Here is a 114967-nt window from a genome sequence, read left to right on the forward strand (position 1 = left end):
TTCCTTTAACGATGTGGATCGGTTTTGAAAATACGTTTTATCTTCTTTTTGTCTTAGCGGTGATGAGTGCCGGACTCTATTACGTGATGTTCCGTGCGTTTGACAAAAAAATGGAGTCCAACAAAACGGATAAAGAATCTAAAGCTGAACCTGCACTTTCATGACATAACTTCCTATCATCCCTCATAGACTGTATTAAAAGCTTGTCTAATAAGGGGGAGTTAATCGATGAAAGGATACGCTGCTTTATTCTTCGGTGCCATACTCATAGCTGCATTTGTGTTAAAAGAATATTCAGCTGGAGTGGGCAACTTCTTTACTATGACTCCATGGTGGATGTATTTCGTGCTTTGCGGCATTATCTATAGCGGTTATCGGATCGTTACATTGTTCCAAGAAGATAAAGAAATCGAGCAAAGAGTAATTGAAGAAGAGGGCAGAGTATACATGGAGCGTATCGAGAGAGCAAAAGCTCAGGAATCAGCTCGGCCTTCCGCTGAAGATGATGATGCAGAGGATTTAGTTGCAGCAGCAGGGGATGAAGATCATTATAATGATGATTCAAATCGTCTGTAGAATAGGAAGTAAGGAAAAGACCTGCTAAGAGCAGGTCTTTTGATTGTCTTTTTGGGATAGACAAGTTTTTTCTGATCTCATATTTTTATATGATGATCCGCCTTTTTTATGTGATGACGTGTATTTTTTATATGATAATGAATATTTTTTATGTGATGGTGCTCATTTTTTATGTGATCTGTGAATTCCTCTGTTTTTTTAGAAGCTTTTTGCAGCCTACTGTGGTGCGAAAGCCTTCTGCATACGTTCAAAACAAAAACCAGACCCCATCAAGGGTCTGGTTTTCATATTTCATGCCATTATTGTTGAGGCATCTGTGGCATTTGTGGTTGTTCTGCTTTCTTTTCCATCTTCTCTTTTAATTCTTTATCTTTTACTTTAACATCAGCTTTTTTCTTCAAGCTCTCTAAGATCTCAGTGATTGGCTTCGCTTTTTGCTGCTTAAGCTCTTGCTCGATCTGTTCTTTCTTGTCTTCGAACTTGTTTTCACGCTTGTCCGTTACTTTAATGATGTGGTAACCGTAATCAGACTTAACAAGTTCACTTGTTTTACCTTTTTCAAGTGTAAACGCAACTTTATCAAACTCTGGAACCATTGCGCCTTTACCGAAGAAGCCAAGGTCTCCACCTTTAGATTTTGAACCAGGGTCTTTAGAGTATTCTTCCGCTAATTTAGCAAAGTCTCCACCTTCGTTCAATTTCTTCTGAACTTCTTTAGCCGTCTTCTCATCCTCTACAAGAATATGGCTCGCTTTAACTTCTGTTTTGTATTTTTCATCAAATGTTTTCTTCATTTCATCTTCAGAAATCTTAACGCCTTCTGTTGCTGCTTTTTCATTTAAAAGCATAGACTTGATGCGTTCTTTTAGCTGTTTTTCATCAGATAAGCCGTTTTGCTCAAGTGCTTGTTTGAAAGCATCCTCGCCGCCAAGTTCTTCTTTGATCTTTTCTGTTTCTTTCTCGATTTCTTTATCTGTTACTTTATATTTATCTTCAAGCACCATTTCGTCGATCATTTGGTTTAGGACTTGGTCACCGTATTGTTCCTTCATCTTTTTGTAGAATTCTTCTTTCGTAATATCTCCTGCTTTAGATTCTACGATGGCTTCTGAATCAGCACCACCAGCATTATTACAAGCGGATAAAGAAATAAGTCCCGCTGTGAGCCCTACTGATAACATCCATTTTTTCATTTTCAAACACTCCTACTGTGAAGTAATAATTTAACAACTCTTACTATAGCATAAACGTTACGGGTATTCCTATTCAATAAATGAAATATGAGAAAATTTACACATTATAAAACCCTTGTTTTCGGGTATTCCACACGATTTTTCAAAAAAAATTTTAAAAACCGGGTCATTCGTCTAATCAAAACAGGGCGTATCACTATATGATATGGAGAAAGAAAAGGGAGGTATGATGATGGGTTATGGTTACGGTTATGGTCATGGGGGAGGAATAGCATTAATCTTAGTTCTTTTTATCCTTCTCATCATTATTGGAGCTTGTTACTGCTATTGATGGTGAATAGAAATTTAAATTAATTTAAAGGGCGAATGCCTATGCGTGAATTACGGGTCATGCATAGGATAGTGTACAGAATATCAAAGGAGGTGGCTTTCATGGGTTACGGTGGATACGGGCATGGAAAAGGCTTCGCATTGATTGTTGTGTTGTTTATTCTTTTGATTATCGTAGGAGCTGCATGTTTCTGCTAAAATAAATGACAGTCTAAGCAGGACCTTTTCTTATGAAGGGGGACTGATCAGGCTTGACGTTTATAAGCAGTTTCGTTAATGTGTGTTTTACTACTCTTGATCAAAAGGTGCAGCATGTGTATGGTACGGTTACTCAAGGGGGAATGCAATTTAGGTTCCCCCTTTTATATTTTTTATAGAACGTTTGAAATATAGGATGAAATGAGCAGAATGGTAATAGAAACGTTAATCGTACGATAAACCGAGTCTTGCTGCTTTGAGGACAAGTTCTTTTTGTCACATAACTTGTGTGTAAGTGAATTAAATACAAATAAAAAGATTGGTGCTAAAAAAACGAAGATATAGCCTGCCATATGAAAACCTCCAACATGAACTACTTGTTTAACTTTACCAAAATATGTGGAATATGAATAGGAAAATAACTTCTAAGAGATGAGAGAGGGAGAGAAAATCATGAATAAGTGGAAAACGGCTTTTTTTACACTGCTGCTGCTATTTTTAATCATACCGATCGCCATAGCCGTTGTGCTTTTTAAAGACCCTGCTGGTGGTCAATTAGATCGTAGTTCACTAGATAATAATATTGAGGACAATCAAAAGTTGTTGAGCATACATACAGAAAAAGAACAAGTGGAAGATCTATTAAATAAAGAACTGCGCAAAAGGGCACCTGATGTGAACGTATACGTGAATTTGCGAAATGATGAAGCCGTTCTTAATGGATCCTTTATTGCTTTCGATCAAGAGCTTCCTTACCAAGTTACATTTGAACCTGAAGTTCTTGAAAACGGTGATTTGTTATTGAAGGAGAAGGACATGCAAGTGGGGCGTTTTCCACTGCCTGGTGACGAGGTGTTTACCCTTATCCAAAAGACCGTTGCGTTTCCTGAATGGGTAGATGTATATCCGAAAGACGAAAGCATTTTGATGAGAGTGACCGAAATGCCAACAAAGAAAGGTTACGCGGTTAAAGCTGAAGAATTTGATTTAAAGAAAAACTCTATTAAATTAGGAGTTTATACAAAAAACTAAAATAAAGCGCTTCTTCCCATCCTTGGTGGGGAGAAGTGCTTTTATCATTCTTCATCAATTATTCATACCCAAATGGAGAAAGTTGGATTATAATTATTATAGACAGACAATGACTAGAAAGCAGGGTTTTGTATGGAGACGGTGGAAGAACGACTAGAACGACTAGAATTTTATAATCAGCTAACGATTGAGAGTGTCGATCTTACAGCGTATCCGTTTTTTAGACTAGTCATGGAAAAAAAGCTCACCGAGCAGGAAGTGAATAAGGTCTTCCTTCTTTGCGATGAGCTTCAACGAAAGTATGAAATGCAGAGTGAAGAAGGCTTTGTGCATTACACGCCGCTTCTGTTGCATTTTGCAGGCATGTTAACACCAAAGCTTTCCCCGAGAGAAACGATAACGGCATTGCTTCAACAAGAAAAGTATATTTCTTTGATGGAAAAACTATACGAGTTATCGGTACGTTACGAATGAGAAGAGGCAATTTCCTCAGCTGCTATCACGGGTGATGCAGGCTGATCATCTAATGATGCTTCGATCTTTTCTTCGAGTTTGTTGAAAATTGACATAAAGTCATCGCCATATAAATTGCGGATGATCGACATCAATTCAGGAAACTCTGGGAACCTTCCAAACAACTCTTTAATCGGCATAGAAGCACTAAAAACACCAAATTTTGAAGGATCATACGTATTTAATGTTTGAAGTAAAAGCTCTTCACCTTTAGGTGTTAGACAAATATATGTATTTCGCTTATCATCTTCTTTTTTAGAAAATGTTAGATAGCCTTGTTCTTCAAGCTTTTTTGAAAAGTTAAAAGCAGTGGACACGTGCATAACGCCAAACTTTGCAATATCAGAGATTGATGCACCCTCAAGATGATGAGCAATCCAAAGAATATGGTGTTCATTGATGTTTAAACCATAATCCTTAATCCAATTTTGCCAGTCTTTTTCTACACTTTTCCATAAAGCTTTACTAATCTGTGAAAGTTTGTGACTATAGATCATGGCTTCTTGAAAACTATATAATTGATCTTTGTTCATTTTTAAAATGCCCCTCCATCTTATAAAACACATCCTATTCCTCATTATGCCAGTATTTCCTATAATAAGAAAGTAAAATTTTTCAATTTTTCCTTATTTTTTAGTAAAATAGTTATATAACTTTTAGCTGATATGGTGTTAACGTAAGTGTTCTCACACGTTCGTAAGTAAGATAAAAAAAATTCTCCAAAAAGGGAGAATTTTTTCGAGATTATTTAATTTCTTGTTCCATTTCCTCTGGTGCTTCTTCAATTGTCGAAGCAGCAGTTTCTTGTAGTGCCTCTTCTTTTTCTTTATTAGCAAATCTGATCTTTGCTCTAAGCTGAATGCCATCACGCTTGATGCTGGAGAATGTAGATTTCATTTTATCCATATTTACTTTAAGATCTTTTCTTACCTCTTTACCTGCTTTAGGTGTTGAAAGTAACGTAGCTGCTGCTGTAACCACCGTACCTAATGCGAAACCTACTACCATGGATTTTTGTTTAGACATCTTATAATTCCTCCTCATTCTTTTATTATCTAATGAATTCGTGAATTTCTCTTATATTCCTATGAAAAATAATGACGAATATAAAAATATTTCCCGATAGATTTCGTCATGTTTGGACAACTAAAATCTTACTTTAAAAGAACAGTCGAAATTTGAAAACATTGATGTGATAGGCAATCGAGAGAAATATCGATACAATGTGAGCCATATTAAAAAAACGTCATACTTGTCTAAAACAGAAGATATTTGACTGACTTTGGAGAAAGATCATATAAAATAAATGAAAAGTAAAAAAAGGTTCATAATTGACGAAGAGGTTTAAAAGAGGGTATACATAAGAAAAAGAATGGAGGGATATGGGTTGAAACAAAACACAATCGGCAACTACTTTAATAAAATGAAGGAAAAAGCGAATGCTGTGCTTGAAAGTTCTACTCAAACAGGTGAACTCGTTACAGAAGCTGAGAAAAAAAGTTCGCAACCAGATAAACAAGGCTTAAGTAACCTAGGCTCTCAAGTAAAAGCGTTAGTTCGAATGGTGAAATCATATAAAAGAGGCGACTATCGTGATGTCTCTAAAAAATCTTTAGTATTAGTGGTGGCGGGTCTTCTGTATTTTGTTAGTCCTATAGATGCAGTTCCTGATTTTTTGATCGGAGCAGGTCTATTGGATGATGCTACTGTCCTTGCTTTTATTTTTTCAACGTTATCAACCGAGATTTCAGCTTTTCAAACATGGGAAGAGGAAAAAGAAGAAGAGGATAAATACGTAAAGCCAACTCCATAGTAGGAGCTGGCTTTTTTTATATTACTGTCTATTATAATTAAGCTGTTAAATTCGATCGTTTAGATAATCGTTCTGCGATCGGGTAGATAAAGAACATGATCAAACCGCTAACAATACTTGTTGGTACAACGATCATTCCAATAAAGCTGAGTAATGTACCAGGTAATCCAGCGACGATCATTGCCACCATGAGGAACAATGTTCCACTGATAATCGTTCCGACTACCGTTAGAAGAACGGCGCTAATCGCGTTTACTTTAACTTTCTTAGCTAGTAAGAACAAAGCCAAAAAGATAAAAGCTGTAATGGGCTTTTCTACGATATTGGCAATCTGTCCGCCTGCCATACCTGTTGTTAGTGCTGAAATGACACCAGCTGCCATACTTGCAATAATTACGTTTTGTTTTGTTGGTGATAGCATAATGGCTAGAAACATCATCACGAGTAATAAATCAGGTTTCATTCCAAAAAATAATGGGGGTACGACTGTGTGAAACACATACCCTAATGCAATAAGTACAGATGTTAAAGCTAATGATTTGGTATTCGTATTCATTTTCTCATCTCTCCTCAGCTACTCTTAGCCTAATTTCTTTCCAATAGTGCCCTCTTGGCCTAATGCGAAAGTACCTTTATGTTACCAGATGTACGTACAACTGAAAAGGTTTGTGAACTACTTTCCGTATTTTTCCTGAAACTGTATCATGAACTGTGCAAGGCTATCACATGATTCTTGGGGAACTGCATTATAGATTGATGCTCTGAAACCACCGACCGACCGATGTCCTTTTAATCCATAAATCCCGTTTTCTTCACTTTCTTTAATAAACTGCTTTTCCAGTTCATCATTAGCAAGAGTGAATGTGATATTCATGTTTGAACGTGACTCTGGTGTTGCAAAGCCATTGTAAAAGCCTTTACTTTTATCAATCGTGTCGTAGATGACACAAGCTTTATTTTGATTTCTCTTTTCCATTGCTTTGACCCCACCGGACTTTTCTACCCAACCTAGTACAAGGTTTAGTAAATAGATGGAGTACACAGGGGGAGTATTATAAAGAGAATTATTCTTCGCATGAACAGAATACGACAAGATCGATGGAACAGATTTGTTATCTTGTAGCAGGTCTTTGCGGATGATGACTGCTGTGACTCCTGAAGGTCCAAGGTTCTTTTGTGCACCCGCGTAGATCAATCCATAGTCTTCAACTGAAATAGGTCTGCTCATAATATCACTAGACATGTCGGCAACAAGATTTTGATGTTTGAAGGATTGCAAGTCTCGCCATTGTGTACCATAGATCGTGTTGTTAGATGTGATATGAAGGTAAGCGTCATTCTCACTCGGTACATAATTCATCTCAGGAAGGGTACGATACGCCGACTCCTTACCTGTAATGACTACTTCACACGACCCAATTTTTTGAGCTTCTTTATATGCTTTTTCAGACCAAGACCCGGTAAGTACATATTTTGCGGTCTTTCCACCTTGTATAAAATTCATCGGAATCATGGCAAATTGAAGACTTGCTCCACCTTGTAAAAACAACACTTCATGTGTATCTGGTATATCGAGTAAACGTTTCATGCGCGTTTTTGCTTGCTCATGAATGCCTTCATATTCTGAACCCCTGTGGCTATGTTCCATGATATTTAATCCAGTACCTAGAAAGTCATCCCATTCTTCCTTTGCTTGCTGCATGACCTCTTTAGGCAATGTTGTTGGTCCTGCTTGAAAATAGATGCGTGTCATCGTTCTCCTCCTTATAAAATAACGCTGTTTTTAGCAAACTCTGAGAGCATTTGAAAGTTGTTGATTTCCGTTCCAGGTGCTTCGCTTTCCGCGGAGCGACCGGTGAGCCCCTTGCCGCTTTGCGCCATTAAGGGTCTCACCTGACCGCTCGTCCCGCAGGAGTCTCACACCCTACACTCCAATCAACATTTCAGTGATGTCTTATAAGCAAAGATCTTTTAGAATATTGCGAAACAAAAAATGAATATGAAAAAACTGCCCAGATTAAAAGAAGGCAGTTTTAATATGTAACGTTAGCTTTTAACGTTTTCTTTAATATGTTGAGCCATTTCAGTCATTTCGTTGGCAGGGGTATCCTGTGTTTTCCAGACTGCTCCAAAACCGTCACCTTGACCGTAACGTGGGATAAAATGCATGTGATAATGGAAAACTGACTGTCCGGCAGCTTCACCGTTGTTGTTTAGTATGTTCAGGCCGATTGGATTAAACGTTTGTTTAATTCCAGAGGCAATTTTAGGCACGACAGAATAAAGTTTGGCTGCTGTTTCTGCAGGCAGTTCGAATATATCTGTTGAGTGCTCTTTAGGAATAATCAGCGTATGTCCTTTTGTGACCTGACTGATATCTAAGAAGGCTAGAACGTTCTCGTCTTCGTACACTTTGTAGGATGGAATTTCACCCGCAACAATTTTACAAAAAATGCAGTTTGAATCGTGGGACAAGTGGCTCACCTCATTTTTTTTACTTATCATATCACACATGATCAACCTAAAAAATATGGTATTCTTTTTATCCTTATCAAAAGACTCTTTCCTATAGGATAGTTGCTTTTCATTGTTTATTCTTTTTCTCATTGACAAGTTGAAGTTGATTGGAGCGCAGAGTGCGAGACTCCTAATGGCGCGTAGCGTCAGAGGCTCACCGCCACGCCACGTGGAAAGCGAGCAACCTGGAACGGAAAGCAACGAAATTTACGAAAACAGGCAATAAAAAAGAAGGGTCCTATTCAAAAATAGAACCCTTCTTCTTATAGAGGTTAGAGAAGAAAGGAGAACACGAAAACAAAACAATACGATTTTTTAGCCATGCACCTCAATAGTAAGAATTTGTAATTGCTCAAGCACTAAATAGTCCAAGAGAACCATCTCCTTAAAATTTAGCATATCTGAAAAAATCTAATACCTTGCATCTTTCTCCCTGAAGAAGGGGGGATACCTTCTTCTCTTATATCTTGTCCATGAAGTCTTACTTGTTATACATATAAAATTGGTAAAGGAAACGGGAATTGAGCTATTATAAGGAAAGAATGACAAAAAGGAGGATTCTCCGTGAAAAAAAGACAACTTGTATTAACAATGACTCTTGGTGTTTGTTTCCTTATCACAGGCTGCGGGAATAAATCAGATGATGAACATAAAAACCACCAAGAGGAGTCACAGGGAAAACAACAGGCTTCGCATGAAGGACATGAAAATCATCTGCCGAACGGTGATATTCAAGAACTTACAGCTTCGATAGATGTAATGCCCGGCTTTTTAGATAAACAACCTGATGAGATTGCTGCAATTTATGCAGAAGCCCCTAAATATAAAGAACTGCTTGAATCTATGCCTTGTTTTTGTGGATGTGGTGATTCTGCAGGTCATAAAGACAATTATGATTGCTTTGTCGCCGAAAACAAAGAAGATGGAAAAATTGTATGGGATGATCATGGCACAAAATGCGGGACGTGTCTGGAAATCGCTGCGATAAGCATGAGTGCTTCTGCAGATGGAAAGACTCCTCTTGAGATCAGAAAGATGATTGATGAGAAATATAAAGAAGGTTATGCAGAGCCAACTCCCACACCGATGCCTGCTTCGTAAGGTGTAAAACAAGAAAAATGGCAAACAATAATGAAAATGCTGGATTGCAAAAGGAGGTATTGTATGAAACCAATCCTTGAAGTTACGGATTTAACAGGGGGGTATCTGCCTAATCAGCCTGTTATTCATCACTTAGATTTCACGGTGAAAGAAAATGAGATAGTAGGATTGATCGGTTTGAATGGAGCCGGTAAAAGTACAACTATAAAGCATGTTCTCGGCCTTATGGAACCCATGTCAGGCACTTCAAAAATCGAAGGGCAGACCTTTAGGGAAGAACCAGAAAATTATCGAAGTCAGTTTACTTACATACCAGAGATGCCGATTCTCTACGAAGAGCTAACATTATGGGAACATCTAGAACTAACAGCAATGGCATATGGATTAGAAGAACAAACTTTTTTAACACGAGTTCGACCATTGCTTGAAGAGTTTCGCATGGATAACAAGATCAAGTGGTTTCCGAGTCAGTTTTCCAAAGGGATGAAGCAAAAAGTAATGATTCTTTGTGCCCTTTTGGTTGAACCAAAGCTTTATATCGTGGATGAACCGTTTGTTGGGCTCGATCCGCTTGGCATTCAATCTTTTCTCGAGTATATGGTTAAATTTAAAAATAACGGTGCTGGCGTCTTGATGTCGACTCATATCTTGTCCACGGCAGAAAGATATTGCGACCGCTTTTTGATCATGCATGAAGGAAGGCTGGTTCTAAGCGGGACATTAGAAGAATTACGTGTGAGAAGCGGGTTAGAGAATGCGACGTTAGATGATATCTACCTTTATGTAGCAAGAGGTAAAGTAACATGATTGATGTAAAAAAATTATGGACAAAACGGCGCAATGCTCATGTTACGCAAACACTGAAATACTTTAGTTTAATGGCTAACAGCGGACTCATTGTTTCCTTAATTTTGCTCATCGTCATCGGCAGTGTGTATTATGCTAAGCTTCTGCAAGCACTTCCTGAGAATTTTCCTGCCGTCTTTATTCTAACGATTGTTTTTTCGTTCTGGTTGACCAAAAGTCCGATCCGTACGTTGTTAAAAGAAGGCGATCTTGTATTTTTATTGCCTGTAGAATCAGGCATGAAACAATATTTTTCAAAAGCCATTTCTTCAGCTACAGCAACTGGCTCTTTTTTTACCCTATTCATTTTTACGCTGCTATGGCCGATCGTCCAGGTGTTTGTTCATGATGGATGGAAGATGTATGTCACATTTGGATTCTTTTTGATCGCTGCAAAAGTATTTAACATATATGTATCGTGGGAAGAAAGAAGGTTGCCTTACAAGAGTCATCAAACGAACTATAAAATCATGAGGTTCATTGTAAACTTTGTATATGCGTATCTGCTCTTTAATGAAGCTTACCTCTTTTTGATCGCTATTTTTGCGATCATGTACGTACTAAAGAACTTTGTTTTCGGTGTCTTTAAAAAGCAGCATGGTTATCAGTGGGAAATGCTATTAGCGGAAGAACAAGCATTAAAAATGAAAGGGTACCGAATGGTCAATTATTTTACGGATGTACCTGCGCTCAAGCAGACCGTACATAAGCGACCGTTGTTTAACAGCGTAGCATCTTTCTCCTTTAAAAAGAAAAATGCACTTTCTGCTTTGTATATGAAGACATTTGTGCGTTCAGGGGATTACCTTGGCTTGTATGTGCGATTGATTTTAATCGGCTTTCTGTTCATGTATTTAATTCCTGCAGGTTGGTGGCAATTAATCGTAGTGTTCTTGTTTTTTCAGATGTTTGCACTGCAATTGTTCACACTTTATACGCAGTACAGATGGAATGTTATATTCATGATCTATCCGATCAAACAAGATACAAGAGTAAAAGCTTTTCAAAATTGGCTGAAAAACTTGCTGATCATACAAGGTGTATTCTATGGTATTTTCTATGTGTTGCTTACTGGGGACTGGATGATCGCCATTCTTATGCCTGTCGCAGCAATACTTTATAGTGTAGTTCGACTGCCTAGTATGACAAAAAAACATATCATGTTGACTTCCTAGCTCATTACGGGCTGGGAAGTTTTTTTAAAAAGCGATTTTTTCTAAAAGCTTGTCTCCTTTGACAGTTGGTTGGAGTGGAAAGTGCGTGCCTACCACCTGAAATACATCTCGCAAGGCATGCGACGAGGAAGCTTACTACGGTAGCATAAACTTGTAGACGCAGGAGTAAGGGACATATAAAAGGCGTGCAGTCCGGAAAGTGGAAGTGGCTCGTTCAGCCCCGACCAGCAAAAGTAAATGGGCTTTGAAGGCGCACTATGCCTTCTGGACCATTTAACTTTTGACCTCGAGGGGCTAGCCACTGCAACTAGACAGGTGAGACACTTAAAAAGTGAAACGTACGAATGTGGCTCACCGCTTGCCCCGTGGATAGCGAGCATCCTAGACATGGAAATCAACGACTTCCAAGTTTGTAAACAAATTTTGGGCATCTTTCATAGCTTATGCATATAAGTTTTATGGAAGGGAGCGGGGCTCATGAATACTTATGGATTAACAGGAAGGATTGTCACACCTGGAAGTCCTGACTATGATCTGGCACGTGAAGAGTTTAATACTCGTTTTAACTTATTTCCTTTGATTATCAATTTTTGTGCAACTACTAAGGATGTTTCAAACGCGATCCGTTGGGCAAGAAAGAAGAATATTAAGTTTCGGATCCGTACAGGAAGGCATAGTTATGAAGCTTATTCATCATTAGATGGAGGTTTAGTGATAGACATCAGCGATATGAATGAAGTAAAAGTGGATCGCAAAACAAAAACGGCCGTACTTGGTGCGGGCGCATTGCTTTTTCCACTATACGAAAAACTGTATGAAGCAGGTTTCACGATTCCAGGAGGTACTTGTCCATCAGTAGGACTCTCAGGCTTAACACTTGGTGGAGGGTGGGGGATGTTAACTCGTCCTTATGGTATGCTGATCGATCAGCTTCTGGAGCTTGAGATGGTAGATGCAAACGGAAAGATTATCATAGCCAATAAACATAAGAACGCTGATTTATTTTGGGCATCAAGAGGCGGTGGGGGTGGAAACTTTGGTGTGGTTACATCCTTTCGTTTTCGAGTTGTTCCAGTCGATGATGTTGCCATCTTTAAAATTACTTGGGACTTTAAAGGATTTGAAAAAGTCGTGGATTCATGGCAAAAATGGGCTCCGTACACAGACGATAGATTAACAGCCATTATTGATCTCTTAACAAAAGACATTGGTGAGCTGCGTGCTTTAGGTGAATTTCTTGGCACAACGGATGAACTGAAAAAGCTTTTAAAGCCCCTTTTAATCGCATATCCACCTAAAGTAGTTGAAGTGAAGAAGGTGCCTTATATCGATGCCGTTAAGATATTTGGAGGGATGATGCCGGGTATGATGGAGTACGCTGTTAACCATGGGGATCCTGATGCACATCCGTTTAAGAATACAGGTGCGTTTGCGAAACAGCAGTTACCGATTAGAGCGATAAAAAAGCTTAAAGAATATCTATCAAACTCACCTAGTATTGAGAACAAAGTGCAGTTGCAAGCCCTAGCTGGAAAAGCAGCTTGTACAGGACCTACTGAAACGGCTTATGTTCATAGAGAAGCATTATTCAGCTTGTTATATATTACGAAGTGGCAGAACGAAAATGAAGCTAGCGTAAATACGCGATGGGTGGAGAGCTTAAGAAATTCTCTACTTCCTTATGCGGATGGAGCTTATGTGAATTTTCATGATAATTGTATTAAGAACTGGCTTGGACAATGTTACTTTGTTAACTTGCCTCGTTTAATTGAGGTGAAAACAAAATACGATCCTGAAAATGTGTTTAAGTTCCCATTAGGCATTCCGACTGCAGATCCTATTAAGTAAGCTTTCAAATCGTGAGGGCAAAATAGCGAAACTTAGATCTAAATACAAACGTATTATGAAAGGAGGTAGATGATGAAAACGTATGAAGAAAATGTAATGGAAGAACTAAAAAAATGGGAAACAGAAATGTGCAAACGGCCCTCACTTTGGAACAAAACAACGAAATCTCTTCAAACGAAGATCAATGAGAAAATTCCACAAAAAGTGCATGATGTTATAACATCAAGTATGAAACATATGATCAAAGCCACTTTAATCGGTTCTGAATATACGACTAAAAAAACGATTAAGTTTACAGCAGATCTACGAGAGCGTGATTTTAAATTTGAAGATCGACTCTCTTTTTACAAAAAAACAGCAGCAATAGAAGGAGCGGGAACAGGTGCTGGGGGGATTTTCCTCGGCATTGCTGATTTTCCTTTATTGCTAGGTATAAAAATGAAGTTTCTGTTTGAAGCAGCAAGTATTTATGGATTGGATGTTAAGGACTACAAAGAACGAATCTTTATTCTTCATGTATTTCGACTTGCTTTTGCTGATCCGCACAAGCGAGAAGAGGCATTTCAAAGAGTAGTCTCATGGAAAGAGACGGTTCAAGAATTTCCTGAATCTCCTGAGTCGATCAACCAAATGAATTGGCAAGAACTACAACAAGATTACCGAGATCATATCGACCTCATAAAAATGCTACAGATGGTCCCAGGTCTAGGGGCGATTGTCGGTGCATATGCGAATTATCATTTTCTCGATGATTTAGGTCAAGTGGCAAAAAATTGCTTCAGGTGGCGGTTGTTAACAGATGAAAAAAAGAAGAGGATCATAAACAACAAGCACCCGCATTAAATGGCGGGTGCTTGTAATAATTATATGAGGATTTAGAAGCGGCTGTCGCTTAATAGGCGGTCCATTTCTTCTTTATGCTTCGTCTCATCAGCAATCATATCTTCTAATTGAACGACAAGTTCAGTTAGTTTTAGGTTGGATGCTTGCTCTTTACGTTCCTCGTAACGTCTGATCGTATCTTCCTCAGCGTTTCTAGCTTCTTCTAACATTTCACGCACACTCTCTACTTGTTTAACCGGTTTTGGTTGAGTAGTCGGTGTACCTCCAAGCGTTTTGATCTTTTCTGCTAAATAAAGAGCATGTCCTTGCTCATCAGCAATTTCACTTTGGAAGAAAGGTTTTAGGATTTGACGGTACAAACCAGAAACCGTAGCTGCATTATGGTTGTACATAATGATTGCTGAGTACTCGTTTGCAAGATCCTCATTTAGTCCATCGATTAGTGCTTGTAAGTCTTTTTCCATTTGTATAACCTCCTGAATCTTGTTCTACAGAGATATCCTTCCCCTTTTCCCTTTACCATAAACCAAATTTATAGGATAGATGAACTAAAAAAAAACAGGAACTGCAGAATGAGGTTTAGGGATTGGTAAAATCGGTAAAAGACTACTATGCGTGAAACAAATATTGAACAAAAGTGATACAAAATTCTAAGGAGGTAACAAAAATGGATAGCAGACACATGGTTGATGAAGAGCGTAATGTTGACACAAGTAAGGTTGAAGAAACAGCAAGCCGAATGAGCGAGAGCAAAAAAGACGAGATCTTATCAAACTTTGAAGAGTTTAAGAGCTACTTGCATGGGAAAGTGCAAATTGGCGAAAAAATGGGCATGAGCGAAGAAACACTTGCAAAAACTGCAGAGAAAGTAGCAGATTACTTAGCTAACCATGAGGAGCCTCGTAACTCAGAAGAGAACCTCTTAAAAGAACTATGGAAAGTTGGAGAGCAAGAAGAGCGTCATAAGCTGGCTCATATGTTAGTTAAGCTTGTTAAATAGTATACATGTAAAAGCTGCTCATCTTTGAGCGGCTTTTTTTATTACACCATTATTTAGAAGTAGTCTACACATTTGGTTGAAGTGTGATGTTTCGTAATGTATGGAAGGAAGTCGGTATATACAGCTTGTAAAACCAATAAAGTTTGCTAAAACGTCAATAAATTCACCTCAATGACCGTTTACAAAGACCCTTAAAAAAACGACAATGTTTTAAAGTGGTTTATTCAACGATAAAAGAGTGAAAACTTAGCTTTAATAAGAGTTAAAAAAAGAGAAAAAATGATATTGAGGAGAATCTTTATGTTACGAGAACTGGCCAATAAACTACCCTTTCCGATCCTTCCTCTTATATATATCATAAGCGGATTAGGTCTTTCTTTTTTATCATTAAACGTGTTTTTTGAGTTGTCAGAAGACTTAATGGAAAATGAGGTATTTGAGTTTGATCAAGTGATCATCCAATATGTAACCGATATTAGAAGCGACAGATTAACTGAAGTGATGAAAGTGATTACGTTTTTCGGATCTAAAGACATTCTAACCACCTTATTAGTAGGAAGTTTGATCTGGCTTATCGTAAAACGTAAGAATTATTGGGGTGCGATTTTCTATTTAATTGCAGTTGCTGGTGGAGGTCTTTTAAACCTTGGACTAAAACATTGGTTTGGAAGAATACGACCAGAAGATAGCTTGATTGTCGAGCAAGGCTTCAGTTATCCGAGCGGGCATGCCATGGGAAGTCTTATTTATTATGGTTTCCTTGGTTACTTGGTCGTAAGAAGCAGAAGAGGGAAGCCTCTTAAAATTATTCTTACGGTCGGGTTTATATCAACGATTCTTCTTATTGGTTTTAGCCGTGTCTACTTAGGCGTTCATTATCCGTCCGACATAGTAGCTGGATTTAGTGCTGGAACCGTTTGGCTTCTGCTATGTATAGGTGGACGTGAATCGATAAGAGCCTATCAAAAAAGGACGCTTCCTTTTTTTAAAAGGAAACATCCCCAGTAAGTGTGAGTAGTTGATTTTGTAAACATTTAACAACTGAAGGTGTACGATGTTGTCGCTCTCCATCACAGTCAATAAGCTGTTGGGGAGCTGTTTTTATGCTTATCTCTGAGCTTTGAAAATAATGATACCCTTGTCCTTCTTTTGAAGTATCGGATAAACGGTTCAAAAGGACGTCCCAAATAAACGAAGTGGAAGGCTCTTCGATCAGCAAACAATCGAGCTTACCGTCTTGTATATCAGTATCCGGAAAGAAGGGACGGATACCACCGGTAAAGGGCCCGTTCACAGCAAGAAACATGGCAGCTTGTCCATCAAATTGGAACTCCTTAGATGAGATGGAGATATCAAAGGGTTCCCATGTTTGAAATGATTTTGCCGCAGATAAATAATAAGAAAGACGTCCGAATTTTTCTTTTGTATCTGGGTCGATGGATTCGGAGACATGTGTGATCAATCCAACACCCCAGAAATTTGTAAAGAAATGTCCATTAAACTCTCCAACGTCAATGTTACGAAACTTTTTTTCACTAAGCTGTTCCGCGGCTTTTACAGGATTTTGATTCATGCCTAGCGCTCTAGAAAAATCATTGCACGTTCCACCTGGTAAGATTCCGAAAGCTGGCTGATTCTCTGTTAAAGACAGTACAGCATCTGCAATTTCATGTACCGTGCCGTCACCGCCAGCAGCAATGATGAGATCAGTCTTTCCTTGCAGCTCTTTAACAAAGGAAGCACCTTCCCCAGGAGCGGTTGTCTCATAAACTTGAACGTCTTCGAAACCATTTTTCAGCTGTTCGAGCACGGCGTTCCACTGATTAAGCAACCTACCTTGTCCGGCGGAAGGATTTAATATAACAGATGCTCTTTTTATTGTTGATGGATTTATAGTCATTTGGCTACCATGTATTCTTTAACAAATGATTTTCCTGTAAAGAGTGTTTCTGGCAAGCCTTTTGAAGTGCCTCTATTTTTGTGTGCTTCCTCATAGGCATTGGATTGTTGCCAATTTGTAAAATCAGCATGTGATTTCCAAAGTGTCATAACGATATAAGGATCTTGGTGAAGAGGTCGAAGAATACGTATGCCACTAAAGCCTGGTTCACTCTCAACAAGCCCAGCACGGTTTTGGAATCGTTCTTCAAAAAGAGATCTTCCTTCTTCTGATACCGGGATGTGATTCATAACAACAAAGCCAGCTCCACTTAAAGATCCTCTTTGGTTTATCACTTCGTACTCATGTTTTTCGGTAAATGGGTTTTCTCTATCTGTTTCGATTACTAAAGCAGAATTAGAGTCACCTTCAAGCAGGAGAGCTCCATCGTATTTTTCTTGATATGTCGCTAAATAGTCTAAAGTCCCATAAGTAATATATATGTTCATAGGAATCCCTGCCCTTTTTATTGATTTACCTTTGTTTTACCCAACCGTTCAGCACATTAAACAGTGTAAGAAGTTGGATGTTTGTAATATACTTTCCAACTAAGGGAAAATTATATAAAATGTACTTTTCGACCTAGAATGAAATGAGGGTTGGTTATGGTAAAGAGAAGTCTTATCGTACTCGGTATTTTAACGGGTTCACTTATAATAGGTTTTTTTGCCTATCTCTTCATTATCTTAGCTGGAGATTATGTGATCGATGAAAAAGATCTTGTTATGGATTCAGCTACTGTCCTTGTTGCCGAGAACGGAGATAAAATTACGAAGATCTACGATGAAAATCGAGAGATCGTCGACATTGAGGACATCCCAAAACATGTGCAGGAAGCATTTGTTGCGGTTGAAGATAGCCGTTTTTATAAACACAATGGAATTGATGTAAAAGCGATTTCGCGTGCTATCTATAAAGATATTCTAGCTGGTGGAAAAGTCGAAGGCGGCAGTACGATTACTCAGCAGCTAGCAAAGAATGTTTTTTTGTCTCATGAGAAATCATGGCTAAGAAAAACAAAAGAAGCTGTAATTGCAATCAATCTGGAAAGAAGATACCCGAAAGATAAAATTTTGGAGATGTATTTGAACCAAATCTATTTCGGTCATGGCTCATACGGCATCCAACTCGCAGCTAAAACGTATTTTAATAAGGATGTTAGCGAATTAACTGTAGCAGAGGGGGCGATGCTTGCCGGTCTTCCTAAAGCACCAAACTATTATTCTCCATTAAAGAATCCTAAGGAAGCGAAAGAGCGCCGTGATCTTGTTCTTACACTCATGGAGAAGCAAGATTATTTGACCCCTTCTGAAACGGTCAGAGCGCAAGGTAAAACGATCGCTCTAGATTTTCAGCAAGAAAAACGAAATCCAGCTTATACAACGTATATTGATATGGTCATAAAAGAAGCAAAAGAAAAGTACCAGCTTTCAAGAGAAGAGCTGCGACAAGGCGGTTATAAAATCGTTGTACCTATGAATTTGGCAGCACAAGATTCTGTTTATAAAAGCTTTCAAGACGGTCGTTATTTTGTAGGTACTGGTCAGGAGAAACCTGAGGGCGCTATGGTTTTGATGGATGGGAAAACAGGTGGTTTGCTCGCTGTTCAAGGGGGACGAAATTATGTAACAGAGGGGCTGAATCGGGTAGAGGTGAATCGTCAGCCTGGTTCAACGTTCAAGCCGTTATCTGTGTATGGTCCTGCTCTGGAATCCGAAAAATACAAACCCTATTCTATGCTGCGTGATGAAGAACTTAGCTATGACGGTTATGAACCTAAGAATTATAACGGTAGGTACGATGGTGAAGTTTCCATGGTGGACGCCATTTCACACTCTGTAAATTCATCGGCAGTATGGCTGTTGAACAAGAACGGAATATCTGATTCGAAAAGTTACCTCGAACAGCTCGGTATGCCGATTGAGGACAAAGGACTCGGAATCGCGCTCGGCGGCATCAATCAAGGGGTAACACCATTGCAAATGGTAAAAGGATATCGTAGTTTCCTTCATGAGGGTAAGACGATCGAGCCTTTTGTAATCAGTAAGATCTATAACAACGAAGGAGATCTGATTGGGAAAGCAAAACAGGTAGAAAAGAAAGTTTGGAAAAAGCAGAACGCATGGTACATGACACGTATGCTTCAGCAGGTCGTGAAGAACGGAACAGGATCTGATGGAAGAGAGAATATGGAGATCGCAGGAAAGACGGGTACCACAAACTATCCAAACGTAGAAAAAGGAAACAAAGATACATGGTTTGTCGGGTATACACCAGAAGTAATCGGTGCTGTGTGGGTCGGTTATGATCGAACAACAAAAGAATCGTATTTAAACAGCGGCAGTTCTTTACCTACTCTCCTATTTAAACAAGTGATTAACGAAATGCCGTCGCAACAAGGTCTCACGTTTAAAAAACCTGACGGAGTAAAAGATTTAGCACCGCCAATCGAGCTCATCGAGTTAAACGACCTTCGTGCTTCATTTGGTATGGGAGACTATGGGATTCCTTCGGTTAAACTGAACTGGACTCCTTCAAAAGACGAGCGTCTGCAATATAAGGTTTATGCCGTGAATGAAGGAGAAACAACACTTTTAGATACGATAAAAGGCAAAGGAGAATATAGTGCTTCTGGAAAGAATCTCTTCACGCTGCCAGACTTCTATGTTGTTCCATATAATCCTCTTACTAAACAAGAAGGAGAGCCATCAAATGTGGTGTCGATTTCTCTTTTCCCGATTTTTGGTGAGGAAGATAAAAAAGAAGTAAGAGATAAGATTCGTAAAGATCGTGAAAAAGAGAAGAAAAAGAAAAAGAAGAAAAATGATGAATGAACGGTGGAAGGTGGCCAAGGTGGCCGTCTTCTTTTTTTGGTGAGTGTTTGGAATTTGGAAGTAGAGGGAGGGAGGGGGGCGGAGTCGAACTGTGTCGGAAAGCCTATATTTTTCATTTTCGACTTAATTGTGGCGTGTTTAGGCTTAATGGATGCTCATTTCGACTTAATTGTGGCCTCTTTTGACTTAATCAATGCGCCGCTAGACTCAATCCATCATTTACACATCTCATACATGTATAGCAGCATGCACCTGTAAAGGCTTTCAACATCCAGTGAACATCCATTTTGCCAAAATCATGACAATTAAGCTTATCTTCTATACTTTTATTATGAATTCCCTTACAATGTGTATGGATATTGACGTTAAAGGTTTTAAGTTTCAGCAGCTAGGAGATAACAATAGTGCTGCAGCTTTTGGTCTTGTATAGAAAGGTGTGTACGTTTTGACTATGAATGAAGAGTTTTTGAAAGCGTGTCGTAAGGAGAAAAATTCACATATTCCTGTATGGTACATGAGACAGGCGGGCCGTTCCCAGCCAGAGTACCGTAAATTGAAAGAGAAGTATTCACTATTTGAAATCACACATAGACCAGAGATGTGCGCTGGCGTTACGAAGCTCCCTGTAGATCAACACGGAGTGGATGCTGCGATTCTTTATAAAGACATTATGTCTCCTGTACCAGCGATTGGAGTAGATGTAGAGATTAAATCAGGAATCGGACCCGTGATTGATAAGCCTGTACGAACGCGAGAAGATGTAGAGCGTTTAGGGACGATCAATCCTGAGAAAGACGTACCGTATGTTTTGGATACGATCAAAATTTTAAGACAACAGTTAGAAGTTCCGCTAATCACGTTTGCAGGTGCACCATTTACACTTGCGAGCTATATGGTTGAAGGTGGGCCATCCCGCGATTATCATAAAACTAAGCAGTTAATGTATTCTGATCCTGAAAGCTGGTTCATGCTGATGGACAAGCTAGGCGATATGACGATCGCTTATGCAAAGGCACAGATTGCTGCTGGCGCACAAGCGTTTCAAATTTTTGATTCATGGGTCGGCGCATTAAATGCAGCTGATTACAGAAAATACATTCAGCCTGTCATGTACAAGATCTTCTCATCACTAAGAGAAGAAAATGTTCCGTTGATTCTATACGGAACAGGTGCAAGACACTTAATCATGGAGTGGAACGAGCTTCCGATCGATGTGATCGGACTTGATTGGAGATTATCTCCGAGAGAAGCGCGTCAGATGGGTGTGACAAAGGCGCTGCAAGGAAACTTGGATCCTTCCATTCTATTGGCGCCATGGGAAGTAATTGAAGCACGAACAAAAGAAATTTTGGATGAAGGTATGGAAGAACCAGGCTTTATCTTCAATGTCGGAAAAGGCATTTTCCCTGAAGTAAACATTGCAACATTAAAGCAGTTGACCACCTTTGTTCATGAATATACGTCTAAAAAACTAGGGTGATAAAGAGTGAGTAACAAGAAAACAGGTCTATTAATTATGGCGTACGGAACGCCAAGAAGTCTGGATGAAGTAGAAAGCTATTACACACACATTAGAAGAGGACGTAAGCCTTCTCCTGAACAGCTGCAAGAACTTACGGAACGCTACGAACAGATCGGTGGAATCTCACCACTTGCTAAGATTACAGAAGAGCAAGCGCAAAAAATTGAAGCTGAGATGAATCATCGTTACCCAGATCGTGAGTTTAAAAGCTATCTTGGTCTGAAGCATATTGATCCTTTTATTGAAGATGCTGTGCAAAAGATGAAGGAAGATGGAATTGAAGAAGCAGTAACGCTTGTCCTTGCTCCTCACTACTCGACGTTCAGTGTTAAATCGTACAACGGACGTGCTGTGGAAGAGTCTGCAAAAATTGGTGGACCATCATTTACGACGATCGACAGCTGGTATGATGAGCCGAAGTATGTACAATTTTGGTCGGACGGAATTAAACAAACGTTTAATGCCATCCCTGAGAACGAGCATGACAAAACCGTTGTGATCTTCTCCGCACACAGTCTGCCAGAAAAGATTCTTCAAATGGGAGATCCGTATCCGACGCAGCTTCAGGAAACAGCTGATCTTATCGCGAAAGAGGCGGATGTTCCTCATTATACGATCGGGTGGCAGAGTGCTGGGAACACGCCTGAACCGTGGATCGGACCAGACGTTCAGGATTTAACTAGAGATCTTTATAACGAGCATGCTTATAAACATTTTATCTATTGTCCTGTAGGTTTTGTGGCGGATCATCTGGAAGTTCTGTATGACAACGATTATGAGTGTAAAGTTGTTACAGATGAGTTGGGCGTGAATTACTATCGTCCTGAGATGCCTAACGCAAAGCCGGAATTTATCGATTGTTTGGCAACGGTCATTGAAAATGCACTAGCAAAAGAAAGAATGTGAAAGAAATGAGCGAGCGAAAGCACGTTATTATATTGGGCGGCGGCATAACAGGTTTAGCCGCTGCCTTTTATGTTCAGAAATATGCAAAAGAAACAGGGGATCCGATAGCATTTACAGTGGTCGAAGCGAGCAACCGTCTTGGCGGCAAGATCGATACGATTAAAGAAGATGGTTTTGTGCTAGAGCGTGGGCCAGATTCCTATCTTGCTAGAAAAACAGTAATGACAGAACTGGTTAAAGATGTTGGCCTAGGCGACGATTTAGTTTCTAATGAAACGGGTCAAGCTTATATTTTGCATAATATGAGGCTTCATCCTATTCCAGAAGGAGCAGTGATGGGGATCCCGACTAAAGTGATGCCGTTTGCGACGACACCTTTATTCTCTATCACTGGAAAGGCAAGAGCGGGGTTAGATCTTGTCCTTCCTAAACGAAAAGATGCACAACAAGATGTTTCGGTTGGCCATTTTTTTAGAAGACGTCTTGGTGATGAAGTGGTTGATCGACTGATCGAACCCTTGTTATCCGGGATTTATGCTGGAAGGATCGATCGACTTAGCCTGCAATCTACGTTTCCTCAATTTGTGGAAACGGAAAAGAAATATAGAAGTTTAATCTTAGGAATGAAAAAGACGCAGCCTAAACAAGAGAAAACGCTGAATACGAAAAAGAAAAAAGGTGCTTTTTTAACACTCAAAGGGGGACTATCTTCTTTCATTGAAGCTCTGTCTAACGCAGTGCCAAAAGAAAGCATAAAAACAGGTGTTCACGTTAAAGCTGTCGAGCGTTTAGTAGACGGGACATATTCTGTGGTGATGGAAGATGGCTCGGTTATGAACGGTGATCAAGTTATTGTTACTACACCTTATCCTGTTACGAAAAAACTTTTCGGTGAATCTCTGTTTCCTGCTGGTTTTCACGACACGAAGCCAACTTCAGTAGCAACGGTTGCGATGAGTTTTAATGAGGCAGACGTGAACTTCAGTCTTGATGGGACAGGGTTTGTGATTGCTAAAAGTGAAAAGACATCCATAACGGCGTGTACGTGGACGAGCCGAAAGTGGCCGCATACGACTCCACAAGGTAAAGTGGTCCTTCGTTGTTATGTAGGACGTGCAGAAGATCAAGACATCGTTCAACAACCAGATGAAGTTATTTTAGAAAAAGTATTGGATGATTTGAAGAGAATCATGGGTGTAGATAGCCGTCCGGAATTCTACCATGTTTCTCGTATGATTGATTCGATGCCACAATATGAAGTCGGGCATAAAGAGTATGTAGAAAAGCTCAGAACTGCGTTTCAAAATGAGTTGCCTGGCGTGAAACTAGCCGGAGCTCCGTATGATGGTGTGGGATTGCCAGATTGCGTGAATTCAGCAAAAATGGCTGTTGATTCTTTGTTCGGCCGATAATGATTTTGGACGTGAAAACTTCAATTTAAACAAAAAAATAATAAATATGTTAAGAATTAAACGACAAATGGATATGTTTGTCGTTTTTTATATTTTCTTGTAGAATGTTTCTGCTATACTGTAGGGAGAAAAAAAAGGAAGGGGGAAGCGCTGTGCAAGCATTTATTGAGCCGTTATTTGTAAATATTGCAATCATATTTTCGTTTACACATCTTTTGAACATGTTCTTTCCCCTTCATCCTGGTGTTATTCCGAGCTATAAGAATCAAATCGTTTTTGGCTTGATCAGTGGTGCGGGTGCTCTAGTTTGTATGTTGTTTCCCATTGAAACGCTGAAGGATTCTTTTTTTGATCTTCGAAATGTTCCCATCATGATCGTCACATTGTATGTCGGCTGGCTTCCGGGGGCAATTTGTTCGTTGATTGTTGCCATCGCAAGAATAGCAGTTGGTGGAGAGTTAGCTTGGCTTGGTGTTGTTTTAATCCTTTTAGCTTATGTGGTTTGCTTGATCTATCATGGATTTTTTGATGAAGATAAGCGCAGATGGATTTCAGCCATTTATATTGCGCTGGTTTATACATTATTTTATATGCTTTTCATTCATACATATCTTGATTTTCTAACGATCGATTTTTATCTCGTCTATTTCTCGAGCTTTTTGATCGCGTTCTTTTCTTGTATCTTCTTAATTGAGAGGCTTGTTAAGATCAACATGCAGTTGAAGGAAACCGTTTACTTGGACAAGCTGGCAGTTGCAGGACAGATGGCAGCAGCAATCGCGCATGAAGTTAGAAACCCGATGACGACCATTCGTGGAATGATTCAGTTTCTTGGCAGCACGACAACAGATGCTAAGCTAAGGGAACATTCGCCACTCTTAATTGAGGAATTAGATCGAACGAACAAGATTATCACAGACTATTTGTCCATGGTTAAGCCGGATGTTCCTAAGCTTGAGACCGTTTCACTCGAAAAAGTGTTAAGAGATGTTATTGCGCTTACTGCACCATACGGAGCGATAAATAATGTCGAAGTTACCGCTAGTCCATTAGGCTCTTATAATGTGTGCATTGATGAACCAAAACTTAAGCAAGGTTTAATAAATATTATCAAAAACGGGATAGAAGCGATAGAAGGAGGCGGCACGATCCATCTGTATCGCTATAAAGTTACAAAGAGCCGGATTACGATAGCGATCGAAGACAATGGTAAGGGTATGACAGAAGAGGAACTCGAGCAGATCGGGTTGCCTTTTTATACAACGAAAGCAAAAGGTACGGGTTTGGGTATGATGGTAACATATAAACTCATTCAAGATATGGACGGAAAACTTCGGTATGAGAGCGTACTTAATGAAGGCACGCGAGTTCTTTTAACCTTGCAGTTATGTTCGAAACGAAATATTGTTAATGGTGAGGAGGTGGGATGATGGATCGCAGAAAAAGTATTTTAGACGCAGCAGAGCGTTCTTTTTCTATGTTTGGTTATAAGGCGAGTACAGTGGATCAAATCGCTAAGATTGCAAATGTAGGAAAGGGAACGATCTATACTTTTTTCGCAAACAAAGAAGAATTATTTTCGGAAATTATCACAAACTTAGTAACAGAGACGAAATTAGCGGCATCTTCTGCAATAAAAGAAGATCGCCCTTTTTACGAGAACCTGCATAATGCCCTTTATGAAGTCGTTGAACTTCGGAAAACGCACAAGTTAGCCGTTAAACTTTCTCAAGAAGTGAAAGAGTTAAACACTTCACCTGTAACTGAGGCTTTGCAGAGAATTGAAAAAGCAGTTTTGAATTTTGTTCAAAAAGAGCTGGATAAAGCGGTCGAGAAAGGCGAGATTAAAGAATGCCATACAGATATTGTGGCGTTTATGATGGTCAAAGTATATATCGCTCTTATTTTTGATTGGGAACGTGATCATGAAGCTCTTCAAAAAGAAAAGATGCTTGAAGTTCTTGAGATGTTTGTAATGGATGGTTTAAGGAAACCATAGTATTGCAGAAGCAAGAAAAACGTGTTACATTAAGTTGTGACCAAATTTCTATTTCGGTCATTTTCGAAAAAGCGGACTGTAAGAGTCTCTTTTTTTACCGACAAATGACCAAATGACTAAATTAGTCATTCAGTATTAGGAGGAGTGAACAACTGTGTTAAAAAGTATCGGAGCTCAATTTAAAGCAGTTTTTTCAAACAAAAAAATTGCTGTACCGGTCTTAGCAGTTCTATTTATACCAGTGTTATACAGCGGAATGTTTCTATGGGCGTTCTGGGATCCGTATGACAAGATGGAAGATCTGCCAGTGGCCGTAGTCAACCAAGATGAAGGGTACGAATATAACGGTGAGAACTTAACTGTAGGAGATGAGTTTGTAAAAAAACTCAAAGAAAATCCACAGTTTGAGTGGGAATTCGTTAGTGAAGAAAAAGCAAAGCAAGGTTTGGAACATAACGATTATTATATGATGATCGAGATTCCTGAGAACTTTTCTGAAGAGGCAACTGCTCTATCAGGAAAATCGAACAAAAAGCCTGAAATCATTTATACACCGAACGCTGGCTTTAACTTTCTAGCAGCACAAATTGGCGGAACAGCCGTAGATAAAATGAAAGAAAGTTTGTCTAACGAACTGACAAAAACATATGCAGAAGTCATGTTCGATCAAGTCGAGCAGTTGGCTGGTGGGTTGGAGAAAGCAGCTGATGGCTCCAATCAAGTAACAGACGGATTGAAAAAAGCTTCTTCTGGCAGTGGTGAACTAGCTTCAGGAATGGAAGCAAAAACACCACAGATTAATGAGTTAAAAGATGGAGCTGTGCTTTTTAATTCAAAAATGACCGAGTTCGATAGTGGAATGGATAAATTGCTTGCTGCTCATAAACAGCTAGCAGACGGACAAGGTCAACTAAGTAACGGTGCACAAGCTCTAAAAGGTGGACTTAGCCAAGCGACAGCTGGTTCTGAAAAAATTAAGAACGGAAGCTTAGCCTTACAAGGCGGTGCATCTAAATTATCGACTGGAGCAAGTACGCTCGCAGGTTCAGTAAATGAGTGGAACGCTGGTGCACAAAAAGCAACTGCAGGTTCAAAACAACTAGAACAACAGATTAATGCACTCATTCAAAACCAAGGAAACATGTCAGATGAGCAGATGGCCGCATCCTTAAAACAGCTTGCTGCAGCTAGTAACGGCATAAACAATGGTTTAGATAGCTTGACTGCAGCAACAGGAAAGATCGCTGGCGGAGCGAACGAACTTTCTGCAGGGGCTAAAAAGCTAAGTGATTCACAAACAGCTTTAGCAAATGGAGCAGAAGAGCTTCATAACGGTCAGCTAAAACTAGTTGACGGAGTCGATCAGCTCGCAAGTGGTCAAGCAAAAGTAAACGAAGGTACGCAAACGTTCCAATCTAAATTGGGAGAAGCGGCTAACGGTAGTCAGCAGCTGTTAGGTGCGAGTGGCAAGTTAGCAGACGGAACTTCCACAATTGCAACAGGCTGGCAGGAAGTTACAGGTCATGTAAAGGAAATTCATAACGGAGAACAAAAGCTGCTTGATGGAAGCGGGAAACTAACCTCATCATTAAGTGATGCAGCGGACAAAACAGGTGAGCTTGATCCAGACAGTGACATGTTTGAACGAATTGCAAACCCTGTTTCGGTTAAAACAAACAGCTTTTCCGATGTTCCGAACTACGGAACAGGCTTTGCTCCATACTTCTTATCATTAGGTCTTTTCGTAGGAGCATTGTTAATGTCGATCGTGTTCCCATTACGTGATAAAGCTGGACACCCTCGTTCAGGTTTCAGCTGGTTTGCTGGTAAGTTCACGTTCTTAGCGGTGGTTGGTGTAATTCAAGCACTGATTGCGGATGCGGTATTAATATATGGTCTAGGAATTGAAGTGAGTAACTTAGGAGCGTTCCTTGGACTTAGTATCATCACGAGTCTTACTTTCTTAGCACTCGTACAATTGCTTGTTACAGTGCTTGGAGACCCAGGACGTTTTGTAGCGATCATTATCTTAATCTTACAACTTACAACAAGTGCAGGAACATTCCCGTTAGAGCTCATTCCGAACGGACTACAAGGATTCAATGCTTGGCTTCCTATGACATATTCCGTTTCAGGCTTTAAAGCAGTAATCTCAAGCGGAGACATGGAAAGCTTTAGCTTTAATCTATGGATTTTGGTAGGTTTCATGGCGATCTGTATGATCGGTACATGGGCTTACTTTGCAAGTCAGTTTAGAAAAAAGAATAACGCAGATGAAGGTTCAGTAGCATAATTTTAGTTAACACCTGAAGGGACAACATCCCTTCAGGTGTTTTTTCTAGTTTTGCAGAGGGGGATACCCGGTCTGTTTGAAGCAATAGCAACAATGTTAACAAAAAACTTTTAGAAAAGAAGTTTTCAAGCAAGCAAGCAAGGGAAACATAAGTTATGGACATTCTAATGGATGCAGCTTATTTTATGTAAAAAAAGGAGAGAACCGAACTTGATAACTTTCAAAAACGTAGGGAAAACGTACCCTGACGGTTTTGAGGCCTTGAAAAATATTGACTTTCAAATTAATGAAGGGGAGTTAGTAGCTTTAATCGGGCCTAGTGGTTGTGGTAAGACAACAACCATGAGAATGATAAACCGTTTGATCGAGCCATCAAAAGGAACGATTCTCATTGATGGAGAAGATATTGCAAACCGAAACCCCGTTGAGCTGAGAAGGAATATTGGATATGTAATTCAACAAATTGGTCTATTGCCTCATATGACGATAGAAGACAACATCTCACTCGTACCACGTTTAAAAGGGTGGGAAAAAGAAAAGTATGAGGGCAAAGTTGATGAATTGCTAGATTTAGTTGGATTAGATCCTAAAACATTCAGAACGCGATATCCTTCTGAGCTAAGCGGTGGTCAGCAGCAGCGTATTGGTGTAATTCGAGCACTTGCTGCAGAACCTCCTATCATTTTAATGGACGAACCATTCTCCGCGCTTGATCCGATCAGTCGTGAACAGCTGCAAGATGAACTTGTTAAATTGCAAGATACGATCAAGAAAACGATCGTATTCGTTACGCATGATATGGATGAAGCTATTAAGATTGCTGACAAGATCGCGATCTTAAATAAAGGTGAGATCATTCAGTTCGATACACCAGAACGGATTCTACGTCATCCAGCGAATGACTTTGTTAAAGGGTTTATCGGTGAGAACCGATTGTCTGCTGATGAATCATCCATGCCAGAAGCCGTAGATCTTATGAGACCGAATCCAGTTACGGCAAAAGTAACGAGAGGACTTGCAGAATCATTAAAAATGATGAAGCGATATGGTGTAGACAGTCTCTTGATCACAGATCAGCAAAACAAGCTTCTTGGGATCACCACACTTGATAAAATCGAACAACATTACCCTGAAGAAGATAAGACCATCGGAGATCTTATGGAAAAAGAAATCATTACGGTCGATGTTTCCTCTACGTACACGGAAGTTGCAGAAATCTTTGCAACCCATGGTGTTCATATGATTCCTGTACTTGATAATGAAAAATTAGTTGGCTTAATCACACGTGCATCCATGATGCGCGGTTTAGCAGGGTTAAATATTTCCGCACAAAAACCTATTGAGGGAGGTGCGGGCATTGAATAACTTTTTAGTCACGATGAAAGATACGTTTGTTAACAGATGGCCAGAAATTCTTACAGGCCTTCAGCAGCACTTATTCTTATCCCTTGTTTCAATCTTGATCGCGGCAGTTATCGCCGTTCCTCTAGGGATTTTTATTTCAAGAAGAAAAAAGGTTGCCGAACCTGTTATTGGGGTTACAGCCATTTTTCAAACGATACCGAGTTTGGCATTGTTCGGTTTCTTATTGCCTGTATTCGGAATCGGAAGTACAACTGCCATCATTGCACTTACTGTTTATGCACTCTTGCCTATCCTACGCAACACGTATACAGGAATTACGGGTGTAGATAAATCAGCTGTTGAAGCAGGTAAAGGAATGGGTATGACAAATACTCAAATCTTACGAATGATCGAACTGCCGTTAGCGCTGCCCATCATCATGGCTGGTCTGCGTACAGCAACCGTATTAACCATTGGAGTGGCAACACTTGCTGCGTTTATTGGAGCAGGTGGACTAGGTGATCTTATCTACCGTGGATTATCTACTACTCGTAATGAGCTCGTCTTAGCAGGTGCGATTCCCGCCGCATTACTTGCTATCGTATTTGACTTTATTCTGCGACGAATTGAGTTAGCTACTGAACCTAAAGCATCAAAGAAACGTGGTTCATGGAAACTGCCAGTCCTTATCGGGGTACCAATCGCTGCTCTCGTTCTTTTCTTTGCACTACGTGGCGGTGGTGAAGAAGATGCGATTGTGATCACGGGTAAGAAGTGGACTGAGCAATATATCCTGCCTTATGTGATTTCTGAATATGTAAAAGACAAAACAGATTACCCTGTTATCGTTAAAGAAGCGATTGGCGAGACGCCTATTCTTACGGAAGCGATCAAAAAGGGTGATATCGATCTTTATGTAGAATATACAGGTACAGGTTACTTAACGATTCTAAAAGAAAAATATGATCCAAGCATGAAGCCTGAAGAGATTTATGATGCTGTAAAAGAAGGCTATTCCAAAGAGTATGACCTGAAATGGACGAAGCCGCTTGGTTTTGAAAACACGTATGCGCTAGCTTTAAATCCTGATACAGCGAAACAAGTTAATGTAAAATCGATTTCTGAACTAGCGCCGAAGTCGAACCAGATTACTTTCGGTGGTCCAACAGAGTTCTTTGAACGTGAGGACGGCTATACGCCATTTGTGGATACGTATAACCTTAACTTTAAGGATAAGAAGAGTTTGGATCCGAACTTGATGTACTCTGCTGTAAAAGAAGGTAAGGTGGACGCGATTCCAGCTTATACAACAGACGGAAGAATCGTTCGTTTCAATTTAAAAACGTTGGAAGATGATAAGAAATTCTTCCCTCCGTATTATGCAGTTCCTGTTGTAAGGGAAGATACGCTGAAGAAGTATCCGAAACTTGAAGGTGTTCTCAATGAGCTTGAAGGGAAGATTTCAGAAGAAGATATGGCAGAAATGAACGCGAAAGTGGACCTAGATAAAGAAGATCCGCGTGAAGTAGCGCAAGAATTTCTGAAAAGTAAAGGATTGATCAAATAAGATAGAAAAATGGACTCCTTCGGGGGTCCATTTTTTGTTATGTTGGTTGGTTTGAAAGGGGGGAGCAGGTTCAATTAAGTCTTAAAGTTAACTAATTAAGTCAAAACAGCATCCAATTAAGTCGAAACTGCAACCAATTAAGCCGAAAACCAGACCAATTAAGTCTAAAATTAAAAATAAAGGCCATTCGACAATCTCGCATCCCGTAGAAATCAAAAAAAGCCGGTCCCTCAAAATCAGGAACCGGCATCATCTTATAAAACCTTACTCAGAAACGACTTCGTGCGTTCATGCTGTGTGTTGCCAAACAATTCAGATGGTACGTTCTCTTCCACGATATAACCGCCATCCATGAAGATCACGCGGTCACCTACTTCTCGTGCAAAGCCCATCTCGTGCGTTACGACGACCATCGTCATTCCTTCACGCGCAAGGTCTTTCATTACTTCCAAAACCTCACCGACCATCTCTGGATCAAGTGCCGAGGTTGGTTCATCAAAGAGCATGATCTTTGGGTCCATCGCGAGTGCACGAGCGATGGCCACACGCTGCTTCTGACCACCGCTAAGCTGGGAAGGATAGGCATTCGATTTATCTTGCAGGCCTACTTTTGCGAGCAGCTTCAACGCTTTGTCACGAGCTTCCTCTTTATTTGCGCTTTTCACTTTAAGAGGAGCAAGTGTTACGTTTTCTAAGACGGTTTTGTGAGGGAAGAGGTTAAACTGCTGAAAAACCATACCTACATCTTCCCTAATTTTATTAATATTCGTTTTTGGATCTGTGATATCCGTTCCGTTCACGATCACTTGCCCACCTGTTATGTCTTCAAGTTTATTGATACAGCGGAGAAATGTACTTTTGCCTGAGCCAGAAGGGCCAATCACACAAACAACTTCTTGTGCTTTTATTTCTGCATTGATATCCTTCAATACCTCAAGATCACCAAAGGACTTTTTTAAATTTTTTACTGTAATCATGGTCCGGCTCCTTTCACGTTAAAAACAAAATCGTGTATGTATTTTATCATAAGTTCGTTTGAATCGTTGTATTTCCTGCCTCTGATGAAATCTTTAATTACAAAACTTTCTGAAAAAAGGATTGACCTGTGAATATTCGGTGAACTATACTCTGATTATGAAAACGATTTCATGAATTCGATTCCACAATTGTTTTAAGAGGAGAATCTGATGGCAACCATTCAAGATGTGGCGAAGAAAGCAGGATTATCCCGCACAACTGTCTCTAGGGTGATCAATGAACATCCTTATGTGACAGAAGAGAAGAAGCGTCTCGTAACACAGGCGATGCAAGAACTGAATTATGTACCTAATTCATCAGCAAGACGATTGAGGCGGCAGCAGACAGAGACGATTGCTGTCTATGTGCCTCGTATCACGAATCCATTTTTCAGTCATCTAGTTGAAGTGATGGAGAAGGAAGCCGCGAAAAAAGGCTATCAGCTGATACTGTGCCAGACCCGTTATAAGAAAGAGCAAGAGCGGAATTTCTTAGAGCTTTTAAAAACAAAGCAAGTAGATGGTCTGATCTTAACATCCATAGAAAACGATTGGAGTGAGTTTGAACCATACTTATCGTTCGGCCCCATCGTCGTTTGCAACGAATACTCAGACTCTGCTCAAGTACCTTCCGTCTACTTAAACCAGATCGAAGGAAGCTATCTAGGAACGAAGCACTTGATCGATCAAGGCTATACAAAGATCGGGTATTGCACCGGCAACCACAAAAGCTCCAGAGTTTCTAAAGACAGAAAGATCGGATTTTTACAAGCGCTAGATGAAGCGGGAATCATGATGAAGGAAGAGTGGTTCTTTTACAACGCTTATAGTGTACAAGACGGCTTTGCTGCATTTAAAAAATTGAGTGAGCTGGATGATAAGCCACAAGCGGTTTTTACCGGTAGTGATGAAGTGGCAGCAGGTATTGCGAAAGCAGCGTTTGACGCGGGTTGGAGAGTACCTGAAGACCTCGCTATCATAGGGTTTGATAATCAGCCTCTAGCAGCATTGATGGATCTGACGACGGTCGAACAGCCGATTGACACCATTGCAAAGCAGGCTATGAATTTGATGGTAGAAGCGATTCAGGCAAAGAAACCTTTAAGTCGAAAAGAAGTGATTCTGCCATTTCAGTTGATCAAACGATCCTCAACTTAACTTTTTGTGGTGAAATGTAATCGTTTACAAAACAGGAGATTAGGGGGAAATACAATGAAGAAGCTTAAGAAAATCTCAAAAGTGATTTCTACTTCACTAGCATTGTCACTTGTACTTGCAGCTTGTTCGGACAAAGAAGAAGGAAGCAGCAACAGTAACAATTCCGGCGGTGATAAAGACGAAAAAGTAACGATCGTCTATGCACGTGGTAAGGATGATACACAAGGTACAACAGCCATGGTGGAAGCTTTTGAAAAGAAATACCCTAACATTGATGTGGAATTTAAAGAGATGCCTGCGGATACGGGTAAGCAACATGACGCTTATGTAACTGCATTTAACGCGAACTCAGATGAGATCGACGTTATTGATCTAGACGTAATCTGGCCAGCTGAGTTTGCTCAAGCAGGATTCTTGATGCCGCTAGACCGCTTTATGGAAAAAGACGGGATTAACCCAGATGATTATAACGAAGGTGCGATCACAGCATCTAAATTTAAAGGAAAACAATGGGCTCTTCCTAAGTTTATCGATGCGGGAATGCTTTTCTACCGTACAGACTTAGTTGACGAAGGTTCTGTTCCAAAGACGTGGGACGAGCTTTTAGCGAAAGCGAAGGAAACGAAGGGCCAAGGTGGAACACAGTTTGGTTACTTGATGCAAGCGAAGCAATATGAAGGTCTTGTATGTAACGCGGTTGAATTCATCGCATCATACGGTGGTCAGATCATCGACGAAAATGGTGATGTGAAAGTTGACTCTCCTGAAGCGATCAAAGGAATCGCTAAGCTTGTAGAAGTTGCAAACTCTGATGTTGTTCCGCAAAACGTTACAACGTTTGCCGAGCCAGAGTCACATACAGCATTTATCAATGGTCAAGCAGCTCTGATCCGTAACTGGCCATATCAATTTGCACTAGCAAATGATGAGAAGCAATCTAAGATCGCAGGTAAAGTTGGAGTAGCTCCACTTCCAGCAGGGGATGCAGGAACTGCTGCAGCACTTGGCGGCTGGATGGCTGGTATCAACAAAAACACGAAGCACCCTGAAGAAGCTTGGAAGTTCTTAAGCTTTATGGCTGGTAAAGAAGGACAGAAGATCGACGCGATCAAAGGTGGACACGCGCCAACGATTCTTTCTCTATATGAAGACCAAGAAATTTTAGATGCAAACCCTTACTTTAAGGAAGAAGGATTTGTAAACGCACTTGAAGCAGCTGTATCTCGTCCTGTAGCACCGAACTATCCTGAGATCTCTGACATCATTCAAGTACAAGTTTCTCAAGCTGTAGCGAAAAAGATTACTCCAGAACAAGCAGCTAAAAACATGCAAAAAGAAATTTCAGAAAAACTAGTAAAGTAAGAAACGTAAAGTGATAGGGGTACGCCTTTCCATGAGAAAGGCTCCCCTTACTTTTATAATTGGTATCGATTCCACAAAGAGTGAAATGGATGGACGTAACAGCGCCCGTCCGTCGATTGCATTCGAATAGTAAGGAGCTGACACGTTTTGAAACCTGATCTAATGCCTAACAACCAAAAGCAAACTGCACCAAAAACGAAACAAAAGGCGAAGAAAAAGCGCTCTGATCGTTCGCTAGGCTACATGCTGATCGCCCCGTCGATGATCTTGATCTTGATCATTGCCATATGGCCCGTTTTTCAATCTTTCTATTACAGCATGTTTGATCTGAGACTGAACAATCCAGTGAAATCTGAAGCGTATGTGTCTTATAAAGTGAATCTGCAAACCTATCTAGATAACTATCCGTTCTTGATCAGTTCACTAGAAGATGAAGTCGATCAAGCAACAGGAAAAACAAAAACAGAGCTTGAAGCAATCAAAGCAAATCTTGAAAAAGTGGATTCAGAATTAAAGTCTGATGGAGAATTGAGTAGCAAGTATGACGAAATAGATGAGAAGCTTACCGTGATGGAGCCGATCAGTGAAGAGCTTGCTGTTTCTGATTTGGACAAAGAGGTAGCGCTCGATCTGGAGAAAGCTGTCAAAAATTCTTCTGAACGACTTAGAGAACTGAAGGGTGAACTGCAAAACCCAGAAGACGTAATCGGACTTTCAGCATCATTAAAGGATTCAGTCATCACGCCTAACTTTATCGGACTGAAGCATTATAAAGAAAACTTAACAGATAGCCGCATGTGGAAGGCGATTCAAAATACGACTGTTTTTACGGTAATCTCTGTATTTGCAGAGCTCGTTATAGGTCTTGCGATCGCACTCCTTATCAATAAAGCTTTCTTTGGTAGAGGACTCGTGAGAGCAACCATCCTTATTCCATGGGCGATTCCAACCGCTGTATCGGCATTCATGTGGAAGTATCTATATGATGGCCAAAATGGAATCGTAGCCAAAGCTTTTGCGGAGATCGGATTGTTTGACCAGATGACTGATATGCTGACGACCAGTACAGGCGCTATGTTTGCCGTCATTTTCGCAGACGTATGGAAAACGACGCCTTATATGGCACTCTTGTTATTAGCGGGGCTTCAAACGATTCCGAGTTCATTGTATGAAGCAGCAGCGATTGACGGAGCAAGCAAGTGGAAGCAGTTCTTAAAGATCACGCTGCCTCTGCTAAAGTCTAGCATTCTCGTTGCCTTGTTGTTCCGTACATTAGATGCGTTCCGTGTGTTCGACTTAATCTATGTACTTACAGGTGGAGGTCCTGCAAACTCTACGGAAACGATATCGATTCTCGCTTACAAAGTCATGTTTGCACAGACCAATTTCGGTGAAGGTTCGGCGCTGTCGGTTATCGTCTTTGTCTGTGTAGCGATCATCTCTATGATCTACATCAAGTTCCTTGGACGAGACCTTTTAAATGATAAATAAAAACGGAACAGATAAAGGAGTGAATAGGAAATGAACAAAAAAGCAGGCCCAATGTTTTACGTATTCTTAACATTGTTTGTCTTCCTTGTCATGTTTCCGTTTTTATGGGTACTGGCAAGCTCAATTAAACCGGTTGCGGAACTGTTTGGCGACCGTGCGTTCATACCATTTACAAACAACATGACAGGTGAGAACTATGAATCTGTGTTTGTTAACTATCCATTTTTAAAATATTTATGGAACAGCTTAGTCGTGTCGTCGATCACTACCGTCTATGCAGTCCTAGTAGCGAGCTTTGCGGCTTATGCGATCGCACGATTAAACTTTAAAGGAAAAACAGTCATCCTTGGATTAGTGTTATCGGTTTCCATGTTTCCGCAGATCGCAACGATCTCACCAATCTATATCGTATTGAAAAATCTTGGATTAACGAACAGCTATCTAGGTTTGATCATTCCATACACAACATTTACATTGCCATTATCCATCTGGCTGCTCGTCACGTTCTTCCGAAAGATTCCGTTCGATCTTGAAGAAGCAGCAAAAATGGACGGGGCTTCACCGATGCAGACGTATTGGCGTGTAATCCTGCCACTAGCGATACCAGGAATTTTTACAACAGCGATTCTTGTGTTCATATCGGCGTGGAACGAGTTCCTGTTCGCGTTAACGATCAATACCGATGATGAGTTCAAAACCGTTCCGGTCGGGATTGCAATGTTTGAAGGACAATTCACGATTCCTTGGGGAGAAGTTACAGCCGCGACCGTTATCGTAACAGTGCCGCTTGTGATTATGGTTTTACTTTTCCAACGCCGAATCGTATCAGGGTTAACTTCAGGTGCGGTAAAAGAATAGTTTGGAACCTAAACCCTCGCTAAAAAGCGAGGGTTTTTCATTGTAGCTCTTTAAAGAGTTGATTTCCATTTCAAATGCTCGCTTTCCGCAGGGCAGGCGGTGAGCCACATTCGTACGTTTCACTCTTAAGTGTCTTACCTGCCCGCCTGTCCTGCTGGAGTCTCGCATTTTCCACTCCAATCAACTTGTCAAGGAAGAGAATGTACAAAGAGCCAGGAGATAAATATCTGAAGAAATCACTTTGAGTGAACGATTTAATACTCTTTAATATAAAAAAAATTATAACAAAAGCGCTATTTTCTAATTTGTATTATAGATAAATACGGCCTACAATAGGTATTGTTAGAGAAATAACTTACTTTTTGTTTGGAGGAATTAGACGATGTCTAAACATATATTAATGGTCGTAACTACGGCTGATAACATGAACAACGAACACTCAACAGGGTTATGGCTTTCTGAATTTGGTGAGGCGTATGTGGAGTTTGCGAATGCTGGCCATAGTATTACAGTAGCAAGCCCTAAAGGTGGAAAAGCGCCTGTAGATGATCGTAGCTTAGAAGGTGAAGTGCCTCAAGAGATATTAGACACAGCTAAATATCTTGAGAACACATTAAAACTAGAAGAAATCAATGACCTTGATGGTTTTGATGCAATCTTCTTGCCAGGAGGCCATGGAACCATGTTTGACCTTCCTGAAAACACAAAACTGCAAGAGATTATTCGCGACCTTTATGAGCAAAATAAAGTAGTAGCAGCGGTTTGTCATGGTCCTGCAGGGTTAGTTGGTGTGAAACTTTCTGACGGCACTCCGTTAGTAGCTGGAAAAAAAGTGACTGCATTCACAGATGCAGAAGAAGTAGCTACTACTCTTGATCAATACATGCCTTTCTTGTTAGAAACACGCATGCGTGAACTAGGCGCACAATTTGTTGCTGCTGAGAATTGGTCAGATCATGTACAAAGAGATGGACAACTCATTACGGGTCAAAATCCACAATCTACAGTTTCTGTGGCAAAAGAAGTTTTGAAGCAGTTAGCATAATTATGGATAAACCTGCAGACCTTTATAATAAAAGGTTTGCAGGCTTTCTTTTGTGAAAATTGAGAAGGAAATAAGGAGAGGAGAAGATAAGATGAAAGCTTTACTTTTGAAAGAACCCAATCAATGGAAAGAAATGAAGGTAGAAGAAATAGACAAGCCAATTGCGGGAACTGGAGAAGTTGTAGTGAAAATTCATGCCGCTGGATTAAATCCGGTCGATTATAAAACGGCAACTGGAGGAAATCCGAACTGGACGTATCCTCACATTTTAGGACTTGATGCGGCAGGTACCATACATGAAGTTGGAGAAGGTGTAACGGATTGGAAAATCGGTGATCGTGTTGTATATCACGGAGATTTTAACAAAAATGGGGCATACGCTGAATATGGAGTAACAACAGCACATACCATCTCACGTATTCCAGATTCTCTATCATTTGAAGAAGCAGCCGCTCTTCCAACAGCAGGTTATACGGCTTATCAAGCTCTGTTTAGAAAATTACCTATGTCTTCAATCGATACAATTTTGATCCATGCTGGAGCAGGCGGTGTAGGTGGGTTTGCGGTTCAACTGGCTAAAAATGTAGGAAAAACAGTTATCTCCACGGCATCCAAACACAATCATGAGTACGTTCGATCATTAGGAGCAGATCTTGTGATCGACTATAGGGAAGACGATGTTAAGGAAAAAGTAATGGCTTTTACAAATGGTAGAGGTGTTGATGCAGTTCTAGATACAGTCTCTAGAGAAAATGCAACTGCATCACTCGACTTAATCGCATACAACGGACACATTGCACATATTGCAGGCGCTCCGGATTATAAAAAGGTAAAACCATTCACACGAGTGATTTCTTTTCATGAAGTAGCATTAAACGCCATCCATCATAATCAAGACGAAGTGGCAGAACGCGACTTAGCCAAAATGGGTGATGAATTATTGGCGCTGGTCGCAGAAAAGAAAGTTTCTCCACTTATAGAACAAGTTATCTCTCTTGAAGAAGTTCCTGAGACTCTAGGGAAGCTTTCAGAAAGACATGTAAAAGGCAAGATTGTTTGTAAAATCCTATAAGGAGAAGGTGACGGTCATGGCTATTACAATTAATGCAATATTAATAGCAAGAGAAGGCAAAGAGGAAGCGTTGCGTGATGAATTGATTAAGGTTGTACAAGCGTCACGTAAAGAAGAAGGGTGTATCAGCTATATATTGCATGAATCTACTGAGAATCCTTCCATTTTTGTTTTTTATGAAAACTGGCGTGATGAAGACACGCTTAACAGTCACATTGATTCACAGCACTATAAAGCTTATCGCAAAAATATAGAAACTCTTGTACAGAATAGAGAAGTATATCGTTTAAACGTCATTGAGCTATAGAATGAAACACTGCATCGTATCTCATCTGGAGCGGTGCAGTTTTTTACGCATAGATCCCCTTTAGAGAGGAGGAAAATGGATGATTGATTTTGAATGGTACAGAAGTTTCATCAGCATCTACAAACATCGTTCCGTTTCTGCTGCTGCAAAAGCTAGAATCTTAACTCAGCCTGCCATGAGTCAGCATCTAGCAGCTTTAGAATCAGAAATAGGGGAACCTCTCTTTATTCGTGCTCCCCGAAAGATGATACCTACGGACAAAGGAAAAGAGCTGTATACAAAGATTGTTCCGCTGATTGAGAACTTAGAAAATACGACACTAGAAATGCTTCATAGCTCATCTGGAAATGAGCGAGCACCCGTAATCCGTATTGGTTCGCCTGCAGAATATTTTACGATTCGAACTCTTCCTAAAATACGAGACTTAAATATTCGGTTTTTATCTCAGTTCGGAGTAGCAAGTACGTTACTAGAAAAGTTAGAGAAGGATGAAGTAGATCTTATTCTAACCACTCAAAAAGTGCAGCAACAAGGAATTGAATATCAAAAACTCGAAGATGAAGTGTTTGTTGCTGTGGTACCACCAACCTATGAAACAAATCTAGAAAGTACTGCTGAGATTGAGGAGTGGCTGAGCAAACAGAACTGGCTGAGCTATGGGTTGGAACTTCCTATTATAAGAAGATACTGGCGAGATCATTTTAAAAAACGACCAGACTTTCAACCTTGCCATGTGATACCTGATTTAAGATCGATTTTAGAGGGGATCGAAAATGGGTTGGGAATGAGCATACTTCCCACTTATCTAATTGAAAAATCATTGCAAGAAAATCGTGTGAAGATATTGTTTCCTGAACTAACCACAGAGAACACCATCTATGCCGCATATAAAGTAGAACATAAAAACAATCCTGTATTAGTGAAGGTACTAGAGGCTCTTAAACGTAAAAGCTAGTGTGAAGAGTAGTGCATTGTGTAGACTAGTAAATAAAAAAGGCGGAGGGCTTAGAGTTATGAAACTAACGGTCATCGGATATTGGGGTGGTTATCCTGGAGCGGGTGAAGCCACATCAGGATATCTTCTTCAGAGCGGAGGATATAATCTGCTCATCGATTGTGGAAGCGGTGTGCTCTCACAACTGCAAAAGTATATACAGCCTGAAAAACTAGATGCGGTTGTATTATCGCACTACCATGCAGATCATGTGGCTGATGTTGGAGTTCTTCAATACAGTCGTCTCATTCAGTCGTTTTTACAAAAAGGAATACAGCCGCTTCCAATCTATGGTCATGATAAGGATCAAGATGGTTTTCGTTCGCTGACACACGGCAATAGTACAAAAGGAATTCCCTATCATCCTGATGAAGTGTTAAAGGTCGGACCATTCACGATTACGTTTCAGCTGACGAAGCATGCTGCTGTTTGTTATGCGATGCGCATTACAGATGGAAAGCATACGATCGTATATACGGCAGATACTGCGCTCATTCCTGAACTCGTTCCGTTCAGCCGATATGCGGACTTGTTAATCGCAGAATGCAACTTTTACAAAGGGATGGATGGAAGCGGCCCCGGCCACATGACATCAGAGGATTGCGGCAAACTTGCACATGAGTCTGAAGCTCGTGAACTGCTTCTTACTCACCTTCCTCATTTTGGTCAGTTATCACAGCTTGTCACAGAGGCAAAAGAGGTGTATAACAATAAAGTGGAGCTTGCCTCTTCCGGCTGGACGTGGGGAGCTTAAAGATAGGGACTGAAAGAGGAGAGAAATATGCTTTTTATTGATAATGAAAATATTACAGACCCAAGAGTGAATCTAGCTATAGAAGAGTTCGCTTTAAAACATTTAGACATCAATGAAACGTATTTGCTTTTTTATATAAATGAACCATCGATCATCATCGGTAAGAACCAAAATACCGTTGAAGAGATCAACGCGGACTATGTTCGTGATGAAGGTATTCATGTGGTTCGTCGTTTATCAGGTGGCGGTGCCGTGTATCATGATCTCGGAAACTTAAACTTCAGCTTCATTACGAAAGATGACGGTAATTCGTTTCATGATTTCAAGAAGTTTACCGATCCTGTTGTAAAAGCACTAAAAAAACTTGGTGTGAATGCTGAATTAAGCGGACGAAACGACATTTTGGCAAACGGAAAGAAAATTTCCGGCAACGCTCAGTTTTCTACGAAAGGCCGTATGTTTAGCCATGGCACTTTGCTTTTTGATTCTGAGATCGAAAATGTAGTATCTGCCCTAAATGTACGAATGGACAAGATCGAGTCAAAAGGTATCAAGTCCATCCGCAGTCGTGTAACAAATATCCGCGAGCACTTAGACGAAGATATGACGATGGAAGAGTTCAAACAGACGCTTCTTGCTTACTTATTTGAAGAGTTGGATTCTGTTCCAAAATACGAGCTGACTGAAAAAGACTGGGAAGAAATCCGCAAAATCTCAAGAGAACGTTACGCCAACTGGGATTGGAACTACGGAAAGTCACCGAAGTTCAATGTTGAACTTTCGAATCGATTTGCAGCAGGCTCTGTTGATATCAGACTGCACATCGTAAAAGGTATCATTCAAGAAAGTAAGATTTTTGGAGATTTCTTCGGTGTAGGTGACGTGTCAGATATTGAAAGCAAGCTGAACGGTGTTCGTTATGACCGTGAAGCGATCGAGGAAGTGCTTGAGGATTTAGATTTAAGCCACTATTTCGGAAATGTAACGCGTCAGGAGTTCCTTGATCTATTATATTAGGAAGAAAACCGCCTTTTTATGGGCGGTTTTTGTTAGTTTATAACGTTTATAAGTCTTCAGTTTCATTTATAAGTCTTCAAAAAAATTTATAAGTCTTCAAATTTTTTTATAAGTCCTCGAAGACAATTTATAAGTCTTCACCATTTCATCCAAAGTTGCTATATCAGCACTCAAAATCAGTCCAGCTTCAATGACCAGCCCCTCGAGGTCACATTCTTTCCTGACTAGGATACAAAAAGCGTATCCCATTCAGGCAAGGATGTGCTGGCACCACAGGCACAAGAGCAACATCCGTTTGTAAACTACACAAACGGTGTTTTCTATGTCGGGGCTGAACGGTCATTTCAGCTTTGTATTTTATCCGGCATCAACAGCCAGACACTCGAGGTCACTTTACTTATTTCTTGTGACACAAAGAGCGTGTCTTCAGAAAAGAGTAAAGTGCTATTCGTGTCTAAACGGCTGTTTCAGCACTCAAAATCAGTCCAGCTTCAATGACCAGCCCCTCGAGGTCACATTCTTTCCTGACTAGGATACAAAAAGCGTATCCCATTCAGGCAAGGATGTGCTGTCACCACAGGCACAAGTGCAACATCCGTTTGTAAATGATACAAACGGTGTTTTCTATGTCGGGGCTTAACGGTCATATCAGCTTTGTATTTTCATTTGACAGAAAATTATTATAAATGATAAGCTGAAACCAAATACATCACACAATAATTAGATAACGGTACAAAAACGTCATATTTTTTTAATCTCAATTGTAATCGCTTACATATTATAAAGGGAGATGAAAGAATGATCCTCCATCCACAAGTGGAATGTATGAGTCGTGATGAAAAAGAAGAGCTGCAGCTTTATCGGTTAAAGCAGACGGTACAGAGCGTTTATGAGAATGTCCCTTTTTATAAAACGGCATTTGACGAAAAAGGAATTCAGCCCTCTTCAATTGATACTTTAGAAGATCTTCAAAAACTTCCTTTTACCGTAAAAAAAGATCTTCGCGATCATTATCCTTTTGGGCTTTTTGCAGTTCCGCAAGATCACCTCGTTCGACTGCACGCATCTTCTGGAACGAGCGGTAAACCGACAGTGGTTGGCTATACAGAAGGAGACATTGACAGGTGGAGTAACATGGTAGCGCGTTCTATCGCAATCGCAGGTGGAGAGCCTGGTCACGTACTTCATAATGCATATGGCTATGGTCTTTTTACAGGAGGGCTCGGCCTTCATAACGGATCAGAGCGCCTTGGCATGATTACTGTTCCTGTTTCTGGAGGAAATACAGAACGGCAAATTCTTTTGATCGAAGACTTTAAGCCACAGGTGATCTGCGGAACGCCTTCTTATATCTTAACCATTGCTGAAAAGATGGAGGAGATGGGAAAAGATCCGAAAGTTACTTCGATAGAATATGGAATATTTGGAGCAGAGCCGTGGTCTGAGGAGCTGCGTGCAACTCTCGAAGAGAAGCTTGGCATCAAAGCGATGGACATTTATGGATTAAGCGAAGTGATGGGTCCTGGTGTAGCGATGGAATGTCATGAAGCACAAAACGGGCTTCATATTATGGATGATCATTTTTTAGCTGAAATCATTAATCCTGATACGCTTGAACCTATGCCTGAGGGTCAGTATGGCGAACTTGTGTTTACGAGTTTAACGAAGGAAGCTTTTCCGATCATCCGATATCGTACGGGAGATATTGCTTCGATTAATCGAGTACCTTGCAGCTGTGGAAGGACTTCCATACGAATGAGTCGTGTAAAGGGACGAATCGATGACATGATTATCGTTCGTGGAGTTAACGTGTTTCCGTCTGAAATCGAAAACTGTCTTCTTTCTATAGAGGATATCGTTCCTCACTATCAAGTTCATATTCTAACAGAAGGATTAAAAGAGCATATTGAACTTCATGTTGAGATGACGGAACAGCTTTATGCTGTAACAAACGGTGACGAAAATCATGAGGCGACGCATCTATTAAAGAATACCATCACAAAGAAAATTAAAGACACATGCCTTGTATCCATGAATATTAAAGTGTATCCACCAAAAGGAATACCACGTTCTGAAGGTAAGGCGATTCGTGTGGTCAGACAGATACAGAAAAAAATGGGTGTTTAACTACTTTTCAATCGTATGACGTTAATTTATAATTACGGTAAATAAACGTAATATAATAGGAGGGAACAACATGACAGTTGGTATGAGTTTTAATCAGCTTAGTGAAGAAGAGAAAATGACTCATTTTCTTGATCGGATCAACGCCGGTGAGAAGATCGAACCGGATGACTGGATGCCGGAAGATTATCGCTTGCAGCTGATTCGTTTGATTTCGATGCATGGCATTTCGGAAATTATGGGAGCGCTTCCAGAGAAAGAATGGGTACCTAAAGCACCTTCACTTCACCGCAAACTCGCGATCATGGCTAAAGTTCAGGATGAGATGGGACATGGGCAGCTCTTGCTTCGTGTGGCAGAAGATTTGATGGCACCTCTTGGCAAGAACCGCCATGACATCATGGAAGACCTTTTTTCAGGAAAATTAAAGTTTCATAACGTGTTTCATATGGATGCTCCAACTTGGGGCGATGCGGGAATCATCGCTTGGCTTGTAGACGGAGCGGCAATCATCTCTCAAAGTATGATGCTTGATTCTTCTTACGGTCCATACGCCAGGGCGTTAAAGCGTATCTGTGCAGAAGAAGTTTTCCACGCACAGCACGGCGAGAGCATCATTTTAGCGATGGCCGAAGGAACACCGGAACAGCGTGAAATGCTGCAGGATTCGTTAAACCGCTGGTGGGAATCACTGATCATGTTCTTTGGGCCAAAGTCAGCAAAAGAAACAGGAAATTCAAACGCTGACAAGAACATCATGTACAAAATCCGTACAAAAACAAACGAGGACCTCAGACAAGAGTTCTTCACTAAATATATTCCTCGTATTTGGTCGCTTGGGCTAACGATTCCAGATGATACGATCCGTTTTGATGAAGACAGTCAGATGTGGATCTATAAGGATGCTGACTGGAGCACGTTCAAACAGATTGTTTCTGGTAACGGGCCACAATCACAAAACCGTTTAGATCTTCGACGCCGCTCATATAAAAATAACGAGTGGGTTCGCGCGGCACTCGCTGCTAAAAAGGCGATCTAACAGCGGAAAGGAGAGAAACAAAGGTGAACGAATCAACAAATGAATTTTACAACGTGTATGAAGTATTCAGCAAAAAAACAGATAAATCTCCGTTTCAACATAGCTTCAGCCTTTTAGCACCAAACGCGGATATGGCACTCATCATGGCAAAAGAGAACTTCTTCAGAAGAGAAACGGTCGCTGACATCTGGGTTGTGAAAAGAGAGAACATAAGGGGTCTTAACCAGGACGAAAGAGAAATGCTTAAACGCCTCGATAAACAATATAGAGAAACAAAAGGATATGGTTATCTGAAGAAGAAGTGGCGTGACTACAACCAGGAGCAGTTTACCGAACAACACATCCTTGGCGGAAGGGGAGACAATTCATGACACAGGAAACGTTAAAACCACAAGAAAAGAAAGCGTTGATCGAGCTTCTTTATCAGCTTGCAGACGATGATTTTCTTCTTGCGTTTCGCGGATCGGAGTGGCTTGGTCTTGCGCCGCATATTGAAGAGGATGTTGCGTTCTCTTCTATCTCACAAGACATGATGGGACACGCAAATTTGTACTATAACCTGCTAGAGAGCCTTGGAGAAGGCGAAGCAGACAGGATTGCTCACTTGCGATCTCCTGATCAGTTTCGAAATGCCATCATCTTAGAAGAAGTGAACGGACCTGGAACGTACTTAAAAGAACCAGATTATGACTGGGCCTTCACTGTTGTACGCAACTACTTTTACGCTGTACACAAACATATTCGTCTAGATTCACTGCGCCACTCTTCCTATGAACCTTTGGCAGAAGCAGCCCGTAAAATCATGACAGAGCAGTATTACCATCTGATGCACTGGGAGATTTGGTTCAAGCAGCTTATGACAAGTACAGATGAAGCAATCGAGCGAATGACAGCAGCGATCCAAAAGGTTTGGAGAGATTTTGGCGGAGTTCTTACGCTAGGACCGTACTATGAAGATATCGTGAAAGCAAACTTCATTGATGACGAGAACGTTATGAAAAAGAGATGGAACAACAAGATTGAAGCTGTCTTAAAAGAAGTAGGTGCATCCTATCCGGGTGAACCTCGCATGGAAAGAGGAAACGGCCGAAACGGCGTGCACACGGAAGACTTGAAGCAAGCAACTGCAACACTTTCTGAAGTTTATGCAACAAATCCTTCAACTGGCTGGTAAGACGATTTAGAAAGGAGATGAACCACGTGTCCGAATTAAAGAGCAGCATGACTGATAGTGTGATGGACGCGCTTGGGGATGTGAAAGATCCTGAAATCGCCTCTGTCAGTATATTGGATCTCGGAATGGTGCACGAAGTGGACGTGACAGATGATAAGGTCAGGATTTCTGTTCTGCCTACGTTCTCTGGCTGCCCAGCCCTGCACATCATCGAACGAGATATAAAAAAAGCGGTTGAAAATGTAGAAGGAATTATTTCAGCAGAAGTGAAATTTGTATTTACACCATCGTGGACAACAGATCGCATTACAGCCGAAGGGCGTGAGAGGTTAAAAGAGTTTGGCATCTCACCGCCACCTGCGAACCATGTGATGGGTGAACCTTGGGAGATTGATTGTCCGTATTGTGGATCAACGTATGTAACGATGGAAAACATCTTTGGACCTACAGCATGCAGAAGTATCCTATATTGCAAGTCGTGCAAGAACCCGTTTGAAGCGATGAAACCTGTTGCTGACATGGGGTAAGAGAAATGATGATTTTAAAAATAGGGAGGAAACACACATGGTAAAACTAATCGCACTTTACAAAACACCTGAAAACTTGGAGCAGTTCGACGAGCACTATTTTGGACATCATACTGAGATCACGAAAAAGATTCCTGGACTTCGTAAAATGGAAGTAACAAAAATCGTAGGTTCACCGATGGGGAAAAGCGACTATCACATTCTTTGTGAGATGTACTATGACGATCATGATGCGTTGAAAGCCGCGATGAAGTCTGATGAAGGTAAAGCTTCAGGAAAAGACTTAATGAGCTTTGCAGCAGAGCTTGTTACCCTTATGATCGGTGAGGAAATCAATGAGTAATTATGAAACAATTCTAACCTCTGTTGAAGATGGGATCGCCTTCATTCAATTAAACAGGCCACGTGTGTTAAACGCGATCAACAGGCCGATGGTTACGGAACTATTAGATGCTTTTGAAAGCTTCGACCGTAATGATGAGGTAAAAGCAATTGTTTTAACAGGCAGTGAGCGTGCATTTGCAGCCGGTGCCGACATTGATGAGATGAAAGAAGATACAGCGGTCTCTCTTGAACTATTAAATCAGTTTAAAGAATGGGATCGTCTCGCAACGATAAAAAAGCCGATCATCGGTGCCGTCAATGGCTATTGCTTTGGCGGAGGCTTTGAACTAGCGCTGTGCGCAGACATCCTCTTTGCAGCAGAAAACGCACAGTTTGGATTTCCTGAGATCAAGCTTGGCGTGATGCCAGGTGCTGGTGGCACGGTAAAACTTACAAAGCTGATGGGGCAGAAAAAAGCTCTTGAATGGCTATGGCTCGGTGACCCGATGACAGCCCATGAAGCACTTCAATATGGCGTGATCAACCGCGTTATAGCACCAGAACTTGTCGTGGACGAGGCAAAAAAGTATGCGAAGATTGTAGCTTCTAGAGCACCTTTATCTACTCGTTTAATAAAAGAGACCGTTTATAAGTCCATTGATTATTCCACACACGAAGGCATGCAGTTCGAACGTAAAAACTTTTATCTATTATTCTCGTCTCAAGATCAAAAAGAAGGCATGAAGGCTTTCGTTGAAAAGCGTCCAGCCGAATTTAAAGGGAAGTAGAGGGGATATGAACATGTTTGAAACGATCAGCTACGAAACAAGAGGAAAAACGGCTTGGATTACTTTAAATCGTCCGGATAAGCTCAATGCATTCACTTCGCTCATGCATAAGGAAATGGTTTCTGCGATAAAAGAAGCCAACAAAGACAGCAATGTGAGAGCCGTTGTTATAACAGGCGCAGGGCGTGCATTCTGTTCAGGTCAAGATCTAACAGGTTCACCAGAGGGCGCTGATTATGGCGATGTTCTGCGAAAAGGATATAATCCGATGGTGCAAGCACTAGTTGGCATGGAGAAGCCAGTTATCGCAGCAGTGAACGGTGTTGCGGCTGGTGCAGGAATGAGTCTCGCGCTAGCTTGTGACTTCCGTATCGCAAGTGAAAAAGCGAGTTTCATAGAAGCGTTCATTCATGTTGGTCTTGTACCTGATTCTGGAAATCTGTACTTCTTGCCTCGTTTAGTAGGACATGCAAAAGCAATGGAGCTTGCTGTGTTAGGTGAGAAGATTACCGCTCAACAAGCAAAAGAGTTTGGACTTGTAACGAAAACGGTAAGTGAAGAAGAGTTCATGCTTGAAGTGGAAACGTTCGCTGAAAAACTAGCCAACATGCCAACGAAAGCAATCGGGCTCATCAAACGCTATATGAATAAAAGCTGGGAAAGCGATTTGAACGAGGTGCTGGAATATGAAGCACAAGCGCAAAAAATTGCTGGAGAGTCAGCGGATCACCAAGAAGGTCTTCATGCATTTATAGAAAAGAGAAAACCAGCATTCACAGGAAAATAGACATCTAGATTAAAAGGAGTGGAGAACATGAGCACAAAGACAGAAGTGAAAGCAGTAAAACGTGATGTATACGAAATGGTTATTGGAGGACAAAGTGTTGGTGGATCTGAAGGAGAATACTTTGTTACATATAATCCAGCAACAGGTGAACCGTTAGCGAAAGTAGCGAAAGCAACGAAAGCGGATGTTGACCGTGCTGTTGAGGCGGCAAGAACAGCTTTTGAAACAGGGAAATGGAAGCGCTCTCCTGTAAATAAGCGTTCTCGTACGATGAACAAGATTGCTAGCATCATGCGTTCTCGTTATAACGAGCTTGTTGAGCTTGAAATTTTAAACAGCGGAAAATCGTTAAGTGCTGCACAAGGTCAAGTCATGCAAGCGATTGAAGACTTTGAGTTCTATGCGGGTGCAATCGTCAGCCACCGCGGTGCTGTAAACCCGATGCCAGGACCGTTCATGAACTACACGTTAAAAGAACCTCTAGGCGTATGCGCACAGATTATTCCTTGGAACTATCCGATGATGATGGCAGCGTGGAAGATCGCACCAGCAATCGCAACTGGTTGTTCGGTCATTCTAAAGCCTGCGAGCTTAACGCCACTAACAGCGATCGTAATGACAGAGATCTGCCATGAAGCGGGTGTTCCAGAAGGTGTTGTAAACATCATTACAGGTGACGGAGCTACGGTAGGTTCATACCTTGCTGAACACGAAGGTGTTGATAAAGTCGCGTTCACTGGTGAAACAGGAACAGGAAAAGACATTATGGCTAAGGCGTCTCAAACGTTAAAACGTGTAACGCTTGAACTTGGCGGGAAATCTCCTAATTTAGTTTTTGCGGATACAGATATTGATGCGGCAGTCGACGGCTCATTATTTGGTATTTTTTATAACACAGGTCAATCTTGTGAAGCACGTTCTCGTCTTTATATCGAGGAAAGTGTATATGATGCTTTCATGGAAAAGTTCGTTGAAAAAGCGAAGAAGCTTGTACTAGGTAATCCACTCGATCAAAGTACACATGTTGGAGCAATCATTTCAGAGCGCCAGCTTGAAGTGATCGACGGTTACGTGAAATCGGCTGAAGAAGAAGGAGCAACTATCCTTCTAGGCGGTGGACGTGCAAAAGTGGACGGTTATGAAAACGGTCATTGGTACCTTCCGACGATCATCACAGATGTAAATGAAGACATGAAAGTAGTTAAAGAAGAAATCTTCGGGCCGGTTGTCGTGGTGTCTACGTTTAAGGACGAAAAAGAGGCTGTGAAACTAGCAAACAACACAGACTTTGGTTTAGCAGCAGCGATCTGGACGAAGGATCATGCGAAGGCAACTCGTGTTGCAGGCATGATTCAAGCTGGAACGATCATGATCAACTCACCATTCTCTGCATTCCCAGGGACACCATTCGGCGGCTACAAGCAATCCGGTTTCGGCCGCGAGCTATGTATCGAGACACTGGATCTTTACTCAGAAACAAAGAGCGTCGTGTCCTACACAGGATCACGTCCGTTGAATCCTTTTAATCTGTAATTTAGTTTATGTCTAGCTCTGTTAACTTGCGTTGAGAGATCTAGTAACAAACTTGGAAAAGCGGGCCATCGTGCTCGCTTTTTATACAATGTTTTATTTGAAAAGGTTCTTTATCTATAGCTTCAATGACCAGTTGGTTGGAGTGCAAGGTGCGAGACTCCTGCGGGACTGGCGGTCAGGTGAGACCCTTAAGGGCGCAAAGCGGCAAGGGGCTCACCGCCTGCCCCGCGGAAAGCGAGCATCCTGGAACGGAAATCAACTACTTCCAAAAGCATCTATGCATACAAAACGTTAAACACTTGTTTAAAAGAAAGGCAGGAGAGACTATTGATACAAAATGCTGTTGTCATCGGATCTGGTGTGATGGGAAGAGGAATCGCCTATGTGAGCGCAGTTGGCGGTTTTGATGTTCAGCTCGTTGATGTAAAAGAAGAACAACTACAAAATGCAAAAAAAGAGATCGATTCTATTTTTTCAAAAGCAGTATCTCGCGGAAAGTTATCACAAAGTGTAGCTGAAGAAGCGCAAACAAGACTTTCATATGCTACGAATCTATCAGCAGCCGTGAGCGGTGCTGATCTAGTGATTGAAGCTGTTCCAGAAAATATAGAGATCAAGCGTGCTGTTTTTGAAGAACTAGACCGTTCAGCACCTGAACATTGTGTCCTTGCGACAAACACTTCAACGATGAGTCCGACAGAAATTGGTTCATTTACAAAACGACCTGAAAAAGTAATCGCCATGCACTTCTTTAATCCGGTCCATAGAATGCCACTCGTTGAGATCGTTCGCGGGCATGAAACAAGCGATGAAACGGTTGAACACGCTAAGGAAGCTGCTGTGAAGATGGGTAAAGAAACAGTAACCGTTAATGAGTTTCCAGGATTCGTTACAAGCCGAATCTCTGCCATGATTGGGAATGAAGCTTTCTATATGCTGCAAGAAGGTGTTGGTACACCAGAAGATATCGATAAAGCCATTAAACTTGGTTTGAATTTTCCAATGGGGCCGTTCGAGCTCGGCGATTTAGTAGGTCTTGATACACGACTGAATAACTTGAACTATCTTCATAAAACGTTAGGCGAAAAATATCGTCCGGCACCCCTATTAGTGAAGTATGTTAAAGCGGGAAGACTTGGCCGAAAGTCAGGTAAAGGGGTATACGACTATACCAGGGAAGACAGCGGGGTGAAAAAGTAATGAAAGAGGTCGTCATCGTTGATGCTGTCCGTACGCCTATAGGAAGATATAAAGGTGGACTAAAAACGGTTCGCCCCGATGATCTAGGAGCAGTGGTAATCAAAGCGCTTGTTGAAAGAAACCCTGAACTTCCTGTTGGAGAGATCGAAGAAGTAATATTCGGAAACGCCAATGGAGCAGGAGAAGATAATCGTAACGTGGCAAGAATGTCTGCTTTACTCGCTGGACTTCCTGTTGAAGTAGGTGGAACGACGATCAACCGCTTATGTGGATCTGGTATGGATGCGGTCATTTACGGTGCCAGGGCTATCTTGGCAGGAGAAGGTGATATCTTCATCGCGGGTGGAACGGAGAGTATGACACGCGCACCACTCGTAATGGGAAAGCCTGAGATCGACTATCCTCGTGGTGATATGAAAATGTTTGATACGACGATCGGATGGCGTTTCGTTAATCCGCTTCTGCATGAAAAGTTCGGTACAGACTCTATGCCTGAAACAGCAGAGAACGTAGCGAAGAAATATGGAATTACAAGAGAAGAACAAGATCAGTTCGCATATGATTCTCAACAAAAAGCAAAAGAAGCTACCCTACAGAACCGATTTAAAGAGGAGATCGTTCCTGTAAGAATAGTAGACCGAAAAGGAAACGAAACGTGGGTGACAGAAGATGAACACCCTCGTCCTGAAACGTCGCTTGAAAAGCTTGGTATGCTTAAACCGTTGTTTAAAAACGGAAGCGTCACAGCGGGAAATGCTTCTGGGGTGAACGATGGAGCTTCTGCATTACTGTTGATGAGCCGTGAAAAAGCAGATCAGCTAGGATTAAAGCCTTTAGCTCGATATGTCTCTTCCGGTGTTGCAGGTCTGGAACCAGCTATAATGGGTGTAGGTCCGATCGAAGCTTCCAAAAAAGCATTGAAGCGGGCAGGTCTCTCTATAGCTGACCTTGATTTGGTCGAGTTGAATGAAGCTTTTGCATCACAATCTCTTGCCTGTATGAGCGAACTGGGACTTGATCACAGTAAAGTTAACGTGAACGGCGGTGCGATTGCGTTTGGCCATCCACTTGGAGCTAGCGGTGCGCGCATTTTAACAACGCTTATTCACGAAATGAAAAAGCAAGGATCACGCTACGGTCTCGCAACCATGTGTATCGGTGTTGGTCAAGGTATTGCTTCCATCGTGGAAGCGATTAATGAATAGGAGGGTCACCTAAAGTGAGTGCTATTTTATACGAAGTAAAAGATTATGTTGCTTATGTAACATTAAACCGTCCGGAAGTATTGAACTGCTTTAATTTTTCAACGTTAAAAGAGCTTGAAGAAGTAGTAGAAGACATTCATCACAACAGTGATGTTCGTGTTGTAATTTTTACAGGTGCAGGGGAGAAAGCATTCAGTGCAGGAGCTGATCTAAAAGAACGCCGTACGCTGAGTGAATCAGAAGTAAGAAGAAATGTACGCAAGATTCGCGATGTGTTCTCTGCTGTTGAAGCTTTGCCGCAGCCTACGATCTGTGCGATCAATGGCCATGCTTTTGGAGGCGGCTTCGAGTTGGCTCTAGCTTGTGATCTTCGAGTTTCTGTGAGAGAAGCGTCAATGGGTCTTACAGAACTTAGTTGGGCAATCATCCCTGGTGCGGGAGGAACTCAGCGTCTTCCGAGACTGATCGGACAAGCGAAAGCGATGGAACTGATCTTAACAGCAAAAAAAATGATGGCTGAAGAAGCTTTTTCTTACGGCATCTTGAACCAAGTGACGTCAAGAGAAGAATTGATGGCGGTTTGTGAAAACTATGCTGGTCTTATTATGAAGAATGGACCAGTAGCTGTTCAGCAAGCAAAGTATGCGATCAAGCATGGAACAGAAGTTGATCTGCAGACAGGACTTGCGATTGAGGCGAAAGCGTATGAAGTGACGATTCCTACAAAAGATCGAATGGAAGCGCTCGTTGCTTTTGGAGAAAAAAGACCACCTGTATTTAAGGGAGAGTAACTTGTTTCTGTCTCAGTAATTCTACTATTATAGAGTATAACTTTTTTGCTTGATGTTTTTCGACGAGGTTCCAGATTTAAGTCGATCGTATGAGTGCAACTAAATTGACGTGAAAGACTTGATGTCAGCTAAGTTTTCTTTATGGTAGGATTGTACAGACAATAACAGGTACAAATGAGGGTATGAACATGCAGAATAGTTTAAACACACGTTCCATGATTTTCACATTGTACGGAGACTATATCCGGCATTATGGCAGTGAGATATGGATCGGCAGCTTGATTCGATTGTTAGAAGAGTTTGGTCACAACGAACAGGCCGTAAGAGCAGCGATTTCCAGAATGAATAAGCAAGGCTGGATCGCAGCTAGAAAACAAGGGAATAAAAGTTATTATTATTTAACAGAGCGTGGAAAGAAGCGGATGGATGAAGCGGCAAAGAGAATCTTTAACGCACAACAGGAGCCGTGGAACGGCGAATGGATGATGTTCACCTATACGATTCCTGAAGAGAAAAGAAGCATTCGTGATGAGCTTCGAAAAGAACTGGTCTGGAGCGGGTTTGGTCTACTGGCAAACAGCTTTTGGATCTCACCGCACGCATACTCAGAGCAGATTCAATCTATGATCGATAAATATGACATCAAAGACTATGTTCATTCTTTTACAGCCGTTTACAATGGGCCTAATGAGAATGAAAAGCTAGTTTCTGAGTGTTGGGATTTAAACGACATTAACGAGAAATACAACGAGTTTATCGTAACGTATTCTCAAAAATATGTGATCGATAAGAATAAGATTGAAAAAGGTGAGATGACAGACGGAGAATGCTTCGTAGAGCGCACTAAGCTTGTTCACGAATACCGTAAGTTTCTTTTCATCGATCCAGGTCTACCGAAGGAGCTTCTTCATGCAGAATGGCTAGGTGATCACGCAGCTTCACTCTTCAGTGATTATTACCGTGCACTGGCAGGGCCAGCAAGTCGTTTCTTTGAAAGCATCTATTCGGATGGAAACAATTTAAAGAAAGATTCAGAGTTTGATGCTCTTAATCATCCTCTTATTCAGGAGAACCGGTCATAAAAGAATTAGGTTAGATACAACTAAAAAAGCACTTTCGCAAGCTATCGTACGAAAGTGCTTTTCTACTATTCTTTTAATTCGTCACGAAACTGTTTCCCTTTTTCATAATACGTGTCGATCGTAAGCTGAATAAGCTTTAGATCATCGTCGTTCAGTTCACGTATGATTTTACCCGGTGAACCCATGACCATGACACGCGGCGGTATTTTTTTGCCGGGAGGAATTAGTGTGTTCGCACCGATGAATGCTTGTTCGCCAATTTCTACACCATCAAGAATGGTAGACCCCATGCCAACGAGTGCACCTTTTTTAATCGTACATCCGTGCAGGATGACGTTGTGGCCGATCGACACCTCATCTTCTAGAATGAGGGGATACCCTTCATATAGGTGAAGGGTGCAATTGTCTTGAACGTTAGTCTTTTTGCCGATGGAGATAGGTCCTTCATCACCTCGAAGAACGGAGTTAAACCAGACGCTTGCTCCTTCTTCTACTGTAACGTCGCCAATCAAGTGAACCCCGGGCGCGATAAAAGCGCTTTCATGAACATCTGGTGTTTTGCCATTAAACGTGTATTTCATAATGAGCCTCCCTCGTAACAGGTTATAGGTTCAGTATAACAAAGGTTAGAATGGGAAGTGGAGAAATTGAATTCCATCTGTGAAAAGTTAAACATTCAGTATCCAATCCTTCAAGGCGGAATGGGAAATGTTAGTAATGCAGAACTAGCTTCTGCTATATCAAATGCAGGTGGGTTAGGCACGATCGGTGCTGGTACGATGTCACCTGAAGAGGTAGAAAATTTGATAATTGCAACAAAGGGGATGACAGACAGGCCATTTGCTGTTAATGTACCTTTAACCGTTGCATCAAATGTAAAAGAAATTCTTAGACTTCTGATCAAACATAAAGTGGAAGTTGTTTCCTTATCTGCAGGTAATCCAGCACCTTACATACCGAAATTAAAGGAACATGGATTGAAGGTTATCTGTGTTATAGCTTCTGTCTATCATGCCAAAAAAGCAGAAGCAGCAGGAGCAGATCTGCTAGTAGCTGAAGGCTATGAAGCTGCGGGACTAAACTCACCTTATGAGACGACGACTATGGTTCTATTGCCTCAGGTCTCCAAGAGTGTAACTATTCCAGTCATCGCGGCTGGAGGTATAGCAGATGGAAGCGGTATGGCAGCTGCCTTTGCTCTTGGTGCACAAGGTGTTCAGATGGGAACTCGTTTCATCGCAACAAAGGAAGCACCATTTCATGAGAAATACAAAACTTCCTTAGTAGAAGCAGATGATACAAAAACGTTAATCGTTGGCCGCTCAACCGGAAAGATCAGAAGAATTTACGATACACCTTACGCTCAGAAGTTGATTCAACTTGAAAAAAATGGCGTCTCACCTGAAGAGTTTGTTACACACACCTCAGAAGATCATCATATTTTAGGAGCTGTAAAAGGGGACTTGGAGAACGGTTTTATTAATAGCGGTCAGATCGCAGGTGTGATTTCAGATGTACCGAGCGTGAAAGAACTGCTTGAAACCATGATGAAAGAAGCAAGAGAAGCAGTAAGTATGTTAAACAATCGTTTCATCTAATTCAGTAGTATTAGTAACAGGAGGGTGTATGTAATTATGAATCAGCAAGACCAGTGGACGTCAAAGTTAGCCTTTATTCTAGCTGCAGCAGGGTCAGCAATCGGACTCGGTGCGATTTGGAAATTTCCTTATGTAGCTGGTACTAGTGGTGGGGGAGCTTTCTTCCTTCTCTTTTTATTGTTTACGTTTCTTATCGGCTTTCCGCTTTTAATGGCTGAGTTTGTTATCGGCCGAGGAGCGCAAAAAGAGGCGGTTTCCGCTTATCGAAAGATCGCTCCAGGTTCAGCATGGCCATGGCTAGGCAGAATGGGTGTAGCGACTGCATTTATTTTATTATCTTTTTACAGTGTAATTGGTGGATGGATCATTCTCTACCTTGGAAAAAGTTTTTCAGGAGACTTCTTTAACCATGACTTTAGTCAAATGTTCGGAGAGTCAATCTCGAGTACATGGCCGGTTTTGATCTCTCAGTTCATCTTTATGATGGTTACGATTTTCGTTGTTAGCCGTGGTATTAAGAATGGAATTGAAAAAGCAAACCAAATCATGATGCCAGCACTTTTTGTATTGTTTGCTGTTTTGATTATTCGTTCACTAACATTAGATAATGCGATGGAAGGCGTAAAGTTCTTCTTGTTTCCTGACTTTTCTAAGATCGGTGGAGACGATATTCTATTTGCTTTAGGTCAGTCTTTCTTCTCATTAAGTGTGGGTATCTCTGTAATGGTTACGTACAGTTCTTATTTGAGCAAGAAGGAAAGCCTTACGAAATCGGCAACCACGATTGTATTACTCAACGTATTGATCTCCTTATTAGCGGGATTAGCGATCTTCCCAGGGGTATTTTCATTAGGTCTAGAACCAGCGGAAGGACCTGGATTGTTGTTTGTAGTACTTCCTGCCGTTTTTGATCAGATCGTGTTCGGACAATTATTCTTTATTGTGTTCTTAGCATTGTTCTTGTTTGCTACACTTACATCAGCATTCTCGATGTTAGAGATCATCGTTGCTTCTATCACGAAAGGTGAGTTAGAGAACCGTGCAAAATGGTCTTGGATCATCGGAATCCTAATCTTTGTATTTGGTGTACCATCTACGTTGTCATATGGGGTTTGGTCAGATTTCACTCTGTTTGACAAGATTATCTTTGATCAACTCGACTATTTAGTGAGCAACATCCTGCTTCCTTTAGGAGCGTTGTTCATCGCGTTGTTTGTAGGATATCGTTATCCTAGAGAGATGCTTCTTGAAGAGTTTAGAGCAGGTTCATCTGTTTCGGTAAAAGGCTTTGCGCTTTGGCTCATGCTGATCCGTTACGTCGTTCCTGTTGTGATCATCATCGTATTTGTTAACATGCTTGGACTTTTTTAAAAGAAAATTAGAATGAAAGGCGCGGACCATAATTGGTTTTAGCGCCTTTTTTGTGTTAATAATAGAATTTGTGAAATACAGAAGTGAAGGGAAGAATGAATAATGTTGAAAGACAAGATTGCAGTAGTAACGGGAGCAACTCGTGGGTGTGGGAAAGCTATAGCAGAAAAGTTAGGAACATTAGGAGCAAAACTAACTATCATTGGTTCGTCTGATGGCATCTTCAGAACGGGAGAAGAGTTAAAAGCTAAGGGATTCGATGTTCTTGCCATAAAAGCAGATGTGACGAAAGAAACGGACGTAGCAGAACTGTTTAAACAAACGTTTGAAACGTTTGGGAACATTGATATTCTAGTAAACAATGCTGGAATCGGACAGTTTAAATTAGCAGAAGAACATTCATTAGTAGACTTTCAAAAAATGTTTGAAGTCAACGTACAAGGTGTATTCTTATGTAGTACAGCGGTTGTTCCACATATGAAAGAGCGAAAAGAGGGGACGATCATCACGATCTCATCAGATGTGGGTCGAAGAACGATTGCTAACGGCTCTGTCTATACAGCTACAAAGTACGCAGTTCAAGGATTTTCGGGTTCTCTTGCACAAGAACTGAGAGAATTTGGCGTTCGTGTAGGTACTGTAAATCCAGGTGCGATTGATACGTACTTTGCTGATTCTGAACAAGGTCTTGATTTTAAAGAAGATTGGCTAAAAGTAGACGATATCGCAGAAGCTGTAGCGTATATGGCAAGCGCACCAAAACACATGGTCGTTGATGAGATCATGCTTCACCCTCTTTCTCAGGAATACCCAAACGTATAATACGAGGAGGCAATCTGGATGAAACTAGATCAAGAAGTGGTATCCATTGAAGGTTCAAAACCTGTTACGCTGCATGAGTTGTTTGGTGAAGAACAAACTTTTTTTGTGTTAGTCAGACACCTTGGCTGACCATACTATCAAGAATTCCTTGCGCAGTTGCGCGAGTCATTTGAGAAGTTTGAACGCTTAGATGTTAAGGTCGTTGTCGTAGCACCAGCTAATCGTGATCAGATTCAAGAGTTTTTGAATGTACATGGCCCATTTCCGTTTGAAATCTACGGTGATCCAGAGCTAGACCTATACGAGGAGATGGGGAACCACCACATGACCACCGTGAAAAGCATGCTGTCTGTAGGGGCCGATCTCTTAAAAGGTGAAGTGAAGATAAGCGACATTGTGCCTAAAGACAAGACGGAAAGAAAGCATTTTTTAAGCGCAGTGAAAAATCAAGACGTGAACATTCAAGGAAGTTCGTGGCTATTTGATCGTAATGGAGATGTTTTGTGGAAGCACATGGATGATACTCCTGAAGATCATGCGAAAGTCGACGAAGTGTTGAAGCAGTTGCGGAAATGATAAGAATAAAGCTGATATAGCATGTGCTGTATCAGCTTTTTCATGCGGTAGGGAGCTTCCGCTGAACTTAATCAAATAAAAAATAGCGTCGATCACATAAAAATGGTGATCAATCATATAAAAAAGAAGATGAATCACATAAAAATGGTCATCAATCACATAAAAAGGAATAGCAGATTTTTAAAAAGTCTTACTTACACTGTTAGGCCTGCGGTTATCCTCAGACTTTATCCACGAACGAATGCCTCTGCCGGCAAATGGCTCGTCATCAAATCGAGGGATGATATGAAAGTGAGCGTGAGGAATACTCTGTCCTCCTACTGGATTTACGTTCCACCCCGTGCTATAGCCCTCAGGTTCAAACTCTGAGTCTAGCAAAATTTTTGCTTTTTGCATCAACTCATAGGTATCTCTCCACTCTTTTTCATTTAAATCAAATACAGTCTCTTTATGAGCTTTTGGAATAATCAATCCCGCACCTTCTAAAATATCTTGCGCTTTTGGACTCTGCAGAAAGTAGCAGCTTTCATTCTCAAACACTATTTTTTGTTCTGGAAAACTCATCGGGTTACAAAATATACAATCATCCATTAATAAAAACACCTCCAATGCTATTTTTGCACATTTTTCATATTTCTTACAAATCAAACAATTCTGGGGATTCATTGACCGGATATCACACAAAATGTTATGATTACGTTAAGAAAACGTTATATAAATCGTTATATAAATTAGATGAAAGATATGAGGTGTGGGCATGAAATCAGGCATGAATGTTGGCCAAAGTGCGACCATCAAAGCTACCGTTACACCCGATATGTTTGCTCAATTTGAAGGAAAGTTAGTCCACCCAGCTTATTCAACTGTTAGCATGGTCTATCATATGGAATGGGCAGCGAGACAGATTATATTACCATATCTTGAAGATCATGAAGAAGGAATCGGCGGAGGAGTTGCAGCCAAGCATATGGCTCCGACACCAGAAGGCGCTGAACTTACTGTTACGGCAACATTAAGAGAAGTTAAAGGAAAGGCAGTCATATGTGATGTGACCGTCTATAACGGAAAAGCGATAGCAGGCGAAGGAGAAGTTACACAATATATCCTTCCGAGAGAAGCGATCTCACAAAAATTAAAGAGATGAAGGTTTAAATTTTTTGCACTATAATGAAAGCGCTTACACTTTAAAGCAGCAAAGTGAAGAAGGAATAGAGTAAGTAGAGACATACTAGGGGGATTTACACATGTTTGAAAAAATATCACAGCATGAGCAAGTTGTATTTTGTAACGATCCATCAACAGGTCTCAAGGCGATTATCGCCATACATAACACTACATTAGGTCCAGCACTCGGCGGATGCAGAATGAGACCGTATGGATCGGTAGATGAGGCATTAGAGGACGTTCTTAGGCTGTCAAAAGGAATGACATACAAATGCGCAGGTGCAGATGTTGACTTCGGTGGGGGTAAATCGGTCATTATCGGAGATCCGACGTCAGATCGTACACCAGAGTTGTTCCGTGCATTCGGACAGTTTGTAGATTCTTTAAACGGTCGCTTTTATACAGGAACGGATATGGGTACGACACCTGAAGACTTTGTCCACGCGTTAAAAGAAACGAATTGCATCGTTGGAGTACCCGAAGAATATGGTGGCAGCGGCGACTCTTCTGTTCCAACAGCACAAGGTGTTATATACGGACTTCAAGCTACTATCCAGACGCTTGAAGGAACAGATGAACTAGCGGGCAAGTCTTACTCGATACAAGGACTAGGAAAAGTAGGTTTTAAGGTCGCGGAGCAACTTCTCGCTGCCGGTGCCCAAATCTATGTTACCGATATTAACGAAAGAGCATTAAAGATGATTCAAGAACGAGCAGAACTGCTACCTGGAAATGTGGAAGTAGTGGAAGGAAGCGACATCTATGGGGTGGACGCTGACATTTTCATACCTTGTGCACTTGGAGGAATCATTCACGACGAGACGATCGAACAGTTGAAAGTAAAAGCGATCGTAGGAAGTGCCAACAATCAGCTTTTAGAAGATAAACATGGGCTTTATCTGCAACAAAAGGGAATTCTATACGGCCCAGATTATATTGTGAACGCAGGAGGGCTTATTCAAGTAGCAGATGAGCTTTATGGACCGAACAAAGCTCGTGTATTAACAAAAACAAGAGCGATCTATGACAGCCTGATACAGATTTATAGTGAGAGCACGAAGAACCAGATATCTACGATGGAAGCAGCAAATCTTTTCTGTGAGGAAAAGCTTCAGACCCGATCAAAACGAAACAGCTTTTTCGCTCACAACCGAAGACCAAAATGGCAAGTACGAAACTAAGGAGGGAAATTATCTATGGAAAAGTTATTTCCAAAAATGCAGATCATTAATGAGAACGGCGAGTGGAATGACGAAACATACCGCGGGGAGATCACAGAGGAACTAACGAAAGAACTTTACACGAAGATGCTTCGTTCGAGGCTTTTTGACCGTAAAGGGGTAAACCTGCAGCGTCAAGGACGAATCGGTACGTACGTTCCTTTCGAAGGGCAAGAAGCGTCACAGATCGGAAGCGCGATGGCGATGGGTGAAGGCGATTGGATGTTTCCAACTTATCGTGATCATGCGGCAACGATGACATTTGGTCATTCTCTAAAAACTCTCTTTCTTTATTGGAAAGGTCGCCAAGAAGGTTGTATTCCTCCAGAAGGAAAGAATATTTTCCCTCCAGCCGTACCGATCGCATCACAGCTTCTTCATGCAACTGGCGCAGCTTGGGCTGAAAAGTTAAAAGGTACAGATCGTGCATCCATTGTTTATTTCGGAGACGGTGCAACATCAGAAGGTGATTTTCACGAAGGCTTAAACTTTGCCAGTGTGTTCAACGCTCCTGTTGTTTTCTTTAATCAAAATAATGGGTTTGCCATTTCTGTACCGATCGAAAAGCAGATGAAAAGTAAAACGATCGCTCAAAAAGCAGTAGCGTACGAGATGGAAGGCGTTCGATTAGATGGAAATGATGTGTTCGCTGTATATTTCCACACACGTACAGCAGTAGAGCGTGCAAGAAAAGGAGAAGGACCAACGTTGATTGAAGCTGTAACGTGGCGTTATGGGGCACATACAACAGCTGATGATCCTTCCAAATACAGAAACCAAGAAGAGTCTGTGAATCGCCGTGAAACGACAGATCCGATTCTTAGACTAGAGCGATTTATGAAAAACGAAAACATGTGGGATGAGAAATGGGCAACTGATCTTCAAGAAACGCTTACACTTGAGATCGAAGCAGCAGTAAAAGAGATGGAAGAAGCTCAAGCACCACATTATAACGATGTGTTTGATCATGTGTTTGCAGAGAATCCTTGGCCGATCGAAAGCCAAAAAGAAGCATACGCTCATTCAAGAGGTGATCGCTAATGACAACGCTAGTAGATACGAAAAAATTAACGATGGTTCAAGCTGTAACAGACGGTATGAGAGTGATGATGAAAGAGCACGAGAACGTTATCGTGCTTGGTGAAGATGTTGGACAGAACGGTGGTGTGTTCCGCGCAACAGATGGTCTAGTTGCTGAATTCGGAGAGAACCGAGTGATTGATACACCGCTTGCTGAATCAGGCATTATCGGTACGTCGATCGGACTTGCGATGAACGGTTTTAAACCGATCGCAGAGATGCAATTTCTTGGATTCATCTATCCCGCTTTCAATCAAATCATGACGCATGCGTCTCGCATCCGCGCGAGAACACTAGGACATTTTACAGTGCCAATGGTCATTCGTGCCCCATTTGGAGCAGGCGTTCGGGCACCGGAAATCCACTCTGATTCTGTCGAAGCATTGTTTACAGGAATGCCTGGAATGAAAGTTGTCGTTCCATCTAATCCATATGATGCAAAAGGAATGCTTGTTTCAGCGATTGAAGATCCTGATCCCGTCCTATTTCTAGAGCCGATGCGCTGTTACAGAAGTACAAAGATGGATGTACCTGAAGGAAAGTACAATGTTCCACTCGGGAAAGCTGCTCGGCTACAAGAGGGAAGCGATGTAACGATCTTTGCTTATGGCGCGATGATCGAAGTTGTAATGAAAGCTGCAAAATCTGCTGAAGAAAAAGGAATCAAGTGTGACGTGATCGATCTTCGTTCACTCTATCCGTTAGATAAAGAAATGATTGCAGAAAGTGTACAAAAAACGGGCCGTGCAGTCATTGTTCACGAAGCACCGGGAACGGGTGGACTTGGAGAAACAATCATGTCATTGATCAATGATACATCTTTCCTGTATATGAAAGCTCCAATTGAACGCGTAACAGGTTTTGATACTCCGGTTCCAATGTTTGCACTAGAAGATCACTACTTGCCAAGCGCAGATCGTGTTGTTCAAGCTATTAATAAAGTAACGCAATTTTAGGAGGTGAGTGTGAGTGGTAGAAGTAAAATTGCATGATATCGGAGAAGGAATGCATGAAGGAGAAGTTATACACTTTTTCGTAAAAGCAGGAGACTCCGTTAAAGTTGATCAGCCTTTAGTAGAGGTTCAAACGGATAAAGTAACCGCAGAACTACCATCCCCAGCAGCCGGAACGATTAAAGACATCAAGGTAAAAGAAGGAGATGTAGTGACTGTCGGATCTGTCATCTTAACGATTGAAGCTGCCTCCGCGTCGTCTTCTCAAAATGCAGAAGAAGTTCCAGAATCTAATGATCAACCGGTCGTTGAAAAAATCGTTAAAGCACCGAGCAACACTACCTTTGCTGGCGGTATCGCAACACTGAACAAACGTGTTCTAGCTGCTCCTTATACGAGAAAAATTGCTCGAGAGAACGGTGTGGATATCGAACAGGTCAATGGCACTGGACCTGGGGGACGAGTGACTGACCAAGACGTTTATAACTATATGGATCAGCCTACTACAGCAGCTGAAACAGAGGAAACACCAGTTAGTTCTGTAGAAGAAAAAGCGACTACATCGACTCAAGTGTTTTCAACAAGTGACACGAAAGAAATTCCATTTAAAGGTCGAAGGAAGCAGATCGCGAAAAAAATGGTTCAATCTCTTGCGACGATTCCGCATGTTACTCATTTTGAAGAGATCGATGTTACAGCTGTCATGGATCTGAAGAAACAGCTTAAAGCGATGGACCCTGACAACAAGCGTGGGATGAACGTGTCAGTTGCTGCGTTTTTCGTAAAAGCGATTCAAATTGCACTCAAGGACTTCCCTATTTTTAACGCGAAACTGGACGAAGAGAAAGAAGTGATTCGTCTTGAGAAGAACGTGAACATCGGAATTGCTACAGATTCTGATGAAGGGTTGATCGTACCGGTTATCTCTCATGTGGAACAGAGAAATGTAAGGGATATCGCGGTTGACATGAAAGACAAGATCACGCGTGCTAAGACAAACAAGTTGAAGGGTTCAGATATGACAGGCGGCACATTTACAATTTCTAATGTTGGACCGCTTGGATCGATCGCTGCGACACCGATCATCAATCACCCTGAAGTGGCACTTATGGCTTTTCATAAAACAAAGAAAACGCCTGTTGTGATCGGAGATGAGATCGTGATCCGTTCTATGATGAACGTATCTATGTCGTTTGACCACCGAGTTGCAGACGGTGCAACGGCTGTCATGTTCACGAACCGAGTAAAAGAACTCATCGAGAATCCTTACTTCATGACACTGGAGCTGATATAGATGGTTGTAGGTGATTTTGCAACAAAACGACAACTCGTTATTATCGGAGGCGGACCTGGTGGATACCATGCTGCAATTCGTGCGGCACAGCTTGGAATGGAAGTTACGCTGATCGAAAAAGAAAAGTTAGGCGGCGTTTGCCTTCATAAAGGATGTATTCCTTCAAAGAGCCTTACACAGTCTGCTTCTAACTTTTCAAGCCTTTCTCAGTTTAAAAACATGGGAATTTCAGTTTCAGAAGCAAGCTTTGAATATGATACATTCTCAAACTACTATTCTTCGGTCGTAACTGGACTTCAAAAGGGAGTAGAAGCCCTTATAAAAGCGAATAAAATTGAGCATTTAACGGGTACAGCATCTTTCATGTCCAGTGAGAGAATAGGTATTGATTCAGGCCATCATTTTGAGATGTACGAATTTGAGCACGCGCTTATCGCTACAGGAAGTTTACCATTGTTGCCAGAACAGGCCACGTTATCTAATAGATTGGTGACACCACACACGTTGTGGGAGTTGAGAGAGCTTCCAGGAAGTCTATTCATCTATGGTGATGATTACTTCGCGCTTGAAGCTGCTATGGCCTACAAGCAGCTTGGAAGTGATGTTACGATAGCTATTCCAAGTGATGGATTTGGTCTAGACGCGAGCATCGAAAAAGAACTGCAACGAGTCTTAAAGAAAAACAAGATAAAAGTATTTAAGAATCATCTATGGGAAAGCGCAGAAGAGATGTCTGATTCAGTAACCGTAACGTTGATAAAAGACGGTGATGAAAAAGTTTCTGTTGAGACTTCTCATGTATTGTATGCCGCTGGCTATTCGCCGAATGTGGATAGTCTAGGACTAGAAGCGATTTCGATCGAACGTGACGAGAATGGTTTTATTATCATAAACGAACATAGCCAAAGTTCTGTTTCTAACATTTACGCAGCTGGTGACTGTACGATTGGGATGAAGTTAGCATCAAAAGCGATTAAGCAAGGAAAGACGGCAGCTGAACATATGACTGGATTACAGTCTATGTTTAATTTAAGCCTAGTTCCTTATGTTGTTCATACGAATCCCCCGATTGCTTCAGTAGGTATGACTGAAGAGCAAGCCCGAGCTGAAGGCTATGAAGTGAAGACGGGTCAGTTCTCTATGAGCGGCAATGGCTTTGCATCTATTCTTGGTCAAAAAGAAGGTTTGTCTAAGATTGTGATTGATTCAAAGAGCGATGTTGTGCTTGGTATTCATATGATGGGAGCTGGAGCTGCCGAAATGATTCAAGCTGGAACGTTTGCACTAGAGATGGTAGCACGTGAAGAAGACTTATCGTACCCAGTTTATGCGCATCCAGCTTTGAACGAAGCATGGCTTGAAGCGATTGAAAACGCGAGCGGGAAAGCGATTCATGTACCGCCAGCTCGCAAAAAAGAAAAAAGTTCAGTATGAATGATGAATGATGAATGATGATGTTAAAAAACGGTCTTGTAGGCCGTTTTTTTGTTGAGGTTGAGGGTATATAGCGTCTAGAGTTTGTCGAGTTCTGTCTTCTCGCCGATATATGATTAAAACTCGCCGAATTATCGCCAAACTCGCCGGAATAAGTCCGGAATTTCTAGAAGTAATTACTGAATTTCTAGAATTAGACACATTTATACCCCCGTAGGTATCAGCGGGAACTTCTTTCGATGAGCTATATGACGTTTATATAGGCTACCCTTGAACTGAAATCACTAAAACTTTCATCCATAACCGAAAGAAACATGAAATTCAATCAGAATAAACAAACAATTATCACTCACATGCCATTTTCTTTTTTGGGCTACATATATTAAAATGGCGATAAGATAACATCCGCTATAGGAAAGCAAGGCGGATATAAAAGAAGTGAGGAATGCTGTTTGAAGAAGTTAGTTTTAACTGGCGGTGGTTCAGCTGGACACGTAACGCCGCATCTTGCCTTAATACCTAAATTAGAGAAGATGGGATGGGACTTGAATTATATCGGTTCTGTTGATGGTATAGAGAAAAGTTTGATCCAAGATGGAACGAACGTGCCCTATCACGGCATATCAAGTGGGAAATTACGTCGTTATTTTGACTTGAAAAATATAAAAGATCCTTTTAAAGTGGCAGCGGGTGTTGCACAAGCTTATTTTAAGCTCGGCAAAATAAAACCAGATGCTGTTTTTTCAAAAGGTGGTTTTGTGGCTGTACCTGTAGTTATCGCCGCATGGATGCGTAAGATTCCTGTTTACATCCATGAATCAGATATTACCCCAGGTCTGGCTAACAAAATCTCATCTAAATTTGCTTCAAAAATCTTCGTTACGTTTGATGAAGCGAAGAAACATTTTGCTGCCGGGCAAGCGATCGTAACAGGTTCACCGATTCGTGATGAACTGCTTCAAGGATCAAGAGAGAAAGGTTTGTCCTTCTTAGGCTTCCGAAGCCATCTGCCTGTACTAACAATCATGGGTGGTAGTTTGGGTGCGCGGAAGATCAATGAAGCTCTACGTGAAGCACTGCCTGAATTGTTACGCTCTTATCAGATCGTACACATCTGCGGAAAAGGCAACATGGATGAAAGTTTGAATAATACAGAAGGCTACAGACAGTTCGAGTATATTCAAAGTGAACTTCCAGACGTGGTTGCTGCAACAGACTTTGTGATTTCTCGTGCTGGATCGAACAGTATTTTTGAATGGCTGACGCTCAAGATTCCGATGCTGCTCATCCCGCTTTCAAGAGCGGCGAGCAGAGGGGATCAGATCCTTAATGCTCAATCCTTTGAAAAACAAGGCTATTGCCACGTCCTTTATGAAGAAGAACTAACAAAGGTGACATTGATCTCCTCTTTAAAAGATCTTAAGGCTGATCAAGAGCAGATAAAGAAAAGCATGGAAACATTTAAAGCTTCTGATAGCGTAGACCTTATTCTTCGCACCATCACAGGACAGAAGTAATGATAAGGGGTCTGTCCCGGGGACAGACCCCTTACAATTTATTCACCATTCACATCTTACAAAAACGGAGATGAAAAAGAGATGATGCCAAGCCCTGCCGTACATAGAGAAGAAACACCTGCATACTGGAAAAAGGGTGTTCAAGCTGGTTTGCCGATCGCGATTGGTTATATGCCAGTTGCATTTACATTTGGTCTGCTCGCTAAAGCTGCAGAGTTAAGTCTATTTGAAACGATAGGGATGAGTGTTATCGTGTTTGCTGGTGCTTCGCAATATATCGCCTTATCGATGATTGTTGCACTAAGTGGGGCTGCAGAACTAATCTTGACTACTTTCATCATGAATATCAGGCATCTTCTTATGAGTGCTTCTCTAAAGGAACGTGCTGAGGATGAACCTAAATGGCTGCGTGCGATCTACGCTTTTTTTATAACGGATGAAACTTTTTCTGTTGCTGCAACCTCAACCGAAAAAAAGATTACGGGAAGCTACCTGCTTGGATTAGGGCTCGTTGCATACAGCTGCTGGGTGATTTTTTCAGGAGTCGGTTATGTGATGGGATCGGGACTTCCTCAATCGCTGCAGGACAGTATGGGGATCGCGCTTTATGCGATGTTTATCGCACTACTCGTACCTGCTGCCAAAAAGAGCAAGAAAGTAATTGCTCTTGCTGCAAGTGCAGCCGTATTAAATTCAATCTTCTCTTTGGTACCTACTTTAAAAGGGGGCTGGGGAATCATTTTATCCACATTGATAGCAGCAGTCTCAATCGAGTTTTTTATGAAAGGGGATGAGGGAGATGAGTGATCAATTCATATGGGTAATTGTCGGAATGGGAATCGTAACCTATATTCCAAGGATGTTGCCGCTCGTTCTCTTTCATACGAATCATCTACATCCAAGAGTGCAAGGAATATTGAAGAACGTTCCTTTTGCTATATTGGGGGCTCTCATTTTTCCTGGTGTGCTAACAATAAATCCAGAAAATTATCTATATGGATTCATAGGCGCTAGTGCAGCATTCATCGCCGCTTGGCTGAACTTAAATGTAATCGTGGTCGTGCTATCTTCTATCCTCGTTTTGTACGGTTATACGTTCTTGTAGGATATTGTCATAATTTACTTTGTAAATATTACACCTTATGAATTGATTTGTTGAAAAGGTGGGCGTATAATCACAATTAAAAGGAGGAGATACAAGATGCCTCATTTAGTTCGTTTTGTACTAATTGGTTTGTTTTCCGTTTCAGCTTTATCTGTACTCTCTTTTCAAGCCGTTGAGATTTTTCATGCTGTAACGGACGTTGTACAATCTTTTATCTATAAAGATTAATAATTTGTAAAATCGGAGAGCTATCTATAGCTCTTTTTTTTGTTACCTGATAAGCTTCAAATAATGATTAACAAGCTTTCAATTATGGGTACACTTACTAATGGACTAAGCAATAAAGGATGATTTAGATGAAATTAATCGCAATTGATATGGATGGAACTTTAGTTAACCGACAGTTAAAAGTTACAAAAGAGAACAGCGAAACCATTAAGGAAGCTGTAAACGATGGCCATCATGTTGTCATCGCAACAGGCCGTTCTTATGATGAAGCAAAACACACGCTAGAAGATGCTGATCTTCATCTACCGCTTATTTGTGTAAATGGTGCAGAGATTCGATCAGAAGGGTGGGAGATCCTTTCTTCAATTCCTTTAAAGTTTGAGCAGTACGAGGATATTAAAAAGATTTTAGACGAAGAAGATATTTATTATGAGCTCTACACGAGCAAAGGAACGTTTACAGATGATCGTGAAAAAGCATACGAAGTGATGAAAGATATCGTATTAACTTCCAATCCAGAAGCAACAGATGACGACGTTCAAAAAGCAGCTCTTCGACGTTTTCGCTTAGGATTAGTAAGTGTAGTGGGAGATTTTGATAAACTATTGAGTGAGAATGGTATTGAGGTATATAAGTTCCTTGCTTTTTCTGCAGATACTGCGAAACTCCAACGTGCTTTTCAGCATTTAAAAAGTGTTGAATCTCTTGCTGTCAGTGCTTCTGCTGATAACAACTTAGAGATTACAAACAGTGAAGCACAAAAAGGTGTGGCTGTTAAAAGATACGCTGAACTCAAAGGAATCTCGTTAACAGACACGATGGCAATCGGTGATAACTACAACGATGTTTCCATGTTAGAAGTGGCAGGTTTTCCTGTAGCGATGGGAAATGCTGTGGATGAGGTAAAAGAGATGGCCGCATTTGTTACGAAAGAAAATGATGCGAGTGGTGTCTCGTTTGCCATCAAGAAATTCTTAGAACAAAAATAAGCACTTACAAAAGCTGGTTCGAACATTTCGAACCAGCTTTTTTGTATACAAAAACTTCACATGTGATTTACAGAAATGCAAAAGCATGTTCATATTTCCTTGTTACAGTGACAAAGTAGTTCACTTACAACAAAGGGAGAGTGCAGCATCATGAAGAATATATTTAAAATGGGTGTAGGAGCTTTAGCATTAAGTCTGACATTTATAGGGGCTGATTTTTCTGTGGTTGATGCAAAAGAAAAACATAAAGACATCTTAAATGTTGCGCATCGAGGAGCTTCTGGTTATGCACCAGAACACACGATTACATCTTATAAGATGGGTGAAAAAATGCATGGAGATTACATTGAAGTCGATCTTCAGATGACTAGAGACGGTGAGTTAATCGCAATGCATGATGAGACACTGGATCGTACAACAAACGGCACAGGACAAGTAAAAGATTTTACTCTAAAAGAAATCAAGCAGCTTGATGCAGGAAGCTGGTTTAATGAGAAATATCCAGAACAAGCAAAGGCAAAATACGAAGGTCTTCAAGTTCCGACATTGGAAGAAGTCTTTCAAACCTTTGGCAAGAATGCGAACTATTATATTGAAACAAAATCACCTGAAGTTTATCCGGGTATGGAACAAAAGCTTCTTGATGTAGTTAATGATTATGGAATTAACAAAGATAAGCTGTTGGTTCAATCGTTCAGCTCTGAAAGCTTGTTGAAGATGAACGAGATCGATCCATCCGTGAAACTTGTTCAACTTTTAGAGTATACAACTCCTGCTGATTTAACGGATAGAGAAGTGCAATCAATCAAGCAATATGCGATGGGAATCGGGCCGAACAGCGATATGATCGACCGCGAGTATGTACAGAAAGCCGTTCAGAATGGTCTAGAGATCCATCCGTATACTGTAAATGAAAAAGAAGAGATGCAGAAACTGATCGATTGGGGTGTAACAGGTATTTTCACCAACTTCCCAGATCTTCTGCATGAAGTGAAAAAAGGGAAATAAGGAAGGAAAGCAGCTGATATAGATCTCAGTTGCTTTTTTCTTTTTTTACAAAAAAGACGTCGCCATCGTCCTGAAGCTGTGCGAAGAAGACCTCTTTAACATCTTGATAGCCCGCACTCTTCAATTGCTGATCCAACCAATCGTCTGACAAACTGTATTCCTTAAAAGGCTGATCTATTTTCTCACCGTTAGAGATCAGCATTGTGGGCAAATATTGAGGAGCATCTGGTGGAATATTTAGATCTTCTTTTGTGACAGAATCTTTGAGTGGCTTCTTTAACACACTTAGTTGTCCGTTAGGCTCCATGACAGCATATTCTACTTCAGTAATATCAAAGACCGCACTGATCCTGAGCAGCATCAATAAGTCATCCATAGACATCTGCATCCGCTTCAGCTCTTTTTGCATAATCTGCCCTTTTTTTATAACGATCGTCGGCTGACTCTTCGTGAGTTTTGTGAGTAGGGGAGAATGTCTGTTGAGAAATTCTATACCGAACACGGCTAACGCCCAAAAGCTAAGAGACGCCAAACTCTCCCAAACCGTGATCTCTTTGTGGACAACCATATCTCCGATGATATTACCCATTGCGATGCCTGTTGCATAGTTAAAAAAAGTAAGTTCACCAAGTTGTTTTTTTCCGAGTAACCTCATGAGCATCAACAAAAAGGCAAAGCCTAGAACCGTTCTATAGATCGTGATTAAGATTCCATCCATCGTCATCCCTCATTTACATGTGCTGTTATCAGGATGCCCAAACAAAAATAAGGCAAACAAAAAAGAGCGAACATGTTGTCCGCTCTTCTCTTTATTTGCCAAACTGCATACGGAAATGAACTAATTTTTTCAACATAAAGAATGCTAAAACCCCGCCTATCGTTGCAGATAGGTAATAGCCAATAAGCGATCTGGAATCGTAGTCTCCAAATATACCGCCACCTAACATACCGAATGTTAGAGCAAAGCACAGTACAACGCCAAAGGTAAAGAATCCTCTTCCTTTTTCGAATACAAGTAATCTACCGTTGTTTTCGTTCTTAGTTCTGCTAAAGAGCCACGTTCCAAAAGCTACGGATAGAATCGTATAAGCTAGTGGAATCAGTAACATGACATATGGTATATGTGAGAAATCAGTAAAAGAATTATCTGAGAGATCTATATAATAACGAAATTCTATAATAGGAATTGGCAGTGTGAAACTGTTGATCAAATCGTTAAATAATACAGTAGATGGTGCATTATGATTGATAGAAATCCCGTGATATTCTAAAAATGAAACTATAAGAGATATAAAACCGAGTGGAAAGAATAAAAAGATCCCACTCAATACTAGTTGAGAAATTAAATTTCCTGCAATCGTTCCAATAAAAAGACTAAAAGAGAAAATAGCGATCGAGAACGGAATAACCACCATCATGAATTTCAAAAGAAATGCAGCATCTGTTACTTCTGAAAGAATCGTAAACTTTACAATCAGCATACATAATAGCAAGTTGATTAACAGACCTGTTATGATATGACCTACTCCAAAAATCCATTTTGATAGAAAGATATCTTTACGTTTAAAAGGGAGTGAGAACGTTAGGTCAGTCGCATGAGTCGTTCTTTCACTGCCGACTAGAAGAGCAGCTAATCCTACGATTAAAAATAAGAAAACTACGATATCTGCACCAGTAAAATGAAAGTTCATGTAATAGTTTTCAGGTGCATCCGCATAAGGATCATTTTTTTGAGTTAACATGGTTTGGGCTTTTCCAAAGAAAGAATACGGTAAAAACAAGAACAATGAAATATAGATCCCCCATACGGCAGGGCTTCCTAGTTTTTGGTTCCTCATCCACAATGCTTTATGAAACATGTGATTCACCTCCAAGTGTTGAAATGAAAATATCTTCGAGAGTCATAGGTAGTTCTTCTAACAATAGCGGATTTTCTCCGTTCATCTTTTGGAGTGTCGCTTCAATGTTTCCTTTGATCATCAATGTATAGACACGTCCTGTTTGATTTAAGATGTTCACGTTGTTCAATTGCTCGATTTTTTCAGGCAGAGAGTGTTTGTAAACCACTTGAACTTTACGGAACGATGATTTTGCATCCTCGATAGAGGTTGTGGATTCAATTCGTCCTTCTTTAATCATGATAAGAACATCTGCCATCTTCTCTACTTCCTCTAAATGATGAGTAGAGATAAGAACGCATAGCTGTCGCTCACTCACTTCTTCAATAATAAATTGCAAGATGTTTCTTTTTACGATAGGGTCAAGTCCGTTTGTTGGTTCATCTAAAATGATAAGATCCGATTTCGTTGAAAAAGAAAGGATCATTAAGAACAGCGCCTTCATGCCTTTGGAATATGTTCTGATTTTTTTATTTTTAGGAAGTTTAAAGCGGTCTAGAAGAGAGTAGAAGTATACAACATCAAAATCTTCATAAATTGCATCATATAGCTTTACGATTTCTTTAACGCTAAAACTCTTTAAAATCTCAGTCGAATCTGGAACATAAGTAATCTTTTGTTTAATCTCAGGATTTTGATGAATATCTGTGTCATTAAAGAACACTTCACCTTCATCCGGATCTAATATGCCTGCGATTACGCGAAGTAGCGTAGACTTTCCAACACCATTTCTTCCGACTAAACCTGCAATCGTACCTGGTTCCAGTGTGATGTTCACATGGTCTAACACTTGAGAACCTTCTATCGTTTTACTAATATTATTCACTTTCAGCATGACTGTTTTTACCCCCAAGCTCTTCTGAAAAGTTTTTCAACCACTTTGATAATGTTTGGTGATCAATACCAAGATAGGAAGCGTCAATAATTAGCTGCTTCAGCTGTTGTTTGAGTTCTGTTGTCTTCTGATCATCTGCTTTAGGAATGATAGAAGCGGAAACAAACGTGCCTTTTCCTCGCAATGTCTCAATGATGCCTTGGCGTTCTAACTCTTGATAAGCTTTACTCACTGTATTTGGATTGATCAGTAATGTTCCTGATAGTTCGCGTACCGAAGGCAATTTTTCTTCTGGCAACAAAATTTCTCGCAAGATCAGTTCTTTGATCTGATGAACAACTTGTTCCCATATCGGTGTATTGCTTCGGGGATCTAAATTTAATATCATGTTATCCCACCTTTATATACTATATGTGTGTATTACTGTGTATAGTACACTTATAACATACAAGATTAGTAAATTTATGTCAACGTACTTTTCTTTACTTTTTTTGATTAGGATTACTACAATGAAAGAAGGAGGGATGAGACGTGAAATCGATTATTGATGATGCGAAGTTGCTTATTTTTGATCTGGACGGAACGCTATATGAAGATACAGACCACTTCGATTATTACTGTAGATTGTTACAAAAAAGGGTATCTGATGAGAAAAAGAAAGACTTTTGGGATACATATGAAAGTATGAAGAAGGGGACACACCCTGTTGCAATCGGTAAAGTGTATGATATTAAAAATGATGCAAGTGTTACCGTCGATTCAATGACACTGCAAGTAACAAAAGTAACATCCTTTGATGGAACAGAGTGGCCAGAGGATAGAGTGAAAAAAGAATTCTCCGGCGAACTTGTATATGACTTTGAACGATTGATCGCGATTGGTGATGGATGGTGGCTGCCATATGCTACAGCTATGCATTTCGGTGTGAAGCAAGCAGATACGTGGGAATGCTATAACGCGACAAAAGAGTACATGGTAACTGATCAGTTCCAGCTATCGAAAACACCTGGTCTTAAACAGGCTTTGAAACTTTTCAAGGAAAAGAAAAAGGTAGTCCTTTTAACGAACAGTGAAAGAGAAGATGTAAAACGCTTGTTAAGTGAGTTGGAGCTAGATGGAATGTTCCATGCTCTCTATACCGAGAGTGAAAAACCGTTGAAGACGAAAGAAAAGCTCCAGACGATATTGAATGAATATGGTATAAAGCCTCATGAAGCGGTATCAATCGGTGATAATTTTATAAATGAAATCGCACCTGCACTTCTCATGGGATTAAAAGCGGTTTACATTCAGCCGAATTCTATAGAAGTAGATCATGAAAACCTTCATATCGTCCCGACCCTTGCAAATGCTCTTTAAGATTTTACAAAGTATTTTATGAAAGCTTGTTCTAATTTGGACAATTCGCCCTACACTTTATAGTAGGTAATAAAGGGGGGCGCATGCTTTGAAAAAATCGTTACTTTTTGTGATCGGCTTTGCTATATATGCGGGTTTGATGTGGTTCTATCTGTTTCAAGGAGCAGACGCAAACTTGCCTGTGCATCTGAAGGGCTCTGCTGCGGATCCAGCAGTCTTTATGACAGACCGTGAACTGGAACTTAGCACTGATTTTTCAAGAATAAAGGATTTTATCTACTTCATATCTGTGCCGCTCGAGTGGTTGATCTATTTGTTTGTTCTAGGATTCGGATTATCAAGATGGTTCCGAAAAGCATCTAGCGGTTTAACAAGGTTCTCTATTGTTCACACTGGAATCTACGTGCTTTTGCTTTCGTTTGCTAGCTGGGTGTTAACATTCCCACTACGCTACTACAGTTTTACCATTTCCAAAAGCTTTAATATATCTGTTCAATCTTTTCACAGCTGGATGAGAGATGGATTAGTGGATTTCTGGATCAACTGGCTATTAACAACTGTGATGGTTGCTGTTATGTATTGGCTGATCAAAAAATATGAAAAAAGATGGTGGCTGTACGCTTGGCTGCTTTCCGTTCCGTTTACTTTGTTTCTCTACTTCATCCAGCCCGTTGTAATCGATCCGTTGTATAACAAGTTCTATCCGCTGCAGGATGAAGTGTTAAAGGGTAAAATTCTAGATATTGCGGAAAGAGCGGACATTCCGGCAGAAAATGTTTATGAAGTGAACATGTCTGAAAAAACAAATGCATTAAATGCGTATGTTAACGGAATCGGATCAAATCTACGGATCGTCCTATGGGATACAACACTTAATAAATTGAGTGATAACCAAGTTCTGTTTGTAATGGCCCATGAGATCGGACATTATGTGATGAACCATCTGTATTGGAACTTGATTTCATCAGTGGTTCTCTCATTCTTAGGATTATGGCTCGGAAATATGATCTATCGAAAATGGATAGAGAAGTACGGCAAGACATGGGGAATAAAGGGAGTAGGAGATCTAGCGGCACTTCCTGCATTGCTATTGATCTTTTCGTTATTGAGCTTTGCCGTATCTCCACTGGAGAATGCGGTCTCAAGAAAAGCAGAGCGGGACGCTGATCTGTATGCGATTCAGATGACAAACAACCCGAAAGCAGCAGTAGGGGCATTTCAAGAGCTTGCGACCGTTTCTTTAAGTGAAGTAAACCCACCAAAAATCGTAAAATGGTTTTTATACGGTCATCCGACCATGCTCGAGCGTATTCATTTCTTAGATAGCTATAAAACGAGTAAAAAGATGGAATAAAAATAAAAACTGGCTTCTTTGGTAGTGGTTAATGCCACTTCAAGAAGCCAGTTTTTTTGTGAATTTATGCTCAGTTCCCAGGATTTATGATCGATTCCCATCGCTTCTCCACATATTTTCTTACACCGCCACCGCATTATACGGCCAAATCACTGTACAGATTTCAAACTAACATTTGGCAGTACAAGTACTTCAACACGACGGTTTTTTGCTCGACCTTCTGGAGTTTTATTCTCTGACTTTGGACGATATTCTCCATAACCGCTTGCGCTGACTTGGTTCGGTTTCAATGAAGGATTCTCAAGCAGAACGCGCATAAAGTTAATCCCTCTTAACGCGCTGAGTTCCCAGTTTGATTGAAAGTTTGCCGTGCTGATCGGTACGTTATCTGTATGGCCCGCGATAACAATATTTCGTGGTGGCGTGGTAACGAGTAGATCAGATAATTTTTTGCCGATCTCTCTAGAACCAGGTTTTACAGTTGCACTACCAGAATCGAATAAAGCATTATCTAAGATGGTGATCAATAAGCCGTTTTCTGTCAGCTTTGTTTGAAGACTAGAATCTAACTTGTTTGTTTGAATATAAGCATTGATCTTTTTTTCCATCTCTTCTAATTGTTCCAGTTCTTTCTTTGCTTCTTCAAGCCGTTCTTTTTCTTCTTTGGAAATGACTTCTTTTTGCGCATCAGGAATTGGTGTGGAGTCAGGAGAAGGGATCGGTACTTGTTCTTCCATTACGCCTGTGCCGCCTGTGAACTCATTTCGAAAAGCACTTGCCATCTGTTTAAACTTTTGAGCATCGATCTCACTCATGGCAAACAATACGATAAACAAAGCAAGTAAAAGCGTGAGCATGTCTGCATAAGGAATGAGCCAAGATTCATCCACATGTTCGTCATGATGCTTTTTCTTTTTAGCCAACTGAACCACCTGCTTTGTATTGATCGCGTTCGCTAGTTGGAATATACGTTAACAGCTTTTCTTCTAAAATTTTTGGGGATGTCCCATCTTGAATAGATAACAGCCCTTCAATCATAATCTCTTTGATCATGATTTCTTTCTTTGACTTTCGTTTTAACTTATTAGCGAAAGGATGCCACAACACATAGCCAGAAAAAATACCGAATAAAGTAGCGATAAAGGCTGCTGAAATGGCTTTTCCTAAAGCTGTAATGTCGGCCATGTTTCCTAGTGCCGCGACTAAACCTACTACTGCACCTAAGACACCGAGAGTTGGTGCATATGTACCCGCTTGAGTAAAGATGGTAGCGTTGCTTGCATGACGTTCTTCCATTGTTTCTAAGTCTTTCATTAAGACATCTTTAATAAATTCAGGAGGCTGTCCGTCCACGATCATCTTAATTCCTTGTTGAAGGAAAGGGTCATCCACTTCTTCTGCTTTCGGTTCTAATGCAAGCAAACCTTCTTTACGAGCGACCGTTGCCCATTCAATGAAAATCGTTACTAGATCCTTCATATCAATGAGCTTTTGTTCTTTGAATAAAATCTTGAAAAGAGCAGGGATTTTTTTGATCTCGTTCAATGGAAATGCAATGAGGATAGCTGCTGCAGTTCCGGCAAATATAATAAGCAATGCTGCTGGATTCAATAATGCTGTAGGACTTGCGCCTTTTAAAAACATCCCGACACCTACCGCAAGTATGCCTAGAATGACTCCGATTAATGTTGTGCGATCCATAATGATGTTCCTCACTTTATCTTTAAATTCTGTATCTATTTTTCCTGAGCTATATTTTCTTTTATATCGGAAAGATAGAAGGAAACTTAATGATAAAAGTTGGAAAATATGTGATCCAAATTGCTTTATTTAACGTTATCTTTATACATCCATCGTAAAAAAAGACAAATACTGCCTCATTTTGTTATGATAGATTTATTCTGTGAGCAGTAAAGGAGACAAAAGATGGGTAGAACTTCTGATTACGAACTTTATCAAAAAGTTCAAGAAGAAAATAAAGAAGCCCTTGAAATGCTGTATGATCGATATGAGAAGCTATTGTTTTCTTTTTCATTTAAAATGTTGAGGCAAAAAGAGTTGGCTGAAGAGGCAGTTCAAGACGTTTTTATGAAACTGTGGCGAAAAAAGGGACTCTATTCAGAGGATAAAGGGAAATTTTCTTCATGGCTTTTAACCGTTACACGAAATGCCTGTATTGATTTAATACGAAAGCAACAAAAAAATGAAGTTGAGATTCTTGAAAAAGACATAGATTACGAACGAACAGAAAGTGTAGAAGAAACCGTAACATGGAATGAAGAAAGAGAGGGTCTGAAGAAAGCTGTTTCTACTTTAACAGAAGAGCAGCAAGACATTGTAGAAATGTTCTATTTCAAAGGCTACTCACAATCAGATATTGCAGAGCAAAAGAACATTCCTTTAGGAACGGTAAAAGGAAGGATACGTTTAGCACTGAAACATTTAAAAAAGATCTATGGTGAGAGGGGGGATAAATATGGAACCGAAAACTTGCGATAATTTGCTCCATTATTATAACGGGTTGTTAGAAGGTAAAGAAAAAGATGCCTTTGAAAAACACTTAAAGCAATGCGACGCCTGCCAGGAAGAATGGACAGAATGGCAAGACCTTACAGCAGATCTTCCATATTTATCAGAAGAGGCACAACCTCCGATTGGTATGAAAGAACGTATTTTAACAAATGTAACGGCTGATGACTCCAGCCTTACACAACAAGAAACGCAACCTGGTGTTAAAACAGATGAAGTAGCAACAAAGATTTCACCTACTTCTAAGCAGAAACCCAAACCATGGGTACAAGGATTACTTGCTGCTGGACTTTTGCTATCACTTGGCACGAACGCGTATTTGTATAATGAAAATAACAAGAATGAACAAGTGATCCAAGAACAGGTCAATAAAACATTCAAAACGGTTCAACTAGCTTCTGAAGAAACAAAATCGACAGGTGTAGCATCAATGGTAAAGGAAAACGGTAAGATGAACCTTGTCGTTCAATCGAGTAACTTAACTCAAGTTAAAGGAACAGAAACCTATCAAGTTTGGCTGATTGAAGGAGACAAACCTTATCGAGCTGGCACATTTACGCCAGACGAGAATGGAAATGGTGCAGTCGTGTTCCCTGTTAAATTCGAAGGTGAACACAATTGGGATGCTGTTGCTATCTCGCACGAACCAACCCCAAATAGTAAGAAGCCAGTAGGTACGATTGTTATGGCCTCTAATTTATAAGTACCCGACAGACAACAGCTTAAACATAAGTTGTTGTCTTTTCTCATTTTTAGGAAAAAGGGTTCATCTTTAACTTAATCGCCAAGAGACGAACAAAGGGAACTTTGCAGTTGCAGGGCAAAATCCTCTATAATGAAAAGGGTGAACCAACTTGAAAAGAGGAATTACTTTGAGAATAAAATCGATCGTTATATTTCTCCTATTTGCTGGCTTAATTGGCCTTGCATTTTATACGGCAATGGATAAGAAAGAAGAAAAGCCAACTGAAGTTAAGAAAGAAGAAAATACCGGACTGGAACGTGGAAGTATAGCGCCAAACTTTTCATTAAAAACGCTAGACGGGAAGCAAGTTGATTTAAAGGATTATCGCGGTAAAAAGATCATCGTTAACTTTTGGGCTACGTGGTGTCCTCCATGCAGGGAGGAAATGCCCGAGATGGAGAGATTTTATAAAGATTATAAAAATCAGGATGTGGAAATATTAGCGGTTAACCTTGAATACTCTGAACCAAATACAGAGAAAGTTAGCAAATTTGTTCAGGAATATAAGCTATCTTTTCCGATTCCTCTTGATGAAAAGAACACGATTGGGAAGCAGTATAGGGCTGTTTCGATCCCGACAAGTTATTTTATTGATGAAGAAGGAATGGTCAGTACTTCTCATATAGGTCCAATGGATTATGAATTTATGAAGAACGAAATTAACAAGATGAATAGGTAAATATTGGTTTAAAGCCTTTGGATAATTTTCCAAAGGCTTTTTTGCTTGCATTATATTTAACACTAAAACATTTTATTTTAAAAAATAATGCTAAAGACCTGTAACATGGAATTAGAAAAATGGGAAAGTTGTCCAATAGGGGAATCGATAAAATTTGTCGAATTAAAAAGCTTAGTGAAAATGTGGAATATAATGAAGTGGTTAAAACTCACAATAGCCCAAGCAACAGATTTTGATACTCTGTAAATAAAAAGGGGACTACTTAATGAACAAGCAATATGAAGAAGTTGAAATTAAACGTATTGCCGATTTTCACCATTCTCTTAACCATTGCCCTATCCATCTTTTCGGATTACGAAGAGATGCTGAAGGTGAATATAAATTTACATATTCTGCAGGATCCATGCTTGATGAACTGGGTGTGTCCATAAAACCCTCTCCAGGAACAAGCCTTAATGACCTATATGCTAAAGAGTTGATCGCAGAATGGACTGACCCATTAGAAAAAGCCTTTTCAGGTTTGACACAAACCGCCAATATTAACTTAGGCTTTAGAAGTATTCGCACAACCATATATCCTGTAACAGGGAAGAATCAAGACATATTGGAAGTTGTCGGAACATCATATATTACTTCCAACAGTGAATTAGAAAATGATCAAAACTTGAAAAAGTTTAAACAATTGTTTAACCACGCAATGGAAGCAATCGTGCTTTGCCGTTCCGATATGGAAATTGCCGAAGTGAACGACCGTGCATGCGAACTTTTACAGCTTTCAAAAGAAGAACTCATCGGTCATAGTGCAGATCAATTTTTTGTGGGAAACGGAAAAGAATTAATTCGAAAGAAATGGAAAGAAGTTTTGTACGGAAAAAAGATCAAGGGAGAGTTTCGCTACAAAACTCCAGATGGTTTAGTGAAAGAAATCGAATATTCATGTGAGAAAGATATAGTAGATAAACTACATGTTACGGTCTTGAAAGATGTGACGGATCAAAAGCTTACCGAACAAAAATTATTAAAAGCGGAAGCGTTAAATGTAGTAGGAGAGCTTGCAGCAGGTGTAGCACATGAAATACGTAACCCTTTAACTTCATTGAAAGGTTTTGTTCAACTGATTCAGAATCAAACAGATGAGTTTGATCAATATCTCACGATTATTCTTACAGAAGTAGATCGAATTGAGCATATCATAAAGGAGTTTTTGGTACTTTCAAAAAGCAATTCGCAAAATTTTATGATGTCTTGTGTTACGGATATCATAAACGACACAGTTGATCTGTTGAACACACAAGCTATCATGAAAAATATTGAGATTAAAAAAGATCTAGAGGATCATATACCACTGATCTTCTGTGACCCTCTGCAGCTTAAACAAGTGTTTATCAACTTTTTAAAAAACGCGATTGAAGCTTCTGCTGTTGGAGATTGTGTAGAAATTAACATGAAGTTATCAAGAGAAAAAGATTTTCTTCAGATTCAGATACGTGACTACGGATGCGGTATGGATGAGACGGTCATGAAGAAGATCGGTAAACCCTTTTTCACAACAAAAGACGAAGGGACCGGATTAGGATTGATGGTAAGTACAAATATCATCAAGCATCATAACGGGAGATTAGATGTAAAAAGTAAAAAGGATAAAGGAACAATGTTCACCATTACGATTCCTATTAAATAAAAGTTATTAAACGACAAAAAAAGCTTTCCCTCAACGGGAAAGCTTTTTAATACTTATTATCCTTTAAACATTTGAACGAACATTTTACCATATTGTCCACCGTCTACAACACCGATACCAACGCTAGTGTATTCAGACTTTAGGATGTTCTCACGGTGACCTTGAGAATTCATTAGGCTAGTGTGAGCACCTTCTACAGATGAGTTACCTGCAAGGTTTTCACCAGCTGTATTATATTCAACACCAAACTTCTTCATCATATCGAATGGAGAACCGTAAGTTGGTGAATTGTGGTCGAAATAGTTGTTGTCGATCATGTCTTTTGCTTTAACGCGAGCAACTTTTGTTAACTCAGGATCAGCTTTTAGTGCTGGTAATCCTTGTTTTTCACGCTCTTGGTTCACAAGATCTAACATTTGCTTCTCTTGTGCAGTAAGTTCAGCACCTGCTTCAGCTTTTGGTGCTGCTTCAGCTGGAGCTTTTGCTTGCTCTTGTTGTGGAGCTGGTGCTGGAGCAGCTTGTTGTTGCTGTTGCTGTTGTGGAGCTGGAGCTGCCTGAGCTTGTTGAGTTTGATTATTATTTAAAGAAGCGAATGGGCATGAAGATGCTGCTTCTGAGATTCCTGCATTTGCGCCGAATAGGGAAGCGCCTAATACTGATGCTACTACTAATTTTTTCATAAGATGTTTCCCTCCTAATAATTTATCTTACGTGTACATGTTTCGGGGTTTCAGAAGGAGGGTTGGGGGTCTGGAATTATGTACCAGTTTAAGACACCCACAGCTTGGATACATCTTTTGATAAAGCGTCGATTAAAAACACATCCGGATTGGACAGAAGCTCCCATTCCTTAAAGCCGAATGATGAATCATACAAATTAATCATTAGGCTAAGCAGATTTCCATGCGTAACGATTAGAACAGACTTATAGGATTTTGCTTGCAAATCATAAATGAGGGAAGTGATTCTTTGCTTTGCTTCAAATGTGGACTCCCCACCAGGAAACTTTAAATGTTCTTCCTTATATGTACGTTCCAGATTATCTCTCCAATTTGGATCATCTTCTATAGAAAGAATCCGTTCAGCTAATCGTTCATCTACCTTTATCGTTCGATTATTTAACTCTGCATAAGGTTTAATGGTGTTGATGGCTCTATTTAATGGACTCGAGATTACACAATCAAAATCCTGACCCTCTAAAAAGACAGCAAGTTCTTTAGCTTGCTGTTCTCCTTCAGCAGTTAAAGGAGCATTACTTTCTTGACCTTCCGCTTTACAATGTCTAATCGCCGTAATCTTCATGAATTCATCCTTCTTTCTAATAGGTATGACTAAAAAGGATGTTGATGTTAGGTCTCTTAATTATTTACTCCATTGAAAAGTTGATTGGAGTGTAGAGTGCGAGACTCCTGCGGGACAGGCGGGCAGGTGAGACACTTAAGAGTGAAACGTTCGAATGTGGCTCACCGCCTGCCCCGCGGAAAGCGAGCGCCTGGAACGGAAATCAATAACATGCAAGTACTTCGCTGATACCCAAAACATCATCCGATTTAAACAGTTGTTTAATCATTCGAGACGTTAAACCAAAATCCCTCCCGAATACTATTAATGTTGAAACTCGAAGGGAGATTGTTATGTATCCTGAATTAAATCATTTTAAGCAAATGAAAAAAGAATACGATATTGATATTGCTCGCGCTCAAGAAAAGTGGCAGCAACTACATAAACAAAAAGAATGGTCTTCAAATGAATATGAAGAGTTACTAAATGCTTATGGTGTAAGAAACTCAAAAATCACGATGGATGATCTTACAGAAGTAAAGAATAAGTACCTTTTAGCAATGGAAAAAGAACGTAATGCAATGGAACAGCTAGATGAATTAAAAGAAAACCGTGATGACCGATTATCTGAGTATTTAAAAACTGTTTACTCTTCACGCGATAGAGAATTAGACACAGCGAAAAATAGCATGGAAAAGAAAATACATCAGCTTGAACGTTTAAAAGCAGAGTACTTAATGATGGTCAAACAGATTCAAGAGATTCATGCGTATCGACAAAGTGTTGAAAAAGAAACACATGAAGCTATCACAAGTTATCAGCAAACCTATGAACCAAAAGAAATTCTTCCATTGTATCCGTCATTGGCACGTTTGGAGATTCCGCTTTCTGATATTCAACACGTTTTTCAAAAAGGTGAACTGCCTGACCACTTGAAAAAATATATCCATTTTAATGATGATCCTAAGCGGTTTCCAAGGTAAAAGGTTTGTCCTTTAAAAAGGGAGTTAATGCAGGGAGCTCCCTTTTATCAAGGAATAAAAAAAAGCCATAATCCTTAAGAAAGGATTATGGTAAAGAAAACCGAACGCATGATGAAGAAATGGGGGGTAGGGAATTGCTCTGCCGGCCTCTTGCCAACAGGAGAGATTTTGTATCTCACAATCATACTATATGTCCTAAGGAGACAATTGGTATGGACAAGTGCCATGGGCATTCATGTATTTTTAGATTTATTGAAAATAATATGGCTTGTTAAGTTCAAAAATATCACTTCACTTTTTCATTCCATTTTTTCAGAAGCGTCTTTTCTTTATCAGGATTTAGGCCGGCTTTCCAATCGTCTGGTTTTAAGTTTCGGCTGAGAGACCAATCAGCAGTATCTTTTATCGTTTCTTCTATTGGTCTAAAAAGCAAGCCTTTGTTTATTGCTTTCGAATCATCCGCATAATCCAAACCACGATAATCTTCACTTGAGATCCAGAGTGGCAACTCGACCCATTCGCCGACGTGCTCCTTTAATAAGAAAGTTTCGGGAACAGGTACTATTGTTGAGTGTTCTTGACTAATAAGACATTTATGAACAACCTCATTGAAATCATACACGCCACCGACAGCTTGATAAATTCCATTTTCCTTGTTTTCAGCCATTCTTACAATCCAATTCGCTAAATCGCGAACATCAATGAATCGAACGGTCGGATCTTTCATCTCAGGAATTAAAATTTCGCCCCCTCGAACACCTCTAGCTGGCCAATAAGTGAAACGGTCCGTATAATCATATGGCCCAACGATTAAGCCAGGACGAACGATCAAAGCGTTATTACCGAATACATCTAACACCTCTTGCTCACAAGCTGCTTTAAGAGCACCATAATGTTCACCGACCTCAGTGATATTAGAATCAGTAAGTTCAGCCGTTTTTGAGTCCTCCGTAATGTTTCGAACGGACTGATCTTCATAAACAGATACGGAAGAAACAAAAATGTAGAAAGTTCCTTCTTTATGGAGTGCTTCAGCTGATCTGCGAACTTGTTTAGGAAAATAACCACACGTATCAACGATAATGTCCCATGACCCATTTTCAAGTAAGGACAGATCGAGATCTCTGTCACCGATAATCTCATGAACGTTTTCAGTTACACCTTCTTTTGCTGTTTTCCCTCTATGAAACAAAGTTACTTCATGATGATTGTTGTTAAAAGAATCTGCTACATGTTTTCCTAAAAAACGAGTGCCGCCAATAAGTAAGACTTTCATCATCTACACCACCTATTCCATTTTTCGTAAAGCAGGAAGTTTCCACATGATCAAAAGATTAACAACAATTAAAGATACTGCACCTCCTGACATAATGTTTTCAATAGAAAATCCATAAGAGATGAGCAGTGATGTGGCTGCAAGTGATAATGGAGCGAGCCCCATGCTTGCCATGGTAAGCAATCCCATCAACCTTCCTAGTAGGTTTTTATCTACAGAAGACTGAACCGCTGAAATTAGCGGAATATTGGTTGCGGGGAACGTAATTCCAATGAAGAAAATAATCAACATACAAGCATATAGGCTGGAACTTTGACTAAATAAGAAAAAGAAAATATTCATGGCGAATAAAGAGACCGTCACCATCAGACCGCGTCTTTTTTTAACGTTTAGGATACCTATGATAACGGAGCTAATCAGCATGCCTAGAGCCATAGCTCCTTCAATAAAGCTAAATTCAAGTGCGTTTCCGTCGAGCACGTTTTTTACGAAGATCGGCAAGCCCATCATCAAAGGCCCGATGACGAAAACATTTAGAAATATCGTACTAAGAAAGAGCGCCTTTAAAAAAGCGGATTGTCTAACTACATCAATTCCCTCTTTTATAGATTGCCACATGCTTGGTTTTGCTGTGCTTGAACTAATGGTTGCAGGGACATTTAGCAAAGAAGCAAGAATGGCAGCGAGTAGAAGCATCACAGCAGGTACACCGAACGAGAGCATATATCCTCCACTGCTTGCAACAAGAAGCCCTCCGATCATCGGACCAAGGATTAGTGAGCTTTGTTGGGTGGTCTGAATAACTGAATTTGCACGTGTTAATTGAGATTGATCGACAACATTAGGTAGAAGTGATCCGTTTGCAGGCCAGACGAAAGCATCGAGTGCTCCAAAAAACAAACCGAAAATGATAAACGATAGGAGGGAGAGATGTCCTGTTGCAAGCATGATTAACAAGCCAACTAACAAAAGGGTTCTTAAAAAGTTAGCGACGAATAAAATTTTCGTTCGACTGACTCGATCTGCTAGAACGCCGCCGATAGCCATAAATAAAATACGAGGAACGTTGGCTGCAATAAATACAATGCCGAGTGAAGCTTCTTTGTCTAGAGTCTTTACGACGTACCAGCTCTGTGAGAATTGAAAAATGGCGATTGAAAAAGAAGAACAGATTGTTATCGCCCATATGAATAAAAAGGAACGCTTTTTGAATAGGGACTCTTTTTCACTTTTATGGTGTACAGCTACTGTTTCGGCCATCTTACTGGAGCTCCTCTTCCGGATACGGTGTCTCTTTCAAAGGAAAGGAGAGCATAAAGTAATGATAGATCTCACCATCGTCACTCTCGTTCTTTTTAAATTCTGAAATTAAGTCTGATATTTCTTTTGCTTTGTCATGTAGAAGTTTTACTTGATCAGAAGAAAGTTTTACATGTCTATAACCAAATTTAAGAGGAGAATCTGTATAAGCTAGTACTTCAGGATCTAATTTGCGCACCATAGACTTTGTTTTCTCTAAAGAAACTAATATATTCTCCTTCAGTGCATCGGAGAGTTCATCTTTCACTGCATGCCGTTGATCGGGCAATATTTCGGCAATTGAAAATGAATGAGCAACTGGTCTGTAGAACTTTTGTATAATGCCGTTCTTTTCTTCTGTTCTTTCAACGTTTATTAAACCAACGCGTTCAAGTTCTTTTAAATGATAATGAATCTTTGGTGCAGGGACTTCTAGTAGATCTGATAAAATCTTTCCAGTCTTTGCTTCCTCTAATATCTCCCAAAGGATTTTAATGCGAAAGGGGTCAGAGATAACCTTTAACTGCTCAACTTCCCGAATATGATAAATTTCCTGCATGTTCAACACTCCTGAAACGTTCAAATATATTTGAACGTAATATATCCTATTTATATGCTGGTCGTCAACTCTTTTACACATTATTTGTAAATAATAGTTCAAATGTTATGAAAATTCTTGTATAATGTTAGTATAATACTCGCATTACAACTTAGAGGCTGGAGGTTCATAGTATGGGGAATAAGGATTTGAAGTCCTATGTGGAGAGATTGGAGAAGGTGCATTACATTGTGTCAAAGCGTTTACACCCGGAGATTGCTATAGAGAAGGAGTTAACGAAAACACAGTTTGTACTTTTGAAGACGTTGTGTATCAGAAATAAATGGACCGTTTCAAAATTGGCTGACTATATGGGTGTAAAACCGAGTGCGATAACTGTTGGTGCGGATCGTTTGTACAAGCGTGGATTTGTAAGTCGTTACCGTAGTGACCTTGACCGTCGTATTGTTTATTTAGAGATTACTGACGAAGGACACGAAATTTTACGAGAGGCTGAAAATGAGAGAGTTGATTCAATAAGTAGCTATCTGAATCACTTATCTCCAGAGGAATTAGGTATTTTTATTGATATTTATGAAAAGCTAGCTAGCGGAAATCATTCAAACCCAGACGAGATCGTCCTTACATCACAAACCAGTTGAAGAACTGGTTTTTTTTTATGGACAAGACCTCGATTTCTTCCTAAAGACCTCACTCATAAACAAACCTTCAGATTAAAAGAGCATTAGTAAGCCAAGGAAGATAAGTCTCTATTATTTTTTCATAGATTGGATTCTATTTAAATGATTAGCTGCATAGGATGTGATAGAAACGTTAACAGAAGTGGAGGGCTATACATGTTCACCCCGCAATTGAATATGAAGCGTTTACCATTATTACTTGCTGGAGCCATGCTATTTATTGTCGTTGCCACTAGCTTCATCACATCCTTTGAGCACAAATATCGATTGAGTTCATCAACCATGCATAAGTGGTTAACGGAATTTTCTGGAGAAGCACTTGTCTATTTCATAGGTTGGGAAAACCGATATTTCACGCAAGAGCTTCCAAAAGAAAGTGAACCGCCTGCATTATCAAGTGTATTGTTCGAATTAACAACAAGCATCAAGCCTGGTGATATCCGAAGTTTGTTAGGAAACGAACTTCCTGGCTTTGCGCTCTATGATTCAACAATCATTGTTGCTGGGGAAGGAACGGATTATACAAACTTAGCGTATGAGTCACCACCACCGATGGAACTTCTATTAAGTGGTGAGGAAGCGGAAGTTCAAGATATCGAGCGGTTAGAAGATCCTGATCCATCTGATTCAGAGAACCCACCAGGTCAAACAACGAGTGGAAAGAAAATTGCTTATATCTATCATTCGCACAGTTGGGAATCGTTCTTACCTCACTTAAAAGGAGTAACAAATCCTGATCATGCTATTCATTCTAAAGTCAACATCACGATGGTAGGGAAAAAGCTAGGGGAAGAATTAGAGGCGAGAGGAATCGGTACATCCGTCGATATGACAAACATGACGGAGCTTTTGAGGAAAAATAACACAGACTATCGAAAGAGTTATCCGATGTCACGTACACTAGTTGAAAGTGCGATGGCGAGCAACAATGATATTGATTTAATCTTTGATCTGCATCGAGATTCTATGAGAGGAAAGTCTACAACAACACAAATTAATGGTAAGTCCTATGCGCGTACTTTATTCGTTATCGGTAAAGCGAATCCTAATTTTGAGAAGAACCAAAAAGCAGCACAAGAGATCAACGCGATCTTAGATAAAAAATACCCTGGATTAAGCCGTGGGGTTATTGGAAAAAACAAGACTCAAGGAAATGGTGTTTATAATCAAGACCTTTCTGACCATGCTTTACTCATTGAGTTTGGCGGAGTGGATAACAACATGGACGAGCTGTATAGAAGTGCAGAAGCGGTGGCAGATGCTGTGGCAGAGTACTACTGGAAAGAAAATGGAGCGAAAGCTGAATAAAGAATGTTGACTGGCTCCAGAGGTGGTGATAACCTCTGGAGCTTTTTTATGTGTTTCTATTTTTGCGGAAAATTAAAGTGGACAGTAAAAATAGCAGAGTGGACAGTAAACTTACAAAAGTGGACAGTAAATCATCAGAAGTGGACAGTAAAACTTAAAGAGTGGACAGTATTTTCGTCAAAGTCGACAGTAAGTGCTATAGAGGAGTCTATGCATGGGCGCCGTTTTGTTAATGACGGTAATTTTTCCAATTGACTAGTGAATCTGTCCGATTTGAAGATTAATCTGTCGGATTGGTTACATAATCTGTCCGATCCACCCAATAATCTGTCCAATTCAAAATTCACCACCGATCGGCCACGCAAATTTCCGAAGCGTCTGTCTATCAACCCAATGCGTACACAAAAAAACCATTTCGAATGATTGAAACAATACCTAATTTCATAACAGTCGTGATTTCTGCAAATCCTAAGAAAAAATGGTATAAAAAGAGAAGAGCCCCTTGTTTTAATTACATGGGGAAGGGAATAAAGAGAGAAAGAGAAGATTGGTAAAAAAGGAGCACGTGCATGAAACGAATATGGGAATTTTTCCTCACACTATTGTTACTTGTCTGTTTATACATCGTTTTCTTTGCAGAAGGATATGTGATAATCAAAACGGTATTTGGGCTCCTTTACATCGCAGTGATTCTGTATACGATTTATTCGTTAATGCTCGAGAACAGAACAGCTCAACATACACTTCTTTGGATTTATGTATTAATTCTATTTCCGTTTATCGGATATATGTTCTACCTGTATTCTGGACAGCTTTATTTAAAAGGCCACCTTTTTAAATCGAAACGAAAAAAAGACAGAGACGAGTGGATCAGGGTATCTAAACAAGAAGAAAAGCCGGACTTTAGTGATTTGAAAAGACATCAGCAGTGCTTTGCAACGCATGCTCATCACATCACACTTACGCGTTTGAACAGAAAAACGAGTTCGAAAATTTTAAAGAATGGTCAAGAGACGTTTCCTGAAATTTTTGCAAGGCTGAAAGAAGCCAAGGAGTATATACATATTCAGTATTATATCTTTCGTTCAGATCGCCTTGGTAAAGACATTATTGACCTTTTAATAAAAAAAGCGAATGAAGGCGTGAAAGTTAGATTTTTGTTTGATGGGATAGGAAGTCTGTCTCTTCAGCAATATGATATCGACAGAATGAAAAAAGCAGGAATTCTCGTTGAAGCATTCTTACCTGTTCGATATGGTTTTTTCAATCAAAAGCTTAATTTCAGAAATCATCGTAAAATTATTATTATTGATGGGAAGGTTGGGTTTGTAGGGGGCTTGAATGTAGGCGTTGAGTATTTAGGAGAAGATCCGGAGATTGGTTTTTGGCGCGATACACACATGGTTATGGAAGGAGAAGCTGTTCAAGTTCTTCATGCCATATTTTTAATGGATTGGGAATATGTTTGTGGAGAAGATCTCTTAGAAGATAATCATCTTACAAGAGCATACCCCGCTGAAGGGGATGGTACTGTTCATGTGGTGGCAAGTGGTCCTGATACTCAGCTTGGAATCATGAGTGATCTATTCTATTCTTTGATCTCATGTGCAGAGAAATCGATCTGGATCGCAACACCATATTTTGTTCCTAATGAAGCGATTCGAACGGCTTTAAGAGTGGCAGCAAAAAAAGGTGTCCAGGTCCGTTTGTTGGTTCCTGAGATTAATGATGGATTCTTGACGCAATATGCAACGCGCTCTTATTTTCCAGAGCTACTGCGTTCTGGAATAGAGATCTATTCCTACAAAAAAGGATTTCTGCATCAAAAAGTAATCATTATTGATGGCGATACTGCTTCAATCGGTACAGCTAATATGGATATGAGAAGTTTTCACCTTAACTTCGAAGTGAACGTATTCTTGCTGAATACATCATCTGTCTCAGATCTTGTAGAACAATATCAAGAAGACATGGTGGAATCTATAAAAGTGAAGCCCGTAGAGTTTTACAAAAGAGGTTTGTGGGAACGAACAAAGGAATCGTTTGCTCGTCTCTTCTCAGGTGTACTTTAATCACAAATGCTCGTTAGTAACACTAAATTGATATCAAAAAACTAGAATAGAAAATCCTCCTCATGAATAGGTTGTACGAGACCATGAAAGTTGAGGGGGTTTTTTTTATGGATTGGCTCGAAGCCTTAATATTAGGCATTGTGCAAGGGATAACAGAATTTTTGCCTGTCAGTTCTACAGGACACCTCCTTCTAGGCAGGCAAGTGTTTCAGCTAGAAGAAGCCGGGTTGTTTCTTGATAGCATGCTTCATATAGGAACACTTATTGCTGTGATGACGGTTTATTGGAGAGAAATCTTAGAAGTTATAAAAAGACCACTCAGCAAAACGGGAGTTCTGCTTATCGCTGGAACGATTCCAACCGCTGTTATAGGACTAGCATTTAAAGATTTTTTTGAAGAGATCTCAAAAACCGGGATCACGGTTGGATGGGAGTTCTTAATTACAGGTTTTTTGCTTTGGTGGGCGGATTCTTATAAGCGAAATGGATATAAAGGGATTGAAGATATAACAATAAGGGATGCACTTGTGATCGGTACGTTTCAAGGTGCGGCTATTCTTCCTGCTATTTCACGATCAGGACTAACGATTGCAGCAGCGCTCTTTTGCAAGATCGATAAAAAAGCAGCGGCCTATTTTTCTTTTTTATTATCCATACCATCTATCGCAGGAGGAGTAGTATTGCAGTCAAAAGATCTATTTACGGGTGGACATCCACCTATCTCTTATTCAGCCTTATTGGTCGGTACTTTAGCATCGGCTCTATTTGGATATGTGGCTGTAAAGTGGATGATCAAACTCCTTCAAACCGGTACGTTAAAAGGATTTGCTGTCTATGTTTGGTTGATTGGAATAGTAGTATTGATCCTTCAATTTTCAGGTAAAATGTAAAGTATTTGTTAACACTAAAAAAATGGATTGACTTTTAAAAGATAGAGGATTACAGTATATGTAATTCAAAATTTAGCAGGCTTTAGATCGCTGAATTTACAGTTATTTTTATGGTGAAACTACTGTAAAACGGGGGAACCAATCTTTTGGGGTGAATTTTGCTCTATTTGCAAAAAGGGATACTCCAATCCCTAATCCGACAGCTAACCCCGTAAGCGTCATGTCACTGGAGAGGTCAATTTGGTGGAAAACCGGACCCGCTTCTTTGTGTGGTCTTTTTTTGCGTTTTTTTACTTAAATTTATATACCTCTTGACCAGCAAGGCTAGAGAACAACGAAGCAAAAACTTCATGGATTTTAAGGGGAGACCATAATGAAAAAACAGTTTGCAGTAATTGGTTTAGGACGTTTTGGAGGCAGCATCTGTCGAGAATTTGCGACGATGGGCTATGATGTTCTAGCTATAGATAAAGATATGGAAAGAGTAAATGAGTTTGCAACAATAGCTACTCAGGCTGTTCAAGCTAACTCTACGGATGAAAACGTAATGAAGTCTTTAGGAATCCGAAATTTTACACAGGTAATTGTTTCGATCGGTGAAGACATCCAAGCAAGTATCTTAACTACTTTACTTTTAAAAGAAGCAGGCGTTCAAAAAGTATGGGTAAAAGCACAGAATGACTATCATCATAAAGTGTTGGAAAAGCTAGGAGCAGACCGTATTATCCACCCAGAGCGTGATATGGCGCTTCGCGTTGCTCAACTCATATCTTCTGAAAAGATTATTGATTTTATTGAGCTATCGCATGAACACAGTATTGTTGAGATAGGTGTAACGGATAAGCTAGTGAATCGGACGCTAACAGATCTAGATGTTCGTGCACGCTATGGATGTAATATCGTCGCAATCAAACGCGGAGATGAGATACTCGTTTCACCGATTGCTGATGTATCTCTTCAATATGGGGATATACTTGTCGTGATCGGTCGTAACGAAGATCTAAATCGTTTTGAGGATGAGGAAGTGTAAGCATTGGCACTACATGTTAGAAAGCATAAACGTTTTTTGCACAACCCAATTAGATTAAACCCTCCTCAGTTTTTAGCGTTACTATTTTTATTTCTTATTTTCGTTGGGACGTGTTTGTTAAAGCTTCCTATTGCCCATGAAAAAACGTTATCGTGGGTAGATGCTTTTTTTATTGCAACTTCAGCAGCAACAGTAACAGGCTTAGCTACTGTTGATCCTGGCTCAACGTTCACACTCTTTGGTGAGATCGTCATCTTGTTCTTAATCCAAGTCGGAGGACTTGGGGTCATGTCATTTGCTTCATTAGTCGTTATTATGATGGGGAGGAAAATATCCATCAAACAACGTGTTCTGATGCAAGAAGCACTCAACCAGCCTTCTATAGGCGGGGTAATCCGGTTAGTTCGAAATCTGTTTGTATTTTCAATCAGCATCCAGATTATCGCCATCTTTTTTCTATCACTAAGGCTTGTTCCAGACTTTGGTGTTAGTAAAGGAATTTACTATAGCATCTTTCATGTTATATCGGCATACAACAATGCAGGATTCTCGTTGTGGTCTGACGGTCTAATGGGTTATGTAGGAGATCCGATGGTGAACATCGTCATATCGTTTCTGTTTATAACAGGGGGAATTGGGTTTACCGTATTGGTTGATATATGGGTGAGCCGAAGCTGGAAAAAACTTTCTCTTCATACAAGAGTGATGTTGCTTTCTACTTTGATTATTAATATTGTGGCAATCTTGTTCTTCTACTTATTTGAGTTTAATAATCCTAAGACCATTGGAATGCTTTCAGGTGCTGAGCAATTCTGGGCTTCTTATTTCCAAGGTGTAACACCGAGAACAGCAGGTTTTAACTCGATTGATATGACAGCCATAAATCCTGATACATCCTTGTTGATGATTCTTTTAATGTTTGTTGGGGCAGGAAGTACCTCTACTGGTGGAGGGATAAAGCTGACCACGTTTGTTGTTATTATTTTTACGGTTGCAGCTTTCTTAAAAGGGAAAGAAAGTACGGTTGTTATGAAGCGGACCATTCGAAATGCTGTTGTTTACAGAGCTCTTGCTATTACAACTATTTCTATTTTGTTTATCTTTGCCGCATTATTTATTATCACATATGTCCAGAAAGATGTTTCATTCATGGTGATCGTGTTTGAAGTCGTTTCTGCATTTGGAACAGTTGGATTAAGTATGGGACTTACCCCAGATCTCACAGTCATCGGAAAAATTGTGATCTGTGTGGTAATGGTTTTCGGTAAATTAGGACCGCTAACACTGGCGTTCAGTCTTGCTAAACAAACAAAAGATAATATTAGGTATCCAGACGGTGAAGTGTTCACTGGATAGAGGAATGAAAGCTGATGCAGAACGGGTGTATTCCCACATTTCGCGTCAGCTTTTTTGGTTATTTATGGGTTAATCTCTTTACTCTTGGGAATGCTAAAACGAGATTTCAATGCTGTTTCTAAGAGAGGAAGAGAATCGTCATGCAAAAAATTAAAGAAGCTTTTCTCGTTTCTCCCTTTCTTGTGTTTTTTCTTGTCCATTCTGAACAAGTAGGGGTAGGGGTGCTAGGCTATCAGCGTATCATCGCTAAATACGCTGGCTATGATTCCTGGATATCAGTCATCATAGCTGCCATTTTTGTACATGCTCTTATATGGATGATTTATTATGTGCTCGATAACGGCGATGGGGATATCGTATCAACTCATAAATCGCTGTTTGGTGGTTTGATTGGAAACTTATTTAATCTATTTTTACTTCTATATTTTCTGCTCTGGTCGATTACAGTGTTACGAACGTATATTGAAGTCATACAAGTATGGATGTTTCCCACTCTAAGTACTTGGAAGATCGCTGCTGTATTCCTGATATTAACGTACTATGTGGTTTCGTCTGGTTTTCGAACGGTGGCGGGCATCTGTTTTTTAGGAGTTGTCATTCCATTAGGTTTGATCGTGTTACTCGTATACCCATTGGAATTTACTCATTTTTCTAATCTCCTGCCGGTCTTTGATGAGAATGTAAAAGACTATTTATCTGCAACGAAAAATATGATGCTGAGTTATCTTGGTTTTGAAACACTTCTTGTTTTTTATCCGTTTATTAAAAATGCAAAGCGGTCTCAAAAATTTGCGCATCATGCTAATCTTTTTACATTTATGATGTATTTGCTAGTCACTTTGTTTTCATTTGCGTTCTTTAGCGAAGAACAGTTGTCTAGAAATATATGGGCAACCCTTTCTATGGTGAAAATCGTTCAAGTTTCATTCGTAGAACGATTTGATTTTGTTTTCGTTTCGATGTGGTGTTTAGTGATTTTGCCAAATATTGCACTGGCGATCTGGTGTTCGAGCCGTGTGGCCAAACTGATGTTGAACATCCGCCAACATATCACACTGATCATTTTATTAGCGATCACGTTGGCTGCTTGTTATTACTTAGACACTCGTTTGAAGATCAACATGCTCAATAACTATACGAACAAGATCGGTTTTTATTTAGCCATCAGTTATATTCCACTTTTATTTATCATGACTTTTATTAAGAAACATATTAAGAAAAATAATAAAGAACAGACATCATCTACTACATGATGCACCACAATTAAAAAAAACTGACTGTTAGGCTTCCTCAATCTGTTGCACATAGGAAAGAGGGAAGTTAGCAGTCAGTTTTATTATTTTTACCTAGGCTTGAAGAAGCATAGTTAATCGCGTCTTGTGTTTTTCGCGCTGTGAATCATCTGATGTATTATGCCAATTTTGAAGAGTTTCGTTGATCAATTGCGTGACCATATGCTTTGTCCAGACTACATATGCGCCATACGTATCACCTTTAAAAAAGGAAGAAAGCATATTATTATCAGGACCGAAGAAGAAACCGAGCTGATCATGAATGAGCGTTGCCTCATTCATCGAAAAAGGCATAATTTTATCTGAAAGAGTAAATTGATATGAATTATTTTCTTTTTTAATAAATGCGATCGCGTACACCTGTCCTTCGTGAAGAAATCCTTTTGTAGTAGGCAAGAGCAGTAACGGGTTATGTCCTTTGTCATAAGCGATAAAAAAGTCATTCACATCTTCCTCGAACTGTGGTGTGCGTGACATTGAAGCAAGTGCAATTTCTTTTTGTACGTTTAACATGTAACAACCCTCATTCCGTTATATTTCTTACTATCATTCTTACCGCTAGTTTGATAGATTATACGTGTCATTTTCTTTACTATACTGCTGTGATAAGTTGTTGAAAGGGAATTGACGGACAAATTGTAAACGCATACACTAGAAGTAGTTATTAGCCGTTAGAGAAAGAGTGATTCATGCAATGGCATTATCAAATGAACGTTTGATCGGAAAGATGGCCATGTTAGGGGTATTAGATGAAAGTTATCTGCCTGAGATCGAGAAATTGGGCTGGAAGTATTGCGTAGGCAAAGCCGGTTCAATGGATTCACAAAAGGTAGTAGCTGCCATTGAAACAGCGGCCAAAAGTGAAAATATAATTCAAACTGGGATTTATCGTGAAACACATTCTTTATATCATGCCATCATGGAAGCTTTTCATGGGGTGACAAGAGGACAGGTTCAGCTTGGAACCGTTCTTAGAACTGTAGGTTTGCGTTTCATCGTCGTTCGCGGTAATCCATATGAGAAAAAAGAAGAAGGTGACTGGATAGCAGTCGCTCTCTACGGAACGATCGGAGCTCCTGTAAAAGGATTAGAGCATGAAGCGATTGGTCTAGGAATCAATCATATTTAAATAGTGCCCATAGTAACTAGTGATGAGGGGGCGTATTCGAAAGAGTTTTCTTTCGGGTGCGCTCTTTTTGTTTTTTATCTATACATTTTGAGGTTTCTTTTAATAGCTTCTTTGGAAAGTTGATTGGAGTGAAAGGTGCGAGACTCCTGCGGGATGAGTGGGACAGGCGAGACTCTTAACAGCGCAGAGCGCTAAGAGGCTCACCGCACACCCCGCTGAAAGCGAGTTCCTGTAACGGAAATCAACTACTTCGAAGAAAGAACAGAACCTTAGTAAAAGAGGGATGAAGATGATTACATTAACAGGTAATACACTTTCGATGGAAGAGATCAAGCGGATTCTGCATGAGAATGAACCCATTGAAGCTTGCCCGGTCAGTATGAAGAAAGTGGCTGACAGCCGGAAAGCGGTTGAAGCGATTGTGGCTGAAGGTAAAGTGGTGTACGGAATCACGACTGGCTTCGGAAAGTTTAGCGATGTTTTTATTTCTAGAGATGATGTGGAGACATTGCAGATCAATCTGATCCGCAGCCATGCGTGTGGAATCGGAGAACCGTTTCCTGAGACGATCAGTCGTCTTATGCTTATTTTAAGAGCAAATGCTCTTCTGAAAGGCTTTTCGGGTATCAGGCCAATCGTAATCGAAAGGTTGCTAGAATTAGTCGAGAAGAATGTTCATCCTGTTGTTCCGCAACAAGGATCACTTGGAGCGAGTGGAGATCTTGCACCGCTTTCTCACTTAGCCCTTGTGTTAGTAGGTGAGGGAGAAGCGTACTACAAAGGAGAACGTATTTCTGGTCAGGATGCTTTAAAGAGAGCGGGAATTGAACCTGTCGTCTTAACAGCGAAAGAAGGGCTTGCCTTGATCAATGGAACGCAAGCCATGACAGCACAAGGTATTGCTGCCTATATAGAAGCGGAACGCATCGGACTCATGGCAGATGCGATTGCAGCGCTTACCACAGAAAGTTTACGAGGCATAACAGATGCGTTTGATGAAGATGTTCATCTTGCTCGAGGTTATCAAGAGCAGGTAGATGTTGCAAAGCGTTTAAGAGAATATTTAGAAGGCAGCCAGCTGACAACGAAACAAGGAGAGATCAGGGTACAAGATGCATATTCGTTAAGATGCATCCCTCAAGTACATGGGGCCTCGTGGCAGGTTCTTGGTTATGTAAAAGAAAAGCTTGAGATCGAGATGAATGCTGCAACGGATAACCCACTGATCTTTGATGACGGAAACAAAATCATATCAGGTGGGAATTTTCATGGTCAGCCTATCGCTTTTGCAATGGACTTTCTGAAGCTCGCCGCAGCAGAATGGGCGAACATTTCAGAGCGACGGATCGAACGGATGGTCAATCCTCAGTTGAGTGACTTACCTGGTTTCTTAAGTCCGAATCCAGGGCTTGAGTCAGGTGCGATGATCATGCAATATGCTGCTGCATCGCTCGTTTCAGAAAATAAAACATTGGCGCACCCTGCAAGTGTCGATTCGATTCCTTCATCAGCTAATCAAGAAGATCATGTGAGTATGGGTACGATCGCTTCTAGACATGCGGCTCAGATCATTGCAAATGCAAGACGAGTGCTGGCCGTTGAATTAATCTGTGCGATGCAGGCTGCAGATTTCCGAGGACCTGAAAAGCTCGCACCTAAAACAAAGAAAGTATATGAACAAGGAAGAATCGTTTGTCCGACGATACAGTGTGACCGTATGTTCCACAAAGATATGGAAGCTGTTGCTTCATGGATCCTTGATACATCGTGGAATGACATCTTAATCGGATCTAAAATTCAAAAGTTAGCACATTAAAAGGAGGTATTTTTACATGTCAAACGTAAAACATTCTATATCAGCTGCAAGAGGTACGAAACTATCTGCAAAAGGATGGGTGCAAGAAGCGGCAATTCGAATGCTTATGAACAATTTAGATGGTGAAGTAGCAGAGAATCCTGATGAGCTTGTCGTATATGGAGGAATTGGTAAAGCTGCTCGCAACTGGGACTCTTATCATAAGATCATAGAAACATTAGAGCGTTTAGAGAATGATGAAACCCTTCTCGTACAATCTGGAAAGCCGGTCGCCGTATTTAAATCGCATACTGATGCTCCGCGTGTTTTACTCGCCAACTCCAATCTTGTCCCTGCATGGGCAAATTGGGAGACATTCCGTGATCTTGAAAAAAGAGGTCTGATGATGTACGGCCAAATGACTGCAGGAAGCTGGATCTATATTGGCACACAAGGCATCCTGCAAGGGACGTATGAAACATTTGCCGAAGCGGCTCGCAAACATTTTAACGGATCACTAAAAGGAACGATCACGCTAACAGCAGGTCTCGGAGGTATGGGTGGGGCACAACCTCTAGCAGTAACAATGAACGATGGTGTTGTGATCGCGATTGATGTAGACGAAACAAGGATTCAACGTCGTTTGGATACGAGATACCTAGATAAAATGACAAAGAGTTTAGATGAAGCATTAAGCATGGCGAAAGAATATGCGGCAAAAGGTGAGCCATTATCGATTGGTCTTCTAGGGAACGCTGCTGAACTTTTACCAAAGATGATCGAGATGGGAGAGATTCCTGATCTTGTTACGGATCAGACTTCTGCGCATGACCCGTTGCATGGTTACTTACCAGTAGGTTTTTCTATGGAAGAAGGAGCAGAACTTCGTAAACGTCATCCGGAACAATATATCGAAAAATCAAAGCAATCGATGGCGGTTCACGTTCAGGCTATGCTTGAGATGCAGAAGAAAGGTTCTGTCGTATTCGATTATGGGAATAACATCAGACAAGTAGCACTTGACGAAGGAGTAAAAAACGCATTCGATTTCCCTGGATTCGTACCAGCTTTTATACGCCCATTGTTCTGTGAAGGGAAAGGACCTTTTAGATGGGTTGCGTTATCGGGCGATCCAGAAGATATCAGAAAAACGGATGAAGTAATTTTACGAGAGTTTAGTGATAACGAGCACCTCTGCAAATGGATCAAGATGGCTCAGGAAAAAGTACAGTTTCAAGGCCTTCCTTCCCGTATCTGTTGGTTAGGATATGGTGAACGTGCGAAGTTTGGAAAAATCATCAACGAAATGGTAGCTAGCGGAGAATTGTCAGCACCAATCGTAATCGGGCGTGATCACTTGGATTGCGGTTCAGTTGCTTCCCCTAATCGTGAAACAGAAGGAATGAAGGATGGCAGTGATGCCGTTTCGGACTGGCCGATTTTAAACGCGATGATCAATGCGGTAAACGGAGCGAGCTGGGTCTCTGTTCACCATGGTGGCGGTGTTGGGATGGGGTATTCTCTTCATGCCGGAATGGTGGTTGTAGCAGATGGAACAGAAGAAGCAGCTCGTCGTTTAGAGCGTGTATTAACAAGTGATCCTGGAATGGGAATCGTTAGACATGCTGATGCAGGTTATGACCTTGCGATTGAGACGGCAAAAGAAAAAGGCGTAGATCTGCCAATGATCGAGAAATAAAAAAGGAGTGTGACGAATGCTAGATACATTGATTTTTGCTGGACAGGTGATTGTTCCAAAAAGTAATGGAGCGGCGCTTCGAGGTACACAGATGAACGAACTCTCCATCATTGATAACGGAGCTGTTGGGATAAAAGATGGTGTAATCGCGTTTATAGGAACTGCGGAAGAAGCATCTCAGTTACAGGCAAAAGAAACGATTGAGGCAACAGGCAAACTTTTATCACCAGGCTTAGTGGACCCTCACACACACCTCGTGTTTGGGGGATCGCGTGAGCATGAACTCGCTTTGAAACAACAAGGAGTTCCTTATCTAGAAATTTTGGCTCAAGGCGGGGGAATTCATTCGACCGTTAAAGCTACGCGTGAAATATCAGAAGAAGATCTCTATGAAAAAGGAATGTTCCATTTAAACAGATGTTTAACATATGGCGTTACGACGATGGAAGCAAAGAGTGGATACGGACTGGATAAAGAGACCGAATTAAAGCAGTTGAGAGTAGCAAAAAAGCTGAATGAAACTCACCCGATCGACCTTGTTTCAACCTTTTTGGGAGCTCATGCGATTCCTGAAAATTATAAAGGAAGACCAGATGCCTTTTTAGAAGATATGCTTTCTTTGTTGAGTGTAATCTCAAAAGAGGGTCTTGCAGAGTTTGTAGATATTTTCTGTGAAACAGGTGTCTTTACAGTAGAACAGTCTAAAGTCTTTCTTCAAAAAGCAAAAACAGCAGGATTTGGTGTAAAGATTCATGCGGATGAAATTGATCCTCTTGGCGGGACGGAGATGGCTTGTGAGATCGGGGCTGTATCTGCCGATCACTTAGTTGGAGCAAGTGAGGAAGGGGTTCGTATGCTCGGTGAGTCAGATACGATCGCAGTCCTTCTTCCAGGCACTACGTTTTATTTAGGGAAAGATCATTTCGCTCCAGCACGGGGCATGATCTCAAGTGGGGCAGCTGTAGCACTGTCGACTGATTTTAATCCTGGAAGTTCACCGACAGAAAATTTACAGTTCATTATGAGTTTAGCTGCATTAAAGCTGAAGATGACGCCAGAAGAAATTTGGAACGCTGTAACGGTCAATGCAGCTTTCGCTATTGGACGCGGAGATGTTGCAGGTAGTCTAGAAATAGGAAGAAAAGCAGATCTAGTTCTGTGGGATGTACCAAACTACAAGTATATTCCTTACCACTACGGTGTTAACCACGTAAATAAAGTATGGAAGAACGGTAAGTTAGTTGTTGGAAAGGGAGATATTCATGCAAACTATACCCTTTCTACGTAAATCGGATGAGGCACCCTTTACTGACCGCGGCATTAAAAAGGCAGGTCAGCTATTAAAGCCTTGGTCAGGAGAAGAAGTGAGAGGAGTAGCGATTGCTGGAGCTCCTCTCTCTAAGACTTCTATTTCACATTCAGGTGCACATCTCACACCACAGACCATTCGTGCGATGATGCATTCGTTTTCCACATATAGCATTGAAGAAGAAAGTGATCTTTGGGATCAGAGCATTACCGATTTTGGAGATATTGAGATGCATGTAACAGATCTCTTTACGTCACAATCCCGTATCCATTCGGTCTTAAAAGATATCGGAGCTCAGCATAGAGATGCATGTGTGATAACTCTGGGTGGTGATCATTCTGTTTCTGCAGGAGCGATCAAAGCTTTCCAAGAAACGAGGGGACGAGTTGGCATCATACAGTTTGATGCACATTTTGATCTCCGTAACACGGAAGACGGTGGTCCATCAAACGGTACGCCGTTTCGCCAACTTATTGAAAATGGTGTGATTACAGGCGACCAACTTGTTCAGATCGGTATTCGAGATTTCTCAAACGGGAAACTCTATCATGATTATGCGAAGGATCATGGTGTTACCGTGCATACGATGGGTGATGTTAAAAGAAGTGGCTTGCTTTCTTTATTGCAAAAATCAGTTGACCAGTTAAAACAGACAACAGATAACATATATATTTCTCTTGATATGGATGTTTTGGATCAGGCTTTTGCACCAGGATGTCCTGCAATCGGGCCAGGTGGATTAGACAGCGACTCGTTAATTGAAGGTATACAATATCTTGCACAAGAACCATCTGTTAAAGGAATGGACATCGTAGAGATTGATCCAACCTTAGATTTCCGCAATATGACGAGCCGATTAGCGGCCTACATCATCATACAATTCACACTTTTTTATACAAAAAGAAAAGGAGGAATAAAGGATGAGTGAATTTGGAAGGTTTATAGAAATGTCCAGAAACCAAAAAGGATTGAGTAAATCAGAGCTTGCTCGAAGATTAAGTATTACTCCTCAATACATGGCTGATATTGAAAAGGGAAGGATGATTCCTTCTGAAGAAAAGATAGAAAAGCTTGTAACGACATTGGAGTTAGACGAAAAAGAAGCGTTTAAACTCGCTGACAAACTTCCGTTACGTGTGTTAGCAGAAGCAAAACAACATTACTATAAGCAGGGGTCTTAGAATTTATTTTAATAGCACTCTTTCTATTTATTATATTCTTATCGGAACGAAAAAACACCGCTAGCCATTTCGGCTTAGCGGTGTTTTCTTTATGAAAACTAGCTCTCTCTAGGCTGAGAGGGCTTTGGTTTTAACATTTTTTTAAGCTTAGACCAACGTAGCTCTATAAACGGCTGTGTTAGTGCGATAACGGGTTTGCTAGCTAGAAATAAAGTTACGATAACAGCTAAGAACAGAAGCATAAAGTATGCGCCGTTTTCCTCAATAGATGCAAATAAATCTGTTGTAAACAAGTATTTCAACACAAATCCATGCAGCAGATAGATATATAATGTGCGTTCACCGAATTCAGTGAAGAACATTCTTCTGCGGGGCAGAAGTGCTAAAAAGCTGAAGGTCGCCGCAAACATGACACCGTACATAGCAAGTCTGACAATACCCCCATACCAATCGTTGTATCCAAGGATTTCCGAGTAAGAAGATGACGAGAGGAGCCATTCTTTTGTTCCGTTAGGAAAAATAAAATGATACGTAACAAATAGTACGACTAAGAAAGCAGCTGAGACGATTTTGGCTCTCGGACGTAAAATCTTTTTGAAGTCTCTCTTTTCAAGCAGATGTCCAAGCAAGAAAACAGGGAAGAAGACAAATGTTCGAAGGAGACTTAAAAATGTACCAATATCATGAATGTAGCCTACTGCAACTCCTATACCTATGGCAAGTACGAGCGGATATTTCATTTTCACAAAGACTTTTAAAAGTATGTTCCAGAAAACTAGACTTAATAAGAACCAGAGCGTCCAATGTGGAGAAAAGAAGTCTAGCTTAACTTCACTTTTACCGTACAAATCATAATAGAAAAAGCTGTAGATTAGTTGAAATACCAAATAAGGAATCAAAACCTTTTTAAAGATTTTTGGAAGATAACCGTCACGCCAAACACCTTTTGTAAAGAATCCCGCTATCAAAATAAACGCAGGCATATGAAAGGTATATATAAAGTTGTAGATCGTGTAAAGCCACTCGTTTTGACTTTTTATCGGGGAAATAAAGTGCCCGAACACGACAAGGAAAATTAGAATAAACTTTGCGTTGTCAAAATAATAATCGCGTTCTTTTATAGCAGTACTCATCGATATTCCTCCAATAATTATTCACCTTATAAAGTATTCGTATGAATTTCTCATTTTTTTTACTTATTCTTTATAATTCCCAACATTGCAGGTGTTTCTAACCTATAAATACAAAAAAACGTGTTTCCTATTACAGGAAACACGTTTTTATTAGAAATCAATCTTTATTTTGATAAACCCTGCACTTCTTAATGCTTCATAAATGATGACGATAGCGGGACCGACAATCAATCCAATAAAGCCAAGAAGCTGGAATCCGATATATAAGGATACGAGAGCTGCTAGAGCAGATATACCAAGACTTGAACCAAGTATTTTTGGTTCGATGATTCTTCGAACAATCGTAATTACTCCGAACATGATCAGAAGTCCGAATGCAAGATGGTCATTATTGTTGATAAAGAATGAATAAGCGGCCCATGGGACAAGGAATGAACCTGTTCCAAGGATTGGAAGTATATCAACAATAACAATTAAAAGAGCGAGAATCACAGCATACTCGACATCTAAAATCATTAGTCCGATCAAAGCCAATGCATATGTAACAAAACTTAAGATGATCTGAGCACGAAAGAATCCTACCGTTGCTCTAGATAATTGACTAAAGACCAGTTCAACTTTTTCACGGGCTGCCGTTGTAAACAGGTTAAGAAACTCAGCATACAAACGCGGAAGATCCAACGAAAACAAGAAAACGGCTACTACATAGATAATAAAGTAGATCAGCAATCCAGGTATGGCTGTGATCAGCCCTAAGATACCAGATGTTAAGTTCTTTGCTGTTTCAACGCCATAATCCTTTAAACCTACTAATCCCTCTTCAAGTGTTCTTACCACTTCAGGAGGTAAGCTAGCATAAAAGTTTTCCATTTCATAAAATGTATTCTCTGCCACTTCGAACAGATGAACGGAATAAGATGGTAGAACAGTGATAAACTCGATGACCTGAATAACGAGCGTTGTCGTAAGCCAGTAAGAGAAAATACCAAGTCCCGCAAGATACAAGATAAAAGTAGCAGTGACGGCCAATAATCGTCTGCCTTTAAATAGTCTAATAAACAATTTCACTACTGGTTCTAGCATTATAGCAGTTAGCAATGCGAGAAGGAGAGGTATACTGTAAAAGACAAAGATGACGATTCCGGCAAGCAAAATGAGTAATAAGATTAAGTTTTTTACAGTCATTTTCCAGCCCCGATCTCCGTAATTTTAGCCGGTCAGCAAATTTTTCGTTACTATCCATTATGACCGGAAAAAAAGATGTTAATTCTTCATATATACACAATGATGTTACGATAATGTGAAAATGTCAATCACAGAAACTGAAGTTTTCAAAAATCTTCTTATTTTCTTAATTCCCTCTTTAATGCAAGTATCGCATTCAACTGTCCACCCGTGATTAAGATCATGGCAGAGAGGTAAAACCACACCATTAATGTTAATAATGCGCCTAAATTTCCGTATATCTGACCGTAGTCAAAAATAAGTACATAGGAAGAAAATAAGTAAGAAAATAGATGCCAGCCTGCAGTTGAAAAAATAGCTCCAGGCCACACGTTTCTGAACGTTAATCTTACATTTGGCGCAAAACGATAGAGTGCTGAGAAAATGGAGAGGAGCACAGAGAAACCTATAAGGTAGCGTGCTGTTTCCCAAATGTGCCAGACGGGATGAGAAAATCCTGTGCGTTCAAATATGTAAATCCCAATGTTTCGACCAAAGACCGGCAGTAAAAGGGCAGTAATAACTGCGATCACAAGGCCGAATGTAAGAAACATGCCTAATATGAGTTCTTTAATAAAAGGTCGGCTCTCTTCAACTTGGTAGGCTTGGTTGAAGACACGGATGATTGCGTGCGTTCCGATTGTTGCTAACCATATCATAATGATTAATGAAACAGATAATACATCTCCTCTATGCTCGTCCAATACAGCGACTAGATTATACTCTAGTAAAGCATATGCTTCTTCTGGTGCAATAGACTGAAAAAGTGATAGTACATAAGAAGAAGATATAGGCAGGAAGCTGAGTATAGTAAAAATGAGAAAAACAAAAGGAAAAAGAGAAACTAGAAAGTAATAAGCAAGCTGTGCAGAAAGATCGAATACTTTATCTTGAAAGAAACGGTGAAACCACTGTTTCATAAACCAATGCACGAGGACACCCCCAATAAATGGATCTTATCAATCTATCCTGCATTATTCCCTTAATAAAAAAAAAGAACGCTTTTTTTGAAACAAAACGTTCACTCAATCGTATCAGTGATGTGAAGTTACAGTCTAATTGCTGTTAAAACATACTACCTGAGTCTTTGTGAGCAACGATGGCAACTACAAACAACAATTAAAGGAGAGGTTACTGGTGTAGGTTGAGGCTGAATAAAAGGAAAACAGCAAGGATGAATGTCTCGACAAAATAATGGAACGCCACAAAAGTTTACACAGGATTGGCATCTAGGCTTACATCTGCAAGAACATGAACGCATAAAAAACACCCCCTTTGCTATTATTATATGTAGAAGTGGATAAGCCTGGCAGGGCATAAAGTGTGCGTAATTACTCATTTTTTTATTTTTCTTTAATGAAATTATTATTCTGCTTTCATTGACTATATGGATATGATTAAACAGATGTTTAACAGAGAGGATTTTTTGAATGGATTTTTTAACACCCGATTTTTGGTCGGCCTTATTGGCGATTGTTGTTATCGACTTAGTATTAGCTGGTGATAACGCAATTGTAATCGGCTTGGCAGCTAGAAACTTGCCGAAGGAAAATCAGAAGAAAGTAATCATCTGGGGAACAGTAGGGGCAATTGTAATCCGTGCAGCTGCAACACTTGCAGTTGTATGGCTCCTGAAGATTCCAGGCTTGCTGCTTGCAGGTGGACTAATTCTTGTCGTTATCGCTTATAAGTTGATGATCGAAGAGAAAGATCATGATATTGAAGCACAAAACAATGTCTGGGCAGCGATTAGAACTATCATTATTGCAGACGCGGTAATGGGTCTTGATAACGTTCTTGCCGTCGCAGGTGCTGCGCATGGTGATTTCTTACTGGTGGTAATCGGTTTACTGATTTCAGTGCCGATTGTTGTTTGGGGAAGCACATTGTTCCTAAAGGTCATTGATAAATACCCGTTCATCATTACAATTGGAGCAGGTGTCCTTGCATGGACGGCTTCTAAGATGATCGTTGGAGAAAAATTCATGGCTCCTTATTTCGAGAATGGATTTGTCAAATATGGCTTTGAAGTTCTTGTTGTTCTTCTTGTTCTAGGATTAGGAACACTTAAGAAAAGAAAAATAGCTGAAGACAGAGCATCTGAAAAGAACCTCGTTAGAAAAGAAGCTTAAGAAAACCGCCTCGTGCGGTTTTTTTGTGTTTGTATTTGTAAAACTCTGTTTGGATTTAGGTGAAAAGTACTTATTTTTAAAGTTTTTAAGTTGAAAATGATTCTTTTGTACCTGTTTAGACCTATTTCTTAAATCATTTATAACTAGATGTCGATATGTAGGTAAGGGGTTTTAGATGATAAATGGGGGTTAAGCAGATGTTTAAAAGAATTCAAACGAAGATCATGCTTTCTGTAAGTATTCTAGTTGCCATTGCACTTTTGTCTGTATCGCTATTTTCTTATTTTCAAACAAAACAACAACTTGAAAGTAACAGCAACGAACAAGCAACAAGTCTTTCAAGCGAAGTTAAAGCCTCAACAGAGCTGTATCTGAAATCTTATGGAAATACGATCGATCGATACAGCCAGGATAGCAGACTTATCAATTATTTAAAAACATTAAAAACGGATGAAGCCAAAGGTCTAAATGCAGCTTGGCCGGTTGTAGATCAGGACTTCAAGCACTTTTTGGGTCTCAATAAAAACGTTGCGGTCTTATACGTAGGTGCAGAAACCAAACAGTTCAAAACGACTCCAAAACTTGAGCTTCCAGAAGGGTTCGATCCTACTGAACGCCCATGGTATCAAACGGCCAAACAATCACCAGAAAAGACGATATGGACGGAACCATATGAAGATGCAAGTTCTGGTGAATATGTTGTAACGGTTACGAAACCGGTGTTAGATCCTGCAACAGATGAGGTTCTTGGTGTAGTTGGTCTTGATCTGAATCTTGCTGGACTAACGAGCATGATTAATAAAACTAAAGTCAGCTACAAAGGATATCCAGTGCTTCTTGATCCAAAAGGTATGGCACTCGTTCATCCGACACAACAAGGAAAAGATTTAAGTAAAGAGACTTTTATTAAAGAAATATATAAAAGTGATAAAGGAAATGTTTCCTATACCTATCAGAATAAAGACCGAGAGCTCTATTATACGACGATAGCCGACACGAACTGGAAGCTTGGATTTGTCTATGACCAGAAAGAACTACTAAAAGATGCTGAAGAGCTATTAAATATGATACTAATCTTTACGTCGGTCGCAGTCATCGTTGCATTAGGCGTAACCTATATATTGGCAAAAAGTATTTCAAATCCGATTACTAGATTACAGACACAAGTACAAAAAGTAGCAGAAGGCGATCTTACCGTCTCTGTTGAAGCGAAATCCAAAGACGAAGTGGGGACACTCACTCATCATTTTAACGCTATGGTCGAAAACATGAGGGGACTGATTACGTCGGTCAGCCATTCTGTTGTAACTGTTAATGAATCTACTTCTAACTTGAGTGCCGTGTCAGAAGAAACGATCGCAGCAAGTGAAGAGGTTTCTAGAGCTGTCAGAGAGATTGCTTCTGGTGCTACAACACAAGCTGAAGATGCCGATGAAACAAACCGTCGAACGATGGACTTATCTCTACAGATCGAAAAAGTAAACGAACAAGCAGAAGAGATGACTCGATTGTCTTTATTAGCTGAGGCTGCAAATAAAAAAGGAATCTCACAAATGGACGTCTTACGTGAAAAAACGGGAGAAAGCAACCAGGTTTTGAAAAACATCGAATCTGTCATTTCTGGACTTGCTGTTAAAGTAGAAGAGATTGAACAAGTGATTCAATCGATTACTGAAATCTCGAATCAGACCAATCTACTCGCATTAAATGCAAGTATTGAAGCTGCTAGAGCGGGTGAGAGCGGGCGTGGTTTTGCGGTCGTTGCCGATGAGGTACGAAAATTAGCGGAACAATCTGCTATTGCTGCAGATAAAGTCCGTAAGACGATCTCCGGAATAGGAGAAGAGTCAGAGCGTGCTGTAAATGAGATGGCGTATACGAAAAGAATCGCTCACGATCAAAACATGACCGTAACAGATACAGAGTCTGCTTTTAAAGAAATCTCAGGTACGATGGCAGATATGGTGAAGTCCATCGAACAAATTACGAGTGAAGTAGAGATGATCAACAACTATAAAGAGGAAGTAGTAGCGTCTATTCAAAGTATCGCAGCCGTAGCCGAACAATCTGCAGCGGCAAGTGAAGAAGTGAGTGCGTCTTCTGAAGAGCAAGTTCGGGCACTATCCACGGTTTCTCAGTCAGCCGAAGAATTGAACGATGCTTCACAAGCTTTGACTGAAATGATCAAACACTTTAAAATCTAGTAAATGTAGCAATTGGACAGATAATGGTGTCGAATGGCTAAATTATCTTCTCGATTGGACAGATTATCCTCTGAATCGGACAGATTAAGGAATCAATCCGACAGATTAACTACGAGAACGGACAGATTACCTTCAAAAAACTAGAAACGAGTCACATAAAAAAGGAAACCGACTTCGGTTTCCTTTCTTTTTTTCTATTTTAATAGATATCTCGCTTAGAGAACGTAACGAAAGCGATGATGAACCCAGCAATTCCCCAGACGGCTAATACGCTCATCGAGAAACCTAACGACATCCCCTCGATTGGAGTTGCCATTCCACTCACATAGTTCGTAAGGTTCAGGTTTACCATAAAGAAATATTTCGCGCTTTCCCAAGAAGATACCATGTTTGCTAGAATGGCTCCAGCAATGAGTGAAGCGAGCATGATTCCCATAACGGCAGCAGTACTTCTTAACAATACGGACAGCATGAAGGTGAGTGTTCCGACAATCATACAAACATACCATACAAGGCCAAACTCCATCAGAATGTATTGCCATTGTGGGACGATGTGTACATTTTCAGTTAAAAGTTCATCTCCAGAAACCGTAAATCCTGTTAAAAGAGGCATGTTCCATCCCCCATATCCGAAAACGACGCCAGATATTCCATACGATAGAACGGCTACGGATAAAACGATGAATGAAATCGAGAGCAGCATCGCTAAATATTTGCTAAGCAGAATGCGCCATCGTTTAACAGGACGAGTGAGCAAGAGCTTTATCGTTCCTCCGCTTGACTCAGAGGATACGAGGTCTGCCACGATGACCATGACGAGTAACGGGAGAAGTAGATCGATCGAGTTCTCAACGAATATACGCATAAACGTAGGTGCACCTGGAGCACGTGGATCGATATCGTTCTCTAAATAATATTGTTGCTGAGAAAGTCTAATTTTTAGAAACTTACGCCATTCATCTTGAATACGGCTCGAGCTTAATCGGTTTTGTGTGTCAGTGATCTCTTGCTGCAGCGTGGTACGCCAATCTTGATTCCCCATCTTCTCACGTTGATCTTGAATCTCTTTAAACTGAGCATATGTAAAAAGAGGAACAAGGAACGCGATGATCAAGATGATGACATACAAGCGTTTTTTTCTAAGAAGCTTTAACATTTCATTCCGGACAAGATTAATCAATGCTTTCGCCTCCTGTTACTTCTAAGAACAGATCTTCTAAAGAAGGAAGCTGAGTTCTCATTTCTTTTACCTTCACACCAGCATTTACGAGTTTCTCGTTCCAATCTGGCAGCAGTGGCTCATTATATAACGTGATCAACGTATCATCTGGGCCTTCCGTAACTTCTGTTTCTAGAGAAAGAATCTCTTTAGCGAGTGGAAGAGGTTCAGCGCGCCAGATCACACGTTCTTGCTCAGCCAATAAGTTATCAACAGAGTCTGTTCGTAATACCGCCCCTTTTGATATGATCGCAACTCGATCACACATCAGCTGAATTTCACTAAGCAAATGAGAAGATACAAGAACGCTTAAGTTCTCTTCTCTTGCTAATTGTCGTATAAATTCACGCATCTCACGAATACCAGCAGGGTCTAGACCATTTGTTGGCTCGTCCAAAATAAGAACTTTTGGTTTGCCTAAAAGAGCTTGAGCGATACCTAAACGCTGTCTCATACCGAGTGAATAGGTGCTTACACGATCGTGAATCCGATTTTGTAATCCGACCAGTTCGATGACTTCATTCAATCTTGTCTTTGGAATGGAAGAATCCATTTTTTGAAAGTGTACAAGATTTTCCCAGCCTGTTAAATACGGGTACAGTTCAGGGTTTTCAACAATACAGCCGAGATGTCTCATCGCTTCAGTAAATTCAGTTCTTACATTCTTACCACCGATTTTAATCGTTCCAGAAGTGGGAGAGATCAAACCGACAATCATTCGAATCGTAGTCGTTTTCCCAGCACCGTTCGGCCCAAGAAAACCAAAGACTTCTCCTGGAACAAGTGTGAATGATACACCTTTTATGATCTGCTTGCCTTTAATTTTCTTCGTTAGGTTCTCTACTTCTAATGCAGGTATTTGACTCATGATTCGTTCTCCTCCTGTTCAAATTTGATCAGTGAGGCTACTCGTTCAGCAATCAGCTTGTAACCTTCCGTGTTAGGATGAAATTGATCGGTATATAGATAGTTTTCTACTTGAAGCTGAAAGAGATCAAAGGTAGGTACATATACGATGTTATTGAAGCCAGCTGCAGTTTCAGCAGACTGAAAATTCCAGTCTCTAACGATTGATGAAGTCGTTTTTGAATCAGGCATGTTGCTAAAAGGGTTGTACAATCCGACATGATAGATGACTGCGTCAGGATTCAGTTCTCTAAGCTGAGTATAGATTTTCTTAACATTACTTAAATAGATCTGTTTTTTACCGTTAATCGCATTATTGTCTAAATTCTCAAGTGCTGCTCCTTGTTGAAAAAGATCATTACCGCCAATCGTCATGACAATAACATCAGCTTGTTTGGCTTGACGTTGGATCTCACTTTGTTGAAGCTGCTTCAGAAGACCTCTAGATGTTTCTCCCTTGATGGCGGTGTTTAGGAGATTAATATCTTGATCTGTTTTTTCTTTTAAGCGCTCAGTTAGATAGCCTGTATAACCTTTTCCATCTGCGTCGCCCGTTCCGCGAGTAAGAGAATCACCTAATGCAAAAATTGTAAGTGTGCCGTCTTGCTTTTCTGTTGAAGTTGATTCGGTTTTTTCTTTGAGCTGTGAAACTTTTTTATTAGCAGAAAATTGATCTTGTAATGTCCAGCCAAGACCAAACAGCCATAATAATGTAGCTGTAATAGAGACAATTGAAACGACCGTTAAGGTATATTTTTTCAAAACCGCTTTCATCCTTCCCAAATCCTTGATCTGTTCTTTATAGAATAGCAAATAATGACTCATATTCTAACTTTTTTGCCTATTTGCGGTAAAATAAACCAAAGGGAGTGGAATCATGGAAAAAAAATTTAAGTGGGGTTCTTTATGAATTGGAGACCAGTCGGAGATCAAGAACGAATTCAATCATTAGATATCATGCGTGGTATAGCCATTTTTGGCATCTTACTCGTAAATATGAAGTCCTTTTCAGGACCTGATTCACCCATCCGTTCTTTAAGTTATGAGTATTTTGACGAGCCGTATAATGTTTGGACAAATGTGCTGCTAGAGTTTTTTGTTCAAGGAAACTTTATTACGATGTTTTCCTTTTTATTCGGGTTCGGGATCGTATTGATGGCAGAAAGAGCGAAAGCCAAAAATATGAGGTTTGTTCCTGTTTTTCTAAGAAGACAGTTTGTTCTGCTTCTCTTTGGCATTCTGCATGTCCTGTTTTTTTGGTACGGTGACATTTTGATCATGTACGCGATAGTAGGTTTGTTCATGCTGATCTTCTATCGCTTAAATAAGAAAGTATTAATCATAACTGGTTTCGTATTAATAACATTGTACAGCCTATTTATGACTACCTTAACATATGATTATTGGACTAGTGGCGCAGCTCTATCGTATCAAAGCGCTCAAAATGAGTTCAATGAACAAGAAATCTTTCAATCCATTGAAGTGTATAGCAAAGGTACATACCTTGAGATCATGAAGGAAAGAATTCGTGAATGGGGAGATTTGAACCGGTACGTTCTCTTTTTTATAGCTGGACTTTTGCCGATGTTTTTATTCGGTGCTTATGCAGCGAAGAAAAGAACGTTCACGAACAAAGAATTATGGAAGATTTGGCTGTTAACATTGATCCTAGGTCCAGGCAGTAAAATATTTGCTGTGATTTTTTTTCCTTCAAAAGGGGAAGATTGGCGTTATGAAACTGCGATGTCATGGGGGTATGAGTTTGGAGGTGCGATGATGAGTATCTTCTACATCTCTAGCATCGTTCTTCTTTATCGAAGCGGAAGATGTAAACGTTTGTTTAACTATTTTCAATTTACAGGGCGAATGGCTTTTACCAATTATTTAACTCAATCCATTATTGCGACAACGTTCTTCTATAGTTATGGATTAGGTCTGTACGGTGAATTTGGACCATTTGTTGGTGTTATATTCGCTTGCATTATTTTTGCTATCCAAGTTCTTTTTTCAAAGTGGTGGATAGAGAGGTATTACATGGGTCCGCTTGAATGGGTGTGGCGTTCGCTGACATATGGAAGAAAACAACGATTAAAAAGACATGAAATAAGCAATGTTTAAAGAAGCTGAGATATTTAGCTTCTTTTTGTTTTGCACAATTCCAAAATTTTCGGTACACTCTAAGTAACATATATGAGCATATGTTCATATAATAAACAAAGCCGAAATATAGGGGGCTGTTTTCATGACTGATCAACAAAACAAATATGAACATCTTGATGAGGAAACACTATTTATCGTATCTCAAACATTTAAAGCACTTTCGGACCCAACCCGAATTCGAATATTGCACCTTTTAGGGGAGAAAGAATGCAACGTTTCTGAAATTGCAGAAGAACTGTCACTTATGCAGTCAACCGTATCCCATCAATTACGCTTTTTAAAAAATTTAAGGCTCGTAAAATTCAGACGTGCAGGAACAACACTATTTTACTCAGTAGATGATGAACATGTGATGACCCTTCTGCATCAATCTATACATCATGCGAGACACGACTAACGAAAGGAGGGACCATTAATGAAAGAGCATAAGATCACCGGACTATCTTGTGGCCATTGTGCATTAAAGCTGGAAGAACAGATTCAACAGCTTCCTGGTGGAGAACGAGCAAAAGTTCAATTTAACTCAAGTAAAATTGTATTAGATGAAAACATGGACATGGACAGCGTACGTTCTATTCTTTCGTCGGAGAATGTACGTTTTGAATCAGACGGAGAGCCTAAGGGTCCAAATTGGCTAATGATCGGGTTGTATGTGTCCGTTGCTTCTTTTATTGCAGCACTTATAACAGAACATATGTTGAACATTACGTATATCTCCATAGTATTTTATGCTGTTGCGACGATAGCTTCTGGTTATTCGACGTTTTTAAAAGGTCTTCGAAATCTGACGAAGTTAAAATTTGATATTAACACTTTAATGACAGTAGCATTAGTTGGTGCAGTTGCCATCGGAGAGTGGAAAGAAGCTGCTCTTGTGGCTATCCTTTTTGGTATTAATGAACTGCTTGAATCTTACGGAATGGAAAAAGCACGGCGCTCGATGGAATCCCTTTTAAAGGTAG

118 protein-coding genes and 1 riboswitch (2 of these 119 only partly in view) are annotated in these 114967 nt (G+C 40.3%); of the genes, 87 read left to right on the forward strand and 31 right to left on the reverse strand.

All coding sequences use genetic code 11. From position 1 onward, the window contains the following. Together IHV10_RS00640 and IHV10_RS00645 are read left to right on the forward strand one after the other, a co-directional pair. Positions 1–164: the final stretch of an MDR family MFS transporter gene (locus IHV10_RS00640; RefSeq protein ID WP_197126862.1), read on the forward strand. It extends 1147 nt beyond the left edge of the window; 164 of the gene's 1311 nt are visible here — the last part of the coding sequence; its start codon lies beyond the left edge, outside the window; its stop codon occupies positions 162–164. Positions 165–228: 64 nt separating this feature from the next. Beyond that, a complete protein-coding gene (locus IHV10_RS00645) occupies positions 229–576 on the forward strand; it encodes a sporulation YhaL family protein (RefSeq protein ID WP_197126863.1) in 348 nt (115 codons plus the stop codon). Positions 577–875: 299 nt separating this feature from the next. On the opposite strand, the gene IHV10_RS00650 is transcribed toward IHV10_RS00645, so the two are convergent. Next, positions 876–1769, reverse strand: coding sequence for a peptidylprolyl isomerase (locus IHV10_RS00650; protein ID WP_197126864.1), 894 nt, complete (start codon positions 1767–1769; stop codon positions 876–878). A 232-nt stretch (positions 1770–2001) separates the two neighbouring features. On the opposite strand from IHV10_RS00650, the gene IHV10_RS00655 reads away from it, so the two are divergent. Together IHV10_RS00655 and IHV10_RS00660 are read left to right on the forward strand one after the other, a co-directional pair. Beyond that, complete coding sequence (locus IHV10_RS00655) at positions 2002–2100, forward strand: YjcZ family sporulation protein (RefSeq protein ID WP_370568912.1); 99 nt, start codon at positions 2002–2004, stop codon at positions 2098–2100. 101 nt (positions 2101–2201) lie between these two features. After that, a complete protein-coding gene (locus IHV10_RS00660; protein ID WP_082861266.1) occupies positions 2202–2297 on the forward strand; it encodes a YjcZ family sporulation protein in 96 nt (31 codons plus the stop codon). A 173-nt stretch (positions 2298–2470) separates the two neighbouring features. Here IHV10_RS00660 and IHV10_RS00665 read toward each other — a convergent pair whose 3' ends face one another. Then, positions 2471–2650 (reverse strand): hypothetical protein, encoded by a 180-nt coding sequence (locus IHV10_RS00665; protein WP_066239985.1) that lies wholly within the window; start codon positions 2648–2650, stop codon positions 2471–2473. A gap of 100 nt (positions 2651–2750) precedes the next feature. Here IHV10_RS00665 and IHV10_RS00670 point away from each other — a divergent pair, with 100 nt between their 5' ends. Next, positions 2751–3329, forward strand: a complete 579-nt coding sequence (locus IHV10_RS00670) for a YpmS family protein (RefSeq protein WP_197126865.1) — start codon at positions 2751–2753, stop codon at positions 3327–3329. 132 nt (positions 3330–3461) lie between these two features. Then, a complete protein-coding gene (locus tag IHV10_RS00675; RefSeq protein ID WP_137790539.1) occupies positions 3462–3803 on the forward strand; it encodes a DUF1878 family protein in 342 nt (113 codons plus the stop codon). On the opposite strand, the gene IHV10_RS00680 is transcribed toward IHV10_RS00675, so the two are convergent. Next, positions 3794–4375: an HTH-type transcriptional regulator Hpr gene (locus IHV10_RS00680; RefSeq protein WP_066391382.1), complete on the reverse strand. Its 582-nt coding sequence runs from the start codon at positions 4373–4375 to the stop codon at positions 3794–3796. The two genes, IHV10_RS00675 and IHV10_RS00680, sit on opposite strands and share 10 nt — an antisense overlap. Positions 4376–4586: 211 nt before the next feature. Continuing rightward, positions 4587–4868, reverse strand: coding sequence for a YtxH domain-containing protein (locus IHV10_RS00685; protein WP_197126866.1), 282 nt, complete (start codon positions 4866–4868; stop codon positions 4587–4589). Positions 4869–5229: 361 nt separating this feature from the next. Between IHV10_RS00685 and IHV10_RS00690 the strand changes: the two genes are divergently transcribed. Continuing rightward, positions 5230–5655: a YkvA family protein gene (locus tag IHV10_RS00690; RefSeq protein WP_197126867.1), complete on the forward strand. Its 426-nt coding sequence runs from the start codon at positions 5230–5232 to the stop codon at positions 5653–5655. 37 nt (positions 5656–5692) lie between these two features. Here the strand turns inward: IHV10_RS00690 and IHV10_RS00695 are convergent, their stop codons facing one another. The 3 genes from IHV10_RS00695 to IHV10_RS00705 all read right to left on the reverse strand — a co-directional run bounded on the left by IHV10_RS00695 (position 5693) and on the right by IHV10_RS00705 (position 8130). Continuing rightward, complete coding sequence (locus IHV10_RS00695) at positions 5693–6211, reverse strand: tryptophan transporter (RefSeq protein WP_197126868.1); 519 nt, start codon at positions 6209–6211, stop codon at positions 5693–5695. 117 nt (positions 6212–6328) lie between these two features. Continuing rightward, positions 6329–7408: a 3-phosphoserine/phosphohydroxythreonine transaminase gene (gene serC / locus IHV10_RS00700; protein ID WP_197126869.1), complete on the reverse strand. Its 1080-nt coding sequence runs from the start codon at positions 7406–7408 to the stop codon at positions 6329–6331. A 293-nt stretch (positions 7409–7701) separates the two neighbouring features. After that, entirely contained in the window at positions 7702–8130 is a 429-nt protein-coding gene (locus IHV10_RS00705) for an HIT family protein (RefSeq protein ID WP_231618092.1), read from the reverse strand. A gap of 606 nt (positions 8131–8736) precedes the next feature. Here IHV10_RS00705 and IHV10_RS00710 point away from each other — a divergent pair. The 5 genes from IHV10_RS00710 to IHV10_RS00730 all read left to right on the forward strand — a co-directional run bounded on the left by IHV10_RS00710 (position 8737) and on the right by IHV10_RS00730 (position 13985). Next, positions 8737–9273: a PCYCGC motif-containing (lipo)protein gene (locus IHV10_RS00710; protein ID WP_312035184.1), complete on the forward strand. Its 537-nt coding sequence runs from the start codon at positions 8737–8739 to the stop codon at positions 9271–9273. Positions 9274–9336: 63 nt separating this feature from the next. Beyond that, entirely contained in the window at positions 9337–10080 is a 744-nt protein-coding gene (locus IHV10_RS00715) for an ABC transporter ATP-binding protein (protein WP_197126871.1), read from the forward strand. Continuing rightward, on the forward strand, positions 10077–11294 hold the full coding sequence (locus IHV10_RS00720; protein ID WP_197126872.1) for an ABC transporter permease: 1218 nt from the start codon (positions 10077–10079) through the stop codon (positions 11292–11294). The genes IHV10_RS00715 and IHV10_RS00720 overlap by 4 nt, the downstream gene beginning before the upstream one ends. Positions 11295–11771: 477 nt before the next feature. After that, positions 11772–13142 carry an FAD-binding oxidoreductase gene (locus tag IHV10_RS00725; protein ID WP_197126873.1) on the forward strand — a complete coding sequence of 457 codons (1371 nt, stop codon included), beginning with the start codon at positions 11772–11774 and terminating at the stop codon, positions 13140–13142. 72 nt (positions 13143–13214) lie between these two features. Next, a complete protein-coding gene (locus IHV10_RS00730; protein WP_197126874.1) occupies positions 13215–13985 on the forward strand; it encodes an EcsC family protein in 771 nt (256 codons plus the stop codon). Positions 13986–14017: 32 nt separating this feature from the next. Here the strand turns inward: IHV10_RS00730 and IHV10_RS00735 are convergent, their stop codons facing one another. Then, complete coding sequence (locus IHV10_RS00735; protein WP_066391396.1) at positions 14018–14449, reverse strand: ferritin-like domain-containing protein; 432 nt, start codon at positions 14447–14449, stop codon at positions 14018–14020. 218 nt (positions 14450–14667) lie between these two features. Between IHV10_RS00735 and IHV10_RS00740 the strand changes: the two genes are divergently transcribed. Both IHV10_RS00740 and IHV10_RS00745 read left to right on the forward strand, forming a co-directional pair. Continuing rightward, positions 14668–14985 carry a DUF3243 domain-containing protein gene (locus IHV10_RS00740; protein ID WP_066399706.1) on the forward strand — a complete coding sequence of 106 codons (318 nt, stop codon included), beginning with the start codon at positions 14668–14670 and terminating at the stop codon, positions 14983–14985. A 300-nt stretch (positions 14986–15285) separates the two neighbouring features. Then, entirely contained in the window at positions 15286–15993 is a 708-nt protein-coding gene (locus IHV10_RS00745; protein ID WP_197126875.1) for a phosphatase PAP2 family protein, read from the forward strand. Here IHV10_RS00745 and IHV10_RS00750 read toward each other — a convergent pair. After that, complete coding sequence (locus IHV10_RS00750; RefSeq protein ID WP_197126876.1) at positions 15971–16885, reverse strand: diacylglycerol/lipid kinase family protein; 915 nt, start codon at positions 16883–16885, stop codon at positions 15971–15973. The two genes, IHV10_RS00745 and IHV10_RS00750, sit on opposite strands and share 23 nt — an antisense overlap. Next, entirely contained in the window at positions 16882–17373 is a 492-nt protein-coding gene (locus tag IHV10_RS00755; RefSeq protein WP_197126877.1) for an antibiotic biosynthesis monooxygenase family protein, read from the reverse strand. The genes IHV10_RS00750 and IHV10_RS00755 overlap by 4 nt, the downstream gene beginning before the upstream one ends. Before the next feature lie 156 nt (positions 17374–17529). Between IHV10_RS00755 and IHV10_RS00760 the strand changes: the two genes are divergently transcribed. The 9 genes from IHV10_RS00760 to IHV10_RS00800 all read left to right on the forward strand — a co-directional run bounded on the left by IHV10_RS00760 (position 17530) and on the right by IHV10_RS00800 (position 30801). Further along, positions 17530–19758 carry a transglycosylase domain-containing protein gene (locus tag IHV10_RS00760; protein WP_197126878.1) on the forward strand — a complete coding sequence of 743 codons (2229 nt, stop codon included), beginning with the start codon at positions 17530–17532 and terminating at the stop codon, positions 19756–19758. Positions 19759–20209: 451 nt separating this feature from the next. Beyond that, entirely contained in the window at positions 20210–21238 is a 1029-nt protein-coding gene (gene hemE, locus IHV10_RS00765; RefSeq protein ID WP_137790805.1) for a uroporphyrinogen decarboxylase, read from the forward strand. Between the two features lie 6 nt (positions 21239–21244). After that, positions 21245–22186 (forward strand): ferrochelatase, encoded by a 942-nt coding sequence (hemH, locus tag IHV10_RS00770; protein ID WP_197126879.1) that lies wholly within the window; start codon positions 21245–21247, stop codon positions 22184–22186. Between the two features lie 5 nt (positions 22187–22191). Beyond that, positions 22192–23598, forward strand: a complete 1407-nt coding sequence (gene hemY / locus IHV10_RS00775) for a protoporphyrinogen oxidase (RefSeq protein ID WP_197126880.1) — start codon at positions 22192–22194, stop codon at positions 23596–23598. Positions 23599–23750: 152 nt separating this feature from the next. After that, positions 23751–25028, forward strand: coding sequence for an ATP-binding protein (locus IHV10_RS00780; protein WP_197126881.1), 1278 nt, complete (start codon positions 23751–23753; stop codon positions 25026–25028). After that, positions 25025–25597, forward strand: a complete 573-nt coding sequence (locus IHV10_RS00785; RefSeq protein ID WP_197126882.1) for a TetR/AcrR family transcriptional regulator — start codon at positions 25025–25027, stop codon at positions 25595–25597. Before IHV10_RS00780 ends, IHV10_RS00785 begins: the two co-directional genes overlap by 4 nt. A gap of 154 nt (positions 25598–25751) precedes the next feature. Continuing rightward, positions 25752–27890, forward strand: coding sequence for a YhgE/Pip family protein (locus IHV10_RS23045; protein WP_197126883.1), 2139 nt, complete (start codon positions 25752–25754; stop codon positions 27888–27890). A gap of 210 nt (positions 27891–28100) precedes the next feature. Further along, entirely contained in the window at positions 28101–29255 is a 1155-nt protein-coding gene (locus IHV10_RS00795) for an ABC transporter ATP-binding protein (RefSeq protein WP_197126884.1), read from the forward strand. After that, the gene (locus IHV10_RS00800) at positions 29239–30801 is read left to right on the forward strand and encodes a glycine betaine ABC transporter substrate-binding protein (RefSeq protein WP_370629630.1); all 1563 of its coding nucleotides are present in this window, start codon (positions 29239–29241) and stop codon (positions 30799–30801) included. The genes IHV10_RS00795 and IHV10_RS00800 overlap by 17 nt, the downstream gene beginning before the upstream one ends. Positions 30802–31055: 254 nt before the next feature. Here the strand turns inward: IHV10_RS00800 and IHV10_RS00805 are convergent, their stop codons facing one another. Then, entirely contained in the window at positions 31056–31778 is a 723-nt protein-coding gene (locus tag IHV10_RS00805; RefSeq protein WP_144702836.1) for an amino acid ABC transporter ATP-binding protein, read from the reverse strand. A gap of 210 nt (positions 31779–31988) precedes the next feature. On the opposite strand from IHV10_RS00805, the gene IHV10_RS00810 reads away from it, so the two are divergent. The 23 genes from IHV10_RS00810 to paaX all read left to right on the forward strand — a co-directional run bounded on the left by IHV10_RS00810 (position 31989) and on the right by paaX (position 54449). Then, on the forward strand, positions 31989–32975 hold the full coding sequence (locus IHV10_RS00810; protein WP_197126885.1) for a LacI family DNA-binding transcriptional regulator: 987 nt from the start codon (positions 31989–31991) through the stop codon (positions 32973–32975). A 54-nt stretch (positions 32976–33029) separates the two neighbouring features. Beyond that, entirely contained in the window at positions 33030–34337 is a 1308-nt protein-coding gene (locus IHV10_RS00815; protein WP_197126886.1) for an ABC transporter substrate-binding protein, read from the forward strand. 162 nt (positions 34338–34499) lie between these two features. Further along, on the forward strand, positions 34500–35828 hold the full coding sequence (locus IHV10_RS00820) for an ABC transporter permease subunit (protein WP_197128135.1): 1329 nt from the start codon (positions 34500–34502) through the stop codon (positions 35826–35828). 30 nt (positions 35829–35858) lie between these two features. Then, positions 35859–36686 (forward strand): carbohydrate ABC transporter permease, encoded by an 828-nt coding sequence (locus tag IHV10_RS00825; protein ID WP_197126887.1) that lies wholly within the window; start codon positions 35859–35861, stop codon positions 36684–36686. A 382-nt stretch (positions 36687–37068) separates the two neighbouring features. Continuing rightward, positions 37069–37731, forward strand: coding sequence for a type 1 glutamine amidotransferase domain-containing protein (locus IHV10_RS00830; RefSeq protein WP_197126888.1), 663 nt, complete (start codon positions 37069–37071; stop codon positions 37729–37731). 91 nt (positions 37732–37822) lie between these two features. Next, complete coding sequence (locus IHV10_RS00835) at positions 37823–38803, forward strand: zinc-binding dehydrogenase (RefSeq protein WP_197126889.1); 981 nt, start codon at positions 37823–37825, stop codon at positions 38801–38803. 16 nt (positions 38804–38819) lie between these two features. Beyond that, positions 38820–39110, forward strand: a complete 291-nt coding sequence (locus IHV10_RS00840) for a putative quinol monooxygenase (protein ID WP_197126890.1) — start codon at positions 38820–38822, stop codon at positions 39108–39110. 79 nt (positions 39111–39189) lie between these two features. Next, entirely contained in the window at positions 39190–40065 is an 876-nt protein-coding gene (locus tag IHV10_RS00845) for a LysR family transcriptional regulator (RefSeq protein WP_197126891.1), read from the forward strand. Between the two features lie 58 nt (positions 40066–40123). Beyond that, positions 40124–40858: an MBL fold metallo-hydrolase gene (locus IHV10_RS00850; protein WP_197126892.1), complete on the forward strand. Its 735-nt coding sequence runs from the start codon at positions 40124–40126 to the stop codon at positions 40856–40858. A 27-nt stretch (positions 40859–40885) separates the two neighbouring features. After that, positions 40886–41875 carry a lipoate--protein ligase gene (locus tag IHV10_RS00855; protein ID WP_197126893.1) on the forward strand — a complete coding sequence of 330 codons (990 nt, stop codon included), beginning with the start codon at positions 40886–40888 and terminating at the stop codon, positions 41873–41875. 798 nt (positions 41876–42673) lie between these two features. Then, positions 42674–44002: a phenylacetate--CoA ligase family protein gene (locus IHV10_RS00860; protein WP_197126894.1), complete on the forward strand. Its 1329-nt coding sequence runs from the start codon at positions 42674–42676 to the stop codon at positions 44000–44002. Positions 44003–44072: 70 nt separating this feature from the next. Continuing rightward, positions 44073–45038 (forward strand): 1,2-phenylacetyl-CoA epoxidase subunit PaaA, encoded by a 966-nt coding sequence (gene paaA, locus IHV10_RS00865; protein ID WP_137790508.1) that lies wholly within the window; start codon positions 44073–44075, stop codon positions 45036–45038. 23 nt (positions 45039–45061) lie between these two features. Continuing rightward, a complete protein-coding gene (gene paaB, locus IHV10_RS00870; protein ID WP_066391438.1) occupies positions 45062–45409 on the forward strand; it encodes a 1,2-phenylacetyl-CoA epoxidase subunit PaaB in 348 nt (115 codons plus the stop codon). Next, entirely contained in the window at positions 45406–46212 is an 807-nt protein-coding gene (paaC, locus tag IHV10_RS00875; protein WP_197126895.1) for a 1,2-phenylacetyl-CoA epoxidase subunit PaaC, read from the forward strand. Before paaB ends, paaC begins: the two co-directional genes overlap by 4 nt. A 26-nt stretch (positions 46213–46238) precedes the next feature. Beyond that, positions 46239–46739 (forward strand): 1,2-phenylacetyl-CoA epoxidase subunit PaaD, encoded by a 501-nt coding sequence (gene paaD, locus IHV10_RS00880; RefSeq protein ID WP_370629631.1) that lies wholly within the window; start codon positions 46239–46241, stop codon positions 46737–46739. 37 nt (positions 46740–46776) lie between these two features. Then, on the forward strand, positions 46777–47082 hold the full coding sequence (locus IHV10_RS00885; RefSeq protein WP_066235887.1) for an EthD family reductase: 306 nt from the start codon (positions 46777–46779) through the stop codon (positions 47080–47082). After that, on the forward strand, positions 47075–47851 hold the full coding sequence (locus tag IHV10_RS00890) for an enoyl-CoA hydratase/isomerase family protein (RefSeq protein WP_197126896.1): 777 nt from the start codon (positions 47075–47077) through the stop codon (positions 47849–47851). Before IHV10_RS00885 ends, IHV10_RS00890 begins: the two co-directional genes overlap by 8 nt. A 13-nt stretch (positions 47852–47864) precedes the next feature. Beyond that, positions 47865–48638, forward strand: coding sequence for an enoyl-CoA hydratase-related protein (locus IHV10_RS00895; protein WP_197126897.1), 774 nt, complete (start codon positions 47865–47867; stop codon positions 48636–48638). 27 nt (positions 48639–48665) lie between these two features. Further along, positions 48666–50171 (forward strand): aldehyde dehydrogenase family protein, encoded by a 1506-nt coding sequence (locus IHV10_RS00900; RefSeq protein WP_197126898.1) that lies wholly within the window; start codon positions 48666–48668, stop codon positions 50169–50171. Positions 50172–50498: 327 nt separating this feature from the next. Continuing rightward, positions 50499–51371: a 3-hydroxyacyl-CoA dehydrogenase gene (locus IHV10_RS00905; protein WP_197126899.1), complete on the forward strand. Its 873-nt coding sequence runs from the start codon at positions 50499–50501 to the stop codon at positions 51369–51371. Continuing rightward, on the forward strand, positions 51371–52576 hold the full coding sequence (locus IHV10_RS00910) for a thiolase family protein (RefSeq protein WP_197126900.1): 1206 nt from the start codon (positions 51371–51373) through the stop codon (positions 52574–52576). The genes IHV10_RS00905 and IHV10_RS00910 overlap by 1 nt, the downstream gene beginning before the upstream one ends. 14 nt (positions 52577–52590) lie before the next feature. Beyond that, positions 52591–53367, forward strand: coding sequence for an enoyl-CoA hydratase-related protein (locus tag IHV10_RS00915; RefSeq protein ID WP_197126901.1), 777 nt, complete (start codon positions 52591–52593; stop codon positions 53365–53367). A 188-nt stretch (positions 53368–53555) separates the two neighbouring features. After that, on the forward strand, positions 53556–54449 hold the full coding sequence (gene paaX, locus IHV10_RS00920; protein ID WP_197126902.1) for a phenylacetic acid degradation operon negative regulatory protein PaaX: 894 nt from the start codon (positions 53556–53558) through the stop codon (positions 54447–54449). A gap of 65 nt (positions 54450–54514) precedes the next feature. Here the strand turns inward: paaX and IHV10_RS00925 are convergent, their stop codons facing one another. Continuing rightward, a complete protein-coding gene (locus IHV10_RS00925; protein ID WP_197126903.1) occupies positions 54515–55030 on the reverse strand; it encodes a gamma carbonic anhydrase family protein in 516 nt (171 codons plus the stop codon). A 66-nt stretch (positions 55031–55096) separates the two neighbouring features. On the opposite strand from IHV10_RS00925, the gene IHV10_RS00930 reads away from it, so the two are divergent. From IHV10_RS00930 to IHV10_RS00945, 4 genes are all read left to right on the forward strand, one after another. After that, the gene (locus IHV10_RS00930; protein WP_197126904.1) at positions 55097–56047 is read left to right on the forward strand and encodes an NAD(P)H-dependent flavin oxidoreductase; all 951 of its coding nucleotides are present in this window, start codon (positions 55097–55099) and stop codon (positions 56045–56047) included. 36 nt (positions 56048–56083) lie between these two features. Next, positions 56084–57418, forward strand: coding sequence for a sodium-dependent transporter (locus IHV10_RS00935; RefSeq protein WP_197126905.1), 1335 nt, complete (start codon positions 56084–56086; stop codon positions 57416–57418). A gap of 102 nt (positions 57419–57520) precedes the next feature. Continuing rightward, a complete protein-coding gene (locus IHV10_RS00940) occupies positions 57521–58240 on the forward strand; it encodes an SDR family oxidoreductase (RefSeq protein ID WP_197126906.1) in 720 nt (239 codons plus the stop codon). Positions 58241–58396: 156 nt separating this feature from the next. Next, positions 58397–58816, forward strand: coding sequence for an AhpC/TSA family protein (locus IHV10_RS00945; RefSeq protein ID WP_197126907.1), 420 nt, complete (start codon positions 58397–58399; stop codon positions 58814–58816). A gap of 180 nt (positions 58817–58996) precedes the next feature. Here the strand turns inward: IHV10_RS00945 and IHV10_RS00950 are convergent, their stop codons facing one another. Continuing rightward, positions 58997–59407, reverse strand: a complete 411-nt coding sequence (locus IHV10_RS00950) for an HIT family protein (RefSeq protein WP_197126908.1) — start codon at positions 59405–59407, stop codon at positions 58997–58999. A 166-nt stretch (positions 59408–59573) separates the two neighbouring features. Here IHV10_RS00950 and IHV10_RS00955 point away from each other — a divergent pair, with 166 nt between their 5' ends. From IHV10_RS00955 to IHV10_RS01005, 12 genes are all read left to right on the forward strand, one after another. After that, a complete protein-coding gene (locus IHV10_RS00955) occupies positions 59574–59960 on the forward strand; it encodes a thioesterase family protein (RefSeq protein WP_197126909.1) in 387 nt (128 codons plus the stop codon). A gap of 100 nt (positions 59961–60060) precedes the next feature. Continuing rightward, positions 60061–61161 (forward strand): Leu/Phe/Val dehydrogenase, encoded by a 1101-nt coding sequence (locus tag IHV10_RS00960; RefSeq protein ID WP_197126910.1) that lies wholly within the window; start codon positions 60061–60063, stop codon positions 61159–61161. Positions 61162–61176: 15 nt separating this feature from the next. Then, positions 61177–62241, forward strand: coding sequence for a pyruvate dehydrogenase (acetyl-transferring) E1 component subunit alpha (pdhA, locus tag IHV10_RS00965; RefSeq protein WP_197126911.1), 1065 nt, complete (start codon positions 61177–61179; stop codon positions 62239–62241). After that, complete coding sequence (locus IHV10_RS00970) at positions 62241–63236, forward strand: alpha-ketoacid dehydrogenase subunit beta (protein WP_197126912.1); 996 nt, start codon at positions 62241–62243, stop codon at positions 63234–63236. Before pdhA ends, IHV10_RS00970 begins: the two co-directional genes overlap by 1 nt. A gap of 13 nt (positions 63237–63249) precedes the next feature. Further along, positions 63250–64527: a dihydrolipoamide acetyltransferase family protein gene (locus tag IHV10_RS00975; protein WP_197126913.1), complete on the forward strand. Its 1278-nt coding sequence runs from the start codon at positions 63250–63252 to the stop codon at positions 64525–64527. After that, entirely contained in the window at positions 64528–65961 is a 1434-nt protein-coding gene (gene lpdA, locus IHV10_RS00980) for a dihydrolipoyl dehydrogenase (protein ID WP_197126914.1), read from the forward strand. It begins immediately after the preceding gene. Positions 65962–66413: 452 nt separating this feature from the next. Then, positions 66414–67478, forward strand: a complete 1065-nt coding sequence (locus IHV10_RS00985) for an undecaprenyldiphospho-muramoylpentapeptide beta-N-acetylglucosaminyltransferase (RefSeq protein ID WP_197126915.1) — start codon at positions 66414–66416, stop codon at positions 67476–67478. Between the two features lie 81 nt (positions 67479–67559). After that, on the forward strand, positions 67560–68285 hold the full coding sequence (locus IHV10_RS00990) for an AzlC family ABC transporter permease (protein ID WP_370629632.1): 726 nt from the start codon (positions 67560–67562) through the stop codon (positions 68283–68285). Beyond that, positions 68278–68583, forward strand: coding sequence for an AzlD domain-containing protein (locus tag IHV10_RS00995; protein ID WP_197126916.1), 306 nt, complete (start codon positions 68278–68280; stop codon positions 68581–68583). The genes IHV10_RS00990 and IHV10_RS00995 overlap by 8 nt, the downstream gene beginning before the upstream one ends. Before the next feature lie 96 nt (positions 68584–68679). Further along, positions 68680–68811: a hypothetical protein gene (locus tag IHV10_RS22915; RefSeq protein WP_255520061.1), complete on the forward strand. Its 132-nt coding sequence runs from the start codon at positions 68680–68682 to the stop codon at positions 68809–68811. 128 nt (positions 68812–68939) lie between these two features. After that, a complete protein-coding gene (locus tag IHV10_RS01000) occupies positions 68940–69800 on the forward strand; it encodes a Cof-type HAD-IIB family hydrolase (RefSeq protein ID WP_197126917.1) in 861 nt (286 codons plus the stop codon). 150 nt (positions 69801–69950) lie between these two features. Then, positions 69951–70808, forward strand: a complete 858-nt coding sequence (locus tag IHV10_RS01005; RefSeq protein WP_197126918.1) for a glycerophosphodiester phosphodiesterase — start codon at positions 69951–69953, stop codon at positions 70806–70808. 25 nt (positions 70809–70833) lie between these two features. Here IHV10_RS01005 and IHV10_RS01010 read toward each other — a convergent pair whose 3' ends face one another. From IHV10_RS01010 to IHV10_RS01025, 4 genes are all read right to left on the reverse strand, one after another. Beyond that, positions 70834–71526, reverse strand: coding sequence for a YetF domain-containing protein (locus IHV10_RS01010; protein WP_197126919.1), 693 nt, complete (start codon positions 71524–71526; stop codon positions 70834–70836). 91 nt (positions 71527–71617) lie between these two features. Next, positions 71618–72667, reverse strand: a complete 1050-nt coding sequence (locus IHV10_RS01015) for an ABC transporter permease subunit (protein ID WP_197126920.1) — start codon at positions 72665–72667, stop codon at positions 71618–71620. Then, positions 72657–73541, reverse strand: a complete 885-nt coding sequence (locus tag IHV10_RS01020; protein ID WP_197126921.1) for an ABC transporter ATP-binding protein — start codon at positions 73539–73541, stop codon at positions 72657–72659. Before IHV10_RS01020 ends, IHV10_RS01015 begins: the two co-directional genes overlap by 11 nt. Then, the gene (locus tag IHV10_RS01025) at positions 73525–73929 is read right to left on the reverse strand and encodes a GntR family transcriptional regulator (RefSeq protein WP_197126922.1); all 405 of its coding nucleotides are present in this window, start codon (positions 73927–73929) and stop codon (positions 73525–73527) included. The genes IHV10_RS01020 and IHV10_RS01025 overlap by 17 nt, the downstream gene beginning before the upstream one ends. A 143-nt stretch (positions 73930–74072) precedes the next feature. Between IHV10_RS01025 and IHV10_RS01030 the strand changes: the two genes are divergently transcribed. Both IHV10_RS01030 and IHV10_RS01035 read left to right on the forward strand, forming a co-directional pair. After that, on the forward strand, positions 74073–74900 hold the full coding sequence (locus IHV10_RS01030) for an HAD family hydrolase (RefSeq protein WP_197126923.1): 828 nt from the start codon (positions 74073–74075) through the stop codon (positions 74898–74900). 88 nt (positions 74901–74988) lie between these two features. Beyond that, positions 74989–76254, forward strand: coding sequence for a M48 family metallopeptidase (locus IHV10_RS01035; RefSeq protein ID WP_231619395.1), 1266 nt, complete (start codon positions 74989–74991; stop codon positions 76252–76254). A 149-nt stretch (positions 76255–76403) separates the two neighbouring features. On the opposite strand, the gene motB is transcribed toward IHV10_RS01035, so the two are convergent. Beyond that, positions 76404–77177, reverse strand: coding sequence for a flagellar motor protein MotB (gene motB, locus IHV10_RS01040; protein ID WP_197126924.1), 774 nt, complete (start codon positions 77175–77177; stop codon positions 76404–76406). Beyond that, positions 77170–77955, reverse strand: a complete 786-nt coding sequence (motA, locus tag IHV10_RS01045; protein WP_197126925.1) for a flagellar motor stator protein MotA — start codon at positions 77953–77955, stop codon at positions 77170–77172. The genes motB and motA overlap by 8 nt, the downstream gene beginning before the upstream one ends. A 225-nt stretch (positions 77956–78180) precedes the next feature. Between motA and IHV10_RS01050 the strand changes: the two genes are divergently transcribed. The 4 genes from IHV10_RS01050 to IHV10_RS01065 all read left to right on the forward strand — a co-directional run bounded on the left by IHV10_RS01050 (position 78181) and on the right by IHV10_RS01065 (position 81888). Then, a complete protein-coding gene (locus IHV10_RS01050) occupies positions 78181–78753 on the forward strand; it encodes an RNA polymerase sigma factor (RefSeq protein ID WP_197126926.1) in 573 nt (190 codons plus the stop codon). Further along, positions 78731–79486, forward strand: coding sequence for an anti-sigma factor (locus IHV10_RS01055; RefSeq protein WP_197126927.1), 756 nt, complete (start codon positions 78731–78733; stop codon positions 79484–79486). Before IHV10_RS01050 ends, IHV10_RS01055 begins: the two co-directional genes overlap by 23 nt. Before the next feature lie 169 nt (positions 79487–79655). Further along, positions 79656–80207, forward strand: coding sequence for a TlpA disulfide reductase family protein (locus IHV10_RS01060; RefSeq protein WP_197126928.1), 552 nt, complete (start codon positions 79656–79658; stop codon positions 80205–80207). Between the two features lie 265 nt (positions 80208–80472). Further along, a complete protein-coding gene (locus IHV10_RS01065; RefSeq protein WP_197126929.1) occupies positions 80473–81888 on the forward strand; it encodes an ATP-binding protein in 1416 nt (471 codons plus the stop codon). 56 nt (positions 81889–81944) lie between these two features. Here the strand turns inward: IHV10_RS01065 and IHV10_RS01070 are convergent, their stop codons facing one another. Next, positions 81945–82568 (reverse strand): CAP domain-containing protein, encoded by a 624-nt coding sequence (locus tag IHV10_RS01070; RefSeq protein ID WP_197126930.1) that lies wholly within the window; start codon positions 82566–82568, stop codon positions 81945–81947. An 88-nt stretch (positions 82569–82656) separates the two neighbouring features. Next, entirely contained in the window at positions 82657–83190 is a 534-nt protein-coding gene (locus IHV10_RS01075) for a histidine phosphatase family protein (RefSeq protein WP_197126931.1), read from the reverse strand. A gap of 332 nt (positions 83191–83522) precedes the next feature. Between IHV10_RS01075 and IHV10_RS01080 the strand changes: the two genes are divergently transcribed. Further along, complete coding sequence (locus IHV10_RS01080) at positions 83523–84152, forward strand: hypothetical protein (RefSeq protein ID WP_197126932.1); 630 nt, start codon at positions 83523–83525, stop codon at positions 84150–84152. A gap of 286 nt (positions 84153–84438) precedes the next feature. Here IHV10_RS01080 and IHV10_RS01085 read toward each other — a convergent pair whose 3' ends face one another. The 3 genes from IHV10_RS01085 to IHV10_RS01095 are packed head-to-tail and all read right to left on the reverse strand — an operon-like array spanning position 84439 to position 87286. After that, positions 84439–85431, reverse strand: a complete 993-nt coding sequence (locus tag IHV10_RS01085) for an NAD-dependent epimerase/dehydratase family protein (protein WP_197126933.1) — start codon at positions 85429–85431, stop codon at positions 84439–84441. A gap of 9 nt (positions 85432–85440) precedes the next feature. Beyond that, a complete protein-coding gene (locus tag IHV10_RS01090; protein ID WP_197126934.1) occupies positions 85441–86688 on the reverse strand; it encodes an MFS transporter in 1248 nt (415 codons plus the stop codon). Position 86689: 1 nt separating this feature from the next. Then, positions 86690–87286: an ArsR/SmtB family transcription factor gene (locus IHV10_RS01095; protein WP_197126935.1), complete on the reverse strand. Its 597-nt coding sequence runs from the start codon at positions 87284–87286 to the stop codon at positions 86690–86692. A 173-nt stretch (positions 87287–87459) separates the two neighbouring features. Between IHV10_RS01095 and IHV10_RS01100 the strand changes: the two genes are divergently transcribed. The 7 genes from IHV10_RS01100 to IHV10_RS01130 all read left to right on the forward strand — a co-directional run bounded on the left by IHV10_RS01100 (position 87460) and on the right by IHV10_RS01130 (position 95875). Continuing rightward, positions 87460–87927: a MarR family winged helix-turn-helix transcriptional regulator gene (locus IHV10_RS01100; protein WP_197126936.1), complete on the forward strand. Its 468-nt coding sequence runs from the start codon at positions 87460–87462 to the stop codon at positions 87925–87927. A 195-nt stretch (positions 87928–88122) separates the two neighbouring features. After that, on the forward strand, positions 88123–89274 hold the full coding sequence (gene spoIIP / locus IHV10_RS01105) for a stage II sporulation protein P (RefSeq protein WP_197126937.1): 1152 nt from the start codon (positions 88123–88125) through the stop codon (positions 89272–89274). 569 nt (positions 89275–89843) lie between these two features. Then, positions 89844–91346, forward strand: a complete 1503-nt coding sequence (cls, locus tag IHV10_RS01110; protein ID WP_197126938.1) for a cardiolipin synthase — start codon at positions 89844–89846, stop codon at positions 91344–91346. A gap of 107 nt (positions 91347–91453) precedes the next feature. Then, positions 91454–92236, forward strand: a complete 783-nt coding sequence (locus IHV10_RS01115; protein WP_197126939.1) for an undecaprenyl-diphosphate phosphatase — start codon at positions 91454–91456, stop codon at positions 92234–92236. 78 nt (positions 92237–92314) lie between these two features. Next, a riboswitch (cyclic di-AMP (ydaO/yuaA leader) is annotated at positions 92315–92470 on the forward strand. Between the two features lie 139 nt (positions 92471–92609). Then, complete coding sequence (locus IHV10_RS01120; RefSeq protein ID WP_144702694.1) at positions 92610–93266, forward strand: potassium channel family protein; 657 nt, start codon at positions 92610–92612, stop codon at positions 93264–93266. A 3-nt stretch (positions 93267–93269) separates the two neighbouring features. After that, positions 93270–94622, forward strand: coding sequence for a TrkH family potassium uptake protein (locus IHV10_RS01125; RefSeq protein ID WP_231618094.1), 1353 nt, complete (start codon positions 93270–93272; stop codon positions 94620–94622). Positions 94623–94762: 140 nt separating this feature from the next. After that, positions 94763–95875: a GerAB/ArcD/ProY family transporter gene (locus IHV10_RS01130; RefSeq protein ID WP_197126940.1), complete on the forward strand. Its 1113-nt coding sequence runs from the start codon at positions 94763–94765 to the stop codon at positions 95873–95875. Between the two features lie 93 nt (positions 95876–95968). On the opposite strand, the gene IHV10_RS01135 is transcribed toward IHV10_RS01130, so the two are convergent. Next, complete coding sequence (locus IHV10_RS01135; protein ID WP_197126941.1) at positions 95969–96427, reverse strand: hypothetical protein; 459 nt, start codon at positions 96425–96427, stop codon at positions 95969–95971. Between the two features lie 181 nt (positions 96428–96608). Between IHV10_RS01135 and hutP the strand changes: the two genes are divergently transcribed. From hutP to IHV10_RS01165, 6 genes are all read left to right on the forward strand, one after another. Continuing rightward, complete coding sequence (gene hutP, locus IHV10_RS01140) at positions 96609–97043, forward strand: hut operon transcriptional regulator HutP (protein ID WP_066391539.1); 435 nt, start codon at positions 96609–96611, stop codon at positions 97041–97043. Positions 97044–97332: 289 nt separating this feature from the next. Further along, a complete protein-coding gene (gene hutH, locus IHV10_RS01145; protein WP_197126942.1) occupies positions 97333–98859 on the forward strand; it encodes a histidine ammonia-lyase in 1527 nt (508 codons plus the stop codon). Positions 98860–98875: 16 nt separating this feature from the next. Then, positions 98876–100537 carry a urocanate hydratase gene (gene hutU, locus IHV10_RS01150; RefSeq protein ID WP_197126943.1) on the forward strand — a complete coding sequence of 554 codons (1662 nt, stop codon included), beginning with the start codon at positions 98876–98878 and terminating at the stop codon, positions 100535–100537. A gap of 16 nt (positions 100538–100553) precedes the next feature. Continuing rightward, positions 100554–101825, forward strand: coding sequence for an imidazolonepropionase (gene hutI / locus IHV10_RS01155; RefSeq protein ID WP_197126944.1), 1272 nt, complete (start codon positions 100554–100556; stop codon positions 101823–101825). Further along, entirely contained in the window at positions 101800–102774 is a 975-nt protein-coding gene (gene hutG / locus IHV10_RS01160; RefSeq protein WP_197126945.1) for a formimidoylglutamase, read from the forward strand. Before hutI ends, hutG begins: the two co-directional genes overlap by 26 nt. After that, on the forward strand, positions 102767–103027 hold the full coding sequence (locus tag IHV10_RS01165; protein WP_197126946.1) for a helix-turn-helix domain-containing protein: 261 nt from the start codon (positions 102767–102769) through the stop codon (positions 103025–103027). Before hutG ends, IHV10_RS01165 begins: the two co-directional genes overlap by 8 nt. Before the next feature lie 98 nt (positions 103028–103125). Here IHV10_RS01165 and IHV10_RS01170 read toward each other — a convergent pair whose 3' ends face one another. The 3 genes from IHV10_RS01170 to IHV10_RS01180 all read right to left on the reverse strand — a co-directional run bounded on the left by IHV10_RS01170 (position 103126) and on the right by IHV10_RS01180 (position 106316). Beyond that, a complete protein-coding gene (locus IHV10_RS01170) occupies positions 103126–104160 on the reverse strand; it encodes an acyltransferase family protein (RefSeq protein ID WP_231618095.1) in 1035 nt (344 codons plus the stop codon). Between the two features lie 150 nt (positions 104161–104310). Further along, positions 104311–105345, reverse strand: a complete 1035-nt coding sequence (gene ytvI / locus IHV10_RS01175) for a sporulation integral membrane protein YtvI (protein WP_197126947.1) — start codon at positions 105343–105345, stop codon at positions 104311–104313. 158 nt (positions 105346–105503) lie between these two features. Then, on the reverse strand, positions 105504–106316 hold the full coding sequence (locus IHV10_RS01180) for a YihY/virulence factor BrkB family protein (RefSeq protein WP_197126948.1): 813 nt from the start codon (positions 106314–106316) through the stop codon (positions 105504–105506). Between the two features lie 498 nt (positions 106317–106814). Between IHV10_RS01180 and IHV10_RS01185 the strand changes: the two genes are divergently transcribed. Together IHV10_RS01185 and IHV10_RS01190 are read left to right on the forward strand one after the other, a co-directional pair. Next, complete coding sequence (locus tag IHV10_RS01185; protein WP_197126949.1) at positions 106815–107516, forward strand: TerC family protein; 702 nt, start codon at positions 106815–106817, stop codon at positions 107514–107516. Between the two features lie 197 nt (positions 107517–107713). Beyond that, entirely contained in the window at positions 107714–109720 is a 2007-nt protein-coding gene (locus tag IHV10_RS01190; protein WP_197126950.1) for a methyl-accepting chemotaxis protein, read from the forward strand. 199 nt (positions 109721–109919) lie between these two features. On the opposite strand, the gene IHV10_RS01195 is transcribed toward IHV10_RS01190, so the two are convergent. From IHV10_RS01195 to IHV10_RS01205, 3 genes are read right to left on the reverse strand one after another with little or no spacing between them, the layout of a single operon-like run. Continuing rightward, positions 109920–110900: an ABC transporter permease gene (locus IHV10_RS01195; RefSeq protein ID WP_137790451.1), complete on the reverse strand. Its 981-nt coding sequence runs from the start codon at positions 110898–110900 to the stop codon at positions 109920–109922. Further along, positions 110893–111807, reverse strand: a complete 915-nt coding sequence (locus tag IHV10_RS01200) for an ABC transporter ATP-binding protein (protein WP_197126951.1) — start codon at positions 111805–111807, stop codon at positions 110893–110895. Before IHV10_RS01200 ends, IHV10_RS01195 begins: the two co-directional genes overlap by 8 nt. Continuing rightward, positions 111804–112607, reverse strand: a complete 804-nt coding sequence (locus IHV10_RS01205) for an SGNH/GDSL hydrolase family protein (protein WP_197126952.1) — start codon at positions 112605–112607, stop codon at positions 111804–111806. The genes IHV10_RS01200 and IHV10_RS01205 overlap by 4 nt, the downstream gene beginning before the upstream one ends. 144 nt (positions 112608–112751) lie before the next feature. Here IHV10_RS01205 and IHV10_RS01210 point away from each other — a divergent pair, with 144 nt between their 5' ends. The 3 genes from IHV10_RS01210 to IHV10_RS01220 form a co-directional block, all read left to right on the forward strand. Next, complete coding sequence (locus IHV10_RS01210; RefSeq protein WP_197126953.1) at positions 112752–113963, forward strand: DUF418 domain-containing protein; 1212 nt, start codon at positions 112752–112754, stop codon at positions 113961–113963. A 124-nt stretch (positions 113964–114087) separates the two neighbouring features. Beyond that, on the forward strand, positions 114088–114402 hold the full coding sequence (locus IHV10_RS01215; RefSeq protein WP_197126954.1) for an ArsR/SmtB family transcription factor: 315 nt from the start codon (positions 114088–114090) through the stop codon (positions 114400–114402). Between the two features lie 18 nt (positions 114403–114420). Further along, positions 114421–114967 carry the 5' end (the start) of a heavy metal translocating P-type ATPase gene (locus IHV10_RS01220; RefSeq protein ID WP_197126955.1) on the forward strand. The gene runs 1508 nt beyond the window's last position, so only the first 547 of its 2055 coding nucleotides appear in the window; its start codon is at positions 114421–114423; its stop codon lies off the right edge, out of view.

It is taken from the genome of Fictibacillus sp. 5RED26 (assembly GCF_015903895.1).
GTDB lineage: Bacteria > Bacillota > Bacilli > Bacillales > Fictibacillaceae > Fictibacillus > Fictibacillus phosphorivorans.

What these genes read in the sequence shown, in the direction of transcription:
- IHV10_RS00785 (WP_197126882.1), top strand. Translation starts at nt 25,025, where the DNA reads ATGATGGATCGCAGAAAAAGTATTTTAGACGCAGCAGAGCGTTCTTTT.
- IHV10_RS00925 (WP_197126903.1), bottom strand. Translation starts at nt 55,030, where the DNA reads ATGAAATACACGTTTAATGGCAAAACACCAGATGTTCATGAAAGCGCT.
- IHV10_RS00940 (WP_197126906.1), top strand. Translation starts at nt 57,521, where the DNA reads ATGTTGAAAGACAAGATTGCAGTAGTAACGGGAGCAACTCGTGGGTGT.
- IHV10_RS00675 (WP_137790539.1), top strand. Translation starts at nt 3,462, where the DNA reads ATGGAGACGGTGGAAGAACGACTAGAACGACTAGAATTTTATAATCAG.
- IHV10_RS01185 (WP_197126949.1), top strand. Translation starts at nt 106,815, where the DNA reads ATGGATTTTTTAACACCCGATTTTTGGTCGGCCTTATTGGCGATTGTT.
- IHV10_RS00860 (WP_197126894.1), top strand. Translation starts at nt 42,674, where the DNA reads ATGATCCTCCATCCACAAGTGGAATGTATGAGTCGTGATGAAAAAGAA.
- hemE (WP_137790805.1), top strand. Translation starts at nt 20,210, where the DNA reads ATGAATGAAGAGTTTTTGAAAGCGTGTCGTAAGGAGAAAAATTCACAT.
- IHV10_RS01190 (WP_197126950.1), top strand. Translation starts at nt 107,714, where the DNA reads ATGTTTAAAAGAATTCAAACGAAGATCATGCTTTCTGTAAGTATTCTA.
- IHV10_RS00760 (WP_197126878.1), top strand. Translation starts at nt 17,530, where the DNA reads ATGGTAAAGAGAAGTCTTATCGTACTCGGTATTTTAACGGGTTCACTT.
- IHV10_RS01010 (WP_197126919.1), bottom strand. Translation starts at nt 71,526, where the DNA reads ATGGATGGAATCTTAATCACGATCTATAGAACGGTTCTAGGCTTTGCC.
- IHV10_RS00995 (WP_197126916.1), top strand. Translation starts at nt 68,278, where the DNA reads ATGAGTGATCAATTCATATGGGTAATTGTCGGAATGGGAATCGTAACC.
- IHV10_RS01210 (WP_197126953.1), top strand. Translation starts at nt 112,752, where the DNA reads ATGAATTGGAGACCAGTCGGAGATCAAGAACGAATTCAATCATTAGAT.
- IHV10_RS00900 (WP_197126898.1), top strand. Translation starts at nt 48,666, where the DNA reads ATGAGCACAAAGACAGAAGTGAAAGCAGTAAAACGTGATGTATACGAA.
- IHV10_RS00855 (WP_197126893.1), top strand. Translation starts at nt 40,886, where the DNA reads ATGCTTTTTATTGATAATGAAAATATTACAGACCCAAGAGTGAATCTA.
- IHV10_RS00740 (WP_066399706.1), top strand. Translation starts at nt 14,668, where the DNA reads ATGGTTGATGAAGAGCGTAATGTTGACACAAGTAAGGTTGAAGAAACA.
- IHV10_RS01135 (WP_197126941.1), bottom strand. Translation starts at nt 96,427, where the DNA reads ATGTTAAACGTACAAAAAGAAATTGCACTTGCTTCAATGTCACGCACA.
- IHV10_RS01115 (WP_197126939.1), top strand. Translation starts at nt 91,454, where the DNA reads ATGGATTGGCTCGAAGCCTTAATATTAGGCATTGTGCAAGGGATAACA.
- IHV10_RS00755 (WP_197126877.1), bottom strand. Translation starts at nt 17,373, where the DNA reads ATGAACATATATATTACTTATGGGACTTTAGACTATTTAGCGACATAT.
- IHV10_RS00910 (WP_197126900.1), top strand. Translation starts at nt 51,371, where the DNA reads ATGAAAGAGGTCGTCATCGTTGATGCTGTCCGTACGCCTATAGGAAGA.
- IHV10_RS00685 (WP_197126866.1), bottom strand. Translation starts at nt 4,868, where the DNA reads ATGTCTAAACAAAAATCCATGGTAGTAGGTTTCGCATTAGGTACGGTG.
- IHV10_RS01000 (WP_197126917.1), top strand. Translation starts at nt 68,940, where the DNA reads ATGAAATTAATCGCAATTGATATGGATGGAACTTTAGTTAACCGACAG.
- serC (WP_197126869.1), bottom strand. Translation starts at nt 7,408, where the DNA reads ATGACACGCATCTATTTTCAAGCAGGACCAACAACATTGCCTAAAGAG.
- IHV10_RS00660 (WP_082861266.1), top strand. Translation starts at nt 2,202, where the DNA reads ATGGGTTACGGTGGATACGGGCATGGAAAAGGCTTCGCATTGATTGTT.
- hemY (WP_197126880.1), top strand. Translation starts at nt 22,192, where the DNA reads ATGAGCGAGCGAAAGCACGTTATTATATTGGGCGGCGGCATAACAGGT.
- IHV10_RS01055 (WP_197126927.1), top strand. Translation starts at nt 78,731, where the DNA reads ATGGAACCGAAAACTTGCGATAATTTGCTCCATTATTATAACGGGTTG.
- paaA (WP_137790508.1), top strand. Translation starts at nt 44,073, where the DNA reads ATGACAGTTGGTATGAGTTTTAATCAGCTTAGTGAAGAAGAGAAAATG.
- IHV10_RS01005 (WP_197126918.1), top strand. Translation starts at nt 69,951, where the DNA reads ATGAAGAATATATTTAAAATGGGTGTAGGAGCTTTAGCATTAAGTCTG.
- IHV10_RS00730 (WP_197126874.1), top strand. Translation starts at nt 13,215, where the DNA reads ATGAAAACGTATGAAGAAAATGTAATGGAAGAACTAAAAAAATGGGAA.
- IHV10_RS01085 (WP_197126933.1), bottom strand. Translation starts at nt 85,431, where the DNA reads ATGATGAAAGTCTTACTTATTGGCGGCACTCGTTTTTTAGGAAAACAT.
- IHV10_RS01120 (WP_144702694.1), top strand. Translation starts at nt 92,610, where the DNA reads ATGAAAAAACAGTTTGCAGTAATTGGTTTAGGACGTTTTGGAGGCAGC.
- IHV10_RS00645 (WP_197126863.1), top strand. Translation starts at nt 229, where the DNA reads ATGAAAGGATACGCTGCTTTATTCTTCGGTGCCATACTCATAGCTGCA.
- IHV10_RS01020 (WP_197126921.1), bottom strand. Translation starts at nt 73,541, where the DNA reads ATGCTGAAAGTGAATAATATTAGTAAAACGATAGAAGGTTCTCAAGTG.
- IHV10_RS00650 (WP_197126864.1), bottom strand. Translation starts at nt 1,769, where the DNA reads ATGAAAAAATGGATGTTATCAGTAGGGCTCACAGCGGGACTTATTTCT.
- IHV10_RS00820 (WP_197128135.1), top strand. Translation starts at nt 34,500, where the DNA reads ATGCCTAACAACCAAAAGCAAACTGCACCAAAAACGAAACAAAAGGCG.
- hutG (WP_197126945.1), top strand. Translation starts at nt 101,800, where the DNA reads ATGCAAACTATACCCTTTCTACGTAAATCGGATGAGGCACCCTTTACT.
- IHV10_RS00715 (WP_197126871.1), top strand. Translation starts at nt 9,337, where the DNA reads ATGAAACCAATCCTTGAAGTTACGGATTTAACAGGGGGGTATCTGCCT.
- IHV10_RS00695 (WP_197126868.1), bottom strand. Translation starts at nt 6,211, where the DNA reads ATGAATACGAATACCAAATCATTAGCTTTAACATCTGTACTTATTGCA.
- IHV10_RS01170 (WP_231618095.1), bottom strand. Translation starts at nt 104,160, where the DNA reads ATGAGTACTGCTATAAAAGAACGCGATTATTATTTTGACAACGCAAAG.
- IHV10_RS01065 (WP_197126929.1), top strand. Translation starts at nt 80,473, where the DNA reads ATGAACAAGCAATATGAAGAAGTTGAAATTAAACGTATTGCCGATTTT.
- paaX (WP_197126902.1), top strand. Translation starts at nt 53,556, where the DNA reads ATGCAGAATAGTTTAAACACACGTTCCATGATTTTCACATTGTACGGA.
- IHV10_RS00960 (WP_197126910.1), top strand. Translation starts at nt 60,061, where the DNA reads ATGTTTGAAAAAATATCACAGCATGAGCAAGTTGTATTTTGTAACGAT.
- IHV10_RS00825 (WP_197126887.1), top strand. Translation starts at nt 35,859, where the DNA reads ATGAACAAAAAAGCAGGCCCAATGTTTTACGTATTCTTAACATTGTTT.
- hutP (WP_066391539.1), top strand. Translation starts at nt 96,609, where the DNA reads ATGGCATTATCAAATGAACGTTTGATCGGAAAGATGGCCATGTTAGGG.
- IHV10_RS00970 (WP_197126912.1), top strand. Translation starts at nt 62,241, where the DNA reads ATGACAACGCTAGTAGATACGAAAAAATTAACGATGGTTCAAGCTGTA.
- IHV10_RS00950 (WP_197126908.1), bottom strand. Translation starts at nt 59,407, where the DNA reads ATGGATGATTGTATATTTTGTAACCCGATGAGTTTTCCAGAACAAAAA.
- IHV10_RS00935 (WP_197126905.1), top strand. Translation starts at nt 56,084, where the DNA reads ATGAATCAGCAAGACCAGTGGACGTCAAAGTTAGCCTTTATTCTAGCT.
- IHV10_RS00720 (WP_197126872.1), top strand. Translation starts at nt 10,077, where the DNA reads ATGATTGATGTAAAAAAATTATGGACAAAACGGCGCAATGCTCATGTT.
- IHV10_RS00885 (WP_066235887.1), top strand. Translation starts at nt 46,777, where the DNA reads ATGGTAAAACTAATCGCACTTTACAAAACACCTGAAAACTTGGAGCAG.
- IHV10_RS01095 (WP_197126935.1), bottom strand. Translation starts at nt 87,286, where the DNA reads ATGCAGGAAATTTATCATATTCGGGAAGTTGAGCAGTTAAAGGTTATC.
- IHV10_RS00670 (WP_197126865.1), top strand. Translation starts at nt 2,751, where the DNA reads ATGAATAAGTGGAAAACGGCTTTTTTTACACTGCTGCTGCTATTTTTA.
- IHV10_RS01215 (WP_197126954.1), top strand. Translation starts at nt 114,088, where the DNA reads ATGACTGATCAACAAAACAAATATGAACATCTTGATGAGGAAACACTA.
- hutU (WP_197126943.1), top strand. Translation starts at nt 98,876, where the DNA reads ATGTCAAACGTAAAACATTCTATATCAGCTGCAAGAGGTACGAAACTA.
- IHV10_RS00725 (WP_197126873.1), top strand. Translation starts at nt 11,772, where the DNA reads ATGAATACTTATGGATTAACAGGAAGGATTGTCACACCTGGAAGTCCT.
- IHV10_RS00840 (WP_197126890.1), top strand. Translation starts at nt 38,820, where the DNA reads ATGGCTATTACAATTAATGCAATATTAATAGCAAGAGAAGGCAAAGAG.
- IHV10_RS01080 (WP_197126932.1), top strand. Translation starts at nt 83,523, where the DNA reads ATGTATCCTGAATTAAATCATTTTAAGCAAATGAAAAAAGAATACGAT.
- IHV10_RS01200 (WP_197126951.1), bottom strand. Translation starts at nt 111,807, where the DNA reads ATGAGTCAAATACCTGCATTAGAAGTAGAGAACCTAACGAAGAAAATT.
- IHV10_RS00815 (WP_197126886.1), top strand. Translation starts at nt 33,030, where the DNA reads ATGAAGAAGCTTAAGAAAATCTCAAAAGTGATTTCTACTTCACTAGCA.
- IHV10_RS22915 (WP_255520061.1), top strand. Translation starts at nt 68,680, where the DNA reads ATGCCTCATTTAGTTCGTTTTGTACTAATTGGTTTGTTTTCCGTTTCA.
- lpdA (WP_197126914.1), top strand. Translation starts at nt 64,528, where the DNA reads ATGGTTGTAGGTGATTTTGCAACAAAACGACAACTCGTTATTATCGGA.
- pdhA (WP_197126911.1), top strand. Translation starts at nt 61,177, where the DNA reads ATGGAAAAGTTATTTCCAAAAATGCAGATCATTAATGAGAACGGCGAG.
- spoIIP (WP_197126937.1), top strand. Translation starts at nt 88,123, where the DNA reads ATGTTCACCCCGCAATTGAATATGAAGCGTTTACCATTATTACTTGCT.
- IHV10_RS01130 (WP_197126940.1), top strand. Translation starts at nt 94,763, where the DNA reads ATGCAAAAAATTAAAGAAGCTTTTCTCGTTTCTCCCTTTCTTGTGTTT.
- IHV10_RS00895 (WP_197126897.1), top strand. Translation starts at nt 47,865, where the DNA reads ATGTTTGAAACGATCAGCTACGAAACAAGAGGAAAAACGGCTTGGATT.
- ytvI (WP_197126947.1), bottom strand. Translation starts at nt 105,345, where the DNA reads ATGACTGTAAAAAACTTAATCTTATTACTCATTTTGCTTGCCGGAATC.
- IHV10_RS00680 (WP_066391382.1), bottom strand. Translation starts at nt 4,375, where the DNA reads ATGAACAAAGATCAATTATATAGTTTTCAAGAAGCCATGATCTATAGT.
- IHV10_RS00845 (WP_197126891.1), top strand. Translation starts at nt 39,190, where the DNA reads ATGATTGATTTTGAATGGTACAGAAGTTTCATCAGCATCTACAAACAT.
- IHV10_RS01070 (WP_197126930.1), bottom strand. Translation starts at nt 82,568, where the DNA reads ATGAAAAAATTAGTAGTAGCATCAGTATTAGGCGCTTCCCTATTCGGC.
- IHV10_RS01100 (WP_197126936.1), top strand. Translation starts at nt 87,460, where the DNA reads ATGGGGAATAAGGATTTGAAGTCCTATGTGGAGAGATTGGAGAAGGTG.
- IHV10_RS01165 (WP_197126946.1), top strand. Translation starts at nt 102,767, where the DNA reads ATGAGTGAATTTGGAAGGTTTATAGAAATGTCCAGAAACCAAAAAGGA.
- IHV10_RS00830 (WP_197126888.1), top strand. Translation starts at nt 37,069, where the DNA reads ATGTCTAAACATATATTAATGGTCGTAACTACGGCTGATAACATGAAC.
- IHV10_RS00805 (WP_144702836.1), bottom strand. Translation starts at nt 31,778, where the DNA reads ATGATTACAGTAAAAAATTTAAAAAAGTCCTTTGGTGATCTTGAGGTA.
- IHV10_RS00750 (WP_197126876.1), bottom strand. Translation starts at nt 16,885, where the DNA reads ATGACTATAAATCCATCAACAATAAAAAGAGCATCTGTTATATTAAAT.
- IHV10_RS00810 (WP_197126885.1), top strand. Translation starts at nt 31,989, where the DNA reads ATGGCAACCATTCAAGATGTGGCGAAGAAAGCAGGATTATCCCGCACA.
- cls (WP_197126938.1), top strand. Translation starts at nt 89,844, where the DNA reads ATGAAACGAATATGGGAATTTTTCCTCACACTATTGTTACTTGTCTGT.
- IHV10_RS00655 (WP_370568912.1), top strand. Translation starts at nt 2,002, where the DNA reads ATGGGTTATGGTTACGGTTATGGTCATGGGGGAGGAATAGCATTAATC.
- IHV10_RS00890 (WP_197126896.1), top strand. Translation starts at nt 47,075, where the DNA reads ATGAGTAATTATGAAACAATTCTAACCTCTGTTGAAGATGGGATCGCC.
- IHV10_RS01050 (WP_197126926.1), top strand. Translation starts at nt 78,181, where the DNA reads ATGGGTAGAACTTCTGATTACGAACTTTATCAAAAAGTTCAAGAAGAA.
- IHV10_RS00850 (WP_197126892.1), top strand. Translation starts at nt 40,124, where the DNA reads ATGAAACTAACGGTCATCGGATATTGGGGTGGTTATCCTGGAGCGGGT.
- IHV10_RS00990 (WP_370629632.1), top strand. Translation starts at nt 67,560, where the DNA reads ATGATGCCAAGCCCTGCCGTACATAGAGAAGAAACACCTGCATACTGG.
- IHV10_RS00835 (WP_197126889.1), top strand. Translation starts at nt 37,823, where the DNA reads ATGAAAGCTTTACTTTTGAAAGAACCCAATCAATGGAAAGAAATGAAG.
- IHV10_RS01015 (WP_197126920.1), bottom strand. Translation starts at nt 72,667, where the DNA reads ATGTTTCATAAAGCATTGTGGATGAGGAACCAAAAACTAGGAAGCCCT.
- IHV10_RS01090 (WP_197126934.1), bottom strand. Translation starts at nt 86,688, where the DNA reads ATGGCCGAAACAGTAGCTGTACACCATAAAAGTGAAAAAGAGTCCCTA.
- IHV10_RS00745 (WP_197126875.1), top strand. Translation starts at nt 15,286, where the DNA reads ATGTTACGAGAACTGGCCAATAAACTACCCTTTCCGATCCTTCCTCTT.
- hutH (WP_197126942.1), top strand. Translation starts at nt 97,333, where the DNA reads ATGATTACATTAACAGGTAATACACTTTCGATGGAAGAGATCAAGCGG.
- motA (WP_197126925.1), bottom strand. Translation starts at nt 77,955, where the DNA reads ATGGATCGCACAACATTAATCGGAGTCATTCTAGGCATACTTGCGGTA.
- paaC (WP_197126895.1), top strand. Translation starts at nt 45,406, where the DNA reads ATGACACAGGAAACGTTAAAACCACAAGAAAAGAAAGCGTTGATCGAG.
- IHV10_RS01025 (WP_197126922.1), bottom strand. Translation starts at nt 73,929, where the DNA reads ATGATATTAAATTTAGATCCCCGAAGCAATACACCGATATGGGAACAA.
- IHV10_RS00665 (WP_066239985.1), bottom strand. Translation starts at nt 2,650, where the DNA reads ATGGCAGGCTATATCTTCGTTTTTTTAGCACCAATCTTTTTATTTGTA.
- IHV10_RS00955 (WP_197126909.1), top strand. Translation starts at nt 59,574, where the DNA reads ATGAAATCAGGCATGAATGTTGGCCAAAGTGCGACCATCAAAGCTACC.
- IHV10_RS01075 (WP_197126931.1), bottom strand. Translation starts at nt 83,190, where the DNA reads ATGAAGATTACGGCGATTAGACATTGTAAAGCGGAAGGTCAAGAAAGT.
- IHV10_RS00735 (WP_066391396.1), bottom strand. Translation starts at nt 14,449, where the DNA reads ATGGAAAAAGACTTACAAGCACTAATCGATGGACTAAATGAGGATCTT.
- hutI (WP_197126944.1), top strand. Translation starts at nt 100,554, where the DNA reads ATGCTAGATACATTGATTTTTGCTGGACAGGTGATTGTTCCAAAAAGT.